General features: G+C 63.1%; 109 protein-coding genes, 1 other RNA gene, 4 pseudogenes and 1 riboswitch (1 of these 115 only partly in view). Of the genes and pseudogenes, 46 read left to right on the forward strand and 68 right to left on the reverse strand.

The genetic code is table 11. The features are described 5' to 3' along the window. Positions 1–164: 164 nt before the first annotated feature. The 7 genes from NKI37_RS19725 to NKI37_RS19755 form a co-directional block, all read right to left on the reverse strand. Positions 165–620, reverse strand: coding sequence for a manganese catalase family protein (locus tag NKI37_RS19725; RefSeq protein WP_081725537.1), 456 nt, complete (start codon positions 618–620; stop codon positions 165–167). Between the two features lie 301 nt (positions 621–921). Beyond that, entirely contained in the window at positions 922–1,338 is a 417-nt protein-coding gene (locus tag NKI37_RS19730) for a DOPA 4,5-dioxygenase family protein (protein WP_352791225.1), read from the reverse strand. Positions 1,339–1,686: 348 nt separating this feature from the next. After that, complete coding sequence (locus NKI37_RS19735) at positions 1,687–1,845, reverse strand: DUF3309 family protein (RefSeq protein WP_023707271.1); 159 nt, start codon at positions 1,843–1,845, stop codon at positions 1,687–1,689. A 96-nt stretch (positions 1,846–1,941) separates the two neighbouring features. Beyond that, on the reverse strand, positions 1,942–5,106 hold the full coding sequence (locus tag NKI37_RS19740) for an efflux RND transporter permease subunit (protein WP_352791223.1): 3,165 nt from the start codon (positions 5,104–5,106) through the stop codon (positions 1,942–1,944). 65 nt (positions 5,107–5,171) lie between these two features. After that, positions 5,172–6,350, reverse strand: a complete 1,179-nt coding sequence (locus tag NKI37_RS19745; RefSeq protein ID WP_352791221.1) for an efflux RND transporter periplasmic adaptor subunit — start codon at positions 6,348–6,350, stop codon at positions 5,172–5,174. 520 nt (positions 6,351–6,870) lie between these two features. Further along, positions 6,871–8,001, reverse strand: coding sequence for a patatin-like phospholipase family protein (locus NKI37_RS19750; protein ID WP_352791219.1), 1,131 nt, complete (start codon positions 7,999–8,001; stop codon positions 6,871–6,873). A 385-nt stretch (positions 8,002–8,386) separates the two neighbouring features. After that, a complete protein-coding gene (locus NKI37_RS19755) occupies positions 8,387–9,475 on the reverse strand; it encodes a citrate synthase/methylcitrate synthase (RefSeq protein WP_023693621.1) in 1,089 nt (362 codons plus the stop codon). A 93-nt stretch (positions 9,476–9,568) separates the two neighbouring features. Here NKI37_RS19755 and NKI37_RS19760 point away from each other — a divergent pair, with 93 nt between their 5' ends. Further along, positions 9,569–10,708, forward strand: a complete 1,140-nt coding sequence (locus NKI37_RS19760) for a citrate synthase (RefSeq protein ID WP_023693620.1) — start codon at positions 9,569–9,571, stop codon at positions 10,706–10,708. On the opposite strand, the gene ftrA is transcribed toward NKI37_RS19760, so the two are convergent. Then, complete coding sequence (gene ftrA / locus NKI37_RS19765) at positions 10,705–11,697, reverse strand: transcriptional regulator FtrA (protein ID WP_502896403.1); 993 nt, start codon at positions 11,695–11,697, stop codon at positions 10,705–10,707. The genes NKI37_RS19760 and ftrA overlap by 4 nt on opposite strands. Before the next feature lie 89 nt (positions 11,698–11,786). Between ftrA and NKI37_RS19770 the strand changes: the two genes are divergently transcribed. Both NKI37_RS19770 and NKI37_RS19775 read left to right on the forward strand, forming a co-directional pair. Beyond that, on the forward strand, positions 11,787–12,206 hold the full coding sequence (locus NKI37_RS19770) for a rhodanese-like domain-containing protein (protein ID WP_023702797.1): 420 nt from the start codon (positions 11,787–11,789) through the stop codon (positions 12,204–12,206). Between the two features lie 50 nt (positions 12,207–12,256). Further along, on the forward strand, positions 12,257–12,712 hold the full coding sequence (locus tag NKI37_RS19775; protein ID WP_031194243.1) for a GNAT family N-acetyltransferase: 456 nt from the start codon (positions 12,257–12,259) through the stop codon (positions 12,710–12,712). A gap of 45 nt (positions 12,713–12,757) precedes the next feature. Here the strand turns inward: NKI37_RS19775 and phaR are convergent, their stop codons facing one another. Next, positions 12,758–13,372: a polyhydroxyalkanoate synthesis repressor PhaR gene (phaR, locus tag NKI37_RS19780; RefSeq protein ID WP_023685813.1), complete on the reverse strand. Its 615-nt coding sequence runs from the start codon at positions 13,370–13,372 to the stop codon at positions 12,758–12,760. Between the two features lie 302 nt (positions 13,373–13,674). On the opposite strand from phaR, the gene NKI37_RS19785 reads away from it, so the two are divergent. The 6 genes and pseudogenes from NKI37_RS19785 (at position 13,675) to NKI37_RS19810 (ending at position 21,957) form a co-directional block, all read left to right on the forward strand. Further along, positions 13,675–14,859, forward strand: a complete 1,185-nt coding sequence (locus NKI37_RS19785; protein WP_023673832.1) for an acetyl-CoA C-acetyltransferase — start codon at positions 13,675–13,677, stop codon at positions 14,857–14,859. 129 nt (positions 14,860–14,988) lie between these two features. Beyond that, complete coding sequence (phbB, locus tag NKI37_RS19790) at positions 14,989–15,714, forward strand: acetoacetyl-CoA reductase (protein ID WP_023698448.1); 726 nt, start codon at positions 14,989–14,991, stop codon at positions 15,712–15,714. 693 nt (positions 15,715–16,407) lie between these two features. Continuing rightward, a pseudogene (locus NKI37_RS19795) lies at positions 16,408–19,953 on the forward strand (helicase-related protein). Between the two features lie 17 nt (positions 19,954–19,970). After that, a complete protein-coding gene (locus tag NKI37_RS19800) occupies positions 19,971–20,357 on the forward strand; it encodes an RNA-binding S4 domain-containing protein (RefSeq protein WP_023693611.1) in 387 nt (128 codons plus the stop codon). 253 nt (positions 20,358–20,610) lie between these two features. Further along, entirely contained in the window at positions 20,611–20,949 is a 339-nt protein-coding gene (gene fdxA, locus NKI37_RS19805) for a ferredoxin FdxA (RefSeq protein ID WP_013529180.1), read from the forward strand. Between the two features lie 426 nt (positions 20,950–21,375). Further along, positions 21,376–21,957 carry a CarD family transcriptional regulator gene (locus tag NKI37_RS19810; RefSeq protein ID WP_352791217.1) on the forward strand — a complete coding sequence of 194 codons (582 nt, stop codon included), beginning with the start codon at positions 21,376–21,378 and terminating at the stop codon, positions 21,955–21,957. Between the two features lie 196 nt (positions 21,958–22,153). Here the strand turns inward: NKI37_RS19810 and NKI37_RS19815 are convergent, their stop codons facing one another. The 3 genes from NKI37_RS19815 to NKI37_RS19825 all read right to left on the reverse strand — a co-directional run bounded on the left by NKI37_RS19815 (position 22,154) and on the right by NKI37_RS19825 (position 24,509). Then, entirely contained in the window at positions 22,154–22,921 is a 768-nt protein-coding gene (locus NKI37_RS19815) for an amino acid ABC transporter ATP-binding protein (RefSeq protein WP_023673665.1), read from the reverse strand. Further along, the gene (locus NKI37_RS19820; protein ID WP_023693608.1) at positions 22,918–23,598 is read right to left on the reverse strand and encodes an amino acid ABC transporter permease; all 681 of its coding nucleotides are present in this window, start codon (positions 23,596–23,598) and stop codon (positions 22,918–22,920) included. The genes NKI37_RS19815 and NKI37_RS19820 overlap by 4 nt, the downstream gene beginning before the upstream one ends. A 137-nt stretch (positions 23,599–23,735) precedes the next feature. Then, the gene (locus NKI37_RS19825) at positions 23,736–24,509 is read right to left on the reverse strand and encodes an amino acid ABC transporter substrate-binding protein (protein WP_023673667.1); all 774 of its coding nucleotides are present in this window, start codon (positions 24,507–24,509) and stop codon (positions 23,736–23,738) included. Between the two features lie 397 nt (positions 24,510–24,906). Between NKI37_RS19825 and NKI37_RS19830 the strand changes: the two genes are divergently transcribed. Further along, positions 24,907–25,764 (forward strand): RNA polymerase factor sigma-32, encoded by an 858-nt coding sequence (locus tag NKI37_RS19830; RefSeq protein ID WP_023731851.1) that lies wholly within the window; start codon positions 24,907–24,909, stop codon positions 25,762–25,764. An 82-nt stretch (positions 25,765–25,846) separates the two neighbouring features. Here NKI37_RS19830 and NKI37_RS19835 read toward each other — a convergent pair whose 3' ends face one another. The 4 genes from NKI37_RS19835 to thiB all read right to left on the reverse strand — a co-directional run bounded on the left by NKI37_RS19835 (position 25,847) and on the right by thiB (position 31,172). Further along, positions 25,847–27,253: a M48 family metalloprotease gene (locus NKI37_RS19835; RefSeq protein WP_245260137.1), complete on the reverse strand. Its 1,407-nt coding sequence runs from the start codon at positions 27,251–27,253 to the stop codon at positions 25,847–25,849. 361 nt (positions 27,254–27,614) lie between these two features. Further along, on the reverse strand, positions 27,615–28,349 hold the full coding sequence (thiQ, locus tag NKI37_RS19840; protein WP_352791215.1) for a thiamine ABC transporter ATP-binding protein: 735 nt from the start codon (positions 28,347–28,349) through the stop codon (positions 27,615–27,617). Then, complete coding sequence (gene thiP, locus NKI37_RS19845; protein ID WP_352791213.1) at positions 28,346–29,944, reverse strand: thiamine/thiamine pyrophosphate ABC transporter permease; 1,599 nt, start codon at positions 29,942–29,944, stop codon at positions 28,346–28,348. The genes thiQ and thiP overlap by 4 nt, the downstream gene beginning before the upstream one ends. 220 nt (positions 29,945–30,164) lie before the next feature. After that, a complete protein-coding gene (gene thiB, locus NKI37_RS19850) occupies positions 30,165–31,172 on the reverse strand; it encodes a thiamine ABC transporter substrate binding subunit (RefSeq protein WP_352791211.1) in 1,008 nt (335 codons plus the stop codon). Positions 31,173–31,215: 43 nt separating this feature from the next. After that, a riboswitch (TPP riboswitch) is annotated at positions 31,216–31,330 on the reverse strand. 162 nt (positions 31,331–31,492) lie between these two features. Between thiB and NKI37_RS19855 the strand changes: the two genes are divergently transcribed. The 4 genes from NKI37_RS19855 to NKI37_RS19870 are packed head-to-tail and all read left to right on the forward strand — an operon-like array spanning position 31,493 to position 34,571. Continuing rightward, positions 31,493–32,152, forward strand: a complete 660-nt coding sequence (locus NKI37_RS19855; RefSeq protein WP_352791209.1) for a thiamine diphosphokinase — start codon at positions 31,493–31,495, stop codon at positions 32,150–32,152. Position 32,153: 1 nt separating this feature from the next. After that, positions 32,154–33,974, forward strand: coding sequence for an ABC-F family ATP-binding cassette domain-containing protein (locus NKI37_RS19860; RefSeq protein ID WP_352791207.1), 1,821 nt, complete (start codon positions 32,154–32,156; stop codon positions 33,972–33,974). Positions 33,975–34,029: 55 nt separating this feature from the next. Next, positions 34,030–34,272, forward strand: coding sequence for a type II toxin-antitoxin system CcdA family antitoxin (locus NKI37_RS19865; RefSeq protein WP_031215587.1), 243 nt, complete (start codon positions 34,030–34,032; stop codon positions 34,270–34,272). After that, on the forward strand, positions 34,272–34,571 hold the full coding sequence (locus NKI37_RS19870; RefSeq protein WP_023673676.1) for a CcdB family protein: 300 nt from the start codon (positions 34,272–34,274) through the stop codon (positions 34,569–34,571). The genes NKI37_RS19865 and NKI37_RS19870 overlap by 1 nt, the downstream gene beginning before the upstream one ends. A 26-nt stretch (positions 34,572–34,597) precedes the next feature. Here the strand turns inward: NKI37_RS19870 and NKI37_RS19875 are convergent, their stop codons facing one another. Both NKI37_RS19875 and NKI37_RS19880 read right to left on the reverse strand, forming a co-directional pair. Next, positions 34,598–36,256 (reverse strand): hypothetical protein, encoded by a 1,659-nt coding sequence (locus tag NKI37_RS19875; RefSeq protein ID WP_352794541.1) that lies wholly within the window; start codon positions 36,254–36,256, stop codon positions 34,598–34,600. Positions 36,257–36,331: 75 nt separating this feature from the next. Beyond that, entirely contained in the window at positions 36,332–37,630 is a 1,299-nt protein-coding gene (locus NKI37_RS19880; RefSeq protein ID WP_023684197.1) for an adenylosuccinate synthase, read from the reverse strand. 208 nt (positions 37,631–37,838) lie between these two features. Between NKI37_RS19880 and NKI37_RS19885 the strand changes: the two genes are divergently transcribed. Next, entirely contained in the window at positions 37,839–38,744 is a 906-nt protein-coding gene (locus tag NKI37_RS19885) for a DMT family transporter (protein WP_352791172.1), read from the forward strand. A 105-nt stretch (positions 38,745–38,849) separates the two neighbouring features. Beyond that, positions 38,850–39,314, forward strand: a complete 465-nt coding sequence (locus NKI37_RS19890) for a DUF2231 domain-containing protein (protein WP_023711969.1) — start codon at positions 38,850–38,852, stop codon at positions 39,312–39,314. A gap of 64 nt (positions 39,315–39,378) precedes the next feature. On the opposite strand, the gene serA is transcribed toward NKI37_RS19890, so the two are convergent. The 5 genes from serA to glmM all read right to left on the reverse strand — a co-directional run bounded on the left by serA (position 39,379) and on the right by glmM (position 45,956). Next, a complete protein-coding gene (gene serA, locus NKI37_RS19895) occupies positions 39,379–40,980 on the reverse strand; it encodes a phosphoglycerate dehydrogenase (protein ID WP_352791174.1) in 1,602 nt (533 codons plus the stop codon). Between the two features lie 58 nt (positions 40,981–41,038). Next, a complete protein-coding gene (locus NKI37_RS19900; RefSeq protein WP_352791176.1) occupies positions 41,039–42,214 on the reverse strand; it encodes a phosphoserine transaminase in 1,176 nt (391 codons plus the stop codon). 201 nt (positions 42,215–42,415) lie between these two features. Then, a complete protein-coding gene (locus NKI37_RS19905) occupies positions 42,416–43,309 on the reverse strand; it encodes an outer membrane protein (RefSeq protein ID WP_245271492.1) in 894 nt (297 codons plus the stop codon). Positions 43,310–43,506: 197 nt separating this feature from the next. Beyond that, complete coding sequence (locus NKI37_RS19910; protein WP_023829272.1) at positions 43,507–44,352, reverse strand: outer membrane protein; 846 nt, start codon at positions 44,350–44,352, stop codon at positions 43,507–43,509. A gap of 251 nt (positions 44,353–44,603) precedes the next feature. Then, positions 44,604–45,956: a phosphoglucosamine mutase gene (gene glmM, locus NKI37_RS19915; RefSeq protein ID WP_023704880.1), complete on the reverse strand. Its 1,353-nt coding sequence runs from the start codon at positions 45,954–45,956 to the stop codon at positions 44,604–44,606. Between the two features lie 343 nt (positions 45,957–46,299). On the opposite strand from glmM, the gene NKI37_RS19920 reads away from it, so the two are divergent. Beyond that, on the forward strand, positions 46,300–47,301 hold the full coding sequence (locus NKI37_RS19920; RefSeq protein WP_023829274.1) for a hypothetical protein: 1,002 nt from the start codon (positions 46,300–46,302) through the stop codon (positions 47,299–47,301). A gap of 238 nt (positions 47,302–47,539) precedes the next feature. Next, entirely contained in the window at positions 47,540–47,992 is a 453-nt protein-coding gene (locus NKI37_RS19925; protein WP_023704882.1) for a hypothetical protein, read from the forward strand. Between the two features lie 73 nt (positions 47,993–48,065). Here NKI37_RS19925 and NKI37_RS19930 read toward each other — a convergent pair. Together NKI37_RS19930 and NKI37_RS19935 are read right to left on the reverse strand one after the other, a co-directional pair. Next, a pseudogene (locus NKI37_RS19930) lies at positions 48,066–48,950 on the reverse strand (NAD(P)-dependent oxidoreductase); the annotation flags it as partial. A gap of 19 nt (positions 48,951–48,969) precedes the next feature. Further along, positions 48,970–49,734: an SDR family oxidoreductase gene (locus tag NKI37_RS19935; protein ID WP_023704884.1), complete on the reverse strand. Its 765-nt coding sequence runs from the start codon at positions 49,732–49,734 to the stop codon at positions 48,970–48,972. 215 nt (positions 49,735–49,949) lie between these two features. Between NKI37_RS19935 and NKI37_RS19940 the strand changes: the two genes are divergently transcribed. Then, complete coding sequence (locus NKI37_RS19940; protein ID WP_023673597.1) at positions 49,950–50,288, forward strand: winged helix-turn-helix transcriptional regulator; 339 nt, start codon at positions 49,950–49,952, stop codon at positions 50,286–50,288. 66 nt (positions 50,289–50,354) lie between these two features. Here NKI37_RS19940 and ftsH read toward each other — a convergent pair whose 3' ends face one another. The 9 genes from ftsH to ybgC form a co-directional block, all read right to left on the reverse strand. After that, positions 50,355–52,280 carry an ATP-dependent zinc metalloprotease FtsH gene (gene ftsH, locus NKI37_RS19945; protein WP_023673598.1) on the reverse strand — a complete coding sequence of 642 codons (1,926 nt, stop codon included), beginning with the start codon at positions 52,278–52,280 and terminating at the stop codon, positions 50,355–50,357. 103 nt (positions 52,281–52,383) lie between these two features. After that, complete coding sequence (gene tilS / locus NKI37_RS19950; protein WP_023704886.1) at positions 52,384–53,790, reverse strand: tRNA lysidine(34) synthetase TilS; 1,407 nt, start codon at positions 53,788–53,790, stop codon at positions 52,384–52,386. A 51-nt stretch (positions 53,791–53,841) separates the two neighbouring features. Further along, the gene (gene ybgF, locus NKI37_RS19955; RefSeq protein WP_023694601.1) at positions 53,842–54,924 is read right to left on the reverse strand and encodes a tol-pal system protein YbgF; all 1,083 of its coding nucleotides are present in this window, start codon (positions 54,922–54,924) and stop codon (positions 53,842–53,844) included. Between the two features lie 207 nt (positions 54,925–55,131). Beyond that, positions 55,132–55,638: a peptidoglycan-associated lipoprotein Pal gene (gene pal, locus NKI37_RS19960; protein ID WP_027050585.1), complete on the reverse strand. Its 507-nt coding sequence runs from the start codon at positions 55,636–55,638 to the stop codon at positions 55,132–55,134. A gap of 249 nt (positions 55,639–55,887) precedes the next feature. Beyond that, complete coding sequence (gene tolB / locus NKI37_RS19965; RefSeq protein WP_023673841.1) at positions 55,888–57,192, reverse strand: Tol-Pal system beta propeller repeat protein TolB; 1,305 nt, start codon at positions 57,190–57,192, stop codon at positions 55,888–55,890. Between the two features lie 38 nt (positions 57,193–57,230). Beyond that, complete coding sequence (gene tolA, locus NKI37_RS19970; RefSeq protein ID WP_023673842.1) at positions 57,231–58,388, reverse strand: cell envelope integrity protein TolA; 1,158 nt, start codon at positions 58,386–58,388, stop codon at positions 57,231–57,233. 7 nt (positions 58,389–58,395) lie between these two features. Next, complete coding sequence (gene tolR, locus NKI37_RS19975) at positions 58,396–58,848, reverse strand: protein TolR (protein WP_023673843.1); 453 nt, start codon at positions 58,846–58,848, stop codon at positions 58,396–58,398. Between the two features lie 9 nt (positions 58,849–58,857). Continuing rightward, positions 58,858–59,568, reverse strand: coding sequence for a protein TolQ (gene tolQ / locus NKI37_RS19980; protein ID WP_023673844.1), 711 nt, complete (start codon positions 59,566–59,568; stop codon positions 58,858–58,860). Positions 59,569–59,880: 312 nt separating this feature from the next. After that, entirely contained in the window at positions 59,881–60,351 is a 471-nt protein-coding gene (ybgC, locus tag NKI37_RS19985) for a tol-pal system-associated acyl-CoA thioesterase (RefSeq protein ID WP_023700290.1), read from the reverse strand. A gap of 65 nt (positions 60,352–60,416) precedes the next feature. On the opposite strand from ybgC, the gene NKI37_RS19990 reads away from it, so the two are divergent. Then, the gene (locus NKI37_RS19990) at positions 60,417–61,667 is read left to right on the forward strand and encodes a glycoside hydrolase family 5 protein (protein ID WP_023700289.1); all 1,251 of its coding nucleotides are present in this window, start codon (positions 60,417–60,419) and stop codon (positions 61,665–61,667) included. Positions 61,668–61,811: 144 nt separating this feature from the next. Here NKI37_RS19990 and NKI37_RS19995 read toward each other — a convergent pair whose 3' ends face one another. From NKI37_RS19995 to NKI37_RS20020, 6 genes are all read right to left on the reverse strand, one after another. Next, positions 61,812–62,711, reverse strand: a complete 900-nt coding sequence (locus NKI37_RS19995; RefSeq protein ID WP_352791182.1) for a metallophosphoesterase — start codon at positions 62,709–62,711, stop codon at positions 61,812–61,814. 134 nt (positions 62,712–62,845) lie between these two features. Continuing rightward, positions 62,846–63,883 carry a Holliday junction branch migration DNA helicase RuvB gene (ruvB, locus tag NKI37_RS20000; protein WP_352791184.1) on the reverse strand — a complete coding sequence of 346 codons (1,038 nt, stop codon included), beginning with the start codon at positions 63,881–63,883 and terminating at the stop codon, positions 62,846–62,848. Between the two features lie 43 nt (positions 63,884–63,926). Beyond that, positions 63,927–64,547 carry a Holliday junction branch migration protein RuvA gene (gene ruvA / locus NKI37_RS20005; RefSeq protein ID WP_023668770.1) on the reverse strand — a complete coding sequence of 207 codons (621 nt, stop codon included), beginning with the start codon at positions 64,545–64,547 and terminating at the stop codon, positions 63,927–63,929. Between the two features lie 10 nt (positions 64,548–64,557). Continuing rightward, complete coding sequence (ruvC, locus tag NKI37_RS20010; RefSeq protein ID WP_023668769.1) at positions 64,558–65,064, reverse strand: crossover junction endodeoxyribonuclease RuvC; 507 nt, start codon at positions 65,062–65,064, stop codon at positions 64,558–64,560. A gap of 66 nt (positions 65,065–65,130) precedes the next feature. Beyond that, positions 65,131–65,661: a protease adaptor protein RcdA gene (rcdA, locus tag NKI37_RS20015; RefSeq protein WP_023668768.1), complete on the reverse strand. Its 531-nt coding sequence runs from the start codon at positions 65,659–65,661 to the stop codon at positions 65,131–65,133. A 385-nt stretch (positions 65,662–66,046) separates the two neighbouring features. Beyond that, entirely contained in the window at positions 66,047–66,427 is a 381-nt protein-coding gene (locus tag NKI37_RS20020) for a hypothetical protein (protein ID WP_023668767.1), read from the reverse strand. Between the two features lie 311 nt (positions 66,428–66,738). Here NKI37_RS20020 and NKI37_RS20025 point away from each other — a divergent pair, with 311 nt between their 5' ends. Further along, positions 66,739–67,290: a DUF2269 family protein gene (locus NKI37_RS20025; RefSeq protein WP_023694595.1), complete on the forward strand. Its 552-nt coding sequence runs from the start codon at positions 66,739–66,741 to the stop codon at positions 67,288–67,290. A 7-nt stretch (positions 67,291–67,297) separates the two neighbouring features. On the opposite strand, the gene NKI37_RS20030 is transcribed toward NKI37_RS20025, so the two are convergent. Beyond that, positions 67,298–68,068 carry a sulfite exporter TauE/SafE family protein gene (locus NKI37_RS20030; RefSeq protein WP_023668765.1) on the reverse strand — a complete coding sequence of 257 codons (771 nt, stop codon included), beginning with the start codon at positions 68,066–68,068 and terminating at the stop codon, positions 67,298–67,300. 242 nt (positions 68,069–68,310) lie between these two features. Here NKI37_RS20030 and NKI37_RS20035 point away from each other — a divergent pair, with 242 nt between their 5' ends. Beyond that, a complete protein-coding gene (locus NKI37_RS20035; protein ID WP_023668764.1) occupies positions 68,311–68,769 on the forward strand; it encodes a GNAT family N-acetyltransferase in 459 nt (152 codons plus the stop codon). Here the strand turns inward: NKI37_RS20035 and NKI37_RS20040 are convergent. After that, entirely contained in the window at positions 68,766–69,203 is a 438-nt protein-coding gene (locus NKI37_RS20040) for an Lrp/AsnC family transcriptional regulator (protein WP_023704892.1), read from the reverse strand. The two genes, NKI37_RS20035 and NKI37_RS20040, sit on opposite strands and share 4 nt — an antisense overlap. Before the next feature lie 129 nt (positions 69,204–69,332). Here NKI37_RS20040 and NKI37_RS20045 point away from each other — a divergent pair, with 129 nt between their 5' ends. From NKI37_RS20045 to NKI37_RS20055, 3 genes are all read left to right on the forward strand, one after another. Further along, positions 69,333–70,250 carry a DMT family transporter gene (locus NKI37_RS20045; RefSeq protein WP_023684172.1) on the forward strand — a complete coding sequence of 306 codons (918 nt, stop codon included), beginning with the start codon at positions 69,333–69,335 and terminating at the stop codon, positions 70,248–70,250. Between the two features lie 142 nt (positions 70,251–70,392). Continuing rightward, positions 70,393–71,040, forward strand: a complete 648-nt coding sequence (locus tag NKI37_RS20050; RefSeq protein WP_023700281.1) for a thiamine phosphate synthase — start codon at positions 70,393–70,395, stop codon at positions 71,038–71,040. 46 nt (positions 71,041–71,086) lie between these two features. Beyond that, complete coding sequence (locus NKI37_RS20055) at positions 71,087–72,151, forward strand: tetratricopeptide repeat protein (RefSeq protein WP_352794543.1); 1,065 nt, start codon at positions 71,087–71,089, stop codon at positions 72,149–72,151. A gap of 9 nt (positions 72,152–72,160) precedes the next feature. Here NKI37_RS20055 and NKI37_RS20060 read toward each other — a convergent pair whose 3' ends face one another. Then, positions 72,161–73,177, reverse strand: coding sequence for a zinc-dependent alcohol dehydrogenase family protein (locus NKI37_RS20060; protein ID WP_352791187.1), 1,017 nt, complete (start codon positions 73,175–73,177; stop codon positions 72,161–72,163). Positions 73,178–73,257: 80 nt separating this feature from the next. Between NKI37_RS20060 and NKI37_RS20065 the strand changes: the two genes are divergently transcribed. The 7 genes from NKI37_RS20065 (at position 73,258) to NKI37_RS20095 (ending at position 79,394) form a co-directional block, all read left to right on the forward strand. Then, positions 73,258–74,133: a LysR family transcriptional regulator gene (locus NKI37_RS20065; RefSeq protein WP_352791188.1), complete on the forward strand. Its 876-nt coding sequence runs from the start codon at positions 73,258–73,260 to the stop codon at positions 74,131–74,133. Positions 74,134–74,274: 141 nt separating this feature from the next. Beyond that, positions 74,275–74,841: an elongation factor P gene (gene efp, locus NKI37_RS20070; RefSeq protein WP_023668757.1), complete on the forward strand. Its 567-nt coding sequence runs from the start codon at positions 74,275–74,277 to the stop codon at positions 74,839–74,841. Between the two features lie 22 nt (positions 74,842–74,863). Further along, entirely contained in the window at positions 74,864–75,664 is an 801-nt protein-coding gene (locus NKI37_RS20075; protein ID WP_352623723.1) for an inositol monophosphatase family protein, read from the forward strand. A 110-nt stretch (positions 75,665–75,774) separates the two neighbouring features. Next, a complete protein-coding gene (trhA, locus tag NKI37_RS20080) occupies positions 75,775–76,491 on the forward strand; it encodes a PAQR family membrane homeostasis protein TrhA (RefSeq protein ID WP_023700276.1) in 717 nt (238 codons plus the stop codon). 179 nt (positions 76,492–76,670) lie between these two features. Next, entirely contained in the window at positions 76,671–77,696 is a 1,026-nt protein-coding gene (locus NKI37_RS20085) for a MotA/TolQ/ExbB proton channel family protein (protein WP_023668754.1), read from the forward strand. Position 77,697: 1 nt separating this feature from the next. Next, a complete protein-coding gene (locus tag NKI37_RS20090) occupies positions 77,698–78,729 on the forward strand; it encodes a peptidoglycan -binding protein (RefSeq protein ID WP_352794545.1) in 1,032 nt (343 codons plus the stop codon). 239 nt (positions 78,730–78,968) lie between these two features. Further along, positions 78,969–79,394 (forward strand): hypothetical protein, encoded by a 426-nt coding sequence (locus tag NKI37_RS20095; protein ID WP_352444867.1) that lies wholly within the window; start codon positions 78,969–78,971, stop codon positions 79,392–79,394. Between the two features lie 78 nt (positions 79,395–79,472). Here the strand turns inward: NKI37_RS20095 and NKI37_RS20100 are convergent, their stop codons facing one another. Further along, complete coding sequence (locus NKI37_RS20100) at positions 79,473–79,826, reverse strand: DUF1304 domain-containing protein (protein ID WP_023668751.1); 354 nt, start codon at positions 79,824–79,826, stop codon at positions 79,473–79,475. Positions 79,827–79,979: 153 nt separating this feature from the next. On the opposite strand from NKI37_RS20100, the pseudogene NKI37_RS20105 reads away from it, so the two are divergent. Further along, positions 79,980–81,466, forward strand: a pseudogene (locus NKI37_RS20105) (carboxypeptidase M32). Positions 81,467–81,476: 10 nt separating this feature from the next. Here NKI37_RS20105 and NKI37_RS20110 read toward each other — a convergent pair. After that, on the reverse strand, positions 81,477–83,279 hold the full coding sequence (locus NKI37_RS20110) for an ABC transporter transmembrane domain-containing protein (protein WP_023668749.1): 1,803 nt from the start codon (positions 83,277–83,279) through the stop codon (positions 81,477–81,479). 204 nt (positions 83,280–83,483) lie between these two features. Here NKI37_RS20110 and rpmE point away from each other — a divergent pair, with 204 nt between their 5' ends. Further along, positions 83,484–83,705: a 50S ribosomal protein L31 gene (gene rpmE / locus NKI37_RS20115; RefSeq protein ID WP_023668748.1), complete on the forward strand. Its 222-nt coding sequence runs from the start codon at positions 83,484–83,486 to the stop codon at positions 83,703–83,705. A gap of 185 nt (positions 83,706–83,890) precedes the next feature. On the opposite strand, the gene NKI37_RS20120 is transcribed toward rpmE, so the two are convergent. Further along, entirely contained in the window at positions 83,891–84,529 is a 639-nt protein-coding gene (locus NKI37_RS20120) for a TetR/AcrR family transcriptional regulator (protein ID WP_023829284.1), read from the reverse strand. A 117-nt stretch (positions 84,530–84,646) separates the two neighbouring features. Here NKI37_RS20120 and NKI37_RS20125 point away from each other — a divergent pair, with 117 nt between their 5' ends. Together NKI37_RS20125 and NKI37_RS20130 are read left to right on the forward strand one after the other, a co-directional pair. After that, positions 84,647–85,474 (forward strand): NAD(P)H-binding protein, encoded by an 828-nt coding sequence (locus tag NKI37_RS20125; protein ID WP_023668744.1) that lies wholly within the window; start codon positions 84,647–84,649, stop codon positions 85,472–85,474. A gap of 1 nt (position 85,475) precedes the next feature. Beyond that, positions 85,476–85,952: an anthrone oxygenase family protein gene (locus NKI37_RS20130; protein WP_352787045.1), complete on the forward strand. Its 477-nt coding sequence runs from the start codon at positions 85,476–85,478 to the stop codon at positions 85,950–85,952. Positions 85,953–85,985: 33 nt separating this feature from the next. On the opposite strand, the gene NKI37_RS20135 is transcribed toward NKI37_RS20130, so the two are convergent. From NKI37_RS20135 to NKI37_RS20155, 5 genes are all read right to left on the reverse strand, one after another. Beyond that, on the reverse strand, positions 85,986–86,297 hold the full coding sequence (locus NKI37_RS20135; RefSeq protein WP_023700268.1) for an Rdx family protein: 312 nt from the start codon (positions 86,295–86,297) through the stop codon (positions 85,986–85,988). Next, positions 86,294–86,791, reverse strand: coding sequence for an RDD family protein (locus NKI37_RS20140; RefSeq protein WP_352794547.1), 498 nt, complete (start codon positions 86,789–86,791; stop codon positions 86,294–86,296). The genes NKI37_RS20135 and NKI37_RS20140 overlap by 4 nt, the downstream gene beginning before the upstream one ends. A gap of 52 nt (positions 86,792–86,843) precedes the next feature. Beyond that, complete coding sequence (locus tag NKI37_RS20145; RefSeq protein ID WP_352787048.1) at positions 86,844–87,083, reverse strand: RDD family protein; 240 nt, start codon at positions 87,081–87,083, stop codon at positions 86,844–86,846. Between the two features lie 81 nt (positions 87,084–87,164). Next, positions 87,165–87,914 (reverse strand): YebC/PmpR family DNA-binding transcriptional regulator, encoded by a 750-nt coding sequence (locus NKI37_RS20150; RefSeq protein ID WP_023711993.1) that lies wholly within the window; start codon positions 87,912–87,914, stop codon positions 87,165–87,167. Positions 87,915–88,090: 176 nt separating this feature from the next. After that, complete coding sequence (locus NKI37_RS20155; RefSeq protein ID WP_023711994.1) at positions 88,091–88,414, reverse strand: ArsR/SmtB family transcription factor; 324 nt, start codon at positions 88,412–88,414, stop codon at positions 88,091–88,093. A gap of 50 nt (positions 88,415–88,464) precedes the next feature. Between NKI37_RS20155 and NKI37_RS20160 the strand changes: the two genes are divergently transcribed. The 3 genes from NKI37_RS20160 to NKI37_RS20170 are packed head-to-tail and all read left to right on the forward strand — an operon-like array spanning position 88,465 to position 89,842. Beyond that, the gene (locus NKI37_RS20160) at positions 88,465–88,947 is read left to right on the forward strand and encodes an SRPBCC domain-containing protein (protein WP_352787051.1); all 483 of its coding nucleotides are present in this window, start codon (positions 88,465–88,467) and stop codon (positions 88,945–88,947) included. Between the two features lie 20 nt (positions 88,948–88,967). Beyond that, positions 88,968–89,330, forward strand: coding sequence for a VOC family protein (locus NKI37_RS20165; RefSeq protein WP_023700266.1), 363 nt, complete (start codon positions 88,968–88,970; stop codon positions 89,328–89,330). Positions 89,331–89,359: 29 nt separating this feature from the next. Beyond that, positions 89,360–89,842, forward strand: coding sequence for an SRPBCC family protein (locus NKI37_RS20170; RefSeq protein ID WP_023698429.1), 483 nt, complete (start codon positions 89,360–89,362; stop codon positions 89,840–89,842). Positions 89,843–89,863: 21 nt separating this feature from the next. Here the strand turns inward: NKI37_RS20170 and NKI37_RS20175 are convergent, their stop codons facing one another. The 5 genes from NKI37_RS20175 to ssrS form a co-directional block, all read right to left on the reverse strand. Then, positions 89,864–90,625 carry a TerC family protein gene (locus tag NKI37_RS20175; RefSeq protein WP_023827027.1) on the reverse strand — a complete coding sequence of 254 codons (762 nt, stop codon included), beginning with the start codon at positions 90,623–90,625 and terminating at the stop codon, positions 89,864–89,866. Positions 90,626–90,698: 73 nt separating this feature from the next. Further along, positions 90,699–91,523, reverse strand: a complete 825-nt coding sequence (locus NKI37_RS20180) for a TIGR00282 family metallophosphoesterase (RefSeq protein ID WP_023684150.1) — start codon at positions 91,521–91,523, stop codon at positions 90,699–90,701. A 56-nt stretch (positions 91,524–91,579) separates the two neighbouring features. Next, on the reverse strand, positions 91,580–92,107 hold the full coding sequence (locus NKI37_RS20185; protein WP_196815260.1) for a DUF3592 domain-containing protein: 528 nt from the start codon (positions 92,105–92,107) through the stop codon (positions 91,580–91,582). Positions 92,108–92,189: 82 nt separating this feature from the next. Further along, positions 92,190–92,774, reverse strand: coding sequence for a 5-formyltetrahydrofolate cyclo-ligase (locus NKI37_RS20190; RefSeq protein ID WP_023822446.1), 585 nt, complete (start codon positions 92,772–92,774; stop codon positions 92,190–92,192). A 92-nt stretch (positions 92,775–92,866) separates the two neighbouring features. Next, positions 92,867–93,022, reverse strand: a non-coding RNA gene (gene ssrS, locus NKI37_RS20195) — 6S RNA. A 149-nt stretch (positions 93,023–93,171) separates the two neighbouring features. On the opposite strand from ssrS, the gene NKI37_RS20200 reads away from it, so the two are divergent. Beyond that, a complete protein-coding gene (locus NKI37_RS20200; RefSeq protein WP_352787054.1) occupies positions 93,172–94,011 on the forward strand; it encodes an AAA family ATPase in 840 nt (279 codons plus the stop codon). 41 nt (positions 94,012–94,052) lie between these two features. Here the strand turns inward: NKI37_RS20200 and NKI37_RS20205 are convergent, their stop codons facing one another. Further along, positions 94,053–95,591 carry an MFS transporter gene (locus NKI37_RS20205; protein ID WP_023822445.1) on the reverse strand — a complete coding sequence of 513 codons (1,539 nt, stop codon included), beginning with the start codon at positions 95,589–95,591 and terminating at the stop codon, positions 94,053–94,055. A 142-nt stretch (positions 95,592–95,733) separates the two neighbouring features. On the opposite strand from NKI37_RS20205, the gene NKI37_RS20210 reads away from it, so the two are divergent. The 6 genes and pseudogenes from NKI37_RS20210 to msrB all read left to right on the forward strand — a co-directional run bounded on the left by NKI37_RS20210 (position 95,734) and on the right by msrB (position 99,915). Further along, positions 95,734–96,597 carry a LysR family transcriptional regulator gene (locus NKI37_RS20210; RefSeq protein WP_023737887.1) on the forward strand — a complete coding sequence of 288 codons (864 nt, stop codon included), beginning with the start codon at positions 95,734–95,736 and terminating at the stop codon, positions 96,595–96,597. A 58-nt stretch (positions 96,598–96,655) separates the two neighbouring features. Then, positions 96,656–97,102, forward strand: coding sequence for a GNAT family N-acetyltransferase (locus tag NKI37_RS20215; RefSeq protein WP_352787056.1), 447 nt, complete (start codon positions 96,656–96,658; stop codon positions 97,100–97,102). Positions 97,103–97,137: 35 nt separating this feature from the next. Next, positions 97,138–97,398, forward strand: coding sequence for a type II toxin-antitoxin system HicB family antitoxin (locus tag NKI37_RS20220; RefSeq protein WP_050485875.1), 261 nt, complete (start codon positions 97,138–97,140; stop codon positions 97,396–97,398). A gap of 9 nt (positions 97,399–97,407) precedes the next feature. Next, positions 97,408–98,598, forward strand: a complete 1,191-nt coding sequence (locus tag NKI37_RS20225) for a vWA domain-containing protein (RefSeq protein WP_352787058.1) — start codon at positions 97,408–97,410, stop codon at positions 98,596–98,598. Between the two features lie 16 nt (positions 98,599–98,614). Continuing rightward, a pseudogene (locus NKI37_RS20230) lies at positions 98,615–99,410 on the forward strand (MBL fold metallo-hydrolase). A 100-nt stretch (positions 99,411–99,510) separates the two neighbouring features. Beyond that, a complete protein-coding gene (gene msrB, locus NKI37_RS20235) occupies positions 99,511–99,915 on the forward strand; it encodes a peptide-methionine (R)-S-oxide reductase MsrB (protein ID WP_013529102.1) in 405 nt (134 codons plus the stop codon). Between the two features lie 62 nt (positions 99,916–99,977). Here the strand turns inward: msrB and NKI37_RS20240 are convergent, their stop codons facing one another. The 11 genes from NKI37_RS20240 to NKI37_RS20290 form a co-directional block, all read right to left on the reverse strand. After that, positions 99,978–100,289 (reverse strand): hypothetical protein, encoded by a 312-nt coding sequence (locus NKI37_RS20240; protein ID WP_031196451.1) that lies wholly within the window; start codon positions 100,287–100,289, stop codon positions 99,978–99,980. A 7-nt stretch (positions 100,290–100,296) separates the two neighbouring features. Next, positions 100,297–100,737 carry a hypothetical protein gene (locus NKI37_RS20245; protein ID WP_352462247.1) on the reverse strand — a complete coding sequence of 147 codons (441 nt, stop codon included), beginning with the start codon at positions 100,735–100,737 and terminating at the stop codon, positions 100,297–100,299. Between the two features lie 93 nt (positions 100,738–100,830). After that, a complete protein-coding gene (locus NKI37_RS20250) occupies positions 100,831–101,091 on the reverse strand; it encodes a DUF2312 domain-containing protein (protein ID WP_023668722.1) in 261 nt (86 codons plus the stop codon). Between the two features lie 149 nt (positions 101,092–101,240). After that, positions 101,241–104,699, reverse strand: coding sequence for a pyruvate carboxylase (gene pyc, locus NKI37_RS20255; RefSeq protein WP_352499925.1), 3,459 nt, complete (start codon positions 104,697–104,699; stop codon positions 101,241–101,243). A 279-nt stretch (positions 104,700–104,978) separates the two neighbouring features. After that, positions 104,979–106,100 carry a branched-chain amino acid ABC transporter substrate-binding protein gene (locus NKI37_RS20260; RefSeq protein ID WP_023668720.1) on the reverse strand — a complete coding sequence of 374 codons (1,122 nt, stop codon included), beginning with the start codon at positions 106,098–106,100 and terminating at the stop codon, positions 104,979–104,981. A 137-nt stretch (positions 106,101–106,237) separates the two neighbouring features. Then, positions 106,238–106,585 (reverse strand): DUF6867 family protein, encoded by a 348-nt coding sequence (locus NKI37_RS20265; RefSeq protein WP_023668719.1) that lies wholly within the window; start codon positions 106,583–106,585, stop codon positions 106,238–106,240. Positions 106,586–106,697: 112 nt separating this feature from the next. After that, positions 106,698–107,426, reverse strand: a complete 729-nt coding sequence (locus NKI37_RS20270; RefSeq protein ID WP_023668718.1) for an ABC transporter ATP-binding protein — start codon at positions 107,424–107,426, stop codon at positions 106,698–106,700. Beyond that, on the reverse strand, positions 107,426–108,553 hold the full coding sequence (locus NKI37_RS20275; RefSeq protein ID WP_502896561.1) for an ABC transporter ATP-binding protein: 1,128 nt from the start codon (positions 108,551–108,553) through the stop codon (positions 107,426–107,428). The genes NKI37_RS20270 and NKI37_RS20275 overlap by 1 nt, the downstream gene beginning before the upstream one ends. After that, positions 108,553–110,148 (reverse strand): high-affinity branched-chain amino acid ABC transporter permease LivM, encoded by a 1,596-nt coding sequence (gene livM / locus NKI37_RS20280; protein ID WP_023684138.1) that lies wholly within the window; start codon positions 110,146–110,148, stop codon positions 108,553–108,555. The genes NKI37_RS20275 and livM overlap by 1 nt, the downstream gene beginning before the upstream one ends. 4 nt (positions 110,149–110,152) lie before the next feature. Then, complete coding sequence (locus NKI37_RS20285) at positions 110,153–111,055, reverse strand: branched-chain amino acid ABC transporter permease (RefSeq protein WP_023668715.1); 903 nt, start codon at positions 111,053–111,055, stop codon at positions 110,153–110,155. A 461-nt stretch (positions 111,056–111,516) separates the two neighbouring features. Then, positions 111,517–112,260 carry the 3' portion of a 4-hydroxyproline epimerase gene (locus NKI37_RS20290; RefSeq protein WP_352787060.1) on the reverse strand. It continues 258 nt past the right edge of the window, so 744 of the gene's 1,002 nt are visible here — the last part of the coding sequence; its start codon lies off the right edge, out of view — the gene reads right to left on this strand; it ends in the stop codon at positions 111,517–111,519.

Genomic DNA, 112,260 nt, shown 5'->3' on the forward strand with positions numbered 1-112,260 from the left:
GTAGCTTTCCAACTTCGACGAACCTGCGATGTTCCGTAAGTGAGAGCATTTATCTCAGCCGAAACGAAGAGCTTCGTCAGGCACGCACCCAGTCAACAGTGAGTTGCCCTGTCCCTCGTGGGCAGGAGCCGAGTGCCGGCTGCCTCCTGTATTGCAATCTTTGCCTATTCGGCGGCCCCGCCTCGGCGTACCGGCGACCAGGGAGAACTCTCCCTTGCCGTCCATCGACGGTCCATCCTCCAACGGCCCCGCGCTGGTTCGATACCTTCGACGAAGCAATTGATGAAGGCATAGGATACGTCCTGATACACACGGGAAGGAGTTGGGACCGGCAGAAACGCGTTAAGTCCGCCCATGTCTTCAATGGCCGTGAGCCACTGCTGTGGGTGCATGGTGTCGCGCGCAATAAGGAAGGACACGATGTCCTTCATGCCGGGATCGTTGGTCATGTTGTACAGGCGGGTAGCAAGTACGCGGCCACTTCCTTCCGCAGTGACGTTTGCGACCATATCTGCGCAAGATTGCCGCCGGCGTAGGGATGCGAAGCATTGAAGGGAAACGCCGTTGGCGTTTTCAGGCAGTGCGGCCAGGCCGGTCGACAAGATTTGGCGGACGTTCATCCCGTTGAGGGCCGAGCCGCCGACCTGTCGGGGAAAGGCGGTAGCGCTTCCGCGACCACCTTACCCCCGCTGCTTTGACGCCATGCCCACCAGCTCGCCGACTCTGCGGCTGGAGATTGCATTCATCGCTAATGACTGCTGGGCGTACTTTTCTGGGGTGGATCGTGCCGGTCCGCCTGTACGCTCGAATTTCTGCCTTTGGGATTCCGCTGGGGCCAGCTCAAAGACCTGAGGCATGCCTGAGCTAGGCTACTGGTGAACGCGTCTCCAAGGCCAAGTCTCTACTTTGCAGAACGCCTCCCTACGCCCCCAACGTCGGCTCCGTATTCACCTCCAGCGCCTCTTCCGCCTCATCTTCCTCGCCGAGCACCTCCCCATGCACCCCCAGCGGCCGGCCGATCCAGATCGGATCGACGAGATGGTCGCGTTTGGGGTTGGTGGTGTTGGGGTGGATGAGGATGCTGAGGCCGCTGTGGTTCAGCATCAGCCAGGGGACCAGCGTGGCGAAGATCTCGGTGGCGAAGGAGACCTGGTACATGGCCTGTTCGTGCGGGCCGACCGGCTCGTCGCGCCAGTTGCCCAGGCGCACGCGGAAGCGTTCGCCGATGCGCAGGCGCAGCCATTCGGCGTGCTGCCGCTCGGCTTGCCCGTCATAGTAGATGTGGGCGTGATAGCTGGCGATCTCGGCGAGAGGCCTTGGCGGGCTGGCGGTGTTCACCTTGATGGCTCCCTCGGTGATTGTGGTGCGGGCAGCGTATACGCAAGCGGGCGGGGTGGCCAAGGGGGGCACAGCGTGTGCTCGTCATCTCGATTTCGGGCCAATCGCATATGGAGCTCCCCCACTCCGTCTCGGCTTCGCCCAGCCACCTCTGCCCCCACATTCGTGGGGGAGAGGAAATGCTAATCGCCAAGGTCGCTGCCTTGAAAAGCTTGGCATTTCCTCTCCCCCATGGACATGTGGGAGAGGTGGCCGCGAAGCGGACGGAGTGTGGGCGGGCCGCCGTATGCCTATTGCCAGCACTTCATCGGGCGAGGACCCGCTGATCGCAGAGGTCTCTTGCCCCGATCAAACCCTGCCCATCAGCACCAGGATCAGCAGCACCACCAGCACAGCGCCGACTATTCCGGACGGCCCATAACCCCAGGAGCGCGAGTGTGGCCAGGCCGGGACGGCGCCGATCAGGATCAGGATCAAGACAATGATGAGGATGGTGCTGACGGTCATTAAGAGTCCCTCGCCTTGCTGGTCGGATACGAAGGGACAATGCAAAAGGCCGTCCGGTAGTTCCGGACGGCCTTTTGTCCGACTGCTCGAATGCAGCTATTCCGCGGCTTTCGGGAAGGCGATTGCCGGCTCATCGAGCGGCTTCGGCCCTGTGGACGCATCCCATTTCTTGTCGCGGCCGAACAGCCGGCGGAAGAACGCGTAGAAGCGGCTGTTCTTGCTGCGCGTGAAGATCATCAGCATGGACGGCGTCACCACCAGCGTCAGCAGCGTGGCGAAGGACAGGCCGAAGACGATGGCCGAGGACAGCGAAATCCACCATTGCGTCGACGGCGCGTTGATCGTCGTCTCGTGATGGAAGATTTCGAGGCCGAGACCAAAGGCGATCGGCAGCACGCCGAGGATGGCCGATACCGCCGTCAGCACCACCGGGCGGGCGCGCTCGCGGCAGGTCTGCAGCACCGCCTCCATCTTGTCCCAGCCCTCTTCGCGCAGCCGGTCATAGGTGTCGATGAGAACGATGTTGTTGTTCACCACCACACCGGCCAGCGCGATGACGCCGATACCCGACATGACGATGCCGAAGGCTTCGCCTGTCAGCAGCAGCCCCAGGAACACGCCGATCGTCGCCATGACCACACAGGACAGCACCAGCAGCACGCTGGTGAACTTGTTGAACTGCATCAAGAGCACCAGGAAGATCAGGAAGATCGCGGCGCCAAAAGCCTTGCCGAGGAAGGCGCTGGCTTCGGCGCTGTCCTCGTTCGAGCCGGCGAGCTTCCAGCGTATGCCGTTGTCGAGCTTCATGTCGGTGACCGCCTTGGTCACCTCCGCCTGCACCGCCGCGACCTGGTTACCGGCGGCGACGTTGGCCTGGACGACCACGGTGCGGGCGCCGTCGATGCGGTTGAGGATGCCGACCGTCGGCTCCGGCTTGCGCACGACGAAGTTGGAGATCGGCACCGAGCCTTGCGCGGTCTGCACCCTGAGCTCATCGAGCGTCGACAGCGTGCGCCGGTCTTCGGGCAGGCGCAGCCTGATGTCGACGGCGTCGTCGGCGCCGGCGGGCCTATATTCCGAGAGCTTCAATCCATTGGTCACCAACTGCACCACGGTGCCGACCGCGGTCGGGCTGATGCCGTACTGCGCCGCCTTGGCGCGGTCGACCTCGAGCGCCCAGTCGACGCCGGGCGGCGGCAGGCCGTCGGAAACGTCGATGACGCCGGGCACCTTGGCGATGCGCGCCGCGACCGCACGGGCCTGGTCGTCAAGCCCTTTTGGATCGATGGCTGAAAGCCGGAGCTGGACCGCCTTGCCTGTGGGAGGACCGGCCTCCGGCACGCGCACTTCGACATCGACGCCGGGAATGCCGGCCATGACGGTGCGCAGCTCATCCAGGATATTGTTCGCCGATTTGCGCTCGCGCCAGTCGATGAACTCATACTGGATGACGCCGACGACGTCCTCCGGCACGTCCTGTCCGCCGCCCTGCGTCTTGCCGACGCGGGTGTAGACCGATTTCACGCCGGGCCAGCCGAGCAGCCGGTTTTCGGCGATCCTGGTTGCCGTATCCATTTCGGCCAGCGAGAGATTGCCGCGGGCATGCACATAGAGCAGGCCGTAGTCGGGCTCGACGCTGGGGAAGAACTCGACGCCGGCGCCGTATTTGGAATAGGCGAAGCCAACGCCGGTCAAAAGCACGGCGGTAAGCACCAGCACGGTGATGGGGAAGCGCACCGCCTGCTTGACCAGCGCCATGTACCAGCCGTCGCGATTGTGTTCCTCGTGATGCTCCGGCGCCTTGGCGAAGAGCGCGCCCAGCGTCGGCGCGAACACCAGCGCATAAAGCATCGAGGCCGACAGCGTGACGATCAGCGTGATCGGCATGTATTTCATGAAGTCGCCGATGATGCCGGGCCAGAACAGCAGCGGCGAAAACGCCGCGATGCGCGTCATCGTCGCGGCGATGACCGGACCGGCCATGCGCTTGGCGGCCAGCGTGAAGGCTTCCGCCTTCGGCATGCCTTCGCCCATGCGCCTTTCGGCGAATTCGGTGACGATGATGGCGTCGTCGACCAGCATGCCGACCGCCAGGATAAGGCTGAACAGCACGATCATGTTGATCGTGTAGCCCATCATCGCAAGCAGCAGGATGCCGATCAGGAAGGATGACGGAATGGCAAGCCCGATCAGCAGCGAGGCGCGGCCCGACAGCGCATAGAGGATGACGATGAACACCAGGATGACGGCGATCATCACGTGGTTCTGCAGGTCGCCCAGCAGCTGGTTGACGAAGACAGACTTGTCCTGCGTGTAGGTGATGTTCATGCCTTCCGGCATCGTCTTGACGTAGGCGTCGGACACTTCCCGCACCTTGGCCAGCGTGTCGATCAGGTTGGCGCCGATGCGCTTCTTGACTTCGATGGCGATGGCCGGCTTGCCGTTGAGGCGAGTGATGGTCTCGGCGTCGGCGAAGGTCGAACGCACCGTGGCGATGTCCTTCGCCTGCACGACGGCATTGGGGCCGGCGACCACCGGCAAGGACGCGACATCCTCGGGTGTCTCGATCAGCGACGGCACCTTGACCGCGTATTTGCCTTCCGAACCCTCGATATTGCCGGCGGCGACCAGGCTGTTGGAAGCGCCGACCGCGCCGATCAACTGGTCGAGCTGCAGGCCGTAGGAGGACAGCTTCATCGGGTCGATGACGACCTCGACGAGATCGTCGCGCGCGCCTTGTATGGTGCCCTCAAGAACGCCCGGGACTTCCTCGATGCGGTCGCGCAGTTCGCGCGCCGCCGCCGTAAGCACACGCTCGGGCACATCGCCGGACAGCGTGACGACCAGGACGGGAAACTCGGAAATGTTGACCTCGGTAACAACCGGTTCTTCTGCCGCTTGGGGAAGGTCAGCCTTCGCGTCCTGAACCTTCGAGCGTGTATCAGTCACCGCGGTGTCGACTTTTATAGACGGCAGAAACTCAAGGAAGACAAAGGCACCGCCCTGATAGGCGGATGATTTCATCTCCTTTAACCCCTTGAGACTCTTAAGCTTTGCCTCCAGAGGCCTAAGCAGAAGTCTTTCAGCGTCTTCGGGCGCGATGCCTTGATAGGCAACATTTATATAAACATAAGGGGTAGGAACGTCGGGTTCCGCTTCCTTCGGTGTCGACTGATAGGCGACCCAGCCCGCCAGCAGCAGGAAGACCAGCACCGCAATGGTCAGCCGGGCATTGTTGATCGCGAGTTTGACGATATCCATGGCCTGTTCTCAAGATTTCAGGAGCCGCATGGCGGCCGGTTGTCCCCGCCCGGGGCCACCCGGCGCTACTGCGTTGTCGCTTCGCCCAACAGCTTCTGGATGGTCGCCTGGTCGGCCTCGACCGGCTTGACGACGTCGCCTTCCTTGACGAGTTCCTGGCCGGCGACGATGACGCGGGCATCGGCTGGAATGCCGCCAAGCACCAGGCCCTTCGGCGAGTCGTCAACGAGGTCGATCGGGAAGAACACCACCTTGTTGTCCTTGTCGACGGCACGGATGCCAAGATCGCCCTTGTCGCCCAGCGTCACCACGGAGCGCGGCAACATGACGGCGTCGGTCGGCTGCGCGCTGAGCGCAATCTCTGCCGTCATGCCGGCCGGCACCGAGCCGTCGGCATTGGGGACGGCGATCTCGACGCGGAAGGTTCGGGTGGCCGACGAGGCGTCGCGGCTGATGTAGCGCACGGTGCCTTCGACGGTCTGGCCGCTGACCAGCCGGACAGTGGCCTTGTCGCCGAGCTTGAGATAGCCGAGGTCGCGTTCGCTGACTTCACCGCGCGCAATCACCGGATCGAGCTTGAGGATGGTTGCCACCTCGCCGCCCTGCATGACGGAACTGCCGAGCTCCACCGGCACCCGGTCGATGACGCCGTCGAAGGGCGCCTTGACCAGATTGCGGTCGAGTTCGGCCTGCGCCGTTTCCAGCTGCGACTGCGCAGCGGTCAGGTTCGAACGCGCCGTGTCGAGCTGCAGCTTGGGCAGATTGCCGGTCTTCATGAGCCGAAGCGACGCTTCGAGTTCAGCCTGGCGCTGCACGACGAGCTGCTTGGCATTGTCGACCATCGAGATCTTTTCTTCCGCCGCAAGCATCAGCACCAGATCGCCGGTCTTGACGTGATCGCCCTGCTTGACCGGCAGCTTTTCGATGACGCCGGCGACACGCGTCGCCAGCACGGCGCGCTTGTCGGCCTCGGTCAGCCCGGAAATGCGGATGGCGCGGGCATAGGTCTTGCGCGGCGGCGTCACCACAGCGACGGTCCGCAGCGGCGCCTTCGGTTCGGCCTCGGCCGCCTTGGCTGCATCCGGCGCCTTGGCCTGATCGCCCGGCTTGGCCTGATCGCCTGCCTTGCCAGCACCTTCGACAGCGGCGCTGCCGACCGACGAGAACGCGCCTGTTCCCATCCAGGCGGCGAAGCCGATGAGCACGACAATAGCGGCAAGCTTGTGAAACCTGATCTTCGGCATCATTGTTTTTCCACTGCGGGGTTCGGCCAAGTCGTTATCCAACAGGAGTCCGTCGTCTAACAGCTACCGTGTCTTCCAACTCGGGCGCGTCGCCGATATGGGTGCGCGCCAGGCCGTGTTCAATTTGCCGTGAACGGCGAAGCCGCGCTTCTACATCAAAGTTGCATCGCAATACAGTCGAAAAGTTGCAGGAACATTGTGCCAGGCGATGTAGTGTGGCCAACGGGAAACGGTTTTGTCAGCGCCCCGTCAGGCGGCGGAACCACAGTCTCGGAACAATACGGGTGTTGGAGGCGCTTTGTTTTCAAGGCGTTTTGAGCACTGACATTCTCCTGTGCCTGCACTAGTTTTTGACGCTCAAATGTGGGCGCGACCTGCGTAGCCACTCAGTGAATGGCAGCAGGCGTCAGTATGATTTTGTATACCGTCACACGCAACGGTTGTTCCGGGACGGAAAGTCATCGGCGCTACTCCGATTTGCCGAACACTTCGCTGATCGTCTTGATCGATCCGGGCGGACTCAGGCCCGCCGGCGTTCCGCCTCCGGCTTCTTGCGGGCGGCGAGGAATTCCTTCACCCGCCGTCCCGGTGCCGGCCCGCGCACCGGTTTGAAGCCGTCATCGAGTTCGCCGGAAAGATCGAGCGTCGGCCGCTTGCCGACGGCGTCGTAATTCTCCTCCAGCCAGTCGCTCGCCGCTATGCGGCCAAGGTCGCGCAAATAGGTCAAAAAAGCCCATTCGGCGTTGACCTTAGACGACGCCGACAGATCCTTGAACGCCTCGTCGGCATCGATGCGGTGCATGCGGATGTCGCGGTATTCGCCAGGCGGCAGCCGGCCGGCGGCGATCAGTTCCTTGACGAAGGCGATCGAGCGGAATTCGTTCAGCAGCCCGGCATTGAAGGTGATCTCGTCGATGCGGTTCTGGATCTCGTTGGCGCTTCTCGGCGTGCCTTCGCGCACCACCGGATTGATCTGCACCAAAAGCACATCCTCGGTCGCCGCCGTCTTGAAGAACGGGAACAGCGCCGGATTGCCGCCATAGCCGCCATCCCAATAGGGCACGCCCTTGATCTCGACGGCGCGGAACAATTGCGGCAGGCAGGCCGAGGCCATCACCGTGTCGAGGTCGATCTCACCATCGGAAAAGACGCGCAGCTGGCCGGTCTCGACATTGGTCGCCGAAATGAACAGCTCCATCGACTTGCAGGCGTGGACATTTTTGAAATCGATCTCCTGCTCGACCACGTCGCGCAGCGGGTTCAAGCCCAGCGGATTGGCGACATAGGGCGAAAACACTCGGGACATGGTGTCGAAGAAGAAATAGCCGGGCGTGTTCTCGATCGACCAGTTGCCCCAGGCGACGTCCCACGGCATGCGCTGCACCGGGCTGAAGCGGCCCTTGGCCGCCACCGCGCGCCAGAAATCGTCGAGCTTTTGCCGTGCACCCTCGACGCCGGCGCGCAAAAACCCATCGGCCAGCGCCACCGCATTCATCGCGCCGGCGCTGGTGCCGGACACGGCTGAAATGTCGAGCCTGCCATCCTCCAGCAGCCGGTCGAGTACGCCCCAGGAGAAAGCCCCGTGCGAGCCGCCTCCCTGCAGCGCAATGTTGATCTTCTTCGTTTCCTCCGCCTTGCCGTTTTTGGTCATGGCGTTCCTGTTCAGTTTGGTCGCTGCTGCCTCATTCCGCCCGGAAATCGGGCGGGTTCGACGGCAGCGGACTTATATTGCAGTGCAGCATATAAGGGATGACCAAGGCAAGAACACGAACACGGTCGCGTGATCACATGAAATTTTGGTCATGGGGAATGGTCCTCCACGCCCAGGTCTTCGCCCTACGAATACCCCCACCCTTGATCCCTCCCCACAAGGGGGAGGGAGACTTGGTAGACGCTGATCTCAGCAAACCACCGACGTTTCGGCGGCGCGCGCCAGCTGCCCTCCCCTTGTGGGGGTCCGAAGGACGGGCGAGATTCGTGGCTCGCCCCGGCAAGCTAGGGTGGGGTCCTCTTCGCAACAATCTGAACTTGGAACCTCAGGCCACGAGGTCCGGCACCGGCCCGACATAGCGCGACTGTGGACGGATCAGCCGCCCCGTCGTCTGCTGTTCGCGCGCATGCGCGATCCAGCCGGCGACACGTCCGGCGGCAAAGACATTGCTGAACGCCTGTGGCGGAAAGCCAGCCGCCTCAAGCACAAGCGCTGTGTAAAACTCGACATTGGTCTGCAGCGAGCGCTGCGGCTTGGCGATCCGCAGCACTTCGAGCGCCGTGTGCTCGACCTGTTCGGCGAAGGCCAGGCGGCGGCCGGCTTCGCCCTCGCTGCCGAGCTGCCGCACGACGGCTTTCAGTACATCGGCGCGCGGATCGCGCACGCGGTAGATACGATGGCCGAAACCCATGATGCGCTCGCCATGCGCGACCTTCTCGCGCAGCCAACCGGCCGCGTCGCCATGCGCCTGGATTGCATCGAGCATCTCGATCACCGGGCCGGGCGCGCCGCCGTGCAGCGGCCCCTTGAGCGCGCCGAGCCCAGCCAGCACCGACGATGTCAGCCCGGCCAGCGTCGATGCGACGACGCGGGTGGCGAAGGTCGAGGCGTTGAGGCCGTGATCGCAGACGGTCACCAGATAGGTGTCGAGTGCCCTTGCCAGCGCCGGCGACGGGACGGATCCCTCGAGCATCCTCAGCATGTCGGCGGCATGATCGGCCTTCGCGTCAGGTGCGATCGGCTGCTCGCCACGCGCCAGGCGCAGCAGAGCCGGCGTCAGCACGGCGGGCGCCGCGATCAGCCGCAAGGCGTCCGTCGGTGTCTCGCCATCCGGCAGCAGCGCCATGCCGGCGCGCATGGCGCCATAGATCTCAATCGGTGCGAGCAGCGGCAGCGAGGGTGCAAGCCGCTCGAACAGCTCGACGCGAGCCTTGCCCAGCCTCGCTGCCAGTTCGGCATCGCCGGGAAGGCCGTCGAAGAAGCCGTCGAGCAACAGGCGAACCACTTGCGCATAGCGCCAGCGTCCCGCCAATTCCGGCAGCGAATGACCGCGGATCGTCAGGCGGCCGCCAAGGCCATCGACATCGGAGAGCACGGTCTCCGCCGCCACCACATCATCGAGCCCGTTCGGCATATCTCATCTCCTTGCAGCTTTTCTGCATGGGAGATAAGGGTTAGGCTGCGCCTCGATCAATCTTGATCAATATAATCAATGCATGGGCTAAAAATGTCCGAATGGCTGTCGCGGGATGAGGCGCTGGAACGGCTCAAGGTCCGGCCGCAGACGCTCTACGCCTATGTCAGCCGTGGCCGCATCGGCATGCGGCCGGATGAGAGCGACCCGCGCCGCAGCCAGTACCGCGCCGACGACATCGCGGCATTGGCGACCCGCCGGGCGCGGGGCCGCAGTCCCTCGGCCATCGCCGAGAGTGCGATCGCCTGGGGCGAACCCTCGATCGCAACAGCAATTTCAACCGTTCTGCACGGGCGCCTCATCTACCGAGGGCAAGACGCCGTTGCGCTTTCCAAAGCGGCGACGCTGGAGGAAACCGCTGCTGTGCTCTGGGCCTCGCCTGAACCGGTGGCTTTCAAAGCTCCGTCATCTGAAGCGCCTCATCCAGTCGGCCGCGCCTCGGCCTTTGCGCAGCTTGCCATGCTTGCAGGCCACGGGCGGCCTTCGCTAGGACGCAGCGCCGCCTCGCTGTGCACCGAGGCCGCGCGCACAGTCGGAGCGCTGGCGCAGTCGCTGGGCGCTGAAGCCGGCACAGCGCCCGTCCATAAGCGCCTGGCGCAGGGCTGGTCGGTAGATGCGACGGGAGCGGAAGCGATCCGCTGCGCCCTCGTCCTGCTCGCCGATCATGAACTCAACGCATCGACCTTCGCCGCCCGCGTCGCAGCGTCCACAGGGGCCTCGCCTGCCGCATGCCTGTTGGCCGGCCTGGCAACGCTGTCCGGCCCGCGCCACGGCGGCGCCGGCGAAGCGGTGATGCAACTGGCTGAAGATGCAGCAGCCCACGGCGCGGATGCGGCGATCCGGCGCTGGCTCGGCCATGATCGGCCCTTGCCGGCGTTCGGCCATCCGCTCTATCCCGACGGCGATCCCCGTGCCACCGCACTTCTGGCAGTCATCCCTGTCGACGAGACGCTGCAACAGCTGCAAAAAGCCGCCATGGCGGCAGCCGGTGCCCAGCCCAACATCGACTTCGCCCTGGCCGCACTAACGCGCGGCCTTGGCTTGCCGCGCGATGCACCGTTCCAGCTATTCGCGCTTGGACGCAGCGTCGGCTGGGCCGCGCATATGGTCGAACAGATCATTAGCGGCAGCATCATCAGGCCGCGTGGCCGCTATGAGGGACGCGTGACTTAAGCCGACCTGGCCGTGTTCCCGAAACGCGCACGGTACGCGACGGGCGTCGTGGCGAATTGCCGGCGGAAGTGATGCCGCAACGTGCCTGCCGCGCCAAAGCCGGCGGTCTCGGCAATCCGTTCGATCGGCATGGCGGTGTCTTCCAGCAGCGTGCGCGCCCGCGAAAGCCGTTCCGACAGCAGCCAGCGCGCCGGCGTGACGCCGGTTGCGGCCGCAAAGCGGCGCAGAAACGTCCGCTCGCTCATCCCGGCAAGCTCGGCCAAGATGGCGACGGGATAGTCGGCGGAAATATTGGCGCGCATCCTGTCGATCAACGGTCCAAGCCGGCTGCGCTCATGTGGCTCGGGAACGGAGCTCTCGACATACTGCGCCTGGCCGCCGTCGCGATGCGGCGGCACGACCAGACGGCGCGCCACCATGTTTGCAGCCTTGGTGCCGAAGTCGCGCCGAACCAGATGCAGGCAGAGGTCGATGCCCGCGGCACTGCCTGCCGATGTCAGCACATTGCCCTCATCGATGTACAAAACGTCCGGAATCACGGTGATGTCGGGGTACATCTCCATCAGCTTCTCGCTGTAGCGCCAATGCGTGGTCGCTCTTTTGCCCGCAAGCAGGCCGGCGGCGGCAAGCACGAACACGCCCGAACAGATCGAAAGAATGCGAGAGCCGCGCTCGTGTGCCTTTCGAAGCGCCTCGATCAGCGCCGGCGGCACCGGAGCCTCCGTTCCGCGCCATCCCGGTACGATCACCGTGCCGGCCTGGCCGATCAGATCGATCCCGCCGTCGGCAACAATACGCACGCCGCCCAGCGCGCGCATTTCACCGGTATCAATACCGGCAACTGCAAAACGGTACCAATCCTCACCCATTTCCGGCCGGGGCAAGGCGAAGATCTCAACCGCCACGCCAAACTCGAACGTGCACAGGCCGTCATAGGCAACGGCAACGACAAGAGGGTTGGCAGGGCGCGGATTGGCAGAGGATGGCATGATCTTGACGATATATGGCAAAGCTGCCAGCTGCAATCGCCCTGCTTCCTGTCTTATCTCTCCGTCGCATCAGCAATGGAGATACGAGGATGAGCCACGTGACAGACATTCCGGCGGCATCGCCGGATATCGCCCGCGACCATTTTCTGCGCCGGCTTTCCGTCGAGACCGACTGTTCCGACGTCGCCGCCGCACTGCGTGCCGGGGAGCCGGACTTTGTTCTCCTGCATGTGGTCGGTTCGCCGGAAGCCTATGGACGCCGCCATGTGCCGGGCGCGCTGCATCTGCCCCACCGCGAAATATCGGCCGGGCGGATGGTGCAATGGCCCGAAAGGACGCTGTTCGTCGTCTATTGCGCGGGACCGCATTGCAATGGCGCGGATCAGGCGGCCTTCAAGCTGGCCAGCCTCGGTCGTCCCGTGAAGATCATGATCGGCGGCATAACCGGTTGGCAGGACGAGGACCTTCCTTTCGCTTCAGGCAAGGAGCCCGGTGTCTTGCACGCGTGAGGCCACGCGATATGGTCGGCCTTGAAGACTGAGCAAGCATGCAGAAGGCGATGGTTAGAATTCGTCCATTCGAGCGCCAGGATGTCGGTGCGGTGCTCGCCCTCATGCGGGCGCTAGCCGTCTTCGAGGGTTATGACGACAAGCTTCGCGTCACCGAAGCGAACCTCATCGAGCACGGGCTGGGGCCATCGCCCCGGTTCGGCGTGTTGGTGGCGGAGCGAGAGGGCGTGATCGTCGGCATCGCCGTCCACTACCTCATCCCCTGGACCTACGACCTGAAGCCGGTTGTCTGGCTGAAGGAACTCTACGTCACTGAAGCGACGCGCGGCATGGGGGTCGGCCATGCGCTTGTTGAACAGCTTCGCCAACACGCTTTGAGCATTGGCGCCTCCGCCATCAAATGGACGGTGCTGAAATCCAACTCGCCGGCCAAAGCCTTCTACCGCTCGCTCGACGGCCAGCCCGACGATATCTGGGAACCGTGGCAGCTGAAAATCGACCCGTGACAGCCGCCTCGACCAACTGAGGGCGGTCGACCATGCGGCGGTCGCTTACGACATGGTGTCAAGCTTGCGCTGCATGGCGGCGATCTGTTGCTTCAGTTCCTGAAGGTCGTCGCCGCTCTTTTCCGGGACATCCTTGCGGGCCGGCTCGGGTGCAGCCGCGGCCGCAGCATTTGTGGCGGCGGTCGGGAAGGGCGTGAACAGGCGCATCGCGTTCTGGAACATTTCCATGTTGCGGCGTGTCTGCTCTTCCAGCGCCTTGATCGGAGTGGCGATCTTCATTACATCCAGCGGCGACTTGCCGATCGCGCCCTTCATCTGCTCGCGGAACCGCTCCTGTTCCTTGGAGAAGGCCATCATCGACTGTTCGAGGAAGCTCGGCACGATCTGCTGCATCTGGTCGCCATAGAAAGCGATCAACTGGCGCAGGAACGGGATCGGCAGCATGTTCTGCCCATCCTTGTTCTCCAGTTCGAAGATGATCTGCGTCAGCACCGGATGGGTAATGTCGTCACCGGTCTTGGCGTCCTGGACGGTGAACTCCTCGCCCTTCTTGACCATCTCGGCCAGATCCTCGAGCGTCACATAGGTGCTGGTGCCGGTATTGTAGAGCCGGCGATTGGCATATTTCTTGATAATGATAGGGTCGTCTTTCGCGGCCATCAGCATCCTCCCGGGACACCGGCGCGCCTGAGTAAGCCGCCGGTAACGATTGCGCCATTTTTAAGGATATGCGCAAAAGCTCTATAATTCCAAGCGCTTTGTGCAGTGCGGCATCATTTATTGCTGCATGGCCGGCCAATTATGCTGCGCAGCAAAGGTTGGGCGATCCCGCCGGCCGCTCACGCCCTGCTTGCGGCGCTTGGCCGGCATGCCCATTTCCGGTTTGACTTGGGGTGTGGAACGAGCAAGAAAAGTCCCAACAAGCCCCCAAGAACACGACACCTCGAAGTCTGGAGAGAAAAATGTCCGCTTCCAATTCAATCGTCGTTGCCAGCGCCGCACGCACGGCTGTCGGCTCTTTCAACGGCGCCTTCGCCGCCACCCCGGCGCATGAACTTGGCGCCGTCGTCATCAGGGAGCTTTTGGCGCGCGCCGGCGTCGAGCCGGGTGAAGTCGACGAGGTCATTCTCGGCCAGGTGCTGACCGCCGCGCAGGGCCAGAACCCCGCCCGCCAGGCGTCGATCAATGCCGGCCTGCCCAAGGAGACCACCGCCTGGGGGCTCAACCAGGTTTGCGGCTCTGGCCTGCGCGCCATCGCGCTCGGCATGCAGCAGATCGCCGCCGGCGACGCCACTGTGATCATCGCCGGCGGCCAGGAATCGATGTCGCTGTCGCCGCACGCCGAGCACCTGCGCGCCGGCGTCAAGATGGGCGACTACAAGATGATCGACACCATGATCAAGGACGGGTTGTGGGACGCCTTCAACGGCTACCACATGGGCAACACCGCCGAGAACGTCGCCCGCCAGTTCCAGATCACCCGCGACGACCAGGACCAGTTTGCGCTGGCCTCGCAAAACAAGGCCGAGGCCGCGCAGAAGGCCGGCAAGTTCAAGGACGAGATCGTCGCCTTCACGATCAAGGGCAGGAAAGGCGACACTGTCGTCGACCAGGACGAGTACATCCGCCACGGCGCCACCATCGACGCCATGTCCAAGCTGAAGCCGGCTTTCGACAAGGACGGCACCGTGACCGCCGCCAACGCGTCGGGCATCAATGACGGCGCCGCCGGCGCGCTGCTGATGAGCGAGGCTGAAGCCACAAGGCGCGGCATCACCCCGCTGGTGCGCATCGCATCCTGGGCGACGGCCGGCGTCGATCCGGCGATCATGGGCACCGGACCTATTCCCGCCTCGAAGCGGGCGCTCGAGAAGGCCGGCTGGTCGGTCAAGGACCTCGACCTTGTCGAGGCCAATGAAGCCTTCGCCGCGCAGGCCTGCGCCGTCAACAAGGGCATGGGCTGGGATACGTCGATCGTCAACGTCAATGGCGGCGCCATCGCCATCGGCCATCCGATCGGCGCGTCGGGCGCCCGCGTCTTCAACACGCTGGTTTTCGAGATGCGCCGCCGCGGCGCCAAGAAGGGCCTCGCCACGCTCTGCATCGGCGGCGGCATGGGCGTCGCTCTGTGCGTGGAAGCGCTGTGAAAGAGAAGTGAGTAGTGAATAGGGAGTAGTGAATGGGGAAGAAGGAGCAGCGCGGCGGGATATCGATCCCTACTCGCTATTCCCTACTCCCTATTCCCTTCTTCCGACCAAAGGGAGGAAGAACTTTCAATGACCAAAGTAGCGCTCGTCACCGGTGGATCGCGCGGCATCGGCGCCGCCATATCGATCGGCCTGAAGAATGCCGGTTACACCGTTGCAGCCAACTATGCCGGCAATGACGAGGCAGCGGGGAAGTTCAGCGCACAAACCGGCATCAAGGCCTACAAATGGTCGGTCGCCGACTACGACGCCTGTGCCGCCGGAATCAAACAGGTCGAGGCCGATCTCGGCCCGGTCTCGGTGCTGGTCAACAATGCCGGCATTACCCGCGACGCCATGTTCCACAAGCTGACGCGCGAGCAGTGGAAGGAAGTCATCGACACCAATCTGTCTGGGGTCTTCAACATGACGCATCCGCTGTGGGGCGGCATGCGCGACCGCAAATTCGGCCGCGTCATCACCATTTCCTCCATCAACGGCCAGAAAGGCCAGGCCGGCCAGGTCAACTATTCCGCCGCAAAGGCCGGCGACATCGGCTTCTCGAAGGCGCTGGCGCAGGAGGGCGCGCGCGCGGGCATCACAGTCAATGTCATCTGCCCCGGCTACATCGCCACCGAGATGGTCAAGGCGATCGACGAGAAGGTGCTGAATGAACGCATCATTCCGCAGATCCCGGTCGGCCGCCTCGGCGAACCGGAAGAGATCGCGCGTTGCGTCGTCTTCCTCGCCTCTGAGGACGCCGGTTTCATCACCGGCTCGACCATCACAGCCAATGGCGGCCAGTATTTCGCCTGAACGACAGCATTTCGCCCGGTAGGACGGGCCGGCTTATGGCCCGTTTTTTCATCGCCGGCCGGCGATGTTCCGGGCTGCGCGCTAGACATTGACCCGTTCCGGCACGCAAAGATTAACGATTTCCAGGCGCCCTGTGCAAAACCCGGTTCGCAAGCTGTGAATTCTCGGTGGACAAGCTGTGGATAACACAACATGTTGGGGTGAACAAACCAGGAAAATCCCGCCATCGCTGATTGATCGCCGATTCGTTCCGGCTTTGAGCGCAACGTTAACGACCAACGCCGAAAATCACCGGCAAATGGTTAAGGCCGATTAAGAAAATTCAACAATTTCATAATGTTGGCCGAGGCGTATCGGATCACGACGATGCCCCGCCGGCAAAGGTTAACGCCAATGGTCGCCTTGCAGGAATCGGGCCAGTTTCCGCGATTCAGCATATGGTGAGACTCAGCCTCGCAAAATCCACATGTAGCCGTGAACAAAAGCTGAATCTGCCGGAGTCACTGATTCGTCGCCGATTCGTTCCAGACTCGTTCCAACTGTTAATTGAGACCTCAAAGACGAACCGTGGGATTGCCGGCCGGAACATTCCGCTTTCGCTTCGCGCCTGAAATCCCTATGTGTCGCCTGTCATACGCGCCACGCGAGGCGCGCTCCCGACAACACGATGCAGAAAGCCTCATCTCCAGGCCGATGAACATCCAGCCGAAACACACCGAGCCGCTGATCCTGTCGGGCCGCGACGTGACTGCCGTGCTGGGTCCGACCAACACCGGCAAGACCCATCTCGCCATCGAGCGCATGGTGGCGCATGAGAGCGGCATTATCGGCCTGCCGCTCCGCCTTCTGGCGCGCGAGGTCTATGCCCGCGTCTGCGAAAAGGTCGGCGCCCACAAGGTGGCGCTCATCACCGGCGAGGAAAAAATCCAGCCGCCCGGCGCGAAATATTCGGTCTGCACCGTCGAAGCCATGCCGCGCGAGACCGACGTTGCCTTCGTCGCCATCGACGAGGTGCAGCTCGCCGGCGACCTCGAGCGCGGCCATATCTTCACCGACCGAATCCTGCACCTGCGCGGGCGCCAGGAAACGCTGCTGCTCGGCGCGGCCACCATGCATGGCATCCTGCAAAAGCTGCTGAGAGGCGTCTCGGTGGTGACGCGCCCTCGCCTGTCGCACCTGGCCTATGCCGGTTCGAAGAAATTGACCCGCCTGCCGCGGCGTACGGCGATCGTCGCTTTCTCCGCCGACGAGGTCTATGCCATCGCTGAGCTGATCCGCCGCCAGCAAGGAGGAGCGGCGGTCGTGCTAGGCGCGCTGTCGCCCCGCACCCGCAATGCCCAGGTGGCAATGTTCCAGGCAGGGGACGTCGACTATCTCGTCGCCACCGACGCCATCGGCATGGGGCTCAACCTTGATCTCGATCATGTCGCCTTCGCCCAGAACCGCAAATTCGACGGCTACCAGTACCGCAACCTGACGGCGGCCGAGCTCGGCCAGATCGCCGGCCGCGCCGGCCGGCATCTGCGCGACGGCACCTTCGGCGTCACCGGCCAGGTCGATCCGCTGGACGAGGAACTGGTCAAGCGCATCGAGGGGCACGAGTTCGATCCGGTGAAGGTGCTGCAATGGCGCACCGCGCATTTCGACTTCGCCAGCCTCGACGCGCTGAAGCGCTCGATCGAGGCCAACGCGCCGGTCGAAGGCCTGACGCGCGCGCTGCCGGCGGTCGATGCGCAGGCGCTCGAACATCTCTCCCGCGACGAGGACATCCGCGCGCTGGCTACCAATGCCAAGCGCGTCGCGCTGCTGTGGGAAGCCTGCGCGTTGCCGGACTACCGCAAGATCGCGCCGGCCCAGCACTCCGACCTGATCGCTTCTATCTACACCGACCTCGCCAAACACGGCCATGTCGACGAGAACTACATGGCCGAGCAGGTGCGCCGCGCCGATACGACCGAGGGGGACATCGACACGCTGTCGCACCGCATTGCGCAGATCCGCACCTGGACATTCGTGTCCAACCGGCCGGGCTGGCTGGCCGATCAGGCACACTGGCGGGAAAAGACGCGCGAAATCGAAGACAGATTGTCGGATGCGCTGCATGAGCGGTTGACGAAACGGTTTGTAGACCGCAGGACTTCCGTCCTCATGCGGCGCCTTAGAGAAAATACAATGCCTGAAGCCGAAATCAGTCCTACCGGAACCGTCCTTGTCGAAGGCCATCATGTCGGCGAGTTGCAAGGGTTCCGCTTCACCGCCGACCAGAGCGCCGGCGGCGAAGACGCCAAGGCCGTGCGTACGGCAGCGCAAAAAGCGCTGGCCGCCGAGTTCGAGGCGCGTGCCGAACGCTTCGGCGCCTGCGCCAATGGCGACCTTGCGCTCGGCTCCGACGGCACGCTGCGCTGGATCGGCGCGCCGATCGGCACGCTGGTTGCCGGCGAGGACGCGCTGAAGCCGCGCCTGGTGCTTTTGGCCGACGAGCAGTTGACCGGCCCCGCCCGAGACAAGGTCGCCGCGCGCGCCGAGCGTTTCGTCAATTTCCAGATCGAATCCTTGCTGAAGCCGCTGGTCGACTTGAAGAATGCCGAGCAGATCGCCGGCATCGGCCGTGGCATCGCCTTCCAGCTCGTCGAGCATTTCGGCCTCATCAACCGCCGCGACATCGCCGAGGAAATGAAGTCGCTCGACCAGGAGGGTCGCGCCGCCTTGCGCCGGCTCGGTGTGCGCTTCGGCGCCTACCACGTCTTCGTGCCGGCGCTGATCAAGCCGGCGCCCGCCGGACTGATTACGCTGTTGTGGGCGCTGAAGAACGACGGCAAGGACAAGCCCGGCTTTGGCGACGTGGTGCACGCGCTGGCCTCCGGCCGCACATCGGTGGTCATCGACCCGGCCTTCGACAAGAGCTTCTACAGGCTCGCCGGCTACCGCAATCTCGGGCGCCGCGCCGTGCGCATCGACATTCTGGAACGGCTGGCCGACCTGATCCGGCCTGCGACCAACTGGAAGCCCGGTCTGGGACAGCGCCCCGACGGCGCTTATGACGGCCAGTCCTTCATGGTGACGCCGCCGATGATGTCCATCCTCGGCGCCACCGCCGACGACATGGAAGAGATCCTGAAAGGTCTCGGCTATCGCGCCGAGCCGAAGCCGCCGGCAGAGGTCAAGGCGCGGCTGGAAGCACAGGACAATGCCGCGCGCGAAGCCGCGGCGGCAAAGCTGGCGGAAGCGGCAGCGAAGGCCGAGTAGGCCCAGACGGCGGAAGCCGCTGCAGGCGAAGCTGTCGCTGAAGCGCCGACCGACAGTTCGGAGCCGGATGCGGCTTCCGCCACTGAGGTTGCGGCTGAGGAGCCCGTTGCCGAAGTCGCATCGGAGGCTGTTGCAGACGCTCAGCCGGAAGCGCCTGCCGAGGGTTCGGAGCCAGCTGCGGCCGTTGAAGCTACCGCCGAGGTCCCAGCCATCGCGGAAGCAACGGCAGAGCCCGTCGCGGACGAGCAAGTCGAAGCTCGCGCAGAATTCGCGGAAGAAGCTCCGGCTGTTGCGGAAGCTGACGACACTGCCGACGCCACCGTCGCCGAAAACGCCGACGCCCTTACCTCCCCCTCGATGGGGGAGGTCGCGGCGCGAAGCGACGCGGGTGACAGCGTTGACGAAGCAGGTGCAGACACAGCAGACACTTCAGGCGCAACCGCCGACGCCGGCGCTGCCCCCACCCCGGCGCTGCGCGCCGACCCTCCCCACGAGGGGGAGGGTGGAAGCGCTGAGCCTGTCCCCGAGGCCGAAGCCCCAAAGCCCATCTTGTTGTGGCGGCAGGGCCGTTTCGAGCAGCGCCCGCGCCATCGGCAAGACAACCGCAGAGACAATCGCCCGCGTAACGGCCAGGCTGCCCGCGCCGATGCGCCGGCCGACGCTGCCGGCGGACAGCCCGCAACGGGCGAGCGGCCGGCCTACCAAGGCCGGCGCGACCAGCGCGACGGTGCCGCCAAGCCGCGCTTCGACCGTTCGAAGTTCAAGCCCAAACCGCAGGCCGAGGGCGAACCGCGCCGCGACGGCAAGCCGCAAGGCGAGCGTTCGCGCGAGGGCCGGCCTGATTGGAAAGGCGGCAGGCCGGAAGGCAAAGGCGGACCGCAAGGCGCCAAGCCGGCCTTCCAGGCCAAGCCACGCGAGGAACGCCCGGCGCGCTTCGATCCGGACTCGCCCTTCGCCAAGCTCGCCGCCTTGCGCGACCAGCTGAAGAAATAAGCCCCAGGTTCGCTGCGATGGTTGCTGAAGGTCGTCAGCGCATCGACAAGTGGCTGTTCTTTTCGCGCGCGATAAAATCGCGCTCGCTGGCGGCCAAGCTGGTTGTCGCCGGACGCGTCCGCATCAACAGCGACAAAGCAGCGCAGGCCTCCGATCTGGTCAAGCCTGGCGACGTTTTGACCATTACGCACGAGCGCCGCATCTTCGTTTGGAAGGTGCTTGGCACCGGCGTGCGGCGCGGTCCGGCCGAGGAAGCACGCACGCTCTACGAGGACATGTCCCCGCCGCCGGCCCCGAAAGGCGAGGCTGTTGCCGATGCCATTCCGGCGCTGCGCGACGCCGGCAGCGGCCGGCCGACCAAGAAAGAGCGCAGGCAAACCGACCGGCTGTTCGGCGAAGACTGAAGCCTTGGCCGTCTGCGCCATGCCGGCGGTGTGGAATTTCATTCCGGACACGCGGGCCCCGCCTGCAATGGCTGCCCTTGCAAGCGGCAGGCAAAGGCGTTACCTCACCAAAAAAGCCGCCGCATCGGCCCGAAAATCTGAAGTCGATTTTTCGGAAGGCACGATGCGCAGTTTCAAAGTGTCAGAGCGTACTTTATGCGTCCAAGTGGACGCACGTCGCTCTAGCAAAAACGGGACGTCCCGGAGCCGACCAATGACCTATGTCGTGACCGACAACTGCATCAAATGCAAGTACATGGACTGCATCGAGGTCTGTCCGGTCGACTGCTTTTACGAGGGCGAGAACATGCTTGTCATACATCCCGACGAGTGCATCGACTGCGGCGTCTGCGAACCGGAATGCCCGGCCGATGCAATCAAGCCCGACACCGAGCCGGGCCTCGACAAATGGCTGCAGGTCAACACCGAATACGCCGAGAAATGGCCCAACATCACCGCCAAGAAGGAGCCTCCGGCAGATGCCAAGAGCTTCGACGGCGAGGCCGGCAAGTTCGAGAAATATTTCTCCGCCGAGCCCGGCGAAGGCGACTGAGCACATGACGCTGGAATCGGAATCGATTTCGGAAAGGGTGATGCGCAAAGCAAAAAAGTGCGGCCTATTGGATCGTCATAACGCTGCGTAACGCGCATCATACATTAACTGCCTTGACAGGCGGCGATGGCGCTCGACCTTCGCGTTTGCAGCAAAACCTTGATTCTTCCGACTTTTTGTGCTACACCAGTTGAAACATGCCGGTGACACAACGTCGATTTATGGCGCAAGCGCCCCAAATCACTGAAAGGTGAAATCCCCAATCGGACCAGAGCGATCTGGGCCAGGCAGTCGCTATGTATGCGGTTTGCCGGTCCCGGCTTTTTCCGATGGGTTCATCTGTTGTGCGGCTAACGATCGGTGTCCCCGGTCGCATGCGTTCGGACCGGCAGGCCGCCGGTGCCACAACAAGGAGTTCAGGGCGTAATGGCAACGATCACCCCGCAGAAGAAGTCCACCTCGGCACGCCACGGTTTCAAGACCGGCGAGTACATCGTCTATCCGGCACACGGCGTCGGCCAGATCGTCTCGATCGACGAGCAGGAAGTTGCGGGCCACAAGCTGGAACTGTTCGTCATCGACTTCCAGAAGGACAAGATGCGCCTGAAGGTTCCGGTCGCCAAGGCGACCTCCATCGGCATGCGCAAGCTGTCGGAAGAGGATTATGTCGAGCGCGCGCTGAAGGTCGTGCAGGGCCGCGCCCGCGTCAAGCGCACCATGTGGTCGCGCCGTGCGCAGGAATATGATGCCAAGATCAATTCGGGCGACCTGATCTCGATCTCGGAAGTCGTGCGCGACCTCTACCGTGCCGACAACCAGCCGGAACAGTCCTATTCCGAGCGTCAGCTCTATGAGGCGGCACTCGACCGCATGGCGCGCGAGATCGCGGCAGTCAACCGCATGTCGGAAACCGAAGCCGTGCGCCTGATCGAGGTCAACCTCAACAAGGGCCCGAGGCGCGGCGCCAAGGCCGACAATGAGGAAGCCGAGCAGGAAGAAGCTGCCTGATCGCTTTCACCGTCGAAATCATGAAAAACCCGGCCTTGTGCCGGGTTTTTGTTTTTACCCCCTTGTGGGGTTCCAAGGACGGGCGAGACCCGTGGCTCGCCCAGGCAGGGTCGCTGCGAAGCAGCGAGGATGGGGACGACACCAGACCGCACCCGGACCTTCCGTCCGACCTCCCCACAAGGGGAACGTAGAAGGCTCAGCCGCCGGCTTCCTTCTCCGCCTCCTGCTTCAGCGTCGCAATAAAACGCTTGGTCCGTTCCCGCTCCGGATTGCTGAACACCACGGTGGACGGCCCCTTCTCGACGACGACACCAGCATCGAGGAACACCACCTCCTGCGCGATCTTGGAGGCAAGGCGAAGGTCGTGCGTGGCCATCACCATGGTGGTGCCTTCGCTGGCGAGTTTTCCGAGCACGTCGACCACTTCCTGCGCCAGTTCCGGATCGAGCGCCGAGGTCGGCTCGTCGCAAAGCAGAACCTTGGGCGACGGCGCCAGGGCGCGGGCGATGGCCACACGCTGCTGCTGGCCGCCCGACAGCGTTGCCGGCCAATCGTCCGCCTTGTGCGCCATGCCGACCTTCTCGAGCAGCGCCAGTGCCCGCTCGCGCGCCTTTGCCGTCGGCCATTTGAGCACCGTCACCAGGCCTTCCATGACGTTCTCGATCGCGGTGCGATGCGGGAACAGCTGGAAGTTCTGGAACACCATGCCGGTCTGCAGCCGCAGGCGCTGGATGTCGCGGCTGGGGATCTTGATGCCGGGACGGAATTCCAGTGTCTCGTCGCCGATGCGCACCATGCCCGAGGTCGGGATCTCCAACAGGTTGATGCAGCGCAGCAGTGTGCTCTTGCCGCCGCCGGAGGGGCCGACAAGCGCGGTGACGCTGCCTTCGGCAATGGTGACCGTCACGCCCTTCAGCACCAGATTGTCGCCGAAGCGCTTTTCGATGTCGGTGAGGCCGATCATGAGCGCGCCTCCAGGAAGCCGCCATAGCGGTTGAGCCGCTCCTCCAGCCGCGTCTGCAAGGCCGAAAGCACCGAGCTCATCGCCAGATAAAGGATCGCCGCCTCGACATAGAGGATCAGCGGTTCATAGGTGGTGGCGACGATGCGCTGCGCCGCCTGGAACATCTCCGGCACAGTGATGGCGGCGGCCAGCGACGTATCCTTGACCAGCGAGATGAAGGTGTTGGACAGCGGCGGCACGGCGACGCGGCCGGCTTGCGGCAGGATGGTGCGCCGCATCGCCTGGCTCCAGGTCATGCCTATCGAATAGGCCGCCTCCCACTGGCCCTTCGGCACCGAGCCGATCACGGCGCGGATAATTTCCGAACTGTAGGCGCCTATGTTGAGGGTGAAGCCAATCAGCGCCGCCGGAAAAGCGTCCAGCAATATGCCGACCGAAGGCAGGCCGTAAAAGATCAGGAACAGCTGCACCAGAAGCGGCGTGCCGCGAAAGATCCAGACATAGAAGCGGACCACGGCAACCAGAGGCTTGGGACCGAACAGCCGCACCAAGGCGACAACCAGGCCGACGAACAGGCCCAGTGCGAACGATAGCAATGTCAGCGGTACGGTGAAGATCAACGCCGCCCACAGCAGTGTCGGCAACGAGTCCAGCATCAGGTGTAGCCAGTGCGGCACGAACGGCTCCTCCTTCACAGACCGCCGCGGTGACGGCAGTGCGATTGTGTGCTTCTCATATCATGCGAAAAACGGCGAGCCGTCAAAGACGGCCCGCCGCTATTTGTCATTGCCGGCAAACCGCCGGGAGATGGTCCTTACTGCGAGACATCCTGGCCGAAATAAGTGTCGGCAATCTTCTTGTAGGTGCCGTCGGCCTTGATGTCGGCCAGCGCCTTGTTGATCGCCGCGACCAGCTCCGGATCACCCTTGCGCACGATGACGCCGGAATAGTCGGCGTTCTCTTCCTGCGCGGCGATCTTCACATTGGCGTCCGGCTTGTGCTTCTTGAAGTCTAGGAAAGACAGGCTGTCATTGATGGTGGCGTCGGCGCGGCCGGTGAGCAGCAGCTGGATCGACTGGTCGAAGCCGTCGGTGCCGACAAGTTCGGCGCCGTTGGTCTCGGCGAGCTTGCCGAAATTCGATGTCAACGACTGTGCCGACTTCTTGCCCTTGAGGTCGGCGAAGGTCTTGATGTCGGTGTTGTCGCCGCGCACGATCAGCACGGCCTTGGAGGCGATGTAAGGATCGGAGAAATCGTACTTGGCCTTGCGCGCGTCGGTGATGCCGACCTCGTTGATCACGGCGTCATAGCGGTTGGCGTCGAGGCCGGCGATCAGCCCGTCCCATTTGCCTTCGAGGAACTCGACCTTGACGCCGAGCTTGTCGCCGATCGCCTTGGCGATCTCGACGTCGAAGCCGACCAGCGCGCCGGAAGCATCATGATAGGTGAAGGGCGCATAGGTGCCTTCGGTGCCGACCTTGAGTGTGCCGGCCTGCTTGATCTGGTCGAGATTGGCGCCGGCGTGGCCTGATGTAACAGCCAGAACCTGCAGCGTTCCGGCGATGATGAGCGAATTGAGCCATTTCATTTCTATGTGATCCCGTCCTTGGCCGGTGTCCGGCGCTTGTGAGAGCCGGAAATTGACAGATCCAGCGCAGCAAAATAAGGAACCAGATTTCAAATAAACGGCGATCCAGAAATCAGATTCTCAAAGCAGCACGGATCGGTGTCAATAGTCCCGATCTGCGGTGTCGATGCGCCCGGTCGGACAGCGCAAAACAACCGCCATCGGCGGCGGAACCAATCCCCGGTGTGGCACGTTCATGGCTTGTTGTAGGGCGCCGCGTTTCCATTTCAAGAACCCTTGGCTGCGCTAGGCCCGAAGCAATTCCAGGAAAGTGGGAAAGCGGTTTCCTTCGGAATTGCGTCAAACAGAGATAACGGCCGCCAGGCCGTCCGAAAATGTCCGGGAGCAGGAGCGCGGCATGATCGAAGACACGGCAGGACGGACCATGGTCCGCACGGCAATGAAAGCCCCCTACCTCGAGCGCGATGAGGAACATGTTCTCGCCTTGCGCTGGAAGGAAGACCAGGATCAGCAGGCGCTGCATCAGATCACCGTCGCCCATATGCGGCTGGTCATCTCCATGGCTTCGAAATTCCGACATTACGGCCTGCCGCTCGGCGATCTGGTCCAGGAGGGCCATGTCGGGCTGCTGGAAGCAGCCGCGCGTTTCGAGCCGGAGCGCGAGGTGCGCTTCTCGACCTATGCGACATGGTGGATCCGCGCTTCGATGCAGGACTACATCCTGCGCAACTGGTCGATCGTTCGCGGCGGCACCTCTTCGGCGCAAAAGGCGCTGTTCTTCAACCTGCGGCGCCTGCGCGCCCGTCTTGCCAACGGCGCCGAGCCGATCTCCAACGCCACGCTCTACCGCGAAGTCTCGGTAGCGCTCGGCGTCTCCGAGGCCGATGTCGCGAAGATGGATTCCAGGCTTTCAGCACCTGACTCTTCGCTCAACGCACCGCTCGCCGACGAAGCCGGCACCACCGAGCGGATGGACTTCCTGATTTCGGACGATCCATTGCCTGACGAGGTCGCCGGCGACACTATCGACGTTGAACGGCGCCTGATGTGGCTTAAGACGGCGCTCCGCGCGCTCAATGCCCGCGAACTCAGGATCATCGAGGAGCGCCGGCTGACCGACGAAGGTGCGACGCTTGAGGCGCTCGGCGAGACGCTCGGCATTTCCAAGGAGCGTGTCCGCCAGATCGAGGCCCGCGCCATGGAAAAGCTCAAGCTCGCGCTGGTGAAGCAGAATCCGGAGTTCATGGCGGCCTGAGATTGCCAGAAACGGGGGTACCGCCCCTGAGTTATCTCAGAAAAAAGCATGCGAAGGCTGGGGTTTCTGACGAAGACCGGCGCTATCTGTCCGTGACGATCTTGACCTTGTCGCCGGCCGAAACCGAGGCGCCCGGCGACATCGCGTTGAGCACGCGGAACAGATCGAGCTTGCGGTCGACGCCGACCATCTGCGCCGAAAGTGTGCCCATCGTCTGCCCGGCCTGTACCGTGACGACGCGGATATGCAGCGGCTTCAGTGCCGCTTTCTCGGCGGGGCTGAGCACGCGGAACGAACCGCTGACCGAGCGTGCCACCGGATCGAGTGTCGTGCTGGCAGAGGGGGCCGCTGTCAAAAGCCGGTAGACCTGACCGCCGGCGCGGATCACCGCAATGTCGAACTGCCAGCCATCGGCGCCGGCGTGCGCGGTCGCCGCCTGGTTGCCGTCGATCGTCTCCTGGCGCACACTGGTCTCGTCGAGACCGGCCACCCAGCCGCTTCTGATGTAGTCGGTCAGCGCACGATCCTTGTCGATCGACACACCGTCGAAGCGGATCGCCATGTCGCCGGGACCGGTCGCCGTCACTGCCGCCGCCGAATTGTCGATGATGAAGCCGTCGGGCACCGTGAACGATACGCCGAGGCCCGGATGCAGGAAGGTCTGGCCGCGCACATAGCCCTCTTCCGGCGTGTCGCCATAGAGCAGGCCGTCTATCCCGGCCAGGAAGGAATCGCGGTCGCGGGTGCCGATGCCCGGCGCGCCGAACTGACGGGCGTGGCGCTGCGCCAGATCAATTCGCTGCGGCGTGTTGGGGTGCGTGGCCAGGAAGTCGAGGCTGGCGTCGGTGGCGCCGCTGATCGAGCGGAAATCGGTATAGGCCGACATCGACTGCAGGAAACGCCCGGCGGCATAGGGATCGTAACCGGCCTCGCCGATCGACTTGATGCCGATGGCGTCTGCCTCCAGCTCCTGGTTGCGCGAGAACTGCGCCAGCCTCAGCTTGCCGCGGATCAATGCCTGCTTGGCGGTCGGGCTGTCGCCCAGCACATCGGAGACCACCTTGGTCGCCAGGCCTTCCTCGGCCTCGAGCTGCTGGCGCTGCAAGCCGTGATTGGCGGTGACGTGGCCCATCTCATGCGCGATGACGGCGGCGAGTTCAGCCGAATCATTGGCCAGTGCCAGCAGGCCGCGGGTGACGTAGAGATAGCCACCCGGCAGCGCGAAAGCGTTGACGTTGGGCGAATTGAGGATGGTGATGCGATAGGTCTGGGTCGGATTGGCCGACACCACGGTCAGGCTGCCGACAACCTTGGCCACCATGCGCTCGAGCTTGGGATCGGAATATTCGCCGCCATAGGTGGCAAGGATGCGCGGATGTTGCGCCTTCGCCAGTTCGGCAAGCTTGCTGTTGGCGGCGACATTGTCGACCGTGATCGGCTTGTCGGAAGGCTGGAAGCCGGATTCCTGCACTTCGGGAGGCGTGAACATCTGGCAGCTGGCCAGCGCCACGGCAAGGCCGGCCAGCGCGAGGAAGCGCACCAGCGGTCTGCGTTTCAAAGTGTCAGTGCCGGTCGGCAGCACGGCGTTCCTTCAGCTCTCGGCGCATGATTTGGACCGGGGTCCGCGCCAGCGAAAAATCGGTTTTCGTTGGCAATCCTGCACACATCAAAAAACCTACAGCGTTTACGCATCCGGCCGGATGCGGCGCTGTAGGGGGCAAATCACGGCTCGTGCCGGACCAGTACTAAGCGGACCTAGCCACATCGACTGGACCATGGCAAGCAAGCGCCACATCACCTGTAGCCGGTTTGGTCGTAAATTATGTCCGCTTCCGGGCAATATCGCGTGATCAGCCCGAACTTGCGCCGATATAGCGCCGAAACGCTTCAGGGCCAGTGCCGTCGAAAAAATCGGCGGCAGGTCCCGTCGCGGCAACCCTGCCATTGTCCAGAAAAACCATCTGCTCGCCGATACGGCGAGCGTCTTCCGGCTGATGCGTGACGAACAGCACCGTCATCGCCCGCTCGGCATGAACGCCGGCCACCAGGTCGAGCATGTCGTCGCGCAGTGCTGGCCCGAGCGAAGCGAACGGCTCGTCGAGCAGCAGCACTGGCCGGTCGCGCACCAGAACGCGGGCGAGCGCCACGCGCTGCCTTTCGCCGCCGGAGAGTTCGCGCGGCAGGCGCATTTCCTTGCCGGCCAGGCCGACGCGGTCAAGCGCCTCGGCGATCGCGGCGCGATCGGCGTCGGTCAGGTTGAGCGATGGCGAGCGGCCGAGCCCGACATTCTTCTCCACCGAGAGATGAGCAAACAGATTGTTGTCCTGGAACACCATCGACACCGGCCGCGCCGAAGGCGGCTTGGCGCCGACATCGGCGGCGCCGATCAGCACACGACCGGACTCCGGCGTCTCGAAACCAGCCACCAGATCGAGCAAGGTCGATTTGCCCGAACCACTTGCCCCCATGATGGCGGTGATCTTAGATGTATCGAATTCGACATCGAACAGGAATGACGTTTCGCCATAGCTGAACGAGACCTTGTCCAGCCGGACAGTCGTGCCTTTCTCCACAGCGGACGTCACGATCTCTCTCCCCGTCCCAGCCAGTCTGCCGCGACCACCAATGCAAGGCAGACCGCCCCGAGCAGCAAAGCCAGCCCGGCAGCATCGGCCGTGCGATAGCTGCCCATGCGCGCCAGCAGGAGATAGGGCAAGGTCTGCACCGAATCGCTGCCGAACAGCGCGATGACGCCGACATCGCCGAGCGACAGCGCCATGGCGAAGGCAAAGCCGGTGGCCAGCGGCCGCCGGAGCGATGGCCAGTCGACCAGAAGCAGCCGGTTCCAGCCCGCAATGCCGAGCTGCGCGCACAGCTTTTCGTGGCGCTCGCTCGCCGCATCATAGGCCGGGCGCATCGCGCGGATGGCAAAGGGCATCGCCATCACCGCATTGACGGTGACGACCATGACCGGCGCGATGGCAAAGACATCGCTGACCGTGCGCAGCAGGAGAAACCAGCCGGCGCCGATGACAATGGGCGGCACGACGAGGACGAAGCCGGCGCCGGTGTCGGTGGCATGTTCGAGCAATGAACGGGCACTGGACCGGCGGCGCAGCGACAGTGCCCGCCGAGCCATGATCAGCGACAGCGACAGCGCCACCGAAAGTAGCGCCGCCGAGAGGGCGAGACCGGCGCTGGTCAGGGTCGCCTGACGCACGGCACTCTCGCCCGCCAGCCGGCCGAGATCGGCGCCGAGGCCGGACGCGACGGTGGCCGCCATTGGTCCGGCGACGAACAGCAAGGCGAGCACGATCAGGACGGCGTTGAACGCTGTTTCTGCTTTGCCGGCCAAGTGATAGCGGCGCGGCGCGACAGGCAAATTGGCGTCGCCGGTCACATTGGCGCCGAGCCGCGTCAGCGCCAGCATGACGGCAAAAGTCAGCGCGATCTGCAGCACCGTCAGCGTCACCGCTCGCGCCGGATCGAAGTCGAAACGCAGCGCCTGATAGATGGCGACTTCCAGCGTCGTCGCCGCCGGCCCGCCGCCGAGGATCAGCACGATGGTGAAGGAGGTGATGCAAAGCATGAAGACAAGCCCGGCGACGCCCGGCAGCGCGGCGCGCAGCACCGGCCACTCGATCAGCCGGAAGGCTGGCCTCGCCCCCATGCCGAGCTGGCTCGCCAGCCGCCATTGATCGGCCGGCACCGTTCCCAGCGCTTCGAGGAACAGCCGGGTGGCCAGCGGCAGGTTGAAGAAGACGTGGGCGACGAGGATGCCCGACAGCCCATAGATGTCGGGCCAGCTCTGGCCACCGATCGCGGCGAAATAACCGGCGCGGCCATAGAGCGCCAGTATGCCCAGCGCTCCGACAATTGCCGGCAAGGCAAGGGGCACAGTGAACAGCTGCAGGATGAAGCCGCGTCCGAAGAAGCGCGGATGCCGCGACAGCGACCGGGCGACGAAGAGCGCCGGTACGGCGGAAAGCAGAGTCGAGAGCGCAGCCTGCCAGAGCGTGAAGCGGACAACGCGCAGGAGATAGAGGTCAAAGGCGGACGCGGCGCCGGAAAGGTCGTGCGCGCCTTCGCGGATAAGGCCGGCGAAGGCGCCACCGATCAGCAGCGCGATTGCCGCAAGCGCGACAATGCCGGCCGTGATGCGGGGGTCAGAGCGTTGCACTCTTTACCGGGCGTCGCGTTCCTTCGCGCCCCCCTCTGTCCTGCCGGACATCTCCCCCACAAGGGGGGAGATCAGCTATTTCCGCGCCCCGCTTATTCCTGCAACCTTGGCGACTGGCGAAATCGCCGACGATAGCCAATCTCCCCCCTCGTGGGGGAGATGTCCGGCAGGACAGAGGGGGGCGCCGTAGAGCACTCATCTTTTGACTATACAGCCAAATCTACTTGCTCATCACCGCCAGCCATTCATCCACCCAGGCCTTGCGATTTGCCGCGACCTCTTCCGGGCTGAACAGCAAGGTCTTCGCCGGCTTGACCAGCCTATCAAAAGCCGGATTGAGCGGCTTGTCGGTTTTCCCGGCCGGGAACATCCAGTTGGTCTCCGGAATGACATCCTGGAATTTCGGCCCGGTCATGAAGGCCAGGAACTTCGCCGCCAGCGGGTTCTTCGCGCCCGTGGTGGTGATGCCCGCGACCTCGACCTGCAGATACTCGCCCTCCTCGAACGAGGCCGCCTGGTAGCGCCCGGTGTTCTCGGCCACCATGTGGTAGGCCGGCGACGTCGTATAGGAAAGCACCATCGGCGCCTCGCCCTTGGTGAACAGGCCGTAGGCCTCGCTCCAGCCCGGCGTCACCGTCAGCACTTTGCCCCTGAGTTTCGCCCAGGCTTCCGGCGCCTTGTCGCCATAGACCGACTTGACCCACAGCAGCAGGCCGAGGCCCGGCGTCGACGTCCTCGGATCCTGGATGACGATCTTGTCGGCGGCATCGCCCTCGACCAGTTCCTTCAGGCTCTTCGGCGGGCTCTTCAGCTTTTCGGTGTCGTAGACGACGGCGAAATAACCATAATCATAGGGCACGAAAGTGTCGTCGCTCCAGCCGCCCGGCACGTTGTTTTCAGCCACCGCGCCATGTCGGACAAACAGGCCGGAAGCCTTGGCTTCCGCGGTGAGGTTGGTGTCGAGACCAAGCACGATATCGGCCTTGGTCGAGGCACCTTCGAGCTTGACGCGGTTGAGCAGCGCGACGCCGTCGGCCACCGAGACGAAGTCGACGCTGCAGCCGCACTCGGCCTCGAATTCCTTCTTCACCTGGGGGCCCGGACCCCAGTCGGCAGTGAAACTCTCATAGGTATAGATCGTGAGTTTTTCCTGCGCGGACGCAGGGATTGCCAGTAGCGACACAGCAAACCCCAGCGCTGGGACAAGACGGGACAAAAACATGCGCATCGGCGCCTCCTTCATTCGTGTTGAAAGGAATTGAGGCGTCGGGCTGTCCGAAGCGTCTAATCCCTCCGCCGGTACAAACCGGATCAGGTTCAGCGGGTTGGCGAGACTGCCTCTCAGCCGGTCCGCGAAGATCGCGTCCGGCACCCCGTTAGAGCGTTTCGACACATAGGCCCGGCCAAGGTGCCACGCAAGTGGAAGTTTGCCCGAGCATGATCCCGGAAAGTGGAATCCGTTTCCGGAAAAAGATCATGCTCCAACAAAGAGTGACGGTGCCGCTTAGCCTTCCGTTTCGTCGGCGGGGCTGGTAAGGGCCAGCGGATATGAGCACATTCACCATCCTGCTTGGCGGCGATCTCGTCCGCACGCCGCGGCTCGACCGCCAGGTCGCGGGCACGCGCGTCATCGCCGCCGACGCCGGCATCGGTCATGCCCGCCTGCTCGGCGTGATGCCGGAGCTGTGGGTCGGCGATTTCGATTCCGTGCCGGCGGACCTGCCTGCCGATCTCGCCGCCGTGCCGCGGGAGGTGTTTCCTCCCGAAAAGGACAAGACCGATGGCGAACTGGCGATCGCGGCGGCATTGGGACGCGGCGCCACCAGCCTGGTGCTGGCCGGCGCTTTCGGCGGCAAGCGCGCCGACCACGCCTTCCTCCATCTGGCGCTCAGCCTGCGGCTGGCCGAGGCCGGCACAAAAGTGCTGTTGACCAGCGGAGCGCAGGAAGGCGCCCCTTTGCTGCCCGGCAAGGCCGGCTTCGACTATGCCGACGGAACGCTGTTTTCGGTGCTCGGCTTTTCCGATCTTTCGGGCCTCACCGTGTCCGGCGCGAAGTGGCCGCTCGACCATGTCGAGGTCGTGTTCGGCTCGTCGCTGACCATCTCGAACGAGGTCAAGTCCAACACGACCGGGGGCGGCCTCGAAATCGCGCTCGGCCTTGGCCGCGCGCTGCTGCTCGCCCACCCCTACCCCTTGCCTGAAAGCTGACATGGCCCCGCCCCTTCTCAACCTCGACGGCATAAGACTGACCTTTGGCGGCACGCCGCTGCTCGATGGCGCCGAACTGACGGCGTCCGCCGGTGACAAGATTGCGCTCGTCGGCCGCAACGGCTCCGGCAAGTCGACGCTCCTGAAGATTGCTGCTGGTCTGATCGAGCCGCAAGACGGCGAGGTCTTCCGCCAGCCTTCGGCAACGGTGCGCTATCTCCCGCAAATGCCCGACATGGACGGCTTTGCCAATGTGCGTGCCTATGTCGAGGCCGGGCTTGGGCCTGCCGACGATCCCTACCGCGCCACATATCTGATGGAGCATCTCGGCCTCGCCGGCACGGAGAACCCCAACGATCTCTCCGGCGGCGAGGCGCGCCGCGCAGCACTTGCCCGCGTCATGGCGCCCGAACCCGATATTATGCTGCTTGATGAGCCGACGAACCATCTCGATTTGTCGGTCATCGAATGGCTGGAAGAAGAGCTTGTCCGGACGTCTTCGGCGCTGATCGTCATCTCGCACGACCGTCGCTTCCTCGAACGCGTCTCGCGCGCCACCGTCTGGCTCGACCGTGGCCAGACCCGCCGCCTCGACAAGGGCTTTGGCCATTTCGAGGAATGGCGCGACCTTGTGCTGGAAGAGGAAGAGCGCGAACAGCACAAGCTCGGCCGCCAGATCGTGCGCGAGGAGCATTGGCTGCGCTATGGCGTGACGGCTCGCCGCAAACGCAACATGCGCCGCCTGGGCGAACTGCAGACCAAGCGCCAGCGTTTTCGCGGCCATCGCGGCGCCGAAGGCTCGGCGACCATGGTGGCCAGCGACGCCGCCGAGTCCGGCAAGCTGGTGATCGAGACCAAGAACATCGAAAAGAGCTTTGGCGACCTCACCGTGGTCAAAGGCTTCTCGACCCGCATCCAGCGCGGCGATCGCGTCGGCCTTGTCGGGCCGAACGGCGCCGGCAAGACGACGCTGTTGAAGATGCTCACCGGCGAGATGAAGCCCGACGCCGGCTCGGTGCGGCTCGGCACCAATCTGGAAATCGCCACGCTCGACCAGAAGCGCGAGGCGGTCGATCCGGCCGAGACCCTGGCGCAGTATCTCACGGACGGGCGCGGCGAAAACCTCGTCATCAATGGCGAGCAGCGCCATGTCGTGTCCTACATGAAGGATTTCCTGTTCAAGCCGGAACAGGCGCGCACCCCGGTGCGCGAGCTGTCCGGCGGCGAACGGGCGCGGCTGCTCCTGGCGCGTGTTCTGGCGCGGCCGGCCAACCTTCTAGTGCTCGACGAGCCGACCAACGATCTCGACATGGAGACGCTGGAACTGTTGCAGGAACTTGTCGCCGGCTTTGCCGGCACGGTCATCCTGGTCAGCCACGACCGCGACTTCCTCGACCGCACCGTCACCAGCATCATCGCCCCGGACGGAGGCGGCCGCTGGATCGAATATGCCGGTGGCTATTCCGACATGCTGGCGCAGCGCGGCGGCACCCGGCTCGACGACCGCAAGGCGCGCGCCAAGGCCGAAACCAGCGATGCGCCGGCGGCGGGCAAGAGCGAGCCGGCAGCGCCAAAAGGGCCGTCGAAGAAACTGTCGTTCAAGCAGAAATTCGCTCTGGAATCCTTGCCCAAGAAGATCGAGGCGATAATGGCCTCGATCTCGCGGTTGGAAAACAACATCGCCGATCCCGCCTATTACGAGCGCGACCCGGCCTCGTTCCAAAAGACCATCGCCGCCCTCGACAAGGAACGCGCCACGCTGGCCGCACTCGAGGAAGAGTGGCTGGAGCTGGAAATGCTGCGTGAGGAGATGGAGGGGTAACATTGCCTGCGGTCTTTTATGCGCGTATATTGTGCGCATGAAAGGAGGCATCTCCGTGCTTCAATCGACGCCAAAAACTCAGCGGACCTCTGTCAACACGTCCATTGACTCTCAGTTGATCAAGGACGCCAAAGCGTTGGGCATCAACATCTCCCGCGCTGCCGAAGCAGGGATCGCGAAAGCGATTGCGGCGGAGAAAACGCGTCGATGGCAAGAAGAAAACTGGGAAGCCATCGAAAGCTCCAACGAATATGTCCGAAAGAACGGACTGCCATTGGCTAAACACCGGCCGTTCTGATGGCGCGTTACGATTTCTATCGGAGTACCGAGAGCGACGGTTATCTTCTCGACGTGCAGTCAGATATGCTTGAAGGGCTGAGCACGAGGGTGGTCGTTCCTTTGATGCCGCCGGAGATTGCCCCGCTTCCTGGCCGCCGCCTGAACCCGACCTTCGCTATAAACGGCAAAGATCTTGTGATGGTCACACAGTTTGTGTCGGCCTTCAGCGCGTCCGAATTGCGGATGCCAGAGGGAAACCTTTCTAGACATCACGACGACATCGTCGCCGCGCTCGACATGCTGTTCCAGGGCTTCTGAGCGAAGGCAGCCGCTACTGCCGCCCGTCAACCTGCCGTCTTGGCCTGCCAGGCCTTCAGCGCCTCGTCGAACACCTTCTCGCCCGGAATGCCCTTTTCCATGGTCAGCAGCGCCCGGCGTCCGGTCTTGTAGACCACCGGCACGTCGATCCAGTCCTGGCCTCGAAGCAAGGTCATATTGGCGTCCTCGTCGGCCTTGGTGTCGTTGAGCGCCACCAGGAAGAAGCCGTCGGCAATCTTGGCCGGAATCCCGATCAGCGGGCTGCCGGCATCCTGTTCCGAACTCTTCATGGCGACGCGCAGGATGTTGTCGACGCCACCGCCGTCAAAGCCCTCGGGCGTCAGGAAGATCATCTCGATGATGTGGCTGGCCGGCAGCGTCTGGTCGGTATTGCGCCGGATGGTCATGCGCAGCTGGATGTCCTTGCCGGGAATAGTCGCCTCGGCGCGGATCGCCGGCTCGGGAGGCAGATCGCCGCCGGGCGATTCCTGCACCAGCGACCAGACGATGCTGCCGGGTTCGGCCGAACCTTGCGCGGTCGAGGTGCGTTCCTCGTAGAAGATCGCCTTCTGGCCGACCGCAACGGTCGGCGCGGGAGCGGCGGCCGCCGGCGCAGCGGGCGGCGTGCCGGCCGCGGGCGGCGTGGCGGCGGCATCAGCCGGTGCTGCCCCGTTGGCCGGCGGAGCGACGCCATCGGCGCGCGGCGTTGCCGGTGGCGTGGCGGAAGCGTCGGGCGCCGGCGTGGCGGGCGCGCCCGTGGCTGCGGCGTCGCCGGCCGGCGGGGTCGCAGGCGCTGGAGCCGCAGGTGGCGCTGGAGCCGGGGGTGGCGGTGTGGTCAGCGCGGCGACGGACTCGCCCTCGACGATGCCGCTTTGACCGGCCGCGGGACCGGGATCGGTCTCACCGCCTTCGGGCCACAGGCGCTGGGTGAACTTCGTTCCCTCGCCGGCAGGAGCCGGTGCGGGTGCATCGGCCGCGGGCTTGGCCGGCGCCGGCTTTACCAGCGGTTCGGTCGAGACCGTCTTGGTGTCGCCGCCGAGGCCCAGCATCGAGCCAAAGGCATCCTTGTTCAGCCAGATGCCATAGCCACCGCCGGCCACCACCAAAAGCGCGACGACAGCCGCGATCAACCCGCCATAGCTGCGCCTGCGCTCGGCGGGGCGCAGGCGTTGGAACGTGTCCGCCGCCGGCTGCTCGTCATTGGCAAAGACATCGGCGCTATCGTCGTCGGCGTCCAGCTCCGCGGCTTGCTTGTCGATGGTTTCTGCACGCGCCACAGGCGGAGGCGGTGTCGGAGCGGGCCTCTGCCAGCTCGGCTCTGTCCTGGTGGTCGGCGCCGGCTGCACGGGTTTCGCCGGCTGCCAGGCCGGCGCAGGCGTGGCGGAAGGCTTTACATGACTGGACTGGTTCTTGTTGCGGTCTATGGAGGAGAAGATGTGCTCCAGCTCCGCCAGCGGATCGGATGCCGGCAGTGCCCTGGCATAGTCGCGCTCGACGCTCGAGATGGCATCTTCCAGGGATCGCTTCTGCGTGCTTATGGCTTCGGCGGCCAGCGGCGGCGAATACTCCGCAAGCTTCTTCGCCAGCATGGTACGAACGCTTTCATAGATCCGCGTACGCTTTTCGGGCGTTTCGTCGCCGTGCTTGTCGAGCGCCTTTTTCAGAATAGCAACGAAATCTGCCATGCTTCAGTCGACCTGTATTTGTTTCCGCGCCGGCCCCCGCAAATCGGCCGCGATGCCCGGAAAGGCTTCAGAAAACTAGTCTTGAAACGGATCGGTCACAAGTATCGTGTCGTCCCGTTCCGGGCTGGTGGAAAGGAGCGCGACGGGTGCGCCGATTAGCTCCTCGATGTAACGGACGTATTTGACGGCCTGCGCCGGAAGGTCGTTCCAGCTGCGCGCGCCGGCGGTGGTGCCTTTCCAGCCTTCGAGCGTCTCGTAAACCGGCTCGACACGCGCCTGCGCGCCCTGGCTGGCCGGCAGATAGTCGATCGTTTCGCCGTCGAGACGGTAGCCGGTGCAGACCTTGATCTCATCCAGCCCGTCGAGCACGTCGAGCTTGGTCAACGCGATGCCCTTGATGCCGTTGACGGCGACGGCCTGGCGCACCAGCACGGCGTCGAACCAGCCGCAACGGCGTTTGCGCCCGGTGACGACGCCGAATTCGTGGCCACGCGTACCGAGAAATTCGCCGATCTCGTTCTTCTGCTCGGTCGGGAACGGGCCTTCGCCGACACGCGTCGTATAGGCCTTGGTGATGCCCAGGACATAGCCGATGGCGCCGGGGCCCACCCCCGAGCCGGCGGCTGCCTGGCCGGCAACGGTGTTGGACGAGGTGACGAACGGATATGTGCCGTGGTCGATGTCGAGCAGCGTGCCTTGCGCGCCCTCGAACAGGATGCGTTCGCCGGCGCGGCGCTTGTCGTCGAGGATTTTCCAGACGCGGTCCATATAGGGCAGGATCTCATCGGCGACCGAGGTCAGCTCGGTCATGATCGCCTCATGCGTGACTTCGCCATGGCCAAGCCCGCGACGCAGCGCATTGTGATGCGTCAGCAGCCTGTCGACCTTGAGGGGCAGCGTTTCCAAATCCGCCAGATCCATCACCCGAACCGCGCGCCGGCCCACCTTGTCCTCATAGGCGGGGCCGATGCCACGACGCGTCGTGCCAATTTTCGTCCCGGAATTGGAGGCGGCGTCCTCGCGGAATCCGTCCAGCTCCCGGTGCAGCGACAGGATAAGCGCGGTGTTTTCGGCTATTTTCAGGCGGTCCGGCGTGACCTCGACGCCTTGCGCCTTGAGTTTTGCCACTTCCGCGACAAAGGCGTGCGGGTCGAAGACGACGCCATTGCCGATGATCGACAGCTTGCCTTGCCGCACCACGCCCGACGGCAGCAGCGACAGTTTGTAGACCTTGCCGTCGACGACCAGCGTATGGCCGGCATTGTGGCCGCCCTGGAAGCGCACGACCACGTCGGCGCGCTCCGACAACCAGTCGACGATCTTGCCCTTGCCTTCGTCGCCCCATTGCGAGCCGACGACCACCACATTGGCCATGTTTCTTTTCCCTTGAGATGCCGCCCTGGCGGCCTGGATATGGTTCGAAACGACAGGCCTCTATAGCGTCAAGACCTCGCAAGCGCGACCTTTCTTTGCCGTCGAAAATGCCCTGAGGCACAACAATTTTCGGCTTTGACATCATTTACTTGCGTCGGCGGGGGCAATAGGCCGGCAAACACAACTTCCCAGGCGGCCGGAATCCCGCATGCATCGACGCGCCTACCTGTTCCTGCTGCTGACCACCTTGCTGTGGGGCGGCAATTCCGTCGCCGGCAAGCTGGCGGTCGGTCACGTCTCGCCGATGACGCTGGTCTTCCTGCGCTGGGTGCTGGCCGTCGCGATCCTGCTGCCGATCGGCTGGCGCACGATCAGGGAGGACTGGCCGGTGGTGCGCAAACACTGGTTCGTCCTGGCTGCACTTGGCGCCAGCGGCTTCACTCTGTTCAACACCATTTTCTACACCGCGCTCAACTACACGACGGCGATCAATGTCTCGATCGAACAGGCGGCGATGCCGGTCTTGATCATCATTGCCAATTTCTTCTTCTTCCGCCTACGCGTGAGCTGGGCGCAGATTGCGGGCGTGGTGCTGACCATCTTCGGTGTCATCTTGACTGCCTGCCACGGCGATCCGCGCCGGCTGCTCACATTGGAACTCAATTTCGGCGACGCCATCATGCTGGTCGCGGTCGTCCTCTACAGCGGTTATTCGGTCGGGCTGCGGCTGAAGCCGGTGATGCGCTGGCAGAGCCTGATGTTGTCCCTGGCGATCGCTGCCCTCATCACCTCGCTGCCGTTCTTCCTGTGGGAGGTCGCCGCCGGCAAGGTTATCGTCCCCGACATCAGCGGCTGGGTGGTCATCGTCTATACCGCGATCGGCGCTTCGGTCATTTCGCAGATCACTTACATCAGGGGCAACGAACTGATCGGCGCCAACCGTGCCGGGCTGTTCATCAATCTGGTGCCGATCTTCGGCACGCTGCTGTCAGTGCTGATCGTCGGCGAGACATTCCAGCTCTACCAGGCGATGGCGCTCGTCCTGGTGCTGGGCGGCATTTCGCTCGCCGAATACAGCGGGCGCAAGATGGCGGCACCGAACCGCCGCGGATAACATTTGGCTGCTGCCGCGCTGCGCCGCCGTCGCGATAACTGCTGCCGCGCGCCGACCTGGAACATTTTACCTCTGGCGGAGTTTGCTTGCGTGGGAGGCAACAAGATGAGCCATAACCCTCGCAGCACGGCAAGCATCGCCGGTCACCCCATTCATCCAATGCTGATTCCGTTTCCGATCGCCTTCTTTGTCGGCACCTTCGTTTGCGATCTGATTTTCTGGCAGACAGCCGATCCCGGGTGGGTCACCGGATCGCTTTGGCTTCTCGGCGCCGGCCTGATCATGGGCGCCTTGGCCGCTCTTACCGGCCTGACGGATGTCCTCGGCGATGTTCAGATCCGCAATCTCACGACAGCATGGCTCCATGCCGGCGGCAACGTTCTCGTCGTGCTGATCGAGCTTTACAACTGGTACTCGCGTTATGTCGCTGGAGCGGCGGCCGTGATTCCGACCGGCTTTATCTTGTCGCTGATCGTGGTTCTGGTCCTGCTGTTTACAGGCTGGAAGGGCTGGGAATTGGTCTATCGGCATCGCGTGGGCGTCTCCGACGGCTCAGACGAATTGACCTGAACCGGCCTGTGCGGCGGCCGCCCCAACGATGGGGGGAGGACCGCCGCGTCCGCCACGCCGTCAACTACATCGCGTTGACGTCGAACTGCAGCCGCTTGGCCGAGTCTATCGACTTGTGCGCCTTGACCTGTTCCAGCACTTTTTCCGGGAACGGCGCGTCGAGATAGAGCAGCGCAATCGCGTCGCCGCCCGGCCGGTTGCGGCCGAGCTGGAAGTTGGCGATGTTGACGCCGTTCTCGCCGCACACCGTGCCGAGCAGGCCGACAATGCCGGGCGCATCGGCATTGGTTGTGTAGAGCATGTGCTGGCCGACCTCGGCGTCGAGATTGATGCCCTTGATCTGTATGAAGCGCGGCTTGCCGTCGGAGAAGCAGGTGCCGGCGATCGAGCGCGTCATGTGCTCGGTCTTCACCGTCAGCTTGATGTAGCCGTCGAACACGCCCGACTTGTCGCGCTTGACCTCGGCGACGATGATGCCGCGCTCCTTCACCATGATCGGCGCCGACACCATATTGACGTCGGCGACCTGCGGCCGGATCAGTCCGGCAAGCGCGGCACTGATCAGGGCACGCGTGTTCATCGTCGCGGTCGAGCCGTCGAACAGGATCTCGACCTCGTTGATCGGGTCCTCGGTGACTTGGCCGACAAAGGCGCCGAGCACTTCGGCGAGCTTGACGAACGGCTTCAGCCGCGGTGCTTCCTCGGCCGTGATCGAGGGCATGTTGATGGCATTCGAAACCGCGCCCTTGATCAGATAGTCGGCCATCTGCTCGGCCACCTGGAGCGCGACATTTTCCTGCGCTTCCGCTGTCGAGGCGCCGAGATGCGGCGTTGCCACCACATTCTCCATGCCGAACAGCGCGTTGTTCTCCGCCGGTTCGACCTCGAACACATCGACGCCGGCGCCCGCCACCTTGCCGCTCTTCAGCGCCGCGACCAGGTCGGCTTCGACGATGAGCCCGCCACGCGCGCAATTGATGATGCGCACGCCGTTCTTCATTTTGGCGATCGCCGCCGCGTCGATGATGTTGCGCGTCTTGTCGGTCAGCGGCGTGTGCAGCGTGATGAAATCGGCGCGGGCGAAAAGCTCGTCCAGCTCGACCTTGTCGACGCCGAGTTCCTCGGCGCGCTTGTCCGACAGGAACGGGTCGAAGGCAACGACATGCATCTTCAGGCCGACGCCGCGCGTGGCGACGATCGAGCCGATATTGCCGCAGCCGATGACACCCAGCGTCTTGCCGGTGATCTCGACGCCCATGAAGCGGTTCTTTTCCCATTTGCCGGCATGGGTCGAGGCATTGGCCTCCGGGATCTGCCGTGCGAGTGCAAAGATCATCGCCACCGCATGTTCGGCCGTGGTGATCGAATTGCCGAAGGGCGTGTTCATCACGATGATGCCCTTGCGGCTCGCCGCGGGGATGTCGACATTGTCGACACCGATGCCGGCGCGGCCGACGACCTTGAGTCTTGTCGCTGCGTTGATCAGTTTTTCCGTGACCTTGGTCGCCGAGCGGATGGCAAGACCATCATACTGGTCGATGACTTCGAGCAGCTTTTCCTTGTCCTTGCCGAGATCGGGCAAATAGTCGACCTCGATGCCGCGGTCCTTGAATATCTGGACGGCGGTGGTGGAGAGTTTGTCAGAGACGAGAACGCGGGGCGCCATGGCGGCCTCCTTGAACTGGATTGTCGGGAAATGGCGGCCCGCAGGCCGCCACGAATTCTCAGGCTGCTGCCTTCACCGAAGCCTTCTGCGTGGCGAAGGCCCAGTCGAGCCAGGGCAGCAGCGCCTCGAGATCGGAGGTCTCGACGGTGGCGCCGCACCAGATGCGCAGACCGGAAGGTGCGTCACGATAGGAGCCGATGTCGTAGGCGACGCCTTCCTTGTCGAGCACAGAGACGATCGCCTTGGCGAAGGCCGCCTGCCCGTCGGCGTCGAGCGCCGCGACATCGGCGTCGGTGAAGGACAGACATACGGACGTGTTGGACCGTGTCGCCGCATCGACTGCGAGATGGCCGAGCCAGGACGACTTGTCGACAAACCCATCGAGCACGGCGGCATTGGCATCGGCTCTGGCAATCAACGCATCGAGACCGCCGATCGACTTCGCCCAATGAAGCGCATCGAGATAGTCCTCGACGCACAGCATCGACGGCGTGTTGATGGTCTCGCCCTTGAAGACGCCTTCGATCAGCTTGCCGCCCGAGGTCAGGCGGAAGATTTTCGGCAGCGGCCACGCCGGCTTGTAGGTTTCCAGTCGCTCGACGGCGCGAGGCGACAGGATCAGCATGCCGTGTGCGCCCTCGCCGCCCAGCACTTTCTGCCAGGAGAAGGTGACGACATCGAGCTTCTGGAAATCGAGCCTCTGCGCGAATGCGGCCGAGGTCGCATCGCAGATGGTCAGGCCTTTGCGGTCGGCTGGAATGAAATCGCCATTCGGCACGCGCACGCCCGAGGTCGTGCCGTTCCAGGTGAAGACCACATCGCGGTCGAAATCGATCTTGGTGAGATCCGGCAGCTCGCCATAGCCTGCCTCGATCCTTCTGATATCGGCGAGCTTCAGCTGCTTGACCACATCGGTCACCCAGCCGGAGCCAAAGCTTTCCCATGCCACCATGTCGACACCGCGTTCACCGAGCAGCGACCACAGCGCCATCTCGACAGCACCCGTGTCCGACGCCGGCACGATGCCGATACGGTAATCGGCCGGAACCTGGAGAATCTCGCGCGTCAACTCGATGGCCTGTTCGAGCTTGGTCTTGCCGATCTTGGCGCGGTGCGAACGGCCGAGCGCAGCATTCTTCAGCGCCTCGACCGACCAGCCGGGGCGTTTTGCGCAGGGACCTGAGGAGAAATTGGGGTTTGCCGGACGGAGTCCGGGCTTCGTATGCGTCGTCATCGTGGTCTATCCTTCCAGATAGTGGCCCCTCGTTGGGGAGGGGTGGCCCACGGACGGCGATATGCGTTCAGCCCTCAGGCGTCAAGAGGAAAGTTTTTGTCGCTGACAAGATAGAAGCAGTCCGGGATCAGGATGTCGTGAGCCCAAACGCAAACGGCGGATCGAAGAGATCCGCCGTCGGGTTTCGTATCTGCAGCCAGCCTACCAGAGGTCGTAGCGCAGCCCGAGCTTGACCGTCTGATAATTGATGCCCTTGTGGATGTTGAAGGCGCCGCTGTCATAAGCGACATATTTGGCGCCCGGCACCGAGAAATATTCGTAGCCAAGGTCAACCGACACGTTCTTGGCCACCTGATAGGAAAGACCGCCCCCGATCGAATAGGCAAGGTTGAATTTGCCCTCCTTATCCGTTGCACCCTCGTAACCGGCCGGATCATCACAAGAGAACCCGCCCGTGCCGGACGAATTGGGGGCCACTTCCACGCAATCCTTCGCCCCAATGCTCCTGTAATATTTATTGTATGCGACACCGACCCCTCCGCCAAGATATGGAGTGATTCCAACATAGGTGCCGAGATCCACATAGCCATTGGCCATGATGCTGTAGCCTTTGTTGGAAGCATTGTCGGAAAGATCGCATGCCTGCGTAGCCGCGACGGAATTGATGGTGCCAAAACCGTCGTCCACAAGCGTATGGCCGTCGCAAGTGGCTGCCAACTTGGCGTGTTCCCCGAATTTGTCGGTCGGAAGAATCCCGCCGTTCAGTTCGACCCGAAGATAGTCGTTGACATGATACCCCATACCGAAACTGCCTGTGAAAAGGCTGCTCTCATCGGTAAAGCTGTTAAGCGGGCCGGTTGTCGCTTCCTCATGCTCGAAGGGATGGCTGAACGCGTAGCCGACATCGCCGCGCAGATACCAGCCCGAGCCGACCTCGACCGGTTGATAGTCCGGCGCCTGATCGACATAGATCGGCGGGTCGTAGTCCGCGGCTTGCGCCGGCGTCAGCAGCGCTAGCGCGAGTGCGGCAAGTGCCGGCGCTGTCAGCAATTTGAAATTCATGGGTCCCCGGCTCCTGAAATTGGCGCTCTTCATTTTGATCGCAAGCGCCGTTTCAGTGGGCATTGTTAACCATAGTGGTTAAGTGCGGGTTAAGGATAACGCGACGTTACCGATTTGATTTCGATAGGCTTTCTCCTCCGCACGCCGCGGCCTGGAAGTGCACCGCAATCGGCAAACAAAAACCGCCCGGCATGGCCGGGCGGTTCGCAAATTCCTGGATTTCGAAGCGACTACTTGGTGTAGACCGGCTCCGGTTCGGGAACGTAGGGCTCCGGCGGCGGGGCGCAGTCCGACCGGCCGAACTGGTAGCGCAGGCCGCCGCGCACTTCGTGCACGTTGATGCCTCGATCGAAGCCCGGGCCGACATCGCTGTCGGAGGCGTAGTTGAACATCTTGCCACCATTGATGTGGCTGTAGCGATAGCCGAGATCGAGCTTGACCCGGTCGGTCAGGCAGTAGGAGGCGCCGGCCATGAGGGCATAGGCAAAGCGCCAGCCCTTGCCGCCGCTGTGCTCGAAGGAGCCATCGAGATCGGTATTGTGCAGCGTATCCCACTTGACCCAGGCACCACCGATGCCGGCGCCGACATAGGGCGTCACGCCGTGCCAGGTGCCGATATCGACATAGGCATTGGCCAGGAGCAGCATCGCCGAATAGGACGATGTGTCGACGGAGGTACAAGCTATGCCGCCGCCGCAGAAACCATTGGTCGAGCCGCGGAAATTGGACTTGCCCATCCAGTCGAAGGTCAGATCGGTGCGGAAGTACCGGTTGACCTGGTAACCGACACCGGCGCCGGCCGAAAAGGAACTCTTCAACTTGCCGGAGGCGAACGAACCGGGGAGTTGGGGCGGTGCCGGGCTGTAGGTGGTGTAGTCACCACCGCGGAACTTCGACCAGTGATAGTCGATATCGCCGCGGATGTACCAGCCGCCGAAATCGGCCGGCTGTTCATAGGCGATCGGCGCCGGCGCCTCTTCGACCACTGGCGGCTCCGCCAGATCGGCGGCGAATACTGGCCCGGCCACGCCTGCGAACAGCGCGGCAAGGAAAGCCATTTTTGCTGTATTGAACATGTTTGTCACCCCTGAGAACCCGTCGGAACTTTGAATCCGCTCGAATGTGTTTGACCTCAGTTGTGGATAATGAATTGCAAAAGTTAAAAGGCGTTTAACCCTGTCGATTAACCACGAATTCTCGACATTTTACCAAACGGCCTCCGCCGGCATGACGCTGGGACCACCCTGGCCGAAACAAAAAGCCCGCCTGCAGGCGGGCTTTTTGTCTTGAGCCGGCAGTTCGCCCCTGCCCGTCGGAGGCAGCGCAATCAGGCGGCGCTGCGCGTTTCCGAGATGATGTCGACGATGTCGTTGACCACGGCCTCGACCAGCTGTGGGTCGTCGCCCTCGGCCATGACGCGGATCAGCGGCTCGGTGCCCGAGGGCCGGATAACCAGGCGGCCGGCCTTGCCTAGACGGTTGCGCGCATCTTCGATCGCCGCCTTGACTAAGGCTTCTTCAAGCGGCTTGCCGCCGGCGATGCGGACATTCTTCAACAGTTGCGGCACCGGCTCGAATTTCTTCGACAATTCGCTGACCGGCCGGTTCTGCCGCTTGATGCAGGCCAGCACCTGCAGAGCCGAGACCAGCCCGTCGCCAGTGGTCGAGAAATCGGACAGCACAATGTGGCCCGACTGCTCGCCGCCGACATTCAACCCGTGCGCGCGCATATGCTCAACGACATAGCGGTCGCCGACCTTGGTGCGATGCAGCTGCAGCTTCATGTCGCCAAGGAAGCGTTCGAGGCCGAGATTGGACATCACCGTCGAGACGACGCCGCCGCCGGCCAGTCGCCCGCTCTGGTGCCAGGACTCGGCGATCAGCGCCATGATCTGGTCACCGTCGACGATGGTGCCGTTCTCGTCGACGATGACGACACGGTCGGCATCGCCGTCGAGTGCGATGCCGATATCGGCGCGCACTTCATGCACCTTCTTCTGCAGGCCGGCCGGATGGGTCGAGCCGCATTCCTTGTTGATGTTGAAACCGTTCGGATCGACATTGATGGCAATGACCTCGGCGCCCAGTTCCCAAAGTGCGGCGGGCGCCACCTTGTAGGCTGCGCCATTGGCGCAATCGACGACGATCCTGAGACCCGACAGCGACATCGAGCGCGGCAGCGTGCGCTTGGCGAATTCGATGTAGCGGTCATGCACGCCGTCGACGCGCTTGGCGCGGCCGAGCCCGTCGGAATCGGCGAGCGCCAGTTCGATATCCTTGTCGAGCATGCTCTCGATGCGCTCCTCGATCTCGTCGGAGAGCTTGTAGCCATCCGGACCGAACAGCTTGATGCCGTTGTCGTAATAAGGGTTGTGCGAGGCCGAGATCATGACGCCGATATCGGCGCGCAGCGAGCGCACCAGCATGGCGACCGCCGGTGTCGGGATCGGGCCGAGCAGGAACACATCCATGCCGGCCGCGCACAGGCCGGACACCATGGCGTTTTCGATCATGTAGCCGGACAGCCTGGTGTCCTTGCCGAGCACGACGCGGTGGCGATGGCTGCCGCGCTGGAACGACAGGCCGGCGGCCATGCCGACCCGCATCGCGATCTCAGCCGTCATCGGAAACTTGTTGGCGCGCCCGCGAATGCCGTCGGTGCCAAAATAACGTCCTGCCATGCTTGCCAGAATCCCCGTCGGTTTTCAGCCGGCTCGTAATGCCACAATTGGTCCGAGCCCGACTATCACATTGTGTGATTGTATATTACCAATTCTTAGAAAATCATTGTAGCAGGCTGTTCGGAGCGTTGGCAGCGTATCATGACACGGTGTTGCCGCAATATAGCATTCACACTGGGCCACACTGCGCAGATTGGGCCGGTAAGCCGGACTGTTGGAGGGGCAGATCGCAAGGGTCCATCACCTTATCGGGAGAACGCCGTTTAGCATCTGGCGCAGCCTAGCGTTGAGAGCTATTGATTGACACAGGTACAACCTATGGGCGCAGCAACGGGAGAAACGCATGCTCATCCACCGACTTGCAACTTTGACGGGTCTTGCCGTCGCAACCTTGTTCATGGCGGCGCCCGCCAGCGCGCTGACCATGGCCCAGTGTAGTACCAAGTATAATGCCGCCAAGGACGCCGGCACGCTGAACGGGCAGACCTGGAATCAGTATCGGAAGGCCGAGTGCGGCACCGACGCGGCGGCCACCACCGAGACCGCAAAGCCGGCGGCCAAGAAGGCCGCTGCGGCCAAGACGGACACGACCAAGGCCGCCGCTGCTGATGATGGCGCCAAGGGTCTGACGGCCAAGGAATGCAGCGCTAAGTACCAGGCTGCCAAGGCCGCCGGTACGCTCAATGGCGCAAAGTGGAACGACTTCCGCAAGACCGAATGCGCCGCCGGCGCATCCGCCGCGGCAGAACCCGCCAAGGCCACGACCAAGGCCGCAGCCACAACCGACGATGGCGCCAAGGGCCTGACGGCCAAGGAATGCAGCACCAAGTACCAGGCGGCAAAGGCCGCCGGCACACTGAACGGCGTGAAGTGGAACGACTTCCGCAAGACCGAATGCGCCGCCGGGGCCTCGGCCGCGGCAGCACCCGCCAAGGCAACCACCAAGGCAGCTGCCGACAGCAGCGGCAAGGGCCTGAGCATGGCCGATTGCAGCGCCAAGTACCAGGCTGCCAAGTCTGCCAATACGCTGGGCGGCAAGAAGTGGAACGACTTCCGCAAGGCCGAATGCGGCGCAGGCGCAGATGACGACGACACCGTGCCCGCTCCGAGCGAGGCGACCTATACCAGCGAGCCCGAGAAGCCCTCGGTCACCGCTCCCAAGGGCGTGAAGTTCCCGGCCGCGATCTCGAAGAAATACGCCGGCGAGACGCCGGCCAAGGGCCGCATGCACACCTGCCTCGAGCTCTACTACGCCAACAAGGATGCCAACACGCTGAATGGCCTGCGCTGGATCCAGAAGGGCGGCGGCTTCTACAGCCTCTGCAATGCCAAGCTGAAGAGCTGATCGCGTAGCCATATTCTCCAGACAGAGGCCCGCGCATCGCAACATGCGCGGGCCTTTTTATTGCGCTTGAAAACACCTGGCGTTGCTCGCGTTTACATATCGCGGAAGGTGTTGGCATCATCTATTCGCCCACACTGCCCACCGCAGACTTATGGTTGGCGCAAAGATTCCAATTGAACATATGCAGAACAAACGGTATACAAAAGGACATCGAACTTTTGTCAACCAGGAGGGTCTTATGTCCAGATTGAAATTGGCGGCATTGGCTGTGACGGCATGGATTGCGTGGAACGTCGCCCCTGCAAGCGCACTGACGATGAAGGAATGCGGCGAGGCCTATCGCACAGCCAAGGAAGGCGGCACTCTGAACGGCATGGATTGGACCGCTTTCCGCACCGAGAAATGCGCGACGTCAGCTGCGGAGAGTGCCAATGCGGATGCCGTCAAAACCGAGCCGCAGTCGCAGAAGGAAACCAGCGCGGCGGTCGCCCCCGCTGTAGCGCCGACGGGCGTGACATTCCCGACCACCCTCGCCGCCGAATTCAAGACCGAGAAGCCCTCGAAGGCGCGTATGAAGACCTGCCTGCAGGGCTACCACGGCAACAAGGACGCGGGTACGTTGAACGGCCTTCGCTGGATCCAGAAGGGCGGCGGCTATTACAGCCTCTGCAACGCCAAGCTGAAGAGCTGATCGACCAGCAGCGTTTGAAGATCGAAGGCCCCCAACCGCAAGGTTGGCGGGCCTTCTCTTGGGTCTTGCCCCGTCAAGCGCCTTGTTTCGAGAGCTGGAGCAGTGCGACCAGGCTTGTAAGATCGGCATTGGCCTGGCCGGCAGCCACCCCGCGCTTCATCAGGCTTTGCATCGGCAAGACGAGTTCGGTGCTGACATCAGCCGACCTGCTGGCATCGATGAGATTGACGTAGGCATCAGCCTGCATGCCCAGGTTGGAAACGACATTGCTGGTGTGATCGCCACTGTCGATCTGTTCCGCCCACTTCGGCAGCAGGCCTTGCATCGACTGAAGCCAGGAGGCCAGCAGCGGCATGAACTCGCCGGCCGGGATCCCTGCTGCGCCCGTCAATGCCAACGCCTGCAGAACGCCCGCGAACATGCCGTACATGCCGCTCAGAAGCGAGATATCATAGAGCGGCGCGAGGCAAGCATCCTCACCGAGGAATTTGCTGGTGCCGAGCGCTCCGAGCTGCCCCGAACAGGCATCGAACGCCTGGCGCGAACCGCTGTAGAGAATCAAGGCGTGCGGCCCGCCGATCATCGGCGGCACCGCCATGATGCCGCCGTCGATGTAGCTGGCGCCCTGGCTCACCGCCCAGGCCGACATCGCCCGCGCCTGCTCGGGCGTGCCGTTGGTGAGATTGACGAATGTGCGGCCCGACAGCGCGTCTCGGCTTGGGCCGAGCACCTCACGAACGGTGTCATAGACAAGCAGGCACGCCACGATCAGTGGACTCGATCTGACGGCTTCCTCGACACTCTTGGCCACAGTGGCGCCCTTGGCTGCCAAAGCCTCAGCCTTTGCCGGAGAACGGTTCCACACCGTCACCGCATGTCCCTGGTTCAGAAAGGCTTCGGCAAGCGCCGTGCCCATGGCGCCGAGACCGATCACTGTTATGTCGCTCATTCTGCTTCTCCTTGGTTTCGTTGCGCGGTTACGCCGGTGTCGGGCTCAGGTCCTGGCCAAGGCCACCGTCCACGGTCAGCCGCGCGCCCGTGGTGAAGGTCGCGTCGAACGCCAGGAACAGCACTGCGCGCGCCACCTCCTCCATCGTGCCGTGGCGCTTCATCGGCGTGACCGCGTCGCCGATCGCCATGAAGGCGGCCCGCTCCTCGGCCGAGGCGTCGGCCACACCCATCGTCGGCGTATCGATGAAACCAGGGCTGACCACATTCACGCGGATGCGGCGCGGCAGAAGCTCGGCGGCCAGGACCTTGGCGAAGGCGCGCAGTGCCGCCTTCGATCCGGAATAGACGCTCATGCCGCCGGTGCCGGATTCGTCGGCGATCGACGAGGTGAAGACTATGGCGCCACCATCCCTGATGAGGGGCAGCAGGCGCTGCGCGGTGAAGAAAGCGCCTTTGGTGTTGATGTCGAAGGTGCGATCGTAACTGTCCTCGGTGACCCGCTCCACGGGTTCGAGATTGGCCACCCCGGCATTGACGTGAAGGAAGTCGATCTGGCCAAGCTTCTGCCCCACTTCGGCACCGAGCGTGACGATATCGGCCATGTCTGAGATATCGGACCGCACGACATGAGCTCGCGAAAGCAGCTTGGCTCGCGCGGCCTTGATGTTGCGCTGGTCGCGGCCGGTGACCAGGACCTCGGCGCCGCTTTCGATCAGGGCTTCGGCAACGGCGAGCCCCATGCCGTGCGTCCCGCCGATGACAACGGCCTTCTTGTTTGCGTATCGTGTCATGATCCATCCCTTTTTGACAAAATCCGGCCGCCGACGGCCTTTGCAGGTCGAAGCGAGGTACCGATATGATGTTGTGGTGTTCGCCGATGCCGGCGAGCTGGTTTGAAGCTATGGACCGGCTTGGTTTTTCTCAAGTACCGACAAAAATGTAAGCTACCCACCGATTGCTCAGAATTGGATGAAACATGGGAAAGAAACAGCCAGATAGTTGCGGATTGGGGCCGGCGCTGGAGGTCATCAGCGGCAAATGGAAGGCGCTACTGCTCTGGCAGATTCACAAGGCGCCGGCACGATTCGGTGAGCTGAAGCGGCTGGTGCCTGACATCAGCGAAAAGATGCTGATCCAACAGCTGCGCGAAATGGAGGCCGACGGCATCGTCCATCGCGAAATCTTTCCCGAGGTGCCGCCGAGGGTCGAATACTCGATTACCGAATTCGGCATCGAGCTGGACAATGCCCTGATCCCGCTGGCCAGATGGGGCAAGCAACATGCTGGCCGGACTGACGGTGTGCGCCCCGGCAAAGCAAATGCATCCGTCCCGCATGCTCTTTGAGAGACCCTGAATAGCAAAACGCCGCGGATTGAGCCGCGGCGTTTTCTTGCATCAAGTGATGTCAGCTCAGCTCGACGGCTGAGGCTCCATGCCGCCTTCGGGCTCGGGACCCTTCTTGCGGCGGCCGGACTTCGGCACAGCCGAGCCGCGGCTTGTGGGGGTGTCATCCCCCAAATCTCGCGCGGGCTTCTGCCCGGCGATCAGCTGCTTGATCTCTTCGCCCGAAAGCGTCTCGTATTCGAGCAGGCCCTGCGCCAGAGCGATCCATTCCTTCTTCTTCTTGGTCAGAATGGACTTGGCCGTGACATAGGCCTCGTCGATCAGCCTGCGCACTTCGGCGTCGATGATCTGCGCGGTCTCTTCCGAGACGTTCTGCGTGCGCGCCACCGAATGGCCGAGGAAAACCTCTTCCTGGTTGTCGCCATAGGCGACATGGCCGAGCTTGTCGGAGAAGCCCCAGCGCGTGACCATGGCGCGCGCCAGTTTGGTCGCCTGCTCGATGTCCGAGGAGGCGCCCGAGGTGATGTTCTCCTTGCCGAACTTGAACTCCTCGGCGACGCGGCCACCCATCATGATGGCGAGCCGTGAGATCATGTATTTGTAGCTCATCGAATAGCGGTCGCCTTCCGGCAGTTGCATGACCATGCCGAGCGCGCGGCCGCGCGGGATGATGGTCGCCTTGTGCAGCGGATCGGCCGACGGCACGTTGAGCGCCAGGATGGCATGGCCGGCCTCGTGATAGGCCGTGAGCTCCTTTTCGGCCTGGGTCATGGCCGACGAGCGGCGCTCGGCGCCCATCATGATCTTGTCCTTGGCGTCCTCGAACTCGGCCATGGTGACAAGGCGCTTGTTGCGGCGCGCCGCCATCAGAGCGGATTCATTGACCAGGTTCATCAGGTCGGCGCCCGAGAAGCCCGGCGTGCCGCGTGCGATCACCTTGAGGTCGACATTCGGCGCCAGCGGCACGTTGCGCACATGCACCTTGAGGATCTTCTCACGACCGACGATGTCGGGGTTCGGCACCACCACCTGGCGGTCGAAACGGCCCGGACGCAGCAGCGCCGGGTCGAGCACGTCGGGCCGGTTGGTGGCGGCGATCAGGATGATGCTCTCGTTGGACTCGAAGCCGTCCATCTCGACCAGCAGCTGGTTCAGCGTCTGTTCGCGCTCATCATTGCCACCGCCGAGGCCGGCGCCGCGATGGCGGCCGACAGCGTCGATTTCGTCGATGAAGATGATGCAGGGAGCATTCTTCTTGGCCTGGTCGAACATGTCGCGCACACGGCTTGCGCCGACGCCGACGAACATCTCGACGAAGTCCGAACCGGAGATGGTGAAGAACGGCACATTGGCTTCGCCGGCGACGGAGCGGGCGAGCAGCGTCTTGCCGGTGCCGGGAGGTCCGACCAGAAGCACGCCGCGCGGGATCTTGCCGCCGAGGCGCTGGAACTTCTGCGGATCGCGCAGGAACTCGACGATCTCTTCCAGATCTTCCTTGGCCTCGTCGACGCCGGCGACATCCTGGAAGGTGACGCGGCCATGCGCCTCAGTGAGAAGCTTGGCCTTCGACTTGCCGAAACCCATGGCGCGGCCGGAGCCGGACTGCATCTGGCGCATGAAGAATATCCACACGCCCAGGATCAGGATCATCGGCAGGTAGGAGATCAGATAGCTGAACAGCGAGTTGGAACCGTCCGACTCAGGCCGCGCATTGATGGTGACGTTCTTGTCCTGCAGCCGCGAGACCAGCTGCGGATCGCCAGGCGAATAGGTCTGGAAGCCATTGGCGTTGTCGGCGTAGGTGCCCGTGATGCGGGCGCCGGCGATGACCACCGTCTTGACCCGGCCGGCCGCGACCTCTTGCAGGAACTGCGAATAGGGAACGTCGGTCGAGGCCCCGCGAGTCTGCGGCGTCTGGAACAGATTGAAGAGAGCAATGAGCAGGACCGCTATGATCGCCCAGAGCGCGAGATTGCGATAATTCGGATTCATCAATTGTCCCGTTGGTGCCCGCTGGGACACGCGTCATGAGAGGAAACTTGCGCCTAACATAGGGAGAGCGCCCCCCCTTGCCAAGCATAACAGCACGTCTGGGTTAAGCTTTCGCGCCATGATCAACCGGCACTGTGGCGGCCAAAGGGCAAGCCGGGACAGGCGGTGCGCCGATCAACTCGGCCACGGCCTGCGCCAACACCAGATCGAAGCACGGCAGGAAACGGGCAAAGGGCGCAACGACCGGGCTGACGGCGATTGCCGGCGCCGCCGCTACATCCCCTGCAAAACCACGGCATTCGCCGCCGCGCCACAGCGCCGGTTCCGCAGCCAGGGCGGCGCGCACAAGGCTTGGCGGCGCGCCATCCCCGGCAATCGGCGTTTTGGCGGCGGCAGCGGCGCCAAGCGGCGCGATCAACCATGCACCCGGACTGTCGTCCAATGTGATCGCCCCGGCTTCGATGTGTGGCGTGATCCGCCGGCGACCGTCCCAAAGCAGAGCGCCAGCTACCGGCGCGGAACGCGGCAGGTCGCGCGATTCACGGCGCAGGAAGATGCCGTTTCGCCTGATATCGACGACCGCCCGCGACAATGTGGCGCAAAGCCGACCGGCCCGCATTTGCTCGAACAGCGCTTCGCTGCGCGCCTGGTCCGGCAACAAGGCGGTGCCGCCCGTCGCCGCCAGCAGGACACGCAGCGCATAGACCGCGGCTCGCGTGTCGTCAGCTTCGGCAAGACCGGGATCGAGACGGATGAGACCCCTCGCCGGCCGGCTGGCAAATTCACCGATCAGGGCGGCGGCGCGGCGACCGAGTTGTTCGCGCTCGCCGGCGGCCCGCCTGGCCAGGCCGATCGCTTCGGCAAAACGCTGCCTGCTCCGGTCTTCGCCGAGCACGGCCCGGATGCGCGGGCGTTCGAAATTCGTGTCGATGTTGGTCGGATCCTCCGCCCAGCCGACATGTTCGCGCTGCAGGAAGGCGCGCAACGCCGCGCGCCGAGCGCCGAGCAGCGGCCGCGCGATCCAGATCCGCCAGTCATAGAGGGTGGCAGGCGCCATGCCGGCGAGACCTCGGCCTGCAAGCTCTCGCCCGTCATTCCGCGCGGCTCGCATCAGGACGGTCTCGGCCTGGTCGTCGGCGGTGTGGCCGGTCACGATCACACCAATGCCTTGCGCCTGCGCTGCCTCGGCCAGCAACCGGTAGCGCGCCTCGCGCGCCGCCGCGGGCAGGCCGGCCGACGGCTTGGCGCCGGACCAGTTGAGCGCCCGGTGCGCGATGCCGCGCTCGGCACAAAGCTTTGCCACGCTGCGCGCTTCGGCTGCTGCTTCCGGACGCAGGCCGTGGTCGATCGTCACCGCCAGCAGCCGGGCTGTCGGGGCGCTGCGGTCGAGGTGAGCCTTGAGGAGAAGAAGGAGGGCGGTCGAGTCGCTGCCGCCGGACACGGCCGCAAGCGCGCCGTTGGTAAAGTCGATCTGCGAAAAATTCGAAAGGTCAGGCTCGGTATCGAGCATCAATGCATGTCGCGCAAAAGTGGTCCCGGTTCTGGGACAACACGGCAAAGACTAGCACGCCGCCAGCGCCCTCTCCTGCTTGACGCGTTCCTTGAGCGCGGCCGAAATATCGGGATAGCGCTTGCCGATCTCGCCGAAGGTGGCGCAGGCGACATCCTTCTGCTTGAGGCCGACCAGCGACACGCCAAGCTTCAGGAGCATGTCAGGCGCCTTCTTGGCCTTCGGATAGTCCTTGCTGGCGGAGAGGAAAACCTCGGCAGCGTCATGATACTTCTGCTGGCCAAGCAGCGATTCGCCAAGCCAGTAATGCGCGTCCGCCGCCTTGGCGTCCTTCGGGAAGCGGGCGATGTGGTCGCGAAAACCCTGCTCGGCGGTGCTGTAGTCGCCCGACAGGATGAACTGGTAGGAGTTGCGGTAGATCTCTTCCGGGTTGTTGGTGGCAGGCAGCGCCGCCACCACCGTGCCGTCCGACTTGCCGGTCTTAGCCCCGGCAGCCGGCGCCTCGGCGGCGGGAGCCGCACCTTCCGCCGGCGCCGCTGCCTGCGTGTTGCCGCCGGCGTCGATTACATTGCCGTTCTTGTCGACGGTAATGGTGCCGAAGGTCTTGGGCGGCGTGCCGTTGATCACCTTGCCGGGATCGCCGGTCTGCGATTCGACGATGACCTCGCCGACGCTCTGGCCGCCATCCGGCTGCGCGCCGGCATCGGCCGGCGCCTGGTCTGCCGGGGCCTCGGCGACGCCGGTGCCCGCGCCACCGTCCTGCGGCGCGGCCTCCGATTTCTTCTGGGCCGGCGGCTGCCCGCTGGAGCCGCCTTCCAACTGCTGGAAGCGGAACTCGTTGTCTTCCTGCTGCTTGCGCATCTGCTCCTGCATCTGCAGGATCTGGAAGTTGAGTTCCTCGAGCTTGCCGTTCATCTGCCGGAGCTGATCTTCCAGCCCCGCGGCGGCGGTGCCGTCCTGCTGCTGCGCGATCTGTTGCTGCTCCGGCTTCTCCTTCTTGCCGAAAATGCCGAGCGTCGGCAGATGGAAGGAAAAGCCGCTATCCGCGGGTTGTCCGGTGCCGCTCGCAGAAGCCGCGAAGCCTGATACGAGCAGCAGCGCAAGCGTGCCGCTCAAGACCGATCTGAAATGCATGTGCCTCTCGCCGTGAATATCGTGAGCCTGTTCGCGCCTTCCGATCACAGACCGGCACGACGCCCTCGGCTCTTAGCAGGAGGCGAGACTTCGGCCAAATTTTGTTTCCGGGTTTGTTTCCGGGACCGAAACTGAAAAAGGCGGCCACAAGGCCGCCTTTCGCATGGAAGTGTTGCAATTATGCGACTAAGGCCGCCGTCTTACTCATCAGGAGCCGGCGCCGGAGAGCGTGGTGACGGCGCGGCGATTCTGCGACCAGCAGGAGATGTCGTCGCAGACCGCGACCGGACGTTCCTTGCCGTAGGAAATGGTCTTCAGGCGGCTCGCCGAAACGCCCCTGGCGACCAGGAAGTCGCGGGTGGCGGCGGCGCGGCGGGCGCCGAGAGCCAGATTGTATTCACGCGTGCCGCGTTCGTCGGCATGGCCTTCGACGACGATGGCGTACTGCTTGTACTGGTTGAGCCACTGCGCCTGGCGCGACAGCGTCGTCTGCGCATCGGCGCGGATCGCGGTCGAGTCCGTGTCGAAGAAGATGCGGTCGCCAATGTTGACGGTGAAGTCCTTCGCCGAGCCGGGCGTTGCCGCACCCGCGCCGTTGAGGCCGAGCTCTTCAGCGCTGTTCGGGGTTTTCTTCGAGGCGCAACCGGTGATGGCGAGCATTGCGATCAGGGCGATCATCGCCGGGTTTCTGGTAAGTGCTGCGATACGGCCCATGCCGCCTCTCCTTCGTATTCGAGTGATCGTATTTCGAGTGATTTCGTTGATCACCCAGTAACCACGTTTGGGTTAACCGGCATTCAAGAAATACGGTTAATGTTTGGTTTCGATCGTCCGTCCACGACCTTCAAATCCACGGTCACAGTTGGCGCGGACCCTAGGCGGAAATGCGGCCGAAACGCGACTAATGAATGGAAAAGGGGCCAAACGGGCCCCTTTTTAGCAGGTGTGGCAATTCGGCCGAACCTACTCCAGCAGCGGCGACCAGGCGGGATCCGACGCGAAATTCGCGGTCGGGATCGACTGTTCGTTGCGGCCGGTGAGATCGACGGAAACCAGTTTTGGGCCGCCGGCGGAGTCGCGGAAGAACATCAGCACGCGGCCGTTGGGCGCCCAGGTCGGTCCCTCCTGCTGGAAGCCCGAGGAGAGGATGCGCTCGCCCGAACCGTCGGTCTTCATGACGCCGATCTGGAATTCGCCGCCGGTCTGCTTGGTGAAGGCGACGAGGTCGCCGCGCGGCGACCACACCGGCGTCGAATAGACGCCGTCGCCGAACGAAATGCGGGTCTGGCCCGAGCCGTCGGCGCCCATCACATAAATCTGCGCACGGCCGCCACGATCGGAAGTGAATACCACCTTGCTGCCGTCGGGCGAATAAGAGGGCGAGGTGTCGATGGCGGTCGAGTTGGTCAGCCGGGTGGTCGAGCGGCTTCGCAGGTCCATGGCGAAGATGTTGGAATTGCCGTCATCGCGCAGCAGGCTCATGATCACCTTCTGGCCGTCGGGCGAGAAGCGCGGCGCAAAGGTCATGCCGGGAAAGTTGCCGACCAGTTCGCGCTGTCCGGTCTCGATCTGCAGCAGATAGACCCGCGGCTGGCCGCTTTCATACGACATGTAAGTGATTTCCTGCCGATTCGGCGAGAAACGCGGCGTCAGCACGATCGAGCGGCCATCGGAGAGATAGCGCACATTGGCGCCGTCCTGGTCCATGATGGCGAGCCGCTTCTTACGCGCATTCTTGGCGCCGGATTCGTCGATGAAGACGACGCGTGTGTCGAAATAGCCCTTCTCGCCGGTGAGCTTCTCATAGATCGCATCGGCGATGATGTGGGCGACACGGCGTTGATTTGCGTCGTTGGCGAAAAACTGCTCCCCGGCTATCTGCTGGTTGCCAAAAATATCCCATAGTCGGTACTGGGCGCGGATTCGGCCGTCCGCCTCCTTGCTCACGCTGCCGGTGACCAGCGCCTGCGCATTGATCACCTTCCAGTCGTCGAAACGGGGCTGCGCATCCGGATTGGCGATCTTCTCGATGAAGGCGTTCTTGTCTATCGGTGCGAAGAGACCGGAGCGCTTCAGGTCGGCGGTGACGATCTCGGAAATCTGCGCGCCGAGCCCTCCCTGGAAATCTGGGATGGCGATCGGCATCGGTTCGACATTGCCTTTGTTGACGTTGAGCTCGAGGGTTGCTCGAGCAGGCAAGGTGACGACGGCGTTCATGCCCATCGCCATCGCGGCGACCATCAGGAGCGGCTTGAGGATGGATTTCATGTCTTCTCGCTTCTCTTGCTGATTTCTGGGTGCTCAGGCTACAGGCCAAGCATCGCTCTGGGATCGAAGTTGACGCGAACGTCGGACCAAATGTCATGCTTTCCGGCGGGCACCTGCAGGCCGGCGACATCGCATTTCTGCACAGCGCGAACCGCGCTGCTGTCGAATTGGGGGTTGCCGCTGGACTTCTCGACGGTCGGACGGCCCTCCAGCTTGCCGGAGGCATCCAGGCTGAAACGGATCACCACGGTGAAATCCTCAGAACCCTCAAGCCCAACCGGGAGGGTCCAGCAGCCACCGAGCTGTTCTTCCAATGCCCCTTGCTCGGACTTCGACAGCTTCTGGCCTTGATCCTTGTCGCCGCCTAGCGATGCCTGCTGGGTCGAGCGCTTGGCGCCGCCGCCGGATGGCTTCTGCTTGTCGAGCAAAGCCTTGATGTCAGCCTCATTGAACTGCTTGTCATCCGACTTCGGCTTCGACGACGCTTCCTTGACCGGCTTGTCGGTGTCCTTGCGGTCCGGAGCCTTCGCGCTTTCGGCCTGCGCCGGCTGCGGCTTCGGCCGTGCTTCGGGAGCAGGAGCGGAAGTCGGAAGCTGCGCTTCTTCCAGAGGCTGCTGATCCGATATGGCTTCGGCGACCGCATCGGGCTTCACGCGTGGCTTCGGCTCTATGGCGGCGGTCGTGTCCGGCTGCGGTGTTGGTGCAGGCTCCTTCACCGGGGTCGGCTTCGGTTCAACCTGCTTCACCGGCTCGGGCTTGACCTCTTCCTTCGGCTGCGGCTCCGGCGCCACCTCCGTCGCAGGTGTCGGCTTCGGCGCTTCCTTTGGCTTCGGCGTGTCCTCGGTCTTCGGCTTTTCGGTCGGCGTCGGCGCCGGAGCAGCCGTCGCTGTTTTCTCCACCGGCTTCGGCTTGGGCTCGTCCGTCACCGGCTTGTCGGTATCAACGCTGTTCTCGCCGATTTTCTGTGCATCTGGCACGATGTCGGGACGCTTGGTCGGCATCGGCGCCGGCTTTTCGTGCATCACCGCCTTCTTGTCGCCCTGCAGCGTCTGCGCAATGGCTTCCATGGGAACGATGTCGACCGCTATCGACTCCACATCCGTGGACGGCAGCGCGGCCGGCGCCGACAGGGTGAACAGGCCGAAAGCCAGTGCCACCGTATGCAGTATCACCGATGTGGTGAGGCCGGTCTTCATCGTGCGTCTACTGATCCTGTTGCTGCAGTGAAATCAGGCCGATATTCTTGTAGCCGGCGGCCTGGATGAGGGCCATGACCTCCATCGCGGCGCCATAGTTGGTCGCCTTGTCGCCGCGGATGAAGATGCGCTCTTCGTAGCCGGTCTTGGAAATCGCCTGCAGTTTGGCGACCAGCTCTTCCCTTGGGATTTCGGTCTCCTGCAGGAAAATCTTGCCGGCCGCGTCGATCGAAACGGTGATCGGCTGGGTGTCGGCGTTCATAGCCTTGGCCTTAGTCTCCGGCAGGTCGACCGGCACGCCGACCGTCAACATAGGTGCGGCGACCATGAAGATGATCAATAGCACCAGCATCACGTCGACCATCGGCGTGACGTTGATTTCCGACATCAATGCATGGTGGCGGCCGCGCCGCCTGTGTCCGCGTCCGCCGCGTCCTGCCATGCCAACCGACATACCCATCTTCTTACCTCAGCCCTTAGGCGCTACTTTTTCATCGATTTGGCGCGAGAGTATGGCGGAGAACTCGTCCGAGAACCCTTCCATCCGCACGGCGATCTTGTTCGCGTCGGATGACAGCTTGTTGTAGGCGATAACCGCCGGTATGGCGGCGAGAAGACCGATGGCCGTCGCCAGCAGCGCTTCGGCAATGCCGGGTGCAACAACCGCGAGACTGGTGTTCTTCGAACCGGCAATCGCCTGGAACGAGGTCATGATGCCGATGACGGTGCCGAACAGGCCGATGAAGGGTGCGGCCGAACCAGTGGTGGCGAGAAAGCCGAGACGGCCCTCCAGCTTCTCCATCTCGCGCGTCAACGCCAGGTCCATCGCCTTGTCGATGCGGGTCTGCAGGCCGAGCGGCGATTTGGCCCCCTTCTCGAAGCTCTTCTTCCATTCGCGCATGGCGGCGACGAAGATCGCACCCATGCCCGTGGTCTTGCGGTCGGCAAGCGTGCGATAGAGCTCTTCCAGCGACTGCCCCGACCAGAACACCTGTTCGAAGCGATTGAGCGACAGACGCATGCGGGCATAGCTGACCAGCTTGTCGACGATGATCGCCCAGGTCCAGACCGAGGCGCAGAGCAGACCGATCATGACCAGCTTGACCACCCAGCTGGCCTGTGTGAACAGCGCCCAAATCGACAATTGCGCTGCCGGATCGGCGAGTGCGGTAGTTTCCATGCTTCAGTCCTTAAGATTTTCCGGGCATCGCTGGCGGCTGGCCCATGGGCATCCCTTGTGGTCCGTTCGCGCTTGGCTTCCGGATTAACCCCAAAATGCACCGTTGGCGGCCTTTTCAGGGCAAATATTGGTGAAAGGAAGGCGCGCGGATTCTTCCAATCTTCACCGATCTCTTCATGAACCGTTATGGTTAAGGATGGGTTAGGAAATATGGCGCGGCGCATTGCCGCGCCAAGGGACGACGCGGACCATCCATCCACAATCGAATGCGCTGCCGATTGGCCGCCCGTTGCCGGCCGGCAGGCCTGGATATCAGCTTGCTCCTGGTAGAAAGGCCGCGATCCATTCTTTCGGAAAGCGCTTCGGCCGGCCGTTCTCGCCAATGATCGCCGCCTCGACCTTTGCTTCGACCAGAACCTCTGTCCCGCGTTTCAATTGCTGCGCCATGACGATGCGGGCGCCGGAAATATCCTGCGTTGATGTGTCGATGGTCAGGATGTCGTCCATGCGGGCAGGCGAGCGGAAGTCGATCTCCATGCGCCGCACCACCCAGACGATCCGTTCGCCGTGCTTGCCTTCGTGAAGTTCTGTGTGGTGGACGCCCGCCAGCCTGAGATAGTCCGAGCGCCCGCGCTCGAAGAATTCGAGATAGCGCGCATGGTAGACGACGCCGGAAAAATCGGTGTCGGCATAATAGACTCGCGCCATCAGCCGATGGCCGAATTCCGTCAAGGCTCCGGAAAGCCCGGCAGCAAGCGCCGCCGATTCACCATGATCGTCCATCGCGCTTTCCTTTTTGCCCCCGGCGGGGCACCTGTCTTGCCAAAATCACCAGCGCAGCAAACCGGATGGCACTGTTGACGGCGATGATCAAGACCTTGATGGCAGCGCTGCTGGTGCTGGCGGCGTCTGCGCTTCCCGGTCAGGCCGCGACCTTTTCGATGAAGCGCGGCCTCAACCTCGACCAGTGGACGACCTGGGTCGGGGAAGACAAATGGAACGACCGACAAGCCATCCTGCCCTATCCGGAATGGCGCAAGTTCCTCGACGAGGGTGACCTCAAGGCGCTGAAGGCCGCCGGTTTCGACTTTCTGCGCATGCCGGTCGACCCCTCGCCGTTTATGTCGGACCAGACGCTGGCGCTGCGCGACGACCTCTATGCCAGCGTGCGAGACTCGGCGCGCATGATCAACCGGGCCGGTCTGAAAGTGATCGTCGACATGCACCTGATCCCGGCCGGCGGCGGCCGCGAGATCGGCATGGGCCAGGTGATGGACGATCCCGCAACCTTCGAGGCCTATGTCGAGGTCGTCCGCAAAATGGCGCGCACGCTTGCCACTGAGGACCCGGCGCAGGTCGCTTTCGAGCCGATGAACGAGCCTATCGTCGACTGCGACAGCGAGGGCACCAGCCTGTGGCCGGAGCGTCAGCAAAAGCTGTTCGCGGCCGCGCGCGCCTCGGCCACCAGGCTGACGCTGATCCTGACCGGCGCCTGTTATTCCAGTGCGGCTTCGCTGGTCAGGATCGACCCAAAGTCGATCCCCGACGACAACATCATCTGGACCTTCCACTCCTACGACCCGTTCCTGCTGACGCATCAGGGCGCGACCTGGGCCGGCGATTTCATTCTCTATGTTACCGGCCTGCCCTATCCGCTGACCGCGGTGCCGCGCGCCGAGCTCGATGCGACGCTGGATGCGATCCGCGCCAAGATAAAAGCCGAGGCGCCACGGACCAGACGGAACGGCCTGCTCGCCTATCTCGATGAACAAGTCGCCAGCATGGACACGGACGAAAAGCTGCTCGGCGTCATGGATGCGCCGTTCGAAAAGGTCGAGGCCTGGGCGAAGGCCAACGCCATCAAGCCGGAAAACATCACGCTGGGCGAGTTCGGCATGATCCGCCAGGAATATGGCAATCCCTATGTGATGCCGCCCAAATACCGCGCGGCCTATGTCAAGGACATGATCGCGCGCGCCGAGGCGCATGGCTTCTCATGGTCGGTGTGGAGTTTTGGCGGCGCCTTCGGCATCGTCGACGCTTTCAACGGCGAAAAGGCCGAACCCGCCGTGATGGATGCGATCCGCTCGCTCCATTAGCCCTAGGGCATGTCGAGATTCAGGTCAGGCCGAGTCGAAAATGAGGGGTCCGAAAACCGGAACGGAGCGGACTTTGGTCCGTGACTACCGGAAGCGCAGGAACACCTCATTTGCAGGCCGGCATCACCTGAATACCGGCATGCCCTAACCGAGGTCGATCTGCAGGATCTCCGGCCGCATGCCAAAGCGCACCGGCGCGATGCTGAAGCCGAGTCCGCCTGACACGATCAAATTGCGGTCATTCTCGACGACATGGCCATAGGCAAAGCGGTTGCCGAAGCGGGACGGCACCACCGGTGAATAGCCGAACAGCCTGACCTGCCCGCCATGTGTGTGGCCCGACAGCGTCAGCGAAAGCCGCCACGGCACTTTCGGGAAAATGTCAGGCTCATGCGCAAGCAGGATGATCGGTGCCTGGTCGGTGATCTTGGCCAGCGTGCCGCCGAGATCGTCCAGGCCTTCAAATCTGTCGCGGCCTGCGGCCTTGTTCGGTAACAGTGCCAGCTGGTCGGCGAGCCCGGCGATCCAGAAGCCGTATCCATCCTTTTGCAGGCGCACGGCGTCGTTCTCCAGAACCGAGATGCCGGATTCCTCCAATGCCTTGCGCGCCACAGTCCCCGCTCCGGCCTGCTGCGCGAAAGGATCGTGCCACCAGTCGTGATTGCCGAGGATCGACAGCACACCAAGCGGCGCCTTCAGTCCTGACAAGGCCGGCGCCCATTCATGGGCCTCCACCCGGTTCGTCACCAGGGACATGCCTGAGAAATAGTCGCCGAGCAGTACGATCAGATCGGGCTTCAGCACGTTCGCATCTTCGACGAGCGAAGCGATCCGCTCAGGCGTCATCCAGGGACGGCAGGCGTGAATATCGGCAAGTGCTACGACGCGCAGCTTGAGATCTGCAGGCCAATGCGGCGGCGTCAGCTGGTAGCGCTTCACATGCGTCAACAGCATCGGCTCGATGCCGACCGCATAGGCACTGAGCGAAGCCAGCGAGAGGAACGAACCTCCGGCGAATTTCAGGAACCCGCGTCTGGTGATCACTTTTCTGGCTCCGACCTTGATCGGAGCAGTTCGCGCCGACATTGCGACGCCCGATACAATCGAGGAATGCGCCTTCACGCTGGCAGGTTTGAGGAGATTCTGCACAGAAATCCGTTCCGAAGAACAAATGTCCGTTACTCTTCCTGGAACAGGTTGATCTGCTGCTGTGCCAGATCCTTTGGCGCGTCGAGGCCGAGATGGCGCCAGGCGTTGGCGGTCAGCACGCGGCCGCGTGGCGTGCGTTGGATGAAACCCTGCTGGATCAGATAGGGCTCGATAATGTCCTCGATGGCGTCGCGCGGCTCGGAGAGGCCGGCGGCGATGGTTTCGATGCCGACCGGCCCACCACCGAAATTGCGCGCGATCATCGAGAGATAGCGGCGGTCGAGTGCGTCGAGGCCGAGCGCGTCGACCTCGAGCCGGGTGAGAGCTTCGTCGGCAATCTGCTTGTCGACGTGGCCGTCGCCGGCGACGGAGGCGAAATCGCGCACGCGGCGCAGCAGCCGGCCGGCGATGCGCGGCGTGCCGCGGGCGCGACGTGCGATCTCCAGCGCGCCATCGTCGCCAAGCGGCATTTGCAGGATGCGGGCGCCGCGCCGCACGATCTGCTCCAGTTCCTCGACAGAATAGAAATTGAGCCGCACCGGAATGCCGAAACGGTCGCGCAGCGGGTTGGTCAAAAGGCCGAGCCTGGTGGTGGCGGCGACGAGCGTGAAGCGGGCAAGATCGATCTTGACCGAGCGTGCCGCCGGACCTTCGCCGATGATCAGGTCGAGCTGGAAATCCTCCATCGCCGGGTAAAGGATCTCCTCGACTGCCGGATTGAGCCGGTGGATCTCATCGATGAACAGCACATCGCGGTCTTCGAGATTGGTGAGAAGTGCGGCGAGATCGCCGGCCTTGGCGATCACCGGACCGGAGGTCGAGCGGAAATTGACGCCGAGCTCGCGCGCCATGATCTGCGCCAGCGTTGTCTTGCCAAGCCCCGGCGGCCCGACGAACAGCACATGGTCAAGCGCCTCGCTGCGGCCCTTGGCGGCCTCGACGAAGACTTTGAGATTGGCCCGCACTGCGGCCTGGCCGACGAAATCGGCGAGCGTCTGCGGCCGCAAGGTCTGCTCAGCATCCTCGCCGCGCTTTTCCGGGGCAATGAGGCGGGGTGAAAGGCTCATGCGGCCTTCCTCGCACAGGGCAAAGGACCGGACAAGCAATCACTCACCGCGCCAGTTCCTTCAGCCCGAAACGAATGAGCTTCGAGGCATCGGCGTCCTCGCCGGCCGTCTTCAGCGCCGCCGCGACAGCATTGGCTGCTGTGTCGCGCGAATAGCCGAGATTGACCAGCGCCGAGACGGCGTCGGTAATCGGCGCCGGCGCCACGCCTTCGCCGAGCTCCTGCTTAAGGCCGATGGTGCCGGAGGCGGTTCCGGCATAGGCCGGCGCCTTGTTCTTCAACTCGGTGACGATGCGCTCGGCCACCTTCTTGCCGACGCCGGGCGCGCGGCTGACCATGGCGATGTCGCGCAGCGCGATCGCATTGGCGAGGTCTGCCGGCGCCAGCGTCGACAGGATGGCCAGCGCCACCTTGGCGCCGACGCCTTGCACATTGCTCATCAACAGCCGGAACCATTCGCGCTCAAGCACCGACTGGAAACCGTAGAGCCGGATCATGTCCTCGCGCACATAGGTCTCGATGAACAGCACCACCGCCTCGCCGGGCGAAGGCAGCGCGGCCAGCGTGCGCGCCGAGCAATAGGCGACATAGCCGACGCCGTGCACATCGACGAGGCAGAAATCCTCCTCGATCTCGTCCAGCGTGCCTTTCAATTTGCCGATCATGCGTGATCCCTCATGCCAGCGCCATCCTGTAGGCGACGCTTTGCCGGTGATGCGCGTGGCAGATGGCGATAGCCAACGCGTCTGCGGCATGTTCGGTGTCGAAAACGGCTTTCGGCAACAGCACCTTTACCATCATGTGGATCTGCTTCTTGTCGCCATGGCCAACGCCGATCACCGCCTTTTTGACGGCATTGGGGGCATATTCGGCCACAACAAGGCCGGCGCGCGCCGGCACCAGCATGGCTATGCCGCGCGCCTGGCCGAGCTTCAGTGTCGCCACCGCATCCTTGTTGACGAAGGTTTGCTCGACGGCCGCTTCCTGGGGCATGGCCGCATGCAGGATCTCGGCCAGCCCGTCATGCAATTGGCAGAGCCGTGTCGCCAGCGCCGCCTTGTCGTCGGAGCGTACAGTGCCGGAGCTGATAAAGCGCAGCGAGTTGCCGAGGCTCTCGACGATGCCCCAGCCGGTGCGCCTCAGCCCCGGATCGATACCGATAATGCGAATCGCTTCCCTCATGCGCGAAGTCTACCTCCGGCGCACAGCGATGTCAGCGAAATGTGAACAAACCGGAAACGGAGGCGTTTAACCTCGAGCGAAAGCCGTGTTCAGCAGCGTGATCTGGTCGGAAACCGGATTGGCGCGGCGGGCGGCGGCAGGCGTCTCGGCAAACGCGCCGCCATAGATCTCTTCGTCCATGCGGCGCACCAGCGCCTGCAGGCGCAGCGAGCGGGTGACGAGGTCGAGGAAATCCTTCGGCAGTTCGCCCCAGCCGACCGCTTCGTCATGCGCCGAGGCGGTGTCGAGACGCACCTTGGATTTTTCCGAAGCGACCTGGTCGCGGGTCATCTCGCCGGAATTTGCCGCCCGCTGCAAAAGCAGCCAGGAGGCGACTTGCATCAACCTTGTGGTCAGCCGCATCGATTCGGCCGCATAGAGCGTCGCCGCCAGCCTGGACAGCTTCTTGGCCTCGGCCCGGCCCTTGCCGTCAAGATACTCGGCTGCCTGTTCGACCAGGCCCATGCCTTCCTGGTAGAGCGGTTTGAAGGATTGGGAGAAAACCCGGCGTTCCGCCAGCTTGATGGTTTTCGCGATGCCCTTCGAAGGCTCGTTCATCGATACGCCCCTGCACTGCCCCGTCGGCTGATTCGGCTTCTCGCCGTCACGCCGGCACCCTAGATGACTGAAGCTTGAAAATGCGCTTCGCCGCCGGCGAAGGCAAGCACATGTTTAACAAACGGTTAACGCCTGCGCAGGGGCGCCAAGCGGACCAAAAGCAGACAAAAAAAGAGCCGCGGATAAGGCGGCTCTCAGGAGTTTAACAGGGAGGCGTCAAACGAAGTGGCTCCAACCACTCGGTAAGAATCCAGATCACTGGATGGACATAGTAAACACCTGTAAAGCTTAATGAACCCTTAACGGCGCGGATATTTCTTGATCGACCGCTGCCCTTCTGTGCCGTATCAGCACAACGGTGCCCTAAGCCTGATCGTCGGCTTGTTCATGCCTTCTTCCACACAGCCGGCAAGGAAATGAAGGCGAACAGCAGCATTGCCGCATAAAACCCCATCGAGGAGGAAGCCAGCACCGGCTCGATCTCCGGATGGCCGGCAAGTTCAAAGTAAAGCCCAATCATCAGTGCGATGCCGCAGATTGCCGTCAGCCAGAAATGCACGACGGCAATCGTCTTTTGCCCGACCGCTGGAAACAGGTGGTAGAAGAAGGCAAACACCGCCGACATCAGCCAGCCCGCCACCATGGTGTGCGCGTGGGTCGGCATCTGCCCATGGTCATTGGAGATCGCCATATGCAGGCCGAGCGCCATGCCGCACAGGGAATAGATGACGGCCAGGGTGAAGAAATTTCGTGCTACGCCTTGCATGGGATACCCTCGTTGGTTGTTGCAGACTTGGTCCGACCGCGCGCGGCCAAAATGGAGCGTCGGTCGCGAGCGGCTTAGTCCCCGCAGGTTTCAGGATCATGCCGCGAAACCAGCCAATGCCGACACGGCGTCTATCCGGCAAATGCCGGGTATTGTGCGGGCTGGCGGTAAAATCCGGCGACGGCGCCACCGCAACAAGCCGGCACCCACGCGGCATCTTCTGGATACATGTACGGAGATAATCCGCCCTCCTTCGGAAGCAGACGCGCGAAAGCAGCGTTTACCCCCGGAACGATGCACAAGGAGCGGCAATGGACTGGTATTCTCTCTTCAAATTCCTGCATGTCATGGCAGCGATCCTCTGGCTCGGCGGCGGTTTCGCCATGCTGCTGGTTTCGATACTCGCCGATCGCGACGGCGACGACGAGACGCTGATGGTCATGCTGAGAACGACGGACAAACTCGGCTTGCGTCTGTTCGTGCCGGCGTCTATCGCGACCCTGGCTTCTGGTCTGGTGCTGACTTCGCTATGGACCGGCTTCTCCGACCTTTGGGTCGTCATCGGCCTTTGCGGCTACGCCGCCGCGTTTCTGACCGGTATCCTCGTGCTGAAGCCTTCGTTCGAAAAGCTTGCCACAATGCTTGCCGCGGACGGCATGACCCCGGCTGCCATAGCGTTTGGGCGCCGCATGATACGGATCGTCAAGTTCGATTTCGTCATCATGATCGTCGTCGTCGCCGACATGGTGCTGAAGCCGACCGCGCACGACATCGCCACTCTCGGCGCCATGGCGGTCGTGGTCGTTGGTGGTGCATCGCTGACCTTTGCGAGCGCCCCGCGAACCAAACCGGCAGCCGCCTGAGCGGGATTTAGAGCAGGCCGGCGATCCCGTCCCAAAGCAGCTTGACCGCGACCACGGCCACGGTCGCGTAGGTGAAGGGATAAAAAATCTCCGGCCGCATGCGCCGCACCAGCCAGGCGCCGGCGATGGTGGCCAGCGGCGCCAGCGGCATCAGCACGGCCGACGCCGTCAGGTTGGCGGTGTCGAACTGGCCAAGCGCGAAGTAGGGGATCAGCTTCAGCGCGTTGGTGGCGGCAAAGAAGATCGCCGATGTCCCTGACAGCACCTTCGGATCGAGCCGGATCGGCAGCGCATAGACCTGGAAGGGGGGCCCGCCGACATGGGCGACGAAGCTGGTGAAGCCGGCGACGGTGCCCCAGAAGGCGGCGGCGATGCGGTTGGGCGCCGCCGCATGGTCGGAACCGTGGCGGAACTGGAGATAGAGCCAGCGCAGCACGAAGATCAGCGCGACAGCGCCGACGATCAGCCGCACCATCTCTTCGGTGACGAGCGCTGCCGTCAGCCAGCCGAGCCCAATGCCGATCACCGCGCCCGGCATCATGTCGACCAGCATCTTTCTGTCATACACACCCCACCACGTCCACACCGAAACGATGTCCATCAGGCACAGGATCGGCAGCAGGATGGCCGCCGCCTGCACCGGCGGCATGGCCAGCGCCATCAAAGGCACGCCAACGAAGCCGACAGCGCCGCCGAAGCCGCCTTTCGACAGCCCGACAAGTATCACCGCCGGAATGGCGGCGGCATAAAACCACGGATCGGCGAGCAGACCTGACATGAACTGGAAATGCTGGAGGGAAGACGGTTGCCCTGCAATAGCCCAGAAACCCTTGCGCCGCGACCGGGAAAATGCCGGCCGTGTCGATCAACTGTGCGTAAAGCGACGGTTCCGGATTTACGGCAAGATCGCCGCCGATGCATAAGGGCGCCGTCCGATGCATCAGGTTTTGGCCCCAGGTTTTGGCCCCAGGTTTTGACCCCAGGTTTTGACCCCAGGTTTTTGACCCCAGGTTTTTGACAATGAGCGAACCCCACATCCGCCGCGCCGAAGCGGCCGACCTGCCTGCCATCGTAGCCATGCTCGCCGACGATCCGCTTGGCCGCAGCCGCGAGGATGCGACCGAGCCACTCGCCAAGGCCTATCGCGACGCCTTTGCCGCCATCGACGCCGACCCCAACCAGTTTCTTGCCGTGATGACGGATAGCGGCCGCGTCATCGGCACGTTGCAGATCAGCTATCTCGCCGGGCTGTCGCTGCAGGGCGCCTTGCGCGGCCAGATCGAGGCTGTGCGCGTCGTCGCAGACCGCCGCGGCGAACGGCTGGGACAGCGTCTGCTGGAATGGGCGATCGAACAGTGCCGTGAACGCGGCTGCAAGATTATCCAGCTGACCACCAACAAGAGCCGCCAGGACGCGCATCGCTTCTATGACCGGCTCGGCTTCAAGGCCAGCCACATCGGTTACAAATTGGAGCTTTAGTTCAGCGGTGGAGGACGGCGCCGGATCGGCTGCGCCTTGATGATGGCGGTGCTGGTTTCCGCCTTGTCGGCGATGCGGTCGAGAAGCTTGTCGAGCTCGCCGATGGAGCGCACGTAGAGCCGGGCCACGAAACAGTCGTCGCCGGTGACCTTGTCGCATTCGCCGAATTCCGGGATCTCCTCGATCAGCTTCTGCACGATGTGCAGCTTGCCCGGCAGTGGCCGCACCCGCACGATCGCCTGCAACGGAAACCCCAGCGCCTCCGGGTCGATCTCGATGGTGAAGGCGCGGATGACGCCGCGTTCCTCGAGCCGCCGCAGCCGTTCCGAGACGCTCGGCGATGACAGCCCGACCTGCTGCGCCAGATCCTTCAACGAAGTCCGCGAATCCAGGATCAGGATGTCGAGAAGCTTTCTGTCCAACTCGTCCAGCATTTTCATCTCCTCGCAAAAGGGCAGCGCGCGCCTTATTAAATAAGGTCCTGCCCCCATATCACCTTTCATAGGGTATATAAACCCTCAAGACGGCATGAGATTATGGCCTCAACAGATAGAGGTATTGTCATGGACAACACGGTACGCGGCACGATCGAGATGACGGCGGCGATGACGATTGTCGGCACGATCGGCTGGTTTGTCGTCATGTCGGGCCAGCCCGTTATGGACGTGGTGTTCTGGCGCTGCGCCTTCGGCGCGGTGGCGCTGCTGATCACCTGCGCGGCACTCGGGCTGCTGCGCGGCAGGCTGACGCTGCGCATTGTTGCCATCGCCGCTCTTGGCGGCGCGGCTATCGTCATCAACTGGCTGTTGCTGTTCAGCGCCTTCTCCCGCGCCTCGATCTCGATTGCCACGGCGGTCTACAACACGCAGCCCTTCATGCTGGTCGGCTTCGGCGCGCTGTTCTTCGGCGAGCGGCTGACCCTGGCCAAGCTGACCTGGCTCGGCATCGCCTTCGCCGGCATGCTGCTGATCGTGCAGACAGGGCCCGATGCGGGTGTCGGTTCCGGCATAACCGGCACAGATTATGTCATCGGCATCGTCATGGCGCTCGGAGCGGCCTTCTTCTGGGCTGTCGCGGCAATCGTCGCCAAGAAGCTCAAGGGCACCCCGCCGCATCTGATCGCGCTGATCCAGGTCTGCGTCGGCGTCGTCATGCTGGCGCCCTTCGCCAACCTCTCGCATTTGCCCGCAGATGCCTGGAGCTGGGCCATGCTGGCCACGCTTGGCGTCGTTCACACGGGCCTGGTGTACATATTGATGTACGCCGCCATCCAGAAACTGCCGACGCATCTGCAGGGGTCGCTGTCCTTCATCTATCCTGTCGTGGCGATCCTGGTCGATGTCATGGCTTTCGGCCACCGGCTGCATCCGGCCCAGCTCGTCGGCGCCGCCGCGATCCTGGTCGCCGCCGCCGGCATGAACCTCGGCTGGACTTTGTGGAAAGCCAAACCAACGGTCGAAAGCCCGCAAGCCGTCAAATGAGCGGCAGAGCGTCTTCTTGCGGGCTATCGTAAACCAAAGCCATCTCATCGATCCCCGCCCGCCTGTTCAAGGCGGGCGCTTTGTTCTATGCCGCAATGCAACCATCTTCGCCCGGCATAGGCGAAACCCGGGATCGAAAGCCATGAACGACGCAACACCCCCCAACCGCTGCCGCATCGTGCTGATCGCACCCAAGGACGCTCCGGCGCAGCGCATTGCGGCTGCCTTCGACGGCGGTGATATCGCTTCGCTGATCCTGCCTGAAAACGGCATGGACGAGGCTGCCTTCCAGGCTTTTGCAGAACAGATCGTACCGGCCGCGCAAGCGGCCGGCATCGCCGTCATCATCGCCGGCGATACCCGCATTGCCGGCCGTGTCCAGGCCGACGGCATTCATGTCGAGGTTTCCAAGGACGCGCTCGCTGAGACCATCGAACACTTCCAGGGCAAGATGATGGTCGGCGCCGGTGGCGCCAAGACGCGCGACGACGCGCTGGAACTCGGCGAAACCAGGCCCGACTACATCTTCTTCGGCCGCTTCGGCTACGACAACAAGCCGGAACCGCATCCGCGCAACCTGTCGCTCGGGCAATGGTGGGCGGACGTGATTGAGATCCCTTGCATCGTCATGGCCGGTTCCGCCATCGCTTCGGTAGAAGCAGTGGCCGCCACTGGCGCCGAGTTCGTGGCGCTGTCCAGCGCCGTCTTGGCCGAAGGCGCCGATCCGAAGGCGGCGATTGCCGCCGCCAATGCGCTGCTCGACCAAACCGCGCCGCGCTTCGAGGGCTGACGTGCGCCGACATGGACTTCCTCTCGCGGTTCTCGTTGCGGCCTTGATGAGCGGGGCAGCGATCGCGGCGGAGACCGTTCCGCTGCCGCAGCCGAGGCCGGACACCAGCGCGCCCGCCCTCAGCGTGCCGGATGCGGTCGCCCCCGATGCGGGTGCCCCAAAAGCCGGTGCCACGGATTCCGGCGTCCATATCGACAAGCCGATCGACACCCCGCTGCCGCAGCCGGCGACAACCGCGCCGCTGCCGTCGGCCGACGCGATCAACCCCGAACGTTTCGGCGCCAAGCCGGCGGACCCCGCCTATGGCGCTTTCCAGCGCGGCCTTTACAAGACGGCCTACAATCTGGCGTTGGTGCGGGCTCAGAATGGCGACCCGGCGGCGCAAACGCTGGTGGCCGAGATCCTGTCGCGCGGGTTGGGCGTACCGCTTAATCCCGCAGAGGCGGCCAAATGGTACGCGCAGGCCGCCGAGCAGGGAATTCCTGAATCGCAGTTCCAGTATGCGCTGATGCTGCTCGACGGCCGCTACGTCAAGAAGGACGAGAAGGGAGCTTATGCGCTGATGCAGGCCGCCGCCGAGGCCGGCAACCGGCTGGCGCAGTTCAACTTCGCGCAATTGCTCGTGCAGCAGGATCCGGGCGGTGCCCGCATCGCCAGGGCTGTGCCTTATTATGAGCGTGCCGCGGCGACAGGGCTTGCCGACGCCCAGTATGCGATGGCGCAGGTCTATGCCAATGGCGTCGGCGGCAAGACCCGCGACGATGGAAAGGCCCGCAGCTTGCTGGCACAGGCTGCCAGGCAGAACTACGACACCGCGCAGATCGATCTTGCCGCCTGGATGATCGAGGGCCGGGGCGGTGTTCGCGACCTGAAATCCGGCTTCAACTGGATGAAGCAGGCAGCTGAAGGCGGCAATGTCGCTGCCCAGAACCGGTTGGCAAAGCTCTATATGGGCGGCATCGGAACCGACCCCGACCTGATCCTGGCCGGGGCCTGGTATGTGGTCGCCCGCCGCGCCGGCCTTATCGATCCGGAGATGGACGATTTCCTGCAAGGGCTGACCGACGATCAGACAAAGCAAGCCTTGCAGAAGGCCAACCGCCTGCCCTGACACGCAACGTCACTGTGTATGATCCAGCACGACCTTGCCGAAGGGAGAGCCGTGTTCGAGATGGCGAAAGGCCGGCGCTGCCTCTGCCCATGGGAAGACCCGGTCGATCACCGGCCGCAGCCGATTGACGGCGAGCGCCCGGTTCATCGCTTCGAAGGACTCGCGCGAGCCGACCGGTATGCCGCGTGCTTTCACCTGGCGTCGGAAGATGTCGAGCGGATTGATCACCCCTTCGCTGCCGCCGAGATAGCCGATGACGTTGATCTGGGCGCCGCGCGCCGACGCCTTGAGCGACTGCGCGAAACTTTGGGGACCACCGACTTCGATGATGTGATCGGCGCCGCGGCCATCGGTCAGCGCCAGCACGGCCGACGACCAATCCGGATCGTCGCGGTAGTTGACGCCATCATGCGCGCCAAGCCCCTTCGCCCGGGCAAGCTTCTCATCGCTGCTCGACGTAACAATGACGCGCGCGCCGGCCGCCCTTGCCAACTGCACGGCAAACAGCGACACGCCGCCGGTGCCGAGGCTGAGCACGGTTTCGCCTGGCTTGAGCTTGCCCTCGGTGAACAACGCATGCCAAGCGGTGACGGCGGCGCAGGGTAACGTCGCCGCCTCTACGTCGCTGAGATGCGCCGGCGCGATGACAGCCGCCTGTTCGTCCAGCCGGGCGAATTCGCTCAGCAAACCGTCGATGGGGCCACCGCGCTGGTATGAGGGTTCGGCCATGGCGAAGCTGCCGCCGACCCATCGCTGCCAGAACGTGCCGCAGACCCGGTCGCCGACCTTGAAGCGGCTGACCTCGGAGCCAACCGCAACGACCTCGCCGACGCCGTCGGAAAGCGGCACCAGCGGCAAGGGGAATGTCGTGTGATAGCTGCCGCGCGCGATCTCGACATCGCGATAGTTGAGCGCAGTCGCCCTGACGCTGACGATCATCTCCTGACGGCCGGGTTCCGGCGTTGGCCGTTCGACCATCATCAGATTGTCGATGCCGCCTGGGCTCTGCAGTTCGATTGCCTTCATTGTCATTGTCCTTCCGTTTGAAAGGAAAATCGCTTGCCAGGCGGTGGATTTCAAATTCATAATGTTCAGAATGATTATGCTTGCAAAACATCGTTCTGACTATGCTTGAGGAATTGCGCACGCTCGCCCTGTTTGCCGAGGAGGGCTCGATCCAGAAGGTCGCCCGGCGCCTGCCGCTGACGCAGCCGGCTGTGACCCGGCAAATCCAGCGGCTGGAGGACATGCTTGGCACGACGCTGCTCGACCGCCGGCAAAAGCCGCCGCGACTGACGCCGACGGGGCTGGAAGTGCTGGCGCGCGGCCGCGATATCATCGCTTCCGTAGAAGCGCTGAAATCCTTCGCCGGAAAGACCGAGCCGGAAGGACTGTTCCGCCTGGGTCTCGCCCATGGCCTCTCGGACCGCGACATAGCGGGGGCCATCGCCAACGCCGCGGCGGCGTTCCCGAAAGTGTCGCTACGGCTCAAGACCGGCTGGAGCGCCGAACTGATCGATCAATTCGAACGCGGCGAGCTCGATGTGACGATTGTTCTGCGATCGTCGGACAAGCCAGGTCCGGAAGCGCTTGGCACTGAACGTCTTGGCGTCATAGCTGTCGCCGATCCGGAAGACGGTGGCCGGACACCCATGCCGTGGGTGCTTAGTCCGGCCCCTTGCGACGCGCGCCAGAAACTCATGTCGGTTCTGGTCGGCGGAAGGCGTTATTTCGAGATCGCGGCGGAGATACAGGATCCGGCCTTGCAGATGGAATGGGTCCGTCGGGGGCACGGCCTCGGGCTAGTGCCGTTGCGTCTTGCAAGGCGCGGACTTCCCGACGGCCTCATGCTGGTCAACACGGAAGATGTAGACCTTTCCTTGCAGGTCGCCGCACTTCGCTCGCCTCATCTCAACCGGCTGACTGAGGCTGCGGATGCCATCGTCGAGGCCGTCGGCAAAGTCATTGCAGCCCAGGTTTGAGGCTACCAGCCGCTGTCGGGCGATCTGGCATCCCTTGCCTCTCCTGCCGATTTGTGGTCTTGGGGGCCCGAAATCGCTTGTCCAGCGACCATCCCCATACCAACGGCCAAGCCGTTGGTAGCATCCCGGATCAATCTCATCATGGCCAAGATCAATGGCAACGAAATCCGTCCCGGCTATGTCATCGAACACGATGGCGGCCTTTGGGTGGCGGTCAGGACCAACACCGTCAAGCCCGGCAAGGGCGGTGCCTACAACCAGGTCGAACTGAAGAACCTGATCAACGGCACCAAGCTCAACGAGCGCTTCCGCTCGGCCGAGACCGTCGAGCAGATCCGGCTCGACCTGAAGGATTTTTCCTTCCTCTACGCCCAGGACGACGCACTGGTGTTCATGGACACGCAGAGCTACGAGCAGCTCGAGCTGGCGAAGGATTTCGTCGGCGACCGCGCCGCCTTCCTGCAGGACGGCATGATGGTGACGGTCCAGCTCTATGAGGACAGGCCGATCGGCATTTCGCTGCCCGACCAGGTGACGCTGACCATCACCGAGGCCGACCCGGTGGTGAAGGGCCAGACGGCCGCGTCCTCGTACAAGCCGGCGGTCCTGGAAAACGGCATCCGCGTGCTGGTGCCGCCATTCATCGGCGCCGGCGAACGCATCGTCGTCGACACCAACGAACTCACCTACATGCGCCGCGCAGACTGACACGTAGGCAGGAACAGATACGATGGCACGCTCCGCACTTCTCAATGTCATGGTCCAGGCCGCCATGAAGGCCGGCCGCTCGCTGTCGCGCGACTTCGGCGAGGTGCAGAACCTGCAGGTGTCGATGAAGGGACCGGGCGACTATGTCAGCCAAGCCGACCGCAAGGCCGAGGACATCCTGTTTGCCGAACTGTCGAAGGCACGGCCGGGCTATGCCTTCCTGATGGAAGAGCGCGGCATGATCGCAGGGGACGACGACCAGCACCGTTGGATCGTCGACCCGCTCGACGGCACCACCAATTTCCTGCACGGCATTCCGATCTTTTCCATCTCGATCGCGCTGGAGCGACAGGGCCAGTTGGTCGCCGCCGTCATCTACAATCCGGCAATGGATGAGCTCTACACCGCCGAGCGCGGCGGCGGCGCCTTCATGAACGATCGCCGGCTGCGCGTTGCCGGCCGCAGCAAGCTCACCGACTGCGTCATCGGCTGCGGCGTGCCGCATCTCGGCCGCGGCCAGCACGGCAATTTTCTCGTCGAGTTGCGCAATGTGATGGCCGAGGTCTCGGGCGTGCGCCGCCTGGGTTCCGCCGCGCTCGATCTCGCTTATGTCGCCGCCGGCCGCATGGACGGCTTTTGGGAAACCGGCCTGTCGGCCTGGGACATTGCCGCCGGCCTGCTGCTGATCCGCGAGGCCGGTGGCTTCGTCTCCGACATGGATGGCGGCCAGGATATGCTCGAGGCGGGTTCGCTCGTCGCTGGCAACGAGGTCATCCAGCGCGCGCTGCTCAAGGCGGTGAAGAAGCCGATCTCGGCGCGCTGATTACTTGGCATGCCGGCGCGGCGCGCTGAAGCGCCGCAGTCGCAAAACCGCAATCAAAGCTTGAAAATACTGCCCGGCGGCGGCCCAGATAAGGGTGACGCAGGATCTTTATGACGAGCATACCTTCACTATCCTCGCGAGAAGCGCAGCCAGACCAGCCAATTGAAATCCCTTTTGTCGGGCGTTGGCACTATTCGCGTGCGGAGATGATCGCCGATGGCATCGTCCACGCGGTCGGCATCGTGCTGGCGATAGCCGCCGGCTCGGCGTTGCTGGCGCTGGCCGCCTTCCATGCCGGTCCCGGCGAATACATCGCCGCCGCCTTCTTCGTGGTGTCGCTGCTGACTGTGCTGTCGATTTCGCTGACCTACAATCTGTGGCCGGTGACGTCGCCGGCGAAGTGGATCTTGCGGCGCTTCGATCATGCGGCGATCTATCTCCTGATCGCCGCGACCTACACGCCCTTTCTGGCCCAGCTCGACGGCTCGCCGCTGGCGCTGCCGATGATTGTCCTTGTCTGGACCGCTGCTTTGACCGGCATTGCCATGAAAGTGTTCCTGCCCGGCCGCTTCGATCGTCTGGCCATTGTCTTCTATCTCGCCATCGGCTGGAGCGGCGTCGTCCTGGTCAAGCCGCTGGTGGCGACGTTGCCGACGACCTCGATCGCGCTGATTGTCGCCGGGGGCATCGTGTACTCCTGCGGCGTCATCTTCTTCGCCTGGAAACGCCTGCGCTTTCACAATGCCCTCTGGCACGGCTTTGTCGTCACCGGCGCCGGGCTGCATCTTGCCGCCATGGTCGACTGCCTGGTCGTCAACCGCCTCTGAACGGCGTGGTGCGGCCCGACAGTCGGGCAATATTGCCAAGCGCCATTCAATTTGGTCACAATTCCGTTTAGAGTCGCGAATTACGTGATCGGCGGCACTGGAGCAGTTCCAGGGAAGTATGAGCGGCTTCCCGTTCGGAATTGCGTCAAGGCAAATAGAGCATCGGAAACGGGGCACGGATGGCTTTTCTCAGATCCTTCGGCGTGGGCAGGCGTTCTGATGTCCTGATGTACGATCCGCACAAACTGTCGAGCCCGCAGGTCTTCCTCCTGACCATGGTCATCTTCCTGGTCATCGTCGCCTTCATCGCCGCCATCCTCACCCGCCAGATCTCGACCGCTTTCGGGAGCAATCCCGGCCTCAACGGCCTGATCGTCGGCGTCCTTGTGGTCGGCATCCTGCTCGCCTTCGCCCAGGTCGGACGACTGTTTCGCGAAGTGCGCTGGGTCAATTCCTTCCGCGCCGGTTCCGAAACCACCGAGCCGGTGCTGCTGGCGCCGATGAAGGCGATGATCGGCCGCTCCTCGACGGTGGCCTTCTCGACGTCTTCGATGCGCACCATGCTGGATTCGATCGCCACCCGCCTCGACGAAAGCCGCGACACGTCGCGCTATCTTGTCGGCCTGCTGGTGTTCCTCGGTTTGCTCGGCACCTTCTGGGGCCTGCTCAACACCATCGGCTCGATCCGCGAAACCATCGAATCGCTCGATCCCGGCACCGGCGACGCCGCCGCGGTGCTCGATTCGCTGAAGCAGGGGCTGTCGGCACCGCTGGCCGGCATGGGCACGGCCTTTTCGTCCTCGCTGTTCGGTCTTTCCGGGTCGCTGGTGCTAGGCTTCCTCGACCTGCAGGCCGGCCGCGCCCAGACCCGTTTCTATACCGAGCTGGAAAACTGGCTCTCCTCGGTCACCGATCTCTCCTCCGACATCGCCGTCGCCGACCCGGCCAAGACTGAATCCTCCGACGAGATCCGGGTCCTGTCGGAACGGCTGCGCAGCATGCAGGAAAGCGGCGGCGGCTCCAATCCGCGCGTCGCCACCGCCATGGCCAATCTCGCCGACGGCATTTCCGGCCTGGTCAAGAACATGCGCTCCGAGCAGCAGATCATGCGCGACTGGGTCGAGGCCCAGTCGGACGAGCAGAAGGCGATGCGCAACACGCTGGAAAAGATCGCCGACGCGCTGAAGAAACCCGGGGTCCACTAGCATGGCTCTCGCCAGGGGCCGGCGCACCGATCGCCGGATCGACTATTGGCCGGGCTTCGTCGACGCGCTGTCGACGCTGCTGCTCGCCATCATGTTCCTGCTCACCGTTTTCGTGCTGGCGCAGTTCCTGCTCGGACGCGAACTCTCCGGCAAGGATACGGCGCTCGCGCGCCTCAACTCGCAGATCAACGAACTGACGCAGTTGCTGGCGCTGGAGCGCTCGAGCGCGCAGGACAAGGACGATTCGCTGGCCAATCTGCAGGCGTCGCTGTCGGCCGCCGAAGCTGAGAAGAGCCGGCTCGAGCAGCTGCTGGCGCAAGGTGCCGGCGCCGGCGACGCCGCCACCCAGCGCGCCGCGGAACTCGGCGGCGAACTCGACAGCCAGCGCCAGATCAGCCAGCAGGCGCTGAGCCAGGTCGAGATCCTCAACCAGCAGATCGCGGCGCTGCGCAAGCAGATCGGCGCGCTCGAGGATGCCCTCAACGTCTCTGAAACGCGCGACCGCGATTCCAACACCAAGATCGCCGATCTCGGCCGTCGGCTCAACGTCGCGCTGGCGCAGCGCGTGCAGGAGCTGAACCGCTATCGCTCCGACTTCTTCGGCCGCCTGCGCGAAATCCTCGCCGACCGCGAGAACATCCGCATCGTCGGCGACCGCTTCGTCTTCCAGTCGGAAGTTCTGTTCCCGACCGGGTCGGAAGTGATCAACGATGCCGGCAAAGTCGAGATGAAGAAGCTCGCCGATGCCATCATCGAGTTGCAAAAGGAAATCCCGCCCGAGATCAACTGGGTGCTGCGCGTCGACGGCCACACCGACAACAAGCCGCTGTCCGGCGCCGGCCGCTATCGCGACAATTGGGAATTGTCGACGGCGCGTTCGACCTCGGTGGTCAAGTTCCTGATCGAGAACGGCGTGCCCGCCAACCGGCTGGTTGCGGCCGGCTTCGGCGAATTCCAGCCGCTCGACCCCGCCGACACCGAAGACGCCCGCAACAAGAACCGACGCATTGAACTGAAGCTCACCGAACGGTGATTTTCAGTCACGCGAAATTGTTTGCCGGCTCAACTCTAGGGCGCAACGCCAGGTCGGCAAGGCCTGAAAACATTATCTTTCTTTAATTACACTTCGCGTTTCCGGGCTCCTACTTTGACGCGCAGGGCCGAGAACCGCCGGCGATGCCTCCCATCGCGACGCGACGGAACCGGACGGCCCGCTTCCGGAAGGCGGAGCGAAAGCGCTTGCCCCTTCCACAGCAGGAGGAGACGCACATCATGCGCTCTTTGAAGACTCTCAGGACCGCAACCCTCACGACACTTCTGATCACTGTTCCACTCGCCGGCGCCTATGCCGCCGGACATCACAAGGGCGCCCTCGACGCCAGCGACCCGACCGACATGACCGGTCCGCGCGTGACCGGCCTGATCGAGCAGGTGCGGGGCGTCGAACAGGGCATCACGGATGCGCGCGAAACGAAGGGCATCTCGACCTCGGAAGCGCGGTGGCTGCATCTGCGTGCGGCGCATATCGGCCAGGCCGCCGAACGGGTCGCCGCTTCGGACCATGGCCGGATCCCGGCCGCGCAATATCACGATCTGCTGCGCCGCCTCGACAATGTCGATCTGAGGCTGATGTCCGACACCGGCAGCGGCTTCATGATCGGTGATGGCTCCGACGGCGGGAATTATCCGAACGGCTGAGATCCGCTCTGATATCTCCAGGAATGAGGAAGGGACTGTCTGACGCCCCCGGATCTGGCTCCGAGGGCGTTTTTTTTGTCACCAGCCCAGCCACAGCGCAGCGAGGGCCAGCACCGCCGGCACGGTCTGAATATAGAGGATCTTCCGGCTGGCAGTCGCCGCGCCATAGAGGCCGGCGACGGCGATGCAAAGCAGGAAGAACACCTTGATCTGGAATCCCGCCGCCCCGAGATAGAGGCCCCAGATCAGCCCGGCGGCAAGGAAGCCGTTGTAGAGCCCCTGATTGGCGGCGAGCACCTTCGATGCGCTGGCGAAGTCCGGCTTGAGGTTGAACGCCCTGTGCCCGCGCGGTGTGTCCCACGCCACCATCTCCAGATAGACGATAAAGAGGTGGATCAGTGCCACCAGCCCGACCAGGATATTGCCGATCATCTTAGTCTCCCCTCCATGGCGGTGTTCCACCGTCAGCCAGCATTCCACGCACCAGCTCACCGGCGCAAGCTGCATCGGCGATAGCCACCTTTGAGGGTTGCCAATCCTGGCGCGTTGGTATCTTTTCCCGCCGTCCAAAACGCGGAACCTGCCATGTCCTTTCACAAGCTCGATGATCTCGGCCACAAGCTCGAAGCGCTGGAACATGCGCTCGCTATCCTCGGCGCCGACGAGGCGACCCACATGGCCGTCGGCGGCGGCGAGAAGCGCGCCGAAGCGATGTCTTCCCTTGCCGGCATGCTGCATATCAGGGCTACCGCGCCGGAGATCGCCGACTGGCTCGCCGCTGCAGAAGCTGAAGCGCTCAACGAGGAGCAGCAGGCGGCGGTCCGCGAACTGCGTCGCCAATACACCAACCTGACCTGCCTGCCGGTCGAATTCGTTGAGCGCCAGACGGTGGCGCGTATGCGCTCGGAGCAGCTCTGGCGCGATCTGCGCGCCAAGAATGACTGGGCAGGCTTCCTGCCGGCGCTCGAAAGTGTCATCGCGCTGGTGCGCGAGGAAGCCGCTTTGCGCGCCGACGCGCTCGGCCTCGATCCCTACGACGCACTGATGGAGCAATACGATCCTGGCAACCGGGCCGCCGAATCACGCCGGTCTTCACCGAGCTGAAGACATTCCTGAAGGGCTTCGTGCCGGAAGCGCTGGCCGTACAGGAAGCGCGACTGGCCAAGCGCCCGCTGAAGCCGCTCTCCGGCAGCTATGCGATCGACCGGCAGCGCGAGCTTGGCCTTGCCATGATGGCTTCGGTCGGCTTCGACCTCACCCATGGCTCGCTGTCGGTGTCGCACCATCCTTTCTGCGGCGGTGTGCCGAGCGACGTGCGCATCACCACCCGCTACAAGACGTCCGACTTCCTGTCGGCGCTGATGGGCGTGCTGCATGAGACCGGCCATGCGCTCTACGAGCAGAACCTGCCGAAGGCCTGGGCGCACTGGCCGCTCGGCAAGGCCCGCGGCATGGCGGTGCATGAGAGCCAGAGCCTGTTCGTCGAGAAACAAGTCGGCCGCAACCCCGAATTCTGGCGCTGGGCGCTGCCGGTGGTCGAAAAGCATCTCGGCGAAGCCTGGTCGCTGGACGACATCCTGCCGCATGTGCACCGGGTAGAGCGCGGGCTGATCCGCGTCGACGCCGACGAGGTCACCTACCCGCTGCATGTCATCCTGCGCTACGAGTTGGAGCAGGAGCTGGTCTCGGGGCGGCTGCAGGCGGCCGACCTGCCCGAAGCCTGGGACGCCAAGATGCGGGAGTATCTTGGCCTTTCGACCATCGACAACCCAGCCGACGGACCGATGCAGGACGTGCATTGGCCAGGCGCCGCCTTCGGCTATTTCCCGTCCTATACGCTGGGCGCCATGATGGCGGCGCAGCAATGGGCTGCGCTGACGCGCGACCATCCTTCAGCCGACAGCGAGCTTGCCAACGGCAATTTCGCCGCCATCAATGACTGGCGCCGCGACAAGATCTGGTCACAGGGTTCGCGCTGGTCGACGCCCGAACTGCTTGAGCGCGCCACCGGCGAAAAGCTCAACGCCGCGTATTTCACCGAGCATCTCCGCAAGCGGTATGGTCCCGCCTGATTGCGGGTTGCTACTCCGCGGCACCCCTGAAGGCGCTTGCTCCGGTTTCGAACTGCAGCTTGGCCAGCCTTGCATAGATGCCGCCCTTGGCGACCAGGCTCTGGTGCGTGCCTTCCTCGACGATGCGGCCGCCATCCATGACCAGGATGCGGTCGGCCTTCAGCACGGTCGCCAGCCGGTGGGCGATGACGATGGTGGTGCGGCCCTGCATCAGCCGTTCCAGCGCCGTCTGCACCAGCGTTTCGCTTTCGGCGTCGAGCGCCGACGTGGCCTCGTCGAGCAGCAGGATCGGCGCGTCGCGCAGGATGGCGCGGGCGATCGCCACGCGCTGGCGCTGGCCGCCGGACAAGGTGACGCCGCGCTCGCCGACCTGGCTGTCGTAGCCCTTGTCGAGCCTGAGGATGAACTCGTCGGCCAGCGCATCCCTGGCGGCGGCCTCGATCTCGGCATTCGTCGCGCCCGGCCGGCCAAAGCCGATATTGTCGCGCGCGCTTGCCGCAAAGATGGTGACGTCCTGCGGCACGATCGCAATGCGCTCCCGCACTTCAGCCGGATCGGCTTCGCGCACGTCGACGCCGTCAATGGCGATGCGGCCGGTTTCTGGATCGTAGAAGCGCAGGATCAGCGAAAAGACGGTGCTCTTTCCGGCGCCCGACGGGCCGACGATCGCCACCGTCTCGCCGGGCTTGACCTGAAAACTCAAGCCGTGGACGGCGGCACGGTCCGGCCTTGCCGGGTAGGAGAAGGAGACGTCGTCGAAACTGATCGCGCCTGTCGCCTTGGCGGGCAGCGGCAGCGGATTGGCCGGCGGTTGAATCGCCGGCGTCTCGTCGAGTATCTCGGTCAGCCTTTCGGCCGCACCCGCCGCCTGGGCAAGCTCGCCCCAGACTTCCGACAGTGCGCCCAGCGCGCCTGCGGCAAACACGGAGTAAAGCAGGAACTGGCCGAGCGTGCCGGGCGACATCGTGCCGGCAAGCACGTCACGCGAGCCGAACCACAACACCGCCACGACCGAGGAAAAGATCATGAAGATGGCAAAGAAGGTGAGCAGCGAGCGGGAGAAGATCGACGAGCGCGCCGCCTGGAAGGCGGCTTCCACCGCGGCCGAGAACCGCCCGGTGACCAGCGTCTCGTTGGTGAACGCCTGCAGCGTGCGCACCGCGCCGATCTGCTCGCTGGCATAGGCGGTCGCTTGCGCCAGCGTGTCCTGCGCCTGCCGTGACCGGCGCCTCACCGAACGGCCGAACGCGACCAGCGGCAGTACGATGAGCGGAATGGCCGCGATCACCAGGCCCGACAGTTTCGGGCTGGTGACGACCATCATCGCCACCGCGCCGAGCCCGAGGATGACGTTGCGCAACGCCACCGAGGCGGTGGCGCCGACCGCGGATTTCACCTGCGTGGTGTCGGCGGCAAGCCGCGAGACGATCTCGCCCGATTGCGCGGTGTCGAAGAAGGACGGCGAAAGCGTCGTGACATGCGAAAACACGTCGCTGCGGATGTCGGCAACGACCCGCTCGCCGAGCGTGATGACGAAGTAGTAGCGTCCGGCCGACGCTGCCGCCAGAATGGCTGCCATCGCCACCAAAGCGGCGAAATACTCGGCGATGAAGACGGTGCCGGAAGCACTGAAACCGTGATCGATCATGCGCCGCACGGCCAGCGGCAGCGCCAGCGTCGTCGCCGCGGCGATGGCGAGCGAAATGAGGGCGCCTATGACCAGTTTGCGGTAGCGGAATATGTAGGGATATAGGCGCCTGAGCGGCCCGAGCGAGCGCCTGCGCCCGTCTTGCTCGCCGCTGATGTCCGCCATGACCGTTTCCTCTGGCCGCTCCAGGTGGGCGCGTTCAATATGCGCCTGCCGTGGCCTTGTGATTCAATTCCGGCTGATGTATAGGCTCGCCGACCGTTTTAGAAGCCGTGGCTTTTCAATAGCTGCGGCTTCGAGTTTTAAAAAGGGGCGCATCGACGCAGGCCGCGGGCCCGTCTGTAGCGCCGCAAGCCAGGAAGCACGACAATGAAGGCCGATATCCATCCCGACTACCACACCATCAAGGTCGTCATGACCGATGGCACCGAATACTCGACCCGTTCGACCTGGGGCAAGGAAGGCGATACGATGAACCTCGATATCGATCCGACCACGCACCCGGCCTGGACCGGCGGCCAGCAGACCCTGCTCGACCGCGGCGGCCGCCTGTCGAAGTTCAAGAAGCGCTTCGAAGGCTTCGGCCTCTAAAGTTTACCTGTATCGCTGAATCAAGAACCCGCCTTTGTGGCGGGTTTTTTTGTTGCCGCCAAAGTCAGTCGCTTCGAGCTAACGCGCCGATACCTCCCGCTTGTGGGGAGGTCGCCCAGGGTCGGGTGCGGTCCGACGCCTCCACCCTGCTGCTTCGAAGCGACCCTTCCCAGAGTGGTGCGAGCCTACCCGTCCACCAATTCCCGCAGCGCCATGCGCTTGTAGGCGGCGACCAGCCTGTCGCCCTCCTGCCGGTCGACCGAGATCGCCAGCCGCACGGCAGCCTCGCCCATCTGCCAGACCAGAAACGCTGTGGTCTCCAGCGCCACCGGATCGGCGCCGGGATGCAGCCGCTTCAGCACCATCGTCAGGAATTCGGCATTCGCCCGGCTGTCGGCGAGTTCGAGCTGGCGCAGCGCCTTGTCGGCCTGGGTGCCCGACCAGATGTCGCGCATCACCGGCTCGGCCAGGAACAGCTGATAGTAGATATCCACCAGCTCCGAAAACGCCTGCCGCAGGCCCTCGGCGTCGACGACATCCTTGAGCGCCGAGGAGATGCAGGCCTGGCTTTCGGCGGTGTATCGCTCGGCCAGCGCCCAGACGATCGCCCGCTTGTCGGGAAAGAACTGGTAGAGCGAACCGATCGACACCGCGGCCCGTTCCGCTACCTCGCCCATGCGCATGGCGTCGCTGCCTTGCTCGGCAATCAGCGCCGAGGCTGCGGCCAGCATGCGCTCGACCCGCTCGCGGCTGCGCTGCTGGGTGGGCGCCCGTCGCGGCGATGCGACCTGCTCCTCAGATGCGGGCGTTGCTGTGTCTTCCATGACGGCCTCCGGTCTCGACAAAATCTGCCAACAAACGGCTTGACTCCCAAAATACGAGGGTTTATCACATTTTGCAAATGTGAGGATTATTCATATTTGTAACAAAGGAAAACCACCATGACCGACACCAAACCAGTCCTGATTCTCGGTGGCACTGGCAAGACCGGCCGTCGCCTCGCCGGGCGGCTGACCTCACAGGGCATTCCCGTGCGCATCGGCTCGCGTTCCGGCAGCCCCCGCTTCGACTGGGAGGTTCCGGCGACCTGGGAGCCTGCCATGCAGGGCGTGGGCGCCGTCTACATCAGTTACTATCCCGACATCGCCGTGCCGGGCGCCGCCGAGACCGTCGGCGCCTTCGCCAGGCTTGCGGTGGCAAATGGCGTCACCCGCATGGTGCTGCTCTCCGGCCGCGGCGAGACCGAAGCCCAGCGCGCCGAAGAGATGGTCAAAGCCTCGGGCGCTGACTGGACGATCCTGCGTTGCGCTTGGTTTTCGCAGAATTTCAGTGAAGGTTTTCTCGTCGAGTCCTTGCGGCAAGGCGAAGTGGCTTTGCCTGTCGGCCCTGTTGGCGAGCCCTTCGTCGATGTCGACGACATCGCCGATGCTGCCTTCGTTGCGCTGACCGAACCGGGTCATGTCGGCCAGCTCTATGAGTTGACCGGGCCGCGGCTGCTAAGCTTCGCCGACGCGGTTGCCGAGATCGCCAAGGCGACCGGCCGCGACATCCGCTATATCAAGATCTCGCATGACGAATTCACCGCCGCGACGGCGGCATACGAACTGCCGCCCGAAATCGCCTGGCTGCTCAACGAGCTGTTCACCGAAGTGCTTGACGGCCGCAACGAGACGCTGACCGACGGCGTCCAGCGTGTGCTCGGCCGCGCGCCGAAAGACTTTTCCGCCTACGCAAATGAAACCGCTGCAACCGGCATCTGGAGCAACTGAGATGATCAAGCTTCTTCCCACCCTCACCATCATCGCCGCCATCGGCTCGGGCGTCGTCGGCGGCATGTTCTTCGCCTTTTCCAACTTTATCATGGCGGCGCTTGCCCGGCTGCCGGTCCCCCAAGGCATCGCAGCGATGAATTCGATCAACATCACGGTGATCACGCCCACCTTCATGACGGCGCTGTTCGGCACCGGCCTGCTCTGTCTGGTGTTTATCGCCGCCGTTCTCATGGGGTGGCGCCAGTCCGGCTCATACTGGCTGCTTGCCGGCGCCGTGATCTATTTGATCGGCAACCCGATCGTGACCATGGTCTTCAATGTGCCGCTCAACGATGCGCTCGCCGCCGTCGACCCGGCCAGCGCCAATGGCGCAGCCGTGTGGGCGAACCATCTGAATCAATGGGTGATGTGGAACCACGTCCGCACCATCACCGCCATCGTGTCGATGGCCTGCTTCATGTTCGCATTGCTCTGAAAAATGACACTTCGCAAACGCAAGGACCTCGCCTCAAGCGGGGTCCTTTTGCGAGTGACCCTTGCGGTCGGAATGACCGAGATCGCGGCCCGGATCGATGACGTCGCGCACCAGCTGCTTGAGCTTGGCGGCATCGGGAAAGCCGCCGTCGCGCTTGCGGTCCCAGACCAGCACATCGTTGCAGGAAACGGTGAAGATGCCGCCTGTGCCCGGCACCAGCGTCACTTCACCAAGATCCGTGCCGAAGGTGGAGAGCAGTTCCTGCGCCATCCAGCCGGCCCGCAACAGCCACTGGCACTGCGTGCAATAGGTGATGACCACGCGGGGCCTCTCCGGCACACTCATGTCTGGGCCTCCTGTATGCGCACCGTGGTATTTGCGAATCGATCGTGTATCGGGTCGTCGCCCAGAGCTATGGATATCGCAATCCAGACCGGCCAGATCAGCACCAAAACGAGGGCAGCGGATGCAACCACTATTTCCAGGCTGGAGTAATCCTGCACGCCACCGGGAGCGGTGCCCCAAGCCTGAAAAGCATACCAGCTTCCCGTCAGGACGATCGGTAATGCGCCGAGAAACTTGATAAGTTGCCGCCGAACAGCCTTTCTCGCCGGCAGGCCGACCCTATGTCTGTCGTCCTCATCATGTACAGTGAGCTCCGTGAGCCGCTTGCCGATTGATTGGCCGGACTTCAACTCCATAATGAGGAGATAAGACGCCAGAGCGATCAGCTCGAGGAAACCCAGGTCCAATGCTGCAGGCCTGAAATTCCCTTGCGAATCCAGATCGATCGAGATGGAGGAGGTTTCTCCAGGCTTTGAGCCCGGCGCCGTACCCACGCTCCATATGGCGACCGGCAAACCGAGTACTGATGTTCTACACACCTGCCAATCATAACGGGCAAGTGTCGGGGCACCGTGAACCGTACCCTCCTGGCAATAGTTTCCAGTTCAGCCAAAAGCTGCCTTTTACGCCACCGTTGGTCAGCAGAAATAGAGCCCCTACGAGCAAATAGAGGGCGATCAGGATTACAAGGTAGTCGATGAGTGCAGCGAGAAACCGTCGCCATATGCCGGGCCGGCGAGGCCAGGCCACCGCATCGGCAAAACTTGCCTCTTTATAGTCGGTCATCGGCCCCCCCTGATAAATGACTAATCTATAGGCAGGCCGCCGTCATACAGCAATATTCGCATCCGACTGTATTGCACGGACCTACGCCGCGCTGAGCTTGGCCATGGTCTCGTCGTCGACCTCGAAATTGGCGTAGACGCTCTGCACGTCGTCATCGTCCTCGAGCGTTGCCACCAGTTTCATCAGCGATTGCGCCCGCTCTTCGTCGACCGGGACATTGTTCTGCGGCTGCCAGATCGGCTTCACCGATTCGGCCTCGCCAAGCGAGGCTTCCAGCGCCTTAGACACTTCGCCCATACTCTCGAACGCACAGTAGATGGTGTGGCCTTCCTCGTCGGACTCGACGTCATCGGCGCCGGCCTCGATCGCCGCGTCCATCACCTTGTCGGCGCTGCCGGCGGAGGCCGGATAGTAAATCTCGCCGGCGCGGTTCCACATGAACGACACCGAGCCGGTTTCACCAAGCGCACCCCCGGCTTTGGTGAAGGCGGCGCGCACGCTCGAGGCCGAGCGGTTGCGGTTGTCGGTCAGCGCCTCGACGATCAGCGCCACGCCGCCTGGCCCATAGCCTTCATAGCGCACCGCTTCGTAATTCTCGGCATCGCCCATCGATGCCTTGTTGATGGCGCGCTGGATGTTGTCCTTCGGCATCGACACCGCCTTGGCGTTCTGAATGGCCAGGCGCAAACGCGGGTTCATCGACGGATCCGGTGTTCCGCTCTTGGCGGCGACGGTGATTTCGCGCGCCAGCTTGGAAAACATTTTCGACCGCACCGCGTCCTGCCGGCCCTTGCGGTGCATGATGTTCTTGAACTGTGAATGGCCGGCCATGGCACCCCTGTCGTCTTCGGCTAGAGCATCCCGAAGCGAGGTGGTCTCACCTCGTCCTCCCGGGTACTCGAATTCAAATTTTCAGAGCCGTCCAAGGTGCAACGCGATGCACGGCGTTCTCTGTCGGAATGGCCGGCTTATAGATAAATCGGCTCAATTCGTCCAGCCGCGCCGGTTCAGTCCTCCAGATCGGACTTCAGCCGGTCGATAATGCTGAGCGCATGGCCGGCATACTGGCTGATCCAGCGGTCGTGGATGTGCTTGATCGGCAGCGCGTTGAGATGGTTCCAGCGCTCTCGCCCTTGGCGCTTTGCCACCACCAGTTCGGCTTCTTCCAGCACCTTGAGATGCAGCATGACGGTGCAGCGATCGATGTCGGGAAACGCCTCGCACAACATGCCGGTCGTCTGCGGCGCATCCTTCAGCCGATCCAGCAATTCGCGACGGCGCGGATGCGCCAACGCCTTGAAAACGTGATCGTCTGCGGTTTGGCTTGACATGTTATGTTTCTATAACATATCGTCGAGCCAATCAAGGAGGAGCTGTGGATATGTCTCTTGGATTCAGAGTTTCCGGGCGCATCGGCAAACCGGTCGCCGAAGTCTTCGACGCCGTCGTCAATCCCAAAAAGCTGAGTGGCTATTTCACCACCATCAGCGGCGCCAGCGCGCCGCTGAAGGCCGGCACCGGGGTGGTCTGGTGGGGCAAGGTGCCCGTCGAAGTCGATGAGGTGATCAAGGACCGCCATATCGTGCTGCGCTGGGATGCCACCGATGCCGAAGGCAAGCCCGCCTACAAGACACGCATCGAGATGAACTTCGAGCCGCTGGACGATGGCGGCACCCTTGTGACCATTGCTGAATCCGGCTGGCCGGAAGGCGTGGTCGGCCTGCAGAAATCCTACCTCAATTGCGAGGGCTGGTCGCAGATGCTGGCCTGCATGAAGGCCTATGTCGAATACGGCATCAATCTGCGCGACGGCTACTACCGCGGCGAGATGAGGGGCGAGCCGGCCAACGAGACAAACAGATGAACAGCGCAACGGAGCCCGCAATGACCGCGAAAATGACAGGTGGAATCAACATCGCCATGAAAGTCCCGTCACATCAGTACGAGGCGACGATCGCCTTCTATCGCGACGTCGTCGGCTTGAATCCATTCACCGCCAAGACGCCGGCCATCGGCTTCGAGCTTGGCCCAAACCGTCTGTGGATCGACGAGGCGCCGATGCTGAGCCAGGCCGAAGTCTGGCTTGAGCTTTTCACCGACAATTCTGCAGCCATTGCGGATCATCTCGCCAAGGCCGGCGTCGTCCGTTGCGACGCGGTCGAGCCCCTGGGCGAAGGCTTTCGCGGCTTCTGGATCGCCAACCCGGCCAGCATCGTTCACATGGTGCGCGAGCCTGACGCCTGGTGAGCGCAAACCGGACAAGGAAAGGAGCATCGATGGAAATTCACAAAACGCCGACTGCCGAAGCCGGCATGCTGATCAGGCGGCCGGTCGCCGAGGTCTTCGAGGCGATCGTCGACCCGGCCATCACCACGAAATTCTGGTTTACCCACAGTAGCGGCCGGCTGGATAGCCGCAAAGAGGTTCGCTGGGAGTGGCGCATGTACGGGGCCTCGGCGATGGTCAATGTCAGCGAGATCGTCGAGAACAAGAAGATCGTCATGCAATGGAGCGATCCGCCGACCACTGTGGTCTGGACATTCACGGAAATGCCCGGCGCCGAGACGCCTGACGGTGCAACCTTTCTTGAGGTCAGCAATTTCGGCTTCGCCGGCACCGCCGACGAGCAGGTCAAGCAGGCAGTCGGCTCGACCGACGGCTTCGCACTGGTTCTTGCCGGCGCAAAGGCATGGCTGGAACAGGGCCTGTCGCTTGGCCTGATCGGCGACCGTTATCCGAAGGGCGTGCCGGGGCGCTAGGATCGCCCCGATCGCCCAGCCTCAATGCCCACCGCTGGATTTCTTCCTTCGCCGCGCCAGCATGTTGAGGCCCTCGACCAGGGCGGAAAAGCCCATCGCGGCGTAGATGTAGCCCTTCGGCACATGATAGCCCATGCCGTCGGCGATCAGCGTCATTCCGATCATCAGCAGGAAGCCCAGCGCCAGCATGACGATGCTCGGGTTCTTGGCGATGAAATTGGCCAGCGGCCCGGCCGCCAGCATCATCACGCTCACCGCCACGATCACGGCGATGTACATGATGGCAATCTCGTCGGTCATGCCGACGGCGGTGATGATCGAATCGATCGAAAAGACGAGATCGAGCAGCAGGATCTGGAAGATGGCGCCGGCAAGCGAGATCTGCAGCGTCTCGCCCATCATCGTATCCTTGTGGTCGTCGGGATCGACGGTGTGGTGGATTTCCTTGGTCGCCTTCCAGACCAGGAACAGGCCGCCGGCAATCAGGATCAGGTCGCGCCAGGAAAAGCCATGGCCGAACGCTGTGAACACCGGCGTCGTCAGTTGGACGATGATCGAAATGGTGGCGAGCAGCACCAGCCGCATGATCAGCGCCGCCGAGATGCCGAGACGCCGGGCGCGGGCGCGCTGCGCTTCAGGCAATTTGTTGGTCAGGATCGAGATGAAGATCAGATTGTCGATGCCGAGCACGACCTCGAGCACGATCAGCGTCAGCAACGCGACCCACGCGGTTGGATCGGAAACAAATTGAAAATGCGGCGCCAGGAAGTCAACGAGCTGCATGGAGGTCGTCCCCTCTTTAACGATCTAGAGCAGTTTCGTCGCCAGTTAGGTACTTTACTCGACTATATCAATGTCATGACCAGAAGGATGGCGCGGTTTCTTCAAGCCGCGGCCCGCGACGAAACGGCGCGATCTTTTCGGCCAGGCCCGTCCGGTCGGAAATGTCGACGCCGACGCCGCACAATGTCGCCGGTCCGGTGGCCGCCTCGAAGCGGCCTTTCGGCACTTTCGACAGGAAGCGGTTGAGCGGCTCTTCCTTGTCCATGCCGAGCGAGGAATCATAGTCGCCGCACATGCCGGCGTCGGACATGTAGCCGGTGCCGCCATTGAGGATCTGGTGGTCGGCCGTCGGCTGGTGCGTATGGGTGCCGATGACGAGGCTGGCGCGGCCGTCGACGAAATGCGCGAAGCACATTTTCTCCGAGGTCGCCTCGGCGTGGAAATCGATGACCACGGCGTCGGCCTGCTCGCCCAGCGGACAGGCGGCAAGCTCGCGCTCGCCGGCCTGGAACGGATCGTCGAGCTCGGGATGCATGAACACCCGGCCCATAATGTTGGCGACCAGCACGCGCGCGCCGTTTTTGGCGATATAGACGCCGGAGCCGCGCCCCGGCGTGCCCTTGGGGAAATTGGACGGGCGCAGGAAACGCTCCTCGCGCGGCGCGAAGGCGAGCGCATCACGTTGGTCCCAGACATGGTTGCCGGTGGTGACGACATCGGCGCCGGCGGCGATGGTGTCGCGAAAAATGTCTTCGGTGATGCCGAAACCGCCGGCGGCGTTCTCGCCATTGACGATGACGAAGTCGAGTTTGAAATCGGAGATCAGGCCGGGCAGTTGTTCCCACACCGCCGTACGTCCCGATTTGCCCACCATGTCGCCGAGGAAGAGAAGTCTCATGCCCACTTCTATCCAGAGGCACGGACGCTAGGCAAGCGCTACCCAGGCGATTGGCGCTAACGCCGGCCGAAAGTACCACGCTGCCGTTGAGACGGCTTGGCGCTCGCGCCCGCGACGCGAACTGCCGAAGGCATCATCGGTGACGCCGGCGGTGCGGTGCGTCCGCGCAGCCAGAAGAACCACACGTAAAAAACAGTGAACCCACCAGTAGCGGCCAGGAGCAACAGCCCGCCGCGCCAGCCCTTCATCGCCGCGGTATCGAGGATCGATGGATTGGCAGGGTTGTAATACAACTTCACCGCGTCGCCTTTGGACGCCGTGTAGAGGCCGATGTCCTTTCCCTTGCCGGACCACGTCATCGGTGCATCGTTCGCGACATAGGTGACAGCGACGTTGATGCCTTTCGCGGTGAGGCCATTACCCTGGGCTTCGCTGTAGGAACTGACATCCGTCACTGTGGCAACCGTCTGATGCCAGGCGAACTGGTGGTGCAGGGCCGTTCCGGAAATGTGCAATGCCATCGCGAACAGCGTTACCGCGATGAGGACGAACGGCATCAGCAGGAAGCGTGCGAAGACAAACATGATGGCCGCCATCGGCTCGGACTGTGTTGCCGGAATACTATCCGGCACGTCTTGGAAACGCGTTAAGCGGGATCGCGGTCTTTTAAGCGATATCGAAGCGGCGCAAACCGCTCTCGGTGAGTATTTCCGGGATGATGACGTCGTGCGCCTCATCCGGCACCAGACCCACCTCCTGGCAATCGAAAGCGATGCCGATCAGTCGTGGCGGCTGGCCCTTGTCGATCAGCCTGGCGATGGCGCGGTCGTAATAGCCGGCGCCATACCCGATGCGATGACCGCGGCTGTCGAAGGCCGCGAGCGGCACCAGCATCACCGCGGGATCGAGAACCTCGGCCTCCGCATGCGGACCGACCGTGCCAAAACCCATCTCGACCATCGGCGCGCCGCGCACCAGTTCGCGAAAGACTATGGTGGTCTTGTCGAGGATGGCCGGCAGGCAAAGCCTGGCCCCCTTCTCGCGCAAGGCGAACATCAGCGGCCTGATGTCGACTTCCGATCGCATCGGCCAGAAAGCTGAAACGATCTGACCCGGCTCGATGGCGAGGTGGTCGCGCGCCGTCTCGGCCATTTCAAGCGCGATCTCCACCCGCCGCAGCGGATCGAGCGCATCGCGACGGCCGAGTGCCTCGAGGCGCAACTGCTTTTTCAGGTCTTTGGGAGATGTCATGCGCGGACGATAGAAAAGGTCGGATCTGGGTGACGTTTCATGAGCGACGTTTTCTACCACATCATCCGCCAAACTGGGCGGATACAGGTAAGTGACGATCCACACAACCGGTGGAGAGAGCGATCCCGGGAACCTACAAAGTAGGTGGGCGCCGTATGAGAAAACCCACGGGTCTTCCCAGGGACAGCTCCCTAAGGATCGTTAAGGCCCCGGGGAAAATGTTCTCCTGCCGGGAAGCGCAGACCGCCAAGCCCAATATAGGCGGCTGGTCGGTCAAGCGCTAGTGACATGAGCCGATGTTTCCATTTCGATCTCACACGCTTTGGTCGCAGCCGGCTCGCCCTTGCACAGGTCAAGCAGCGTCCTTACGCTCGCGCTGACCAACCGAGGAGCAAGTATGCGTTTCGAAGGCACGGCGGCCTATGTCGCCGACAAGGATCTGATGGTGGCGGTGAACGCCGCGATCGCGCTGGAGCGGCCATTGCTGGTCAAGGGCGAGCCGGGCACCGGCAAGACCGAGCTTGCCCGCCAGGTGGCATCGGCGCTCGGCCTCGACCTGATCGAATGGCACGTCAAGTCGACCACCCGTGCGCAGCAGGGACTGTATGAATATGATGCTGTCTCGCGGCTGCGCGACAGCCAGCTCGGCGATGCCAGGTTCAACGACATCAAAAACTACATCAAGCGCGGCAAGCTCTGGCACGCCTTCGCGGCCGGTAAGAAGGTCGTGCTGTTGATCGACGAGATCGACAAGGCCGATATCGAATTCCCCAACGACCTGCTGCAGGAACTCGATCGGATGGAGTTCTTCGTCTACGAAACCGGCGAAACGATCCGCGCCGCTGTGCGCCCCATCGTCATCATCACTTCCAACAATGAGAAGGAACTGCCCGACGCCTTCCTGCGCCGGTGCTTCTTCCACTACATCCGCTTTCCCGATGTCGACACGCTGCACAAAATCGTCGACGTGCACTATCCCGGCATAAAGCAGAATCTGGTGCGTGCTGCCCTGACCCAGTTCTACGAGATCCGCGACGTGCAGGGGTTGAAGAAGAAGCCGTCGACCTCCGAGGCGCTCGACTGGATCCGCCTGCTGGTCGCCGACGACATCGCACCCGAGGATCTGCGCGCCGACCCCAGGAACGCGCTGCCGAAGCTGCACGGCGCACTGCTCAAGAACGAACAGGACGTGCATCTGTTTGAACGCCTGGCCTTCATGGCCAGACGGCAAAGGTGAGGATCGAGGGTTGGCTGACAGCTACGGGCGGCTTTGGCCGCTTACTCCGCGGGAGCAAACCCTCTCTCCTGCGGCGCGACGCGCTTCGGCCCGAAGATGGCGAAGCCGATGACCGACAGGGCGAGAACGCCGATCCCGCAATAGAGCATGACCCAGCCGAAACCGTTGACCAGGGCGGCATGCACGATGGCGCCGGATGGGTCGAGGGCTGCGAGCTTCGGCGTCCCCTGCGCAAGGCCCTCCAGATTGCCGGTGGCGACCCTTTCCGCCAGTGCCCGCAACTCATCCGGCTCCAAAGCCGCGCCGAGTGTGGCCCGCAGGTGGGAAACGATACCTTGCGTCAGCAGCAGGCCGAGCACCGCGATGTTGATGGCAAGCGTGATCAGGCGTGCGCTGATATCGATGCCGGACGCCATGCCGGCGCGATCCGGCGATACCGCGCCGGTCGTGGTGTTTGTGGTCGGCGAATTGGTGAGACCGATGCCAATGCCGGCAATCAGCGTGCCCGGCAGCATGGTCAGCCAGGTGGCGCCCTCGAGCCTGGAGCCGATCCACATGGCGATGAAACCGATCCCTAGCGTCAGCAGACCGAGCGGGATGGCAATTCGTGCCTGATAGCGCGCGCGAATGCGCTCGGCGATCGGCGGCATCACCATGAAGGGCAGCGTGTAGACGAGCAATAGCAGGCCGGTCGTCGTGCTGTCGTAGCCGAGAACGCCGGAATAATAGATCGGCAGATAGATGATGAACGGCCAGTAGCTGAAATTCATGCCGATGGCGCCCATGATCGCGCCGGAAAACTGGCGGATGCGGAACACGGAGAAATCGAACATCGGATAGGGATTGACCCTCTCGGCGACAAGGAAAGCGATGAACGCAGCCACGGAGGCTGATATCACGCCGATGCGGGCGCTGGTCCCGAGATCCGCACCCTGCGTAATCAGATAGGAGAAGCCGAACACCGCCGCCGACAGCGTCAGCATGCCGGCCCAGTCGAGCTTCTGGGCGTTGTGATCGCGCGATTGCGTGACACCGGCGCCGATAAAGGCGAGCGCCAGGAGCGCCAGCGGCACGTGGATGAGGAACACCCACTGCCAGTTCGACAGCGCCACGATCAGGCCGCCAATGGCGGGACCGAAACCAAGCCCGATGCCTGAGACGACGCTCCAGGCAACAAAAGCCTTGCCGCGTTCACGGCCATCCTGGAACTGATGCGACAGCACGGCGACGCTGCAGGTCAGCATCGCGCCGCCGGCGAGACCTTGCAGGAAGCGGGCGGCGATCAGCAGCGCCGCACTCGGCGCCAGGCCGCACAGCAGCGAGGCGAGGCCGAAGGCGACGGTGGTGATCACCATCACGCTCTTGCGGCCGAAACGGTCGGCCAATGTCCCTGTCGCCATCAGCACCGTGGTGCAGGCAATGGTGTAGGCGTTCATGATCCATTGCAAATCCCTGAAATTGGCGGCGAGCACGCTTTCCAGTTTCGGCAGGATCACCGGCACGCTGGAGATTTCGAGCCCGAACAGCAGCGACGCCAGGCACACGCCGGTGAGCGCTATGGTGTTTCGTTGAATTGGCATATCGATCTCTTTTCATCCGAGCATGAGGCGCTCTTCAAACCGCGACCGGTTTGAGATAGAGGAGACTCGACCATGAAAAAAGGCTATGCTCGGCTATATCAGAAATGACAAAACGGAATGATTGGCCCAATGGAGTGCTGCGATGACCAGTCTTGATGTGGACGCCGTACGAACCTTTGTGATGGTGGCCGATCTGCAGAGCTTCACCCAGGCGGCCACGGCGCTGGGCAGCACCCAGGCGACAATCAGCGTCAAGCTGCGCCGTCTTGAGGAAAAGCTCGGCGCGCGATTGATTGAAAGAACGCCGCGCCGCGTCAGCCTGTCGGCACGAGGCGCCGTCTTCCTCCCCGCCGCGCGCGACTTCCTTGCCGCGCACGAGCGCGCCATGGCGGAGTTTGCGTCAGCACCGTGCCGGCTTGCGCTCGGCTTTGTCGATCATGCCGCCGGTCCGGCGCTGTCCATTCTGATTGCCCAGCTCCATGCGCACGATCCATCGCTGACGCTCAGTTTGAGGATCGATACCAGCACGGTGCTCAAGGAAGCTTTCGATCACGGCGAGCTCGATGCAGTCATCGTGCACCGCGAAGGCGACAGCCGTCCTGGCCGGACCTTGTCGCGCAACCACTATGGCTGGTTCGCAGCACCTTCCTTCGAGTGGCAGCGCGGAACGCCGTTGCGCCTCGCGCTCTTAAGCACCGTGTGCAACTGTCCGGATCGTGTGCGGGCGGTCGAGGCGCTGGACAAAGCAGGCATCGCCTGGGAGGAGGCCTTCGTCGGCGGCGGCGGCGCGGCCGTCAACATTGCGATATCGGCGGGCTTTGCCGTTTCGGCGCTGGCTCACTGCGTCGCTCCGCCCGGCCTGATCGAGGTTGGCCGCAAACTTGGTCTTCCATCGCTTGACCCTTCCGAAGTGGTGCTGCATTCGCACAATCTGGCGCCGCGCGCGCGTGACGCGCTGCAGATGCTGGCGACCGCATTTCGCGAGTACAATTCGCCGGTGGATTAGGCGATGGTGTTTCCGATCTGATTCCGCCGGAATCCGATAAGGCTTTGGAGGAACCGAAATGACCGAGATCACCGTCCGCCCGCTGGCGCTGGCCGACCATGCCGACTGGCGGCGGCTGTGGACTGCCTACCTCACCTTCTACGAGACCAAGCTGCCGGACGAGGTCTACGACATCACCTGGGAACGACTGTTCACGGAAGGTGAATTCGAACCGAAGGGGTTTATCGCCACGCTCGACGGCAAGGCGGTCGGCCTGACCCATTATCTCTATCACCGCTCCGGCTGGTCGGAGAAAAACAACTGCTACCTGCAGGACCTGTTCGCCGACCCTGATGTGCGCGGCAAGGGCATCGGTGCGGCCCTCATTGAAGCGGTCAAGCAGGAAGCCGGCAAGATCGGCGTCAAGAACGTCTATTGGATGACCCACGAAACCAACGCCACAGCGCGCAAGCTCTACGACCATGTCGCGCGGCGGACAGGGTTTATCGTGTATGATCTGCTATGATGCGAGCGCGATCGAAATAACGCGGAAGGAGCCGAATGATCCGCTATGTCGGAATCCTGGATGGCAGTGACGGCGTTTGGGGAGTGCGGATGCCCGATCTCGCCGGCTGCCACGGGGCCGGCGCAAACCCGGCTGAAGCGATAGCCGATGCCGCGTCGGCTATGCGGGAATGGGCGGAAGCCCGCATCGCAAAGCACTTGCCCATGCCCAACCCACGTACTGTGGCAAATCTTCTGCAATCCGGCGAAATCGACAGTGCCCGTGGCGACTCCGCCGTGACCGTTCGGCATAGATAACGGCCAACCATGTTCCTCCCCTTCTTCCTCGAACTGAAGGCCGCGCGGATTCCCGTTTCGCTCAGGGAATATCTGTCGCTGCTGGAAGGTCTGGAAGCCGGGCTGGTCGACTATGACGTCCAGGGTTTTTACTACCTCGCCCGCGCCGCGCTTGTGAAGGACGAGCGCCATATCGACCGCTTCGACCAGGTGTTTGCGCATGTCTTCAAGGGGATCGAGGCGCTCACCGGCCCCGATGCCGTCGGTGTCGCCAACATCCCTGAGGAATGGCTGCGCCGGCTCGCCGAAAAGCACCTGACCGAGGAAGAGAAGAAACTGATCGAGGCGCTCGGCGGTTTCGACAAGCTGATGGAGACACTGAAGCAGCGGCTGGAGGAGCAGAAAGGCCGCCACCAGGGCGGCTCGAAATGGATCGGCACCGGCGGCACTTCGCCTTTCGGCGCCTATGGCTACAATCCCGAAGGCGTGCGCATCGGCCAGCATGAAAGCCGAAATCGCCGTGCGGTGAAAGTCTGGGACAAGCGCGAGTTCAAAAATTTCGACGACGCCGTCGAGCTCGGCACCCGCAACATCAAGGTGGCGCTGAAGCGCCTGCGCCGCTGGGTGCGCGAGGGTGCGGAGGAAGAGTTCGACCTGCCCGGCACCATCCATGCCACCGCCGAGCACGGCTATCTCGATGTGCAGACGCGCCCCGAACGGCGCAACGCCGTGAAGCTCTTGATGTTCTTCGATGTCGGCGGCTCGATGGACGACCACATCAAAAGCGTCGAGGAGCTGTTTTCGGCCGCCCGCGCCGAATTCCGCCAGCTCGAATATTTTTACTTCCACAACTGCCTTTACGAGGGCGTCTGGAAGGACAACCGGCGCAGGCATGCCGAGACCATCCCGACCTTCGATCTGCTTCACAAATACGGCCCCGACTACAAGGTAATCGTCGTCGGCGATGCCTCGATGAGCCCTTACGAGATCGCGCATCCCGGCGGTTCGGTCGAGCATTGGAATCCGGAAGCCGGCAGTGTCTGGCTTGGCCGCCTCATCCAGCAATGGCCGAATGCGGTCTGGCTGAACCCCGAAAACCAGAAAAACTGGGGCTTCACCCATTCGATCGCGATGATCCGCGATCTCTTCGGCGGCCGCATGTTCCCACTGACGCTGGCCGGGTTGGAAGCCGCGACGAAGCAGCTCTCACGCAAGCATTGATATGAGAGGAAAGCCGATGACCTGCTTTCTTTGCCCGCAATGCGGCGTCCAGTTCGCGGCAACGCAGACCCCTCCAGAAAATTGCCCGATCTGCGAGGACGAGCGACAATATGTGCTGGGAAGGCCAGGCCTGGATCACTGGGGAAGAACTCTCTGCCGGGCATAGGCTTGTGATGAAGGACGATGCCGGCGTTCTCGCTTTCGGCATCGAGCCGCGCTTTGCTATCGGCCAGCGGGCGCTGCTGGCGCAGACGCCGCACGGCAATGTGCTGTGGGATTGCATCTCGATGGTGAGCGACGAGGCGGTAGCCGAAATCAACCGTCGCGGCGGCCTGGCCGCGATCGCTATTTCGCACTGCCACTATTATTCGGTGATGGTCGAGTGGAGCGAGGCGTTTGGCGGCGTGCCGATCTATCTCCATGCCGACGACCGCCAGTGGATCATGCGGCCGCACAACGCCATCGTCAGCTGGGCGGGCGAGACGCTGGCCATAAACCCGTCGCTGACACTCGTGCGTTGCGGTGGCCATTTTGCCGGCGGCCAGGTGCTGCATTGGAAACGCGATGGCGGTAACGCCCTGCTGTCCGGCGACATATTGCAGGTGACGCCGACGCGTCGCCATGTCAGCTTCATGTACAGCTATCCGAACTACATTCCGCTCAATGCGCCGGCCGTGCGACGCATCGCGGCGGCACTTGAGCCTTTCGAATTCGACGACATCTACGGCGCGTGGTGGCAGCAGAACATCATCGGCGACGCAAGAACGGCATTTCATGCGTCGATCGCCCGCTATCTTCAGGCGATTGGGTAGGAGCTCGGCTGAAAATGCGAGCAAAACACGTAACAAACGCCTATCTCTAAGCGAATATAGCTTGCAACCAACAACAAGCCGCCAAGGCTGAGGAGATCAAATGGACACCCACACCTACCCTGTCACCCGCACCGACGCCGAATGGCGCGCCCGCCTGACGCCCGAGCAATATGCGGTCATGCGCGGCCATGGCACCGAACGGCCCGGAAGCTGCGCGCTGCTCTACGAAAAGCGCGCCGGCACCTTTTCCTGCGTCGGCTGCGACCAGCCGCTGTTCGAATCCAAGCTCAAGTTCGAGAGCGGCACCGGCTGGCCGAGCTTCAATGATCCGGTGCCCGGTTCGGTCGAAAACACCGTCGACCGCAGCTACGGCATGGTCCGCACCGAATGCCACTGCGCCCGCTGCGGCAGCCATCTCGGCCATGTCTTCGAGGACGGCCCGCCGCCGACCGGCCTGCGCTATTGCATCAACGGCGTGGCGCTGAAATTCGAGCCGGCGGCTTAAGCCGCGGCTTGACCACCATCTTCAAAGGGCGGCTTCGGCCGCCCTTTTTCGTGTCAATCTTCTCAGACAACCACCACCAGGATCAGCCAAAGCGTAGCCCCGAGGGTCATCAACGAAGCCTTGGCGCCACTGGATTTTTCCGTGGTTCGCCAGACGGCAAAGGTCAGAAAGATGTTGTAGGGCACGGGCGCGAAATGCACCGCCAGGACGACGGCGAGCGGCAGCTTCAAGCCGAGCAGAATGAGCGCGGCCACCGACGAGGTGATGTTGATCGCCGTGCCGACAAGGACTAGATCGCGCCAGAACAACCGCTCGACCGGAACCGCGCCTTGCCAGCGCGAGCCGAAGAAGGATCCGATGCTTTGCACCAACACCTGATAGCTATCCCTCTCCCAGCACGTCGGTGACGGCGCGCTCGAAGCGCGAGCATTCCGTCACCAGCCAGTCGGCCATGGCCGGCCAGTTGTCCTCGGCATAGCAGTTCACCCGCCACATCGAATTGGTGCCGAGGGCCTCGCAGCTCTGCTCCGGCCTGAGCTTCAGCCTGTCTTCGATTGCCGGTTGGAACGGCTTCAGCCGCGACCAGACCCCGGTCGCGCCGAACTTCTCGTTACGGCCGAAAAAGACGCCAACTTGGCTTTGCGCCGGCGCGACATACATGGACAGGACCAGAGCGAAGTCGGGCAGCCCGCGCTGCCAGAACCAGGGTCCGCGCCGCGCCATGGAAGCGCGTTCCTCCGGATGCCGTTCGGCGAACAGCGCCCAGAAGCTGCGTTGGCGGAATTCAGAGGCGCGGCGGGCGCCGAAGTCGAATTCGCTCATGGTTCGATGCCCGTTCCAGCATCATTCCTTGGCCCGAGACTGTTTCGAAATTCGCTCCGGCGATATCAGCCGGAGTAGAATTTCCAGACAGCCTTACACCATGCCGAGCGCGGCCTTGTAGAGATCGAGGATGGTTTCCTCTTCCTGGCGCTCGGCCTGGTCCTTCTTGCGCAGCCGGATGATCGACCGCATCGCCTTGGTGTCGAAGCCGGTGCCCTTGGCCTCGGCGAACACTTCCTTGATGTCGTCGGCGATGGTCTTCTTTTCTTCCTCGAGCCGCTCGATGCGCTCGATGAAGGCGCGCAACTGGCCGGCGGCAACAGTCTGGCTGGTATCTGTGATGTCGTCGGCCATGTTTTTTCTCCGCTACTTTTTAAGCACCGCGATTCTGGGCGGTAAATTGGGAGCGGGTTCGATGCCCGAGCAGGCGCGGCGGGTCAAGCCATTATCGGCGCTTCGTGAACGGCTGCTGCCAGCCGTCCCCAGTGTGATGGATCCGCGCGTCAGCCAAACGCGATCAACAGATCCTTCGCATCGATCTGATCGCCGGCCTTGACCAGCACTTCGGCCACTGTGCCGTCGCGCTCGGCATGCAGGGCCGTCTCCATCTTCATGGCTTCGATCGACAACAGCACGTCGCCGGCCTTGACCGCTTGGCCGGCGGCGACCGAAAGGGCGGAGACCACGCCCGGCATCGGCGCGCCGACATGCGCCTCGTTGCCGGGCTCGGCCTTGCGCCGAGCCTTGGCCGCCGAGGCGCCATGCGCCCTGTCCGGCACCCGGACACGGCGCGGCTGGCCGTTGAGCTCGAAGAACACGGTGACCATGCCCTTCTCATCGACGTCGCCGATCGCAAGGCAGCGCACTACAAGCGTCTTGCCTTTTTCGATGTCCAGGAAGATCTCGTCTTCGGACTTCATGCCGTAGAAATAGGTCGGCGTCGGCAGCACACTGACCGGCCCGTAGGTTTCCTGCGCGGCGGCGAAGTCGGTGAACACCTTCGGATACATCAGCCAGGAGGCGAATTCGTACTCCGAGAGCTTGCGCTCCAGCTTCTGCTCGATCTCCTTGCGGCTGGCCTTGAGGTCGGCTGGCTTGAGCAGCGAGCCCGGGCGCTCGGTGATCGGCTTGCTTTCCTTCAGTGCCTTCTTCTGCAGCTTCGCAGGCCAGCCGCCGGGCGACTGGCCGAGATCGCCGCGCAGCATCGAGACGACCGAGTCCGGGAAGGCGATGTCCTTGGCTGGGTTTTCGACGTCGGCAACGGTCAGATCCTGGCTCACCATCATCAGCGCCATGTCGCCGACCACCTTGGACGACGGCGTCACCTTGACGATGTCACCGAACATCAAATTGACGTCGTGATAGGCTTGTGCCACCTCGTGCCAACGCGTTTCCAGCCCCAGCGAACGCGCCTGTTCCTTGAGGTTGGTGAACTGGCCGCCCGGCATTTCGTGCAGATAGACTTCCGAGGCTGGCCCCTTGAGGTCGCTTTCGAAGGCGGCATACTGGTTGCGCACCGCTTCCCAGTAGAAGGAGATTTTGCGGATCCATTGCGGATCGAGGCCGGGATCGCGCTCGGTTCCCTTCAGCGCCTCGACGATCGAGCCCAGGCAAGGCTGCGAGGTGTTGCCGGAGAAGGAATCCATCGCCGCGTCGATGGCGTCGACGCCGCTTTCCACGCCGGCCAGCACCGTCGCCGCCGACAGGCCTGACGTGTCGTGGGTGTGGAAATGGATCGGCAGGTCGGTCGCCTCGCGCAGCGCCTTGAACAGCACGCGGGCGGCAGCCGGCTTCAAAAGCCCGGCCATGTCCTTGACGGCGATGATATGGGCGCCGGCTGCCTGCAATTCCTTCGCCAACCCGACATAGTATTTAAGGTCGTATTTGGCGCGCGCCGGATCGAGGATGTCGCCGGTGTAGCAGATCGCCGCTTCGACCAGCTTGCCCTCCGCGCCCACCGCGTCCATGGCGACGCGCATATTCTCGACCCAGTTCAGGCAGTCGAAGACGCGGAACAGGTCGACCCCACCGGCCGCTGCCTGGCTGACGAAATGTTGCACGACATTGTCGGGATAGTTGGTGTAGCCGACGCCATTGGCGCCGCGCAGAAGCATCTGCAGCAAAAGGTTGGGGGCCGCTTCGCGCACTTTGCTCAACCGCTCCCACGGATCCTCGGTGAGGAAGCGCATGGCGACGTCGAAAGTGGCGCCGCCCCAGCATTCCAGCGACAGCAGCCGCGGCAGCGCGCGCGCATAGGTACCGGCAATGCCGGCAATGTCATGCGTGCGCATGCGGGTGGCGAGCAGCGACTGGTGACCGTCGCGCATCGTCGTGTCGGTGACAAGCACCTCTTTTTGCTCACGCATCCAGGCAGCGAATTTCTCCGGCCCCAACGCGTCTAGCTTCTGCTTGCTGCCATCAGGCACATTGCCGTTGAGATAGGGCACGACAGGCGCTGCCGCATCGGTCTTGGGCATCGGTCGGCCGCGGGTTTCGGGATGGCCGTTGACGCTGACGTCGGCCAGATAGTTGAGCAGCTTGGTGGCGCGGTCCTGCCGCTTCACCTGCGCGAACAGCTCCGGCGTCGTGTCGATGAACCTGGTCGTGTAGGAATTGTCGGCGAAGCGCGGGTGGTTGATGATTGCCTCGAGGAAGGTGAGGTTGGTGGCCACGCCGCGGATGCGGAACTCGCGCAGGGCCCGATTCATGCGGGCGATCGCCTCGGCCGGTGTCGGCGCCCAGGCAGTCACCTTCTCCAGCAGCGGATCGTAGAAGCGGGTGATGACCGCGCCCGAATAGGCGGTGCCGCCGTCGAGGCGGATGCCGAAACCGGCGGCTTCGCGATAAGCGGTGATGCGGCCGTAGTCCGGAATGAAACTATGCTCCGGATCCTCGGTCGTGATGCGGCACTGCAGCGCATGACCGTTCAGCCTGATGTCGGCCTGCGCCGGCACGCCCGACTCTTTCGTGCCGATGGCAAAGCCGTCCAGTATGTGGATCTGCGCCTTGACGATGTCGATGCCGGTCACCTGCTCGGTGACGGTGTGCTCGACCTGGATGCGCGGATTGACCTCGATGAAGTAGAATTTGCCGGTGTCGGCGTCCTGCAGGAATTCCACCGTACCGGCGCCGATATAGCTGGTCTCGCGCGCGATCTTGAGCGCATAGCCGCAAAGCTCCTGGCGCAATGCCTCGCTGAGATAGGGCGCCGGCGCCCGTTCGACGACCTTCTGGTTGCGGCGCTGGATCGAGCAGTCGCGCTCGAATAGATGTACAGCGTTGCCATGCGTGTCGCCGAGCACCTGGACCTCGACATGGCGAGCGCGCTCGATCAGCTTTTCGAGATAGACCTCGTCCTTGCCGAAGGCGGCCTTGGCCTCGCGCTTGCCTTCCATCACCTCGCGGGCGAGGTCGGCTTCCGCGCGGATGGCGCGCATGCCGCGCCCGCCGCCGCCCCATGATGCCTTGAGCATCACCGGATAGCCGACTGTCTTGGCGAGCTGCTTGACTGCTTCCATGTCGTCCGGCAGCGGTTCGGTTGCCGGCACCACCGGCACGCCGACCTCGATGGCCAGATTGCGCGCGGCGACCTTGTTGCCGAGCCGGCGCATCGTGTCGGGCTTCGGTCCGATGAAGGTGATGCCGGCCTCGGCGCAGGCATCTGCGAATTCAGGGCTTTCCGACAGCAGGCCATAGCCTGGATGGATGGCGTCGGCGCCGGACAGCCTGGCGACGCGGATCACTTCCTCGATCGACAGATAGCTTTCGATCGGCCCCATGTCCCTGGCCAGATGCGGCCCGCGCCCGACCTGGTAGCTTTCATCGGCCTTGAACCGATGCAGCGAATATTTGTCCTCCTCGGCCCAGATCGCCACGGTTTTGAGGCCGAGCTCGTTGGCCGCGCGAAAGACGCGGATGGCAATTTCGGACCGGTTGGCGACGAGGATCTTCGTGATGGCCAAGGAAGCAGGCTCCGGACAGGAGGGTGGGGCAGAGGCATGATTAACGCGAAAATGCTGCAGTGCAACCAAAATCGGGGAGAGGTTAAACCGATTTAAATGCGATTCTAGCACCACCGATCGAAAAGATGCGTGCGATTGGCGTCGCGAGGTGACGCTAATTGTCGTGCCCGCAGAAATTCGACCCGGCTAGCGGCTTATCCAGCCACCCTCGCTGCGCCCTGTCACCAAAGAAAAATGCCCGGCGCGAGCGCCGGGCATTCCATAGAGCTGTGTCCCGAATTACGACTTCGGGAACCAGGAGATCTTGCCGTCCGGACCCTTCTTCCATTCGTACATGATGTAGCCCGGGAGCTTCGGATCGCCCTTCGCGTCATAGGCGAGATCGCCCAGAACGGTCTTGAACGGACCCTTCTCGTGCAGCGCCTTGGCCACTTCCACGGGGTCGTTCGACTTGGCCACGGCAGCGGCCTCGGCGATCACCTGCATGGCGGCGTAGGAGTAGAGAGTGTAGGCTTCCGGCTCGAAGCCCTGGGCGCGGAACTTCTCGACCAGTGCCTTGTTCTCGGGGATCAGACGCGGATCTGGACCGAAGGTGTTGAGCGTACCGATAACCGCATCGCCGGCGATCGCAGCCAACTCGTCGGTAACGATGCCGTCGCCTGACATCAGGGTAGCCTTGAGGCCCTGGTCCGCCGACTGGCGGATGATCAGGCCGGCTTCAGTGTGCAGGCCGCCCCAATAGATCAGGGTGACGCCGGCGTCCTTCATCTTGGCGATCAGCGCCGAGAAGTCCTTGTCGCCGACATTGACGCCTTCATACATGACTTCGGTCAGACCGGCTGCGTTCATCGCCTTCTTGGTCTCGTCGGCAAGGCCCTGACCATAGGGGGTCTTGTCGTGGATGACGGCAACCTTGGCGTCCTTGAAGTTGGTCGCGATATAGCCGCCGGCGATGCCGCCCTGCTGGTCATCGCGTCCGCAGGTGCGGAACACGTTCCACAGGCCGCGCTCGGTGAATTTCGGGTTGGTCGCCGCCGGGGTTACTTCGACGATGTTGTTGTCGACGTAGACTTCCTGCGAAACCGGGATCGAGACGCCCGAGTTGAAGTGGCCGATCACGAACTTCACGCCGTCGCCGACGAACTTGTTGCCGACCGAAATGCCCTGCTTCGGATCGGAGACGTCGTCGCCGACTTCGAGCTTGATCTGCTCGCCGTTCATGCCGCCTGCGGCGTTGATGTCGGCAACGGCCGCTTCCGCACCCTTCTGCAGCTGCGCACCGAAGGCCGCATTCGGACCGGTGATCGGACCTGCGACGCCGACGATAACGTCAGCCCATGCATTGCCACCGAACGCGACAAGCGCGGTCAGGGCAACGGCGGACAAAAGTGATTTCTTCATTTAAACGCTCCCATTTACGAGGTGGGCGTGGATGAAACTTTCATGCGATGCCCACCCTTATCGCAGAAAGCGTACTTTGCCGATTTTCAGGCCCTTGTCACGCCGATTCATCCCCGGAACGGCGTTAATGATGAACGTCAACCTTTCGGTTTCCAGCTTAAGATCGAAGCCCGTTCGTAAAGCCAATTATACTGCGTCACCATCTGGTTCGTACGCGTGTATTGATAGCCGACAAACCCCAATATCATGAGCACGATTGTGTCCACGACATAGTATTGCAGCGAAAACATCGTGCCGCCGAACAAGGCATGATGGATGAACCTGATGCCTATGCCGAGACCCAGCAGATAGGCGAACAGCGCCGGCAGGCTGCGCCATGTCTGGGCGCTGGCCTTGCCGGTCATCCATGCCGCCCAGCCGCCGAGCAGACAGGTGACGAAGAAGAACTGCCAGATGGAAGGTTCCTCGTGAAGAATGCCTTGCATGATGAAGACTCCCTAGCATGATCCCGAAAAGTTGCAGACTTTTCGGACAAAGGTCATGCGACAAACAAACAAGTTGGAGCGGAATACCGTATGCATACATTCCGCTCCAAAATCAGTGATGGCCGCCTTCGAGATAGGCCGCCCGCACTTCCGGATTGGCGAGCAATTCCTTGCCTGTGCCGCTCATGGTCACGTTGCCGTTGACCATGACATAGCCGCGCGTGGCGAGTTTGAGCGCGCCGAAGGCGTTCTGCTCGACCAGGAACACGGTCAGCCCTTGCGTGCGGTTCAGCTCGCGGATGGCATCGAAGATCTGCTTGACGATCAGCGGCGCCAGACCCAGCGACGGCTCGTCGAGCAACAGCAGCTTAGGCCGCGCCATCAGCGCACGTCCGATCGACAGCATCTGCTGCTCGCCGCCCGACAGCGTGCCGCCGCGCTGGGCAATGCGCTCCTTGAGGCGCGGGAACAGCGCGAACACCTTCTCAGCATCTTCGTCATAGTGCTTGAGATTGTCGAGACCGGCGCCCATCTGCAGGTTTTCCATCACCGTCATGCGCGGGAAAATGCGCCTGCCTTCCGGCGACTGCGCAATGCGCATGCGGGCGATCTCGTGCGTCGGCATCTGGGTGATGTCGGTGCCGGCGAAAGTGATTGAGCCGGCACGAGCGCGCGGCGCACCGAAGATGGTCATCATCAGCGTCGACTTGCCGGCACCGTTGGCACCGATCAGCGCGACGATCTCGCCCTGGTTGACGTGGACATCGACGCCGTTCAGCGCCTTGATGTTGCCGTAGTAGGTCTCGACGCCCTTGATGTCGAGGAGCGTTGTCTCGGCCATCACTTACGCCCTCCGCGCGGCTTGCCTGTCGGGGATTTGGTGGGCGCCGGCTTGGACTTGGCCGTTAGACGCTCGGACGGTGCTGTTGGCGCGGAGTTGGCTCTTGTATCGTATTGGGTGGCCTTTGAAGCTCCCTTCGACACCGTGACCCGCTCGCCCTGGCTGTGCCCGATCGTGTCGCTTACCGGGCCGGCGAGATAGGAAGACGATGTGCCTGGTCCGTGAGCCGAATCCGGCCCGATGTCCAGCTGCTCGATGACGTCTTCATCGCCGACCTCGGTCAGCACCGTCTCGACCTCCTCGTCGTCGACGCCGAGATAGGCGGCGATGACGCGCGGGTCGGTACGCACCGATTGCGGGCTGCCGTCGGAAATCTTGCGGCCATATTCAAGCACCACGACATGGTCGGAAATCTGCATGACCACCGACATGTCATGTTCGATCAGCAGGATCGAGGTACTGCTCTTGATGTCCATCAGCAGCGAATTCAGCGCTGCCGATTCCTTCGGATTGAGACCGGCCGCAGGCTCGTCGAGGCACAGAAGTTCGGGCCCTGTGCACATGGCGCGCGCAATCTCGAGGCGCCGCTGCGCGCCATAGGGCAGGTCGCCGGCCGGATCGTCGGCGCGATCGACAAGATCGGCCTTCTCCAGCCAGTGCTTGGCAAGCTCCACCGATTCAGCCGAGGCTCTGCGGTAGCCGCCGATCCCGAACAGGCCCAGGATCGTATAGCCGGATGCCTTCATCAGCTTGTTGTGCTGGGCAACCAGCAGATTCTCCAGCAGCGTCATGCCCGAGAACAGGCGGATGTTCTGGAAGGTGCGCGCCACCTTGGCGCGCGCCGGGATCTCATGATTGGGCAGCCGTTCGAGCAGGAAGCTCGAGCCGTCGGCCCGGTTGAGCGTAATCATGCCTTCCGACGGCTTGTAGAAGCCGGTGATGCAATTGAAGACGGTGGTCTTGCCGGCGCCATTGGGTCCGATCAGAGCGGTGATCTCGCCGCGCTTGGCCTGGAACGACAGATCGCCGATGGCGATCAGGCCGCCGAACTTCATCGAAAGATGCTCGACCTGGAGGATGGCGTCTTTCATACCCGGATTGGTCTTCTGAATGGAGGTCGCGCTCATCAGCCGTGCCCTTCCTTGGTGAAGGAGGAGGAGACCGCTTTTCGTTCACTGAGGAAGGCCGTCGGTTCACGGCTGCCGACAAAGCCGCGCGGCTTCCACAGCATGACGATGACCATCGCCATGCCGAACAAAAGCATGCGGTAAAGCTCCGGCGTGAAATCTTTTCCGAAGACACTTTTCAGGAAATCGAGTTCGCGCAGTGCCTCGGTGCCGCCGATCATCACCAGCGCGGCGACCGCGATGCCGACCAGCGAGCCCATGCCGCCGAGCACCACGATGGCCAGGATGATCGCCGATTCCAGGAAGACGAAGGATTCAGGGCTGACGAAGCCTTGCCGTGCGGCGAAGAAGGCGCCGGCAAAACCGCCGAACATGGCGCCGGTGGCAAAGGCGGTGAGCTTGGTGGTGGTGGTGTTGATGCCAAGCGAGCGGCAGGCAATCTCGTCCTCGCGCAGCGCCTCCCAGGCGCGGCCGACAGGCATGCGCCTGAGCCTGATGGTGACGAAGGCGGTCAGCAGCGCCAGCCCGAGAATGAGATAGTAGAGGAAGATCTTGTAGTAGGCGCTTGACTGGGCGATGTGCAGCACCTTGCCGATATAGTTCGGGTCGGTCGAATTAAACGTCATCAGGCCGAAGAAGGTGACCTTCGGGATGCCGGAGATGCCGGCCGAGCCGTTGGTGACTTCACGCCAGTTGATCAGCACCAGGCGGATGATCTCGCCGAAGGCCAGCGTCACGATCGCCAGGTAATCGCCACGAAGCCTGAGCACCGGAAAGCCGAGCATAACGCCCCAGAAGGCGGCCATGGCGCCGGCGGCGGGCAGCAGGATCCAGAACGACAGGCCGTATTGCGAACCGAGCAACGCATAGGCATAGGCGCCGACCGCGTAAAAGGCGACGTAGCCGAGATCGAGCAGGCCGGCGAGGCCGACGACGATGTTCAGCCCCCAGGCCAGCATCACATAGATCAGGATCTGGATGCCGAAATTGTCGACCCACTTCAACGAGCCCTGCAGGCCGCCGGTTATCGACCACGCGTAGATCGACAGCACAACGACGACGAGGATCGGGTATAGCACCAGCGCCGCAATCCCGAGCTTGGTGAAATTGGCGTGGATGAAGGAGCGGAAATAGAAGATCACGCAAGCGAGCGCGTAAATGACGGCCAATGCGCGCAGGAACTGAAGGTAGCCGGCCAGATCGGGTCCCACCAACGCCGGCAGGGCGCTGCCGAACGCAACCAGGACAACCGCCAACACGACGGCGACGATGAAGGCCGGAAGCAGGAAGAAGCGCGACGCGACGCTCGCCGGCAACAGGCCGGTGGCGACATTGGTGATCTTCTGATTGGCCATGAACGGCTGGCCATATGCAATGTAGAAGAAGCGGCCAAGCATGGTCAGCACGACCACGGTGATGAGCAGCAACCAGCGCTGCACCAGGATCAGCTGGTTGCTTATGTTCTGGTCGGTCTTCAGGCCGATGAAGAGAATGAACAACCCCAGCGAGATGGCGCCGGCATAGAACGCTTCGCGCAATGCACGCTGCACGGGGGAGGCGACGGTGTCGCGCTCCGAGGATACGGAAACCGCCATTGTCTCAGACCTTTTCGACTTCTGGCCGGCCCAAAATGCCGGAAGGCAGGAAGATCAGCACGATCGCCAGGATCGAGAACGCCGCGACGTCCTTGTAGTCGATCGAGAAATACGCCGACCACATGCTCTCGATGAAGCCGATCAAAAGCCCGCCAAGCACCGCGCCCGGCAGAGACCCGATGCCGCCGAGAACGGCCGCGGTGAAGGCCTTGACCCCCGGCACAAAGCCGTCGGAAAAGGCGATGACGCCGTAATACATCAGGAACAACGTGCCCGCGACGGCCGCAAGCGCTGCACCCATGATAAAGGTGATCGAGATCGTACGGTCGACATCGACACCGAGCAGCGCCGCCATCTTGCGGTCCTGCTCGCACGCCCTTTGCGCCCGGCCGAGGGAAGTCCTGTTGACCAGGTACCAGAACAGCGCCAGCAGCAGGGCGGTGACGACGACGATGATGATCTGCTTCAGCGACACGCTGATGCCGTTGATGTTGTAGACTTGGCTGACCATCGGCGGGATCGGCTTGTTGCGCGGACCTTGCGTCACCTGGATGAAGTTCGACAGCGCGATCGACATGCCGATGGCGGTGATCAGCGGCGCCAGCCGGAACGAACCGCGCAGCGGCCGGTAGGCCACCTTCTCGATCGTCCAGTTGTAGAGGCTGGTGAGCAGCATCGCCACGATCATCATGATCAGCAGCGCCAGGACGACCGGGACCGAATAGAACAAGGAGCCGAGGATGAGGAAGACAACGAGGGCGGCGAATGCCCCGACCATGAAAATGTCGCCGTGGGCGAAGTTGATCATGCCGATGATGCCGTAGACCATCGTGTAGCCGATTGCGATCAGCCCATAGATCGATCCCAGCGTCAGCCCATTGATAAGCTGCTGGACAAAGTACTGCATGTGTACATGGCTCCCCTGGAATGTCGCCCATGCAGACGCATTCCTTTTCGTATTTCCCCTAGTCGTAAAGTTTCGAGCCCGGATTGCAACGTGATTTTTCAAACGTCGAGCGTGTTTTGCCGGCACGCCTTCCGATTGCCCGTTTTTTTGCTCCCGACCCCTGGACTATCGCGAACCCTATCATTGGCATAACGCAATGTCTTTGACGATTCAGCCGGGCCAGCGACCTCATTTCGAAGAAATCCCGGTCAAAATTCGGCGATGAGACGAATCCTTGCGTTGTTGGCGGGCTTCGTTTTTTAGCCACATTCCGTACTGACCAGCTGCAACATGGGTTCCTTCCCGACTTATGGCGGTGGATGCCTCGCCCAACGCGCTAACCTTTCGCTGACTGGTTTCGCCAAGAGGTCCCGCTCTGGGTCCAAGTCCTGGTCTCGGTGGATGATCGGCAGCCTACCGTATCACTTAACCACAAAACCGTGCGCGAACGGATCGCGGTCGTCGATGAAGATGGTGTTCAGGCCGGTCATCCGCGCCCAGCCGCCGATCGAGGGAATGATGGCCGGCTTGCCGGCAACAGTGACGTCCTTCTCGACCTTGCCCTTGAACAGCGAGCCGATGATCGATTCGTGGACAAAACTGTCGCCGGCCTTGAGCTTGCCCTTGGCATGGAGCTGCGCCATGCGCGCCGAGGTGCCGGTGCCGCAAGGTGAGCGGTCGATCGCCTTGTCGCCATAGAAGACCGCGTTGCGCGCATCCGCGCCCGCCATTGTCGGCTCGCCCGTCCACAGCATGTGGGACAGCCGGTTGATGCCGGGGTTTTCCGGATGCACGAACGAGTACTTCTCGTTGAGCCGCTGCCGCACCACAGGGCTCCAGGCGATGAAATCGCCGGCGGAATAATCAGCCATGTCGCGAAAATTCGCCTGCGGCTCGACTATTGCGTAGAAATTGCCGCCATAGGCGACATCGACGGTGATCTCGCCAAGCTGCGGGCAGTCGACCGTCAGTCCCTCGGCATAAAGGAAGGACGGTACATTCGTGATGCGCACCTCCTCGACATAGTCGCCGACTTGCTTGTATTCGGCGATGACCAGCCCGGCCGGTGTGTCGAGCCGGAGCACGCCGGGTGTCTTCGGCTTGATCAGCCCATGTTCGATGGCCATCGTCACCGTGCCGATCGTGCCGTGGCCGCACATCGGCAG

It is taken from the genome of Mesorhizobium sp. M0626 (assembly GCF_040320665.1).
Lineage (GTDB): Bacteria > Pseudomonadota > Alphaproteobacteria > Rhizobiales > Rhizobiaceae > Mesorhizobium.

Excerpts from the sequence above, each read along its gene's own strand:
- NKI37_RS19800 (WP_023693611.1), top strand. The coding sequence starts at position 19,971 with ATGGTTGCTGAAGGTCGTCAGCGCATCGACAAGTGGCTGTTCTTTTCG.
- tilS (WP_023704886.1), bottom strand. The coding sequence starts at position 53,790 with ATGCTCGATACCGAGCCTGACCTTTCGAATTTTTCGCAGATCGACTTT.
- NKI37_RS19725 (WP_081725537.1), bottom strand. The coding sequence starts at position 620 with ATGAACGTCCGCCAAATCTTGTCGACCGGCCTGGCCGCACTGCCTGAA.
- ybgC (WP_023700290.1), bottom strand. The coding sequence starts at position 60,351 with ATGGACGATCATGGTGAATCGGCGGCGCTTGCTGCCGGGCTTTCCGGA.
- fdxA (WP_013529180.1), top strand. The coding sequence starts at position 20,611 with ATGACCTATGTCGTGACCGACAACTGCATCAAATGCAAGTACATGGAC.
- NKI37_RS20050 (WP_023700281.1), top strand. The coding sequence starts at position 70,393 with ATGAACGACGCAACACCCCCCAACCGCTGCCGCATCGTGCTGATCGCA.
- efp (WP_023668757.1), top strand. The coding sequence starts at position 74,275 with ATGGCCAAGATCAATGGCAACGAAATCCGTCCCGGCTATGTCATCGAA.
- NKI37_RS19890 (WP_023711969.1), top strand. The coding sequence starts at position 38,850 with ATGAGCCATAACCCTCGCAGCACGGCAAGCATCGCCGGTCACCCCATT.
- msrB (WP_013529102.1), top strand. The coding sequence starts at position 99,511 with ATGGACACCCACACCTACCCTGTCACCCGCACCGACGCCGAATGGCGC.
- phaR (WP_023685813.1), bottom strand. The coding sequence starts at position 13,372 with ATGGCCGCGAAAGACGACCCTATCATTATCAAGAAATATGCCAATCGC.
- NKI37_RS20170 (WP_023698429.1), top strand. The coding sequence starts at position 89,360 with ATGGAAATTCACAAAACGCCGACTGCCGAAGCCGGCATGCTGATCAGG.
- NKI37_RS20020 (WP_023668767.1), bottom strand. The coding sequence starts at position 66,427 with ATGCAAGGCGTAGCACGAAATTTCTTCACCCTGGCCGTCATCTATTCC.
- NKI37_RS20155 (WP_023711994.1), bottom strand. The coding sequence starts at position 88,414 with ATGTCAAGCCAAACCGCAGACGATCACGTTTTCAAGGCGTTGGCGCAT.
- NKI37_RS19885 (WP_352791172.1), top strand. The coding sequence starts at position 37,839 with ATGCATCGACGCGCCTACCTGTTCCTGCTGCTGACCACCTTGCTGTGG.
- ruvA (WP_023668770.1), bottom strand. The coding sequence starts at position 64,547 with ATGATCGGCAAATTGAAAGGCACGCTGGACGAGATCGAGGAGGATTTC.
- NKI37_RS20260 (WP_023668720.1), bottom strand. The coding sequence starts at position 106,100 with ATGAAGAAATCACTTTTGTCCGCCGTTGCCCTGACCGCGCTTGTCGCG.
- NKI37_RS20045 (WP_023684172.1), top strand. The coding sequence starts at position 69,333 with ATGGACAACACGGTACGCGGCACGATCGAGATGACGGCGGCGATGACG.
- NKI37_RS19835 (WP_245260137.1), bottom strand. The coding sequence starts at position 27,253 with ATGTTCACGCCTCCCGAAGTGCAGGAATCCGGCTTCCAGCCTTCCGAC.
- NKI37_RS19785 (WP_023673832.1), top strand. The coding sequence starts at position 13,675 with ATGTCCGCTTCCAATTCAATCGTCGTTGCCAGCGCCGCACGCACGGCT.
- NKI37_RS19990 (WP_023700289.1), top strand. The coding sequence starts at position 60,417 with ATGGCACTGTTGACGGCGATGATCAAGACCTTGATGGCAGCGCTGCTG.
- NKI37_RS20185 (WP_196815260.1), bottom strand. The coding sequence starts at position 92,107 with ATGTTTGTCTTCGCACGCTTCCTGCTGATGCCGTTCGTCCTCATCGCG.
- NKI37_RS19870 (WP_023673676.1), top strand. The coding sequence starts at position 34,272 with ATGGCGCGTTACGATTTCTATCGGAGTACCGAGAGCGACGGTTATCTT.
- NKI37_RS19755 (WP_023693621.1), bottom strand. The coding sequence starts at position 9,475 with ATGCCGAACGGGCTCGATGATGTGGTGGCGGCGGAGACCGTGCTCTCC.
- NKI37_RS20040 (WP_023704892.1), bottom strand. The coding sequence starts at position 69,203 with ATGCTGGACGAGTTGGACAGAAAGCTTCTCGACATCCTGATCCTGGAT.
- NKI37_RS20225 (WP_352787058.1), top strand. The coding sequence starts at position 97,408 with ATGTTCCTCCCCTTCTTCCTCGAACTGAAGGCCGCGCGGATTCCCGTT.
- tolR (WP_023673843.1), bottom strand. The coding sequence starts at position 58,848 with ATGGGTATGTCGGTTGGCATGGCAGGACGCGGCGGACGCGGACACAGG.
- NKI37_RS20100 (WP_023668751.1), bottom strand. The coding sequence starts at position 79,826 with ATGATCGGCAATATCCTGGTCGGGCTGGTGGCACTGATCCACCTCTTT.
- NKI37_RS20265 (WP_023668719.1), bottom strand. The coding sequence starts at position 106,585 with ATGCAAGGCATTCTTCACGAGGAACCTTCCATCTGGCAGTTCTTCTTC.
- NKI37_RS20130 (WP_352787045.1), top strand. The coding sequence starts at position 85,476 with ATGATCAAGCTTCTTCCCACCCTCACCATCATCGCCGCCATCGGCTCG.
- NKI37_RS19740 (WP_352791223.1), bottom strand. The coding sequence starts at position 5,106 with ATGGATATCGTCAAACTCGCGATCAACAATGCCCGGCTGACCATTGCG.
- NKI37_RS19910 (WP_023829272.1), bottom strand. The coding sequence starts at position 44,352 with ATGTTCAATACAGCAAAAATGGCTTTCCTTGCCGCGCTGTTCGCAGGC.
- livM (WP_023684138.1), bottom strand. The coding sequence starts at position 110,148 with ATGGCGGTTTCCGTATCCTCGGAGCGCGACACCGTCGCCTCCCCCGTG.
- NKI37_RS19810 (WP_352791217.1), top strand. The coding sequence starts at position 21,376 with ATGGCAACGATCACCCCGCAGAAGAAGTCCACCTCGGCACGCCACGGT.
- NKI37_RS20210 (WP_023737887.1), top strand. The coding sequence starts at position 95,734 with ATGACCAGTCTTGATGTGGACGCCGTACGAACCTTTGTGATGGTGGCC.
- NKI37_RS20160 (WP_352787051.1), top strand. The coding sequence starts at position 88,465 with ATGTCTCTTGGATTCAGAGTTTCCGGGCGCATCGGCAAACCGGTCGCC.
- NKI37_RS20165 (WP_023700266.1), top strand. The coding sequence starts at position 88,968 with ATGACCGCGAAAATGACAGGTGGAATCAACATCGCCATGAAAGTCCCG.
- NKI37_RS20145 (WP_352787048.1), bottom strand. The coding sequence starts at position 87,083 with ATGACCGACTATAAAGAGGCAAGTTTTGCCGATGCGGTGGCCTGGCCT.
- NKI37_RS19925 (WP_023704882.1), top strand. The coding sequence starts at position 47,540 with ATGTCCAGATTGAAATTGGCGGCATTGGCTGTGACGGCATGGATTGCG.
- rcdA (WP_023668768.1), bottom strand. The coding sequence starts at position 65,661 with ATGAACGAGCCTTCGAAGGGCATCGCGAAAACCATCAAGCTGGCGGAA.
- NKI37_RS19935 (WP_023704884.1), bottom strand. The coding sequence starts at position 49,734 with ATGACACGATACGCAAACAAGAAGGCCGTTGTCATCGGCGGGACGCAC.
- NKI37_RS20110 (WP_023668749.1), bottom strand. The coding sequence starts at position 83,279 with ATGGCGGACATCAGCGGCGAGCAAGACGGGCGCAGGCGCTCGCTCGGG.
- ftrA (WP_502896403.1), bottom strand. The coding sequence starts at position 11,697 with ATGCCATCCTCTGCCAATCCGCGCCCTGCCAACCCTCTTGTCGTTGCC.
- NKI37_RS20275 (WP_502896561.1), bottom strand. The coding sequence starts at position 108,553 with ATGAGCGCGACCTCCATTCAGAAGACCAATCCGGGTATGAAAGACGCC.
- NKI37_RS19750 (WP_352791219.1), bottom strand. The coding sequence starts at position 8,001 with ATGACCAAAAACGGCAAGGCGGAGGAAACGAAGAAGATCAACATTGCG.
- NKI37_RS19880 (WP_023684197.1), bottom strand. The coding sequence starts at position 37,630 with ATGGCCAATGTGGTGGTCGTCGGCTCGCAATGGGGCGACGAAGGCAAG.
- NKI37_RS19760 (WP_023693620.1), top strand. The coding sequence starts at position 9,569 with ATGTCCGAATGGCTGTCGCGGGATGAGGCGCTGGAACGGCTCAAGGTC.
- thiB (WP_352791211.1), bottom strand. The coding sequence starts at position 31,172 with ATGCGCATGTTTTTGTCCCGTCTTGTCCCAGCGCTGGGGTTTGCTGTG.
- tolQ (WP_023673844.1), bottom strand. The coding sequence starts at position 59,568 with ATGGAAACTACCGCACTCGCCGATCCGGCAGCGCAATTGTCGATTTGG.
- NKI37_RS19900 (WP_352791176.1), bottom strand. The coding sequence starts at position 42,214 with ATGACGACGCATACGAAGCCCGGACTCCGTCCGGCAAACCCCAATTTC.
- NKI37_RS19775 (WP_031194243.1), top strand. The coding sequence starts at position 12,257 with ATGGTTAGAATTCGTCCATTCGAGCGCCAGGATGTCGGTGCGGTGCTC.
- NKI37_RS20055 (WP_352794543.1), top strand. The coding sequence starts at position 71,087 with ATGAGCGGGGCAGCGATCGCGGCGGAGACCGTTCCGCTGCCGCAGCCG.
- NKI37_RS19875 (WP_352794541.1), bottom strand. The coding sequence starts at position 36,256 with ATGGCAGATTTCGTTGCTATTCTGAAAAAGGCGCTCGACAAGCACGGC.
- NKI37_RS20175 (WP_023827027.1), bottom strand. The coding sequence starts at position 90,625 with ATGCAGCTCGTTGACTTCCTGGCGCCGCATTTTCAATTTGTTTCCGAT.
- NKI37_RS20270 (WP_023668718.1), bottom strand. The coding sequence starts at position 107,426 with ATGGCCGAGACAACGCTCCTCGACATCAAGGGCGTCGAGACCTACTAC.
- NKI37_RS20060 (WP_352791187.1), bottom strand. The coding sequence starts at position 73,177 with ATGAAGGCAATCGAACTGCAGAGCCCAGGCGGCATCGACAATCTGATG.
- NKI37_RS19860 (WP_352791207.1), top strand. The coding sequence starts at position 32,154 with ATGGCCCCGCCCCTTCTCAACCTCGACGGCATAAGACTGACCTTTGGC.
- tolB (WP_023673841.1), bottom strand. The coding sequence starts at position 57,192 with ATGAAATCCATCCTCAAGCCGCTCCTGATGGTCGCCGCGATGGCGATG.
- NKI37_RS20085 (WP_023668754.1), top strand. The coding sequence starts at position 76,671 with ATGGCTTTTCTCAGATCCTTCGGCGTGGGCAGGCGTTCTGATGTCCTG.
- NKI37_RS20035 (WP_023668764.1), top strand. The coding sequence starts at position 68,311 with ATGAGCGAACCCCACATCCGCCGCGCCGAAGCGGCCGACCTGCCTGCC.
- NKI37_RS20075 (WP_352623723.1), top strand. The coding sequence starts at position 74,864 with ATGGCACGCTCCGCACTTCTCAATGTCATGGTCCAGGCCGCCATGAAG.
- NKI37_RS19745 (WP_352791221.1), bottom strand. The coding sequence starts at position 6,350 with ATGCCGAAGATCAGGTTTCACAAGCTTGCCGCTATTGTCGTGCTCATC.
- NKI37_RS20125 (WP_023668744.1), top strand. The coding sequence starts at position 84,647 with ATGACCGACACCAAACCAGTCCTGATTCTCGGTGGCACTGGCAAGACC.
- NKI37_RS20190 (WP_023822446.1), bottom strand. The coding sequence starts at position 92,774 with ATGACATCTCCCAAAGACCTGAAAAAGCAGTTGCGCCTCGAGGCACTC.
- NKI37_RS19735 (WP_023707271.1), bottom strand. The coding sequence starts at position 1,845 with ATGACCGTCAGCACCATCCTCATCATTGTCTTGATCCTGATCCTGATC.
- ybgF (WP_023694601.1), bottom strand. The coding sequence starts at position 54,924 with ATGCATTTCAGATCGGTCTTGAGCGGCACGCTTGCGCTGCTGCTCGTA.
- NKI37_RS20250 (WP_023668722.1), bottom strand. The coding sequence starts at position 101,091 with ATGGCCGACGACATCACAGATACCAGCCAGACTGTTGCCGCCGGCCAG.
- NKI37_RS19825 (WP_023673667.1), bottom strand. The coding sequence starts at position 24,509 with ATGAAATGGCTCAATTCGCTCATCATCGCCGGAACGCTGCAGGTTCTG.
- pal (WP_027050585.1), bottom strand. The coding sequence starts at position 55,638 with ATGGGCCGTATCGCAGCACTTACCAGAAACCCGGCGATGATCGCCCTG.
- NKI37_RS20090 (WP_352794545.1), top strand. The coding sequence starts at position 77,698 with ATGGCTCTCGCCAGGGGCCGGCGCACCGATCGCCGGATCGACTATTGG.
- NKI37_RS19770 (WP_023702797.1), top strand. The coding sequence starts at position 11,787 with ATGAGCCACGTGACAGACATTCCGGCGGCATCGCCGGATATCGCCCGC.
- glmM (WP_023704880.1), bottom strand. The coding sequence starts at position 45,956 with ATGGCAGGACGTTATTTTGGCACCGACGGCATTCGCGGGCGCGCCAAC.
- rpmE (WP_023668748.1), top strand. The coding sequence starts at position 83,484 with ATGAAGGCCGATATCCATCCCGACTACCACACCATCAAGGTCGTCATG.
- serA (WP_352791174.1), bottom strand. The coding sequence starts at position 40,980 with ATGGCGCCCCGCGTTCTCGTCTCTGACAAACTCTCCACCACCGCCGTC.
- ruvC (WP_023668769.1), bottom strand. The coding sequence starts at position 65,064 with ATGAGGGAAGCGATTCGCATTATCGGTATCGATCCGGGGCTGAGGCGC.
- NKI37_RS20205 (WP_023822445.1), bottom strand. The coding sequence starts at position 95,591 with ATGCCAATTCAACGAAACACCATAGCGCTCACCGGCGTGTGCCTGGCG.
- NKI37_RS20135 (WP_023700268.1), bottom strand. The coding sequence starts at position 86,297 with ATGAGTGTGCCGGAGAGGCCCCGCGTGGTCATCACCTATTGCACGCAG.
- ruvB (WP_352791184.1), bottom strand. The coding sequence starts at position 63,883 with ATGAGCCTTTCACCCCGCCTCATTGCCCCGGAAAAGCGCGGCGAGGAT.
- NKI37_RS19830 (WP_023731851.1), top strand. The coding sequence starts at position 24,907 with ATGATCGAAGACACGGCAGGACGGACCATGGTCCGCACGGCAATGAAA.
- NKI37_RS20150 (WP_023711993.1), bottom strand. The coding sequence starts at position 87,914 with ATGGCCGGCCATTCACAGTTCAAGAACATCATGCACCGCAAGGGCCGG.
- NKI37_RS20095 (WP_352444867.1), top strand. The coding sequence starts at position 78,969 with ATGCGCTCTTTGAAGACTCTCAGGACCGCAACCCTCACGACACTTCTG.
- NKI37_RS20285 (WP_023668715.1), bottom strand. The coding sequence starts at position 111,055 with ATGCAGTACTTTGTCCAGCAGCTTATCAATGGGCTGACGCTGGGATCG.
- NKI37_RS20030 (WP_023668765.1), bottom strand. The coding sequence starts at position 68,068 with ATGTCAGGTCTGCTCGCCGATCCGTGGTTTTATGCCGCCGCCATTCCG.
- NKI37_RS20200 (WP_352787054.1), top strand. The coding sequence starts at position 93,172 with ATGCGTTTCGAAGGCACGGCGGCCTATGTCGCCGACAAGGATCTGATG.
- trhA (WP_023700276.1), top strand. The coding sequence starts at position 75,775 with ATGACGAGCATACCTTCACTATCCTCGCGAGAAGCGCAGCCAGACCAG.
- NKI37_RS19920 (WP_023829274.1), top strand. The coding sequence starts at position 46,300 with ATGCTCATCCACCGACTTGCAACTTTGACGGGTCTTGCCGTCGCAACC.
- NKI37_RS19905 (WP_245271492.1), bottom strand. The coding sequence starts at position 43,309 with ATGAAGAGCGCCAATTTCAGGAGCCGGGGACCCATGAATTTCAAATTG.
- tolA (WP_023673842.1), bottom strand. The coding sequence starts at position 58,388 with ATGAAGACCGGCCTCACCACATCGGTGATACTGCATACGGTGGCACTG.
- NKI37_RS20215 (WP_352787056.1), top strand. The coding sequence starts at position 96,656 with ATGACCGAGATCACCGTCCGCCCGCTGGCGCTGGCCGACCATGCCGAC.
- NKI37_RS20025 (WP_023694595.1), top strand. The coding sequence starts at position 66,739 with ATGGACTGGTATTCTCTCTTCAAATTCCTGCATGTCATGGCAGCGATC.
- phbB (WP_023698448.1), top strand. The coding sequence starts at position 14,989 with ATGACCAAAGTAGCGCTCGTCACCGGTGGATCGCGCGGCATCGGCGCC.
- NKI37_RS19815 (WP_023673665.1), bottom strand. The coding sequence starts at position 22,921 with ATGATCGGCCTCACCGACATCGAAAAGCGCTTCGGCGACAATCTGGTG.
- NKI37_RS20245 (WP_352462247.1), bottom strand. The coding sequence starts at position 100,737 with ATGAGCGAATTCGACTTCGGCGCCCGCCGCGCCTCTGAATTCCGCCAA.
- NKI37_RS20120 (WP_023829284.1), bottom strand. The coding sequence starts at position 84,529 with ATGGAAGACACAGCAACGCCCGCATCTGAGGAGCAGGTCGCATCGCCG.
- NKI37_RS19855 (WP_352791209.1), top strand. The coding sequence starts at position 31,493 with ATGAGCACATTCACCATCCTGCTTGGCGGCGATCTCGTCCGCACGCCG.
- ftsH (WP_023673598.1), bottom strand. The coding sequence starts at position 52,280 with ATGAATCCGAATTATCGCAATCTCGCGCTCTGGGCGATCATAGCGGTC.
- NKI37_RS20220 (WP_050485875.1), top strand. The coding sequence starts at position 97,138 with ATGATCCGCTATGTCGGAATCCTGGATGGCAGTGACGGCGTTTGGGGA.
- NKI37_RS20180 (WP_023684150.1), bottom strand. The coding sequence starts at position 91,523 with ATGAGACTTCTCTTCCTCGGCGACATGGTGGGCAAATCGGGACGTACG.